84 protein-coding genes, 1 pseudogene and 1 riboswitch (1 of these 86 running past the window's edge) are annotated in these 102,382 nt (G+C 52.9%); of the genes and pseudogenes, 45 read left to right on the plus strand and 40 right to left on the minus strand.

The window, feature by feature from the left end:
* Nucleotides 1-412 carry the 5' end (the start) of a GGDEF domain-containing protein gene (locus AJE_RS10920; protein ID WP_008950890.1) on the minus strand. It extends 764 nt beyond the left edge of the window, so 412 of the gene's 1,176 nt are visible here — the first part of the coding sequence; its start codon is at nt 410-412; its stop codon lies off the left edge, out of view.
* Nucleotides 413-658: 246 nt separating this feature from the next.
* Between AJE_RS10920 and AJE_RS10925 the strand changes: the two genes are divergently transcribed.
* From AJE_RS10925 to AJE_RS10935, 3 genes are read left to right on the plus strand one after another with little or no spacing between them, the layout of a single operon-like run.
* Nucleotides 659-2,239 carry a methyl-accepting chemotaxis protein gene (locus tag AJE_RS10925; protein WP_008950891.1) on the plus strand — a complete coding sequence of 527 codons (1,581 nt, stop codon included), beginning with the start codon at nt 659-661 and terminating at the stop codon, nt 2,237-2,239.
* Between the two features lie 9 nt (nt 2,240-2,248).
* Nucleotides 2,249-4,357 carry a putative bifunctional diguanylate cyclase/phosphodiesterase gene (locus AJE_RS10930; RefSeq protein ID WP_008950892.1) on the plus strand — a complete coding sequence of 703 codons (2,109 nt, stop codon included), beginning with the start codon at nt 2,249-2,251 and terminating at the stop codon, nt 4,355-4,357.
* Entirely contained in the window at nt 4,323-6,218 is a 1,896-nt protein-coding gene (locus AJE_RS10935; protein ID WP_237709345.1) for an esterase/lipase family protein, read from the plus strand. Before AJE_RS10930 ends, AJE_RS10935 begins: the two co-directional genes overlap by 35 nt.
* Before the next feature lie 24 nt (nt 6,219-6,242).
* Here AJE_RS10935 and ytfE read toward each other — a convergent pair whose 3' ends face one another.
* Nucleotides 6,243-6,932 carry an iron-sulfur cluster repair protein YtfE gene (ytfE, locus tag AJE_RS10940; protein ID WP_008609428.1) on the minus strand — a complete coding sequence of 230 codons (690 nt, stop codon included), beginning with the start codon at nt 6,930-6,932 and terminating at the stop codon, nt 6,243-6,245.
* Between the two features lie 166 nt (nt 6,933-7,098).
* Here ytfE and norR point away from each other — a divergent pair, with 166 nt between their 5' ends.
* From norR to moeB, 3 genes are read left to right on the plus strand one after another with little or no spacing between them, the layout of a single operon-like run.
* The gene (norR, locus tag AJE_RS10945; RefSeq protein WP_008609427.1) at nt 7,099-8,613 is read left to right on the plus strand and encodes a nitric oxide reductase transcriptional regulator NorR; all 1,515 of its coding nucleotides are present in this window, start codon (nt 7,099-7,101) and stop codon (nt 8,611-8,613) included.
* On the plus strand, nt 8,610-8,993 hold the full coding sequence (locus AJE_RS10950; protein WP_008950894.1) for a YbaN family protein: 384 nt from the start codon (nt 8,610-8,612) through the stop codon (nt 8,991-8,993). The genes norR and AJE_RS10950 overlap by 4 nt, the downstream gene beginning before the upstream one ends.
* Nucleotides 8,986-9,744 carry a molybdopterin-synthase adenylyltransferase MoeB gene (moeB, locus tag AJE_RS10955; RefSeq protein WP_008950895.1) on the plus strand — a complete coding sequence of 253 codons (759 nt, stop codon included), beginning with the start codon at nt 8,986-8,988 and terminating at the stop codon, nt 9,742-9,744. The genes AJE_RS10950 and moeB overlap by 8 nt, the downstream gene beginning before the upstream one ends.
* A 39-nt stretch (nt 9,745-9,783) precedes the next feature.
* Here the strand turns inward: moeB and AJE_RS10960 are convergent, their stop codons facing one another.
* The 3 genes from AJE_RS10960 to AJE_RS10970 all read right to left on the minus strand — a co-directional run bounded on the left by AJE_RS10960 (nt 9,784) and on the right by AJE_RS10970 (nt 12,800).
* Nucleotides 9,784-10,221: a putative zinc-binding protein gene (locus AJE_RS10960; protein ID WP_008609422.1), complete on the minus strand. Its 438-nt coding sequence runs from the start codon at nt 10,219-10,221 to the stop codon at nt 9,784-9,786.
* Nucleotides 10,222-10,326: 105 nt separating this feature from the next.
* Nucleotides 10,327-11,532 carry an NnrS family protein gene (locus tag AJE_RS10965; protein WP_008950896.1) on the minus strand — a complete coding sequence of 402 codons (1,206 nt, stop codon included), beginning with the start codon at nt 11,530-11,532 and terminating at the stop codon, nt 10,327-10,329.
* A complete protein-coding gene (locus AJE_RS10970; protein WP_008950897.1) occupies nt 11,529-12,800 on the minus strand; it encodes an MFS transporter in 1,272 nt (423 codons plus the stop codon). The genes AJE_RS10965 and AJE_RS10970 overlap by 4 nt, the downstream gene beginning before the upstream one ends.
* Before the next feature lie 327 nt (nt 12,801-13,127).
* On the opposite strand from AJE_RS10970, the gene AJE_RS10975 reads away from it, so the two are divergent.
* From AJE_RS10975 to rnk, 3 genes are all read left to right on the plus strand, one after another.
* Nucleotides 13,128-14,624 carry a NarK family nitrate/nitrite MFS transporter gene (locus AJE_RS10975; protein WP_008950898.1) on the plus strand — a complete coding sequence of 499 codons (1,497 nt, stop codon included), beginning with the start codon at nt 13,128-13,130 and terminating at the stop codon, nt 14,622-14,624.
* Between the two features lie 16 nt (nt 14,625-14,640).
* Nucleotides 14,641-16,377 (plus strand): bifunctional protein-serine/threonine kinase/phosphatase, encoded by a 1,737-nt coding sequence (locus AJE_RS10980; protein ID WP_008609418.1) that lies wholly within the window; start codon nt 14,641-14,643, stop codon nt 16,375-16,377.
* 100 nt (nt 16,378-16,477) lie between these two features.
* A complete protein-coding gene (rnk, locus tag AJE_RS10985) occupies nt 16,478-16,882 on the plus strand; it encodes a nucleoside diphosphate kinase regulator (RefSeq protein WP_008609417.1) in 405 nt (134 codons plus the stop codon).
* An 80-nt stretch (nt 16,883-16,962) separates the two neighbouring features.
* Here the strand turns inward: rnk and mog are convergent, their stop codons facing one another.
* The 3 genes from mog to ubiU all read right to left on the minus strand — a co-directional run bounded on the left by mog (nt 16,963) and on the right by ubiU (nt 19,435).
* On the minus strand, nt 16,963-17,499 hold the full coding sequence (mog, locus tag AJE_RS10990; protein ID WP_008950899.1) for a molybdopterin adenylyltransferase: 537 nt from the start codon (nt 17,497-17,499) through the stop codon (nt 16,963-16,965).
* A gap of 67 nt (nt 17,500-17,566) precedes the next feature.
* Complete coding sequence (locus AJE_RS10995; protein ID WP_008950900.1) at nt 17,567-18,439, minus strand: U32 family peptidase; 873 nt, start codon at nt 18,437-18,439, stop codon at nt 17,567-17,569.
* 3 nt (nt 18,440-18,442) lie between these two features.
* Nucleotides 18,443-19,435, minus strand: a complete 993-nt coding sequence (ubiU, locus tag AJE_RS11000; protein WP_008950901.1) for a ubiquinone anaerobic biosynthesis protein UbiU — start codon at nt 19,433-19,435, stop codon at nt 18,443-18,445.
* A 108-nt stretch (nt 19,436-19,543) separates the two neighbouring features.
* On the opposite strand from ubiU, the gene ubiT reads away from it, so the two are divergent.
* The 7 genes from ubiT to AJE_RS11035 all read left to right on the plus strand — a co-directional run bounded on the left by ubiT (nt 19,544) and on the right by AJE_RS11035 (nt 28,990).
* Complete coding sequence (gene ubiT, locus AJE_RS11005; RefSeq protein ID WP_008950902.1) at nt 19,544-20,071, plus strand: ubiquinone anaerobic biosynthesis accessory factor UbiT; 528 nt, start codon at nt 19,544-19,546, stop codon at nt 20,069-20,071.
* A gap of 27 nt (nt 20,072-20,098) precedes the next feature.
* Nucleotides 20,099-21,460, plus strand: a complete 1,362-nt coding sequence (gene hemN / locus AJE_RS11010; RefSeq protein WP_008950903.1) for an oxygen-independent coproporphyrinogen III oxidase — start codon at nt 20,099-20,101, stop codon at nt 21,458-21,460.
* A 226-nt stretch (nt 21,461-21,686) separates the two neighbouring features.
* Nucleotides 21,687-22,661 carry a response regulator gene (locus AJE_RS11015; RefSeq protein WP_008950904.1) on the plus strand — a complete coding sequence of 325 codons (975 nt, stop codon included), beginning with the start codon at nt 21,687-21,689 and terminating at the stop codon, nt 22,659-22,661.
* On the plus strand, nt 22,642-23,022 hold the full coding sequence (locus AJE_RS11020; RefSeq protein WP_008950905.1) for an Hpt domain-containing protein: 381 nt from the start codon (nt 22,642-22,644) through the stop codon (nt 23,020-23,022). Before AJE_RS11015 ends, AJE_RS11020 begins: the two co-directional genes overlap by 20 nt.
* Entirely contained in the window at nt 23,015-23,371 is a 357-nt protein-coding gene (locus tag AJE_RS11025; protein ID WP_008950906.1) for a response regulator, read from the plus strand. Before AJE_RS11020 ends, AJE_RS11025 begins: the two co-directional genes overlap by 8 nt.
* Nucleotides 23,368-28,152: an EAL domain-containing protein gene (locus tag AJE_RS11030; protein ID WP_237709346.1), complete on the plus strand. Its 4,785-nt coding sequence runs from the start codon at nt 23,368-23,370 to the stop codon at nt 28,150-28,152. The genes AJE_RS11025 and AJE_RS11030 overlap by 4 nt, the downstream gene beginning before the upstream one ends.
* Before the next feature lie 13 nt (nt 28,153-28,165).
* Nucleotides 28,166-28,990 carry an ATP-binding protein gene (locus tag AJE_RS11035; protein ID WP_138984231.1) on the plus strand — a complete coding sequence of 275 codons (825 nt, stop codon included), beginning with the start codon at nt 28,166-28,168 and terminating at the stop codon, nt 28,988-28,990.
* Between the two features lie 64 nt (nt 28,991-29,054).
* On the opposite strand, the gene AJE_RS11040 is transcribed toward AJE_RS11035, so the two are convergent.
* The gene (locus tag AJE_RS11040; protein WP_008950909.1) at nt 29,055-29,459 is read right to left on the minus strand and encodes a ribonucleotide reductase subunit alpha; all 405 of its coding nucleotides are present in this window, start codon (nt 29,457-29,459) and stop codon (nt 29,055-29,057) included.
* A gap of 173 nt (nt 29,460-29,632) precedes the next feature.
* On the opposite strand from AJE_RS11040, the gene AJE_RS11045 reads away from it, so the two are divergent.
* On the plus strand, nt 29,633-31,594 hold the full coding sequence (locus AJE_RS11045) for a methyl-accepting chemotaxis protein (protein WP_008950910.1): 1,962 nt from the start codon (nt 29,633-29,635) through the stop codon (nt 31,592-31,594).
* A gap of 63 nt (nt 31,595-31,657) precedes the next feature.
* On the opposite strand, the gene AJE_RS11050 is transcribed toward AJE_RS11045, so the two are convergent.
* On the minus strand, nt 31,658-32,662 hold the full coding sequence (locus AJE_RS11050; protein ID WP_050858392.1) for a DUF4382 domain-containing protein: 1,005 nt from the start codon (nt 32,660-32,662) through the stop codon (nt 31,658-31,660).
* Between the two features lie 138 nt (nt 32,663-32,800).
* Here AJE_RS11050 and AJE_RS11055 point away from each other — a divergent pair, with 138 nt between their 5' ends.
* Nucleotides 32,801-33,709: a porin family protein gene (locus AJE_RS11055; protein WP_008950912.1), complete on the plus strand. Its 909-nt coding sequence runs from the start codon at nt 32,801-32,803 to the stop codon at nt 33,707-33,709.
* Here the strand turns inward: AJE_RS11055 and AJE_RS17990 are convergent.
* Nucleotides 33,698-35,056, minus strand: coding sequence for a S8 family serine peptidase (locus AJE_RS17990; RefSeq protein ID WP_008950913.1), 1,359 nt, complete (start codon nt 35,054-35,056; stop codon nt 33,698-33,700). The two genes, AJE_RS11055 and AJE_RS17990, sit on opposite strands and share 12 nt — an antisense overlap.
* Before the next feature lie 147 nt (nt 35,057-35,203).
* Here AJE_RS17990 and AJE_RS11065 point away from each other — a divergent pair, with 147 nt between their 5' ends.
* Together AJE_RS11065 and AJE_RS11070 are read left to right on the plus strand one after the other, a co-directional pair.
* Nucleotides 35,204-35,680 (plus strand): RNA polymerase sigma factor, encoded by a 477-nt coding sequence (locus AJE_RS11065; RefSeq protein ID WP_039928589.1) that lies wholly within the window; start codon nt 35,204-35,206, stop codon nt 35,678-35,680.
* Nucleotides 35,667-36,356 carry an anti-sigma factor gene (locus AJE_RS11070; protein WP_008950915.1) on the plus strand — a complete coding sequence of 230 codons (690 nt, stop codon included), beginning with the start codon at nt 35,667-35,669 and terminating at the stop codon, nt 36,354-36,356. The genes AJE_RS11065 and AJE_RS11070 overlap by 14 nt, the downstream gene beginning before the upstream one ends.
* Before the next feature lie 21 nt (nt 36,357-36,377).
* Here AJE_RS11070 and AJE_RS11075 read toward each other — a convergent pair whose 3' ends face one another.
* The 3 genes from AJE_RS11075 to nrdG all read right to left on the minus strand — a co-directional run bounded on the left by AJE_RS11075 (nt 36,378) and on the right by nrdG (nt 39,106).
* Nucleotides 36,378-36,674 carry a hypothetical protein gene (locus AJE_RS11075; RefSeq protein ID WP_008950916.1) on the minus strand — a complete coding sequence of 99 codons (297 nt, stop codon included), beginning with the start codon at nt 36,672-36,674 and terminating at the stop codon, nt 36,378-36,380.
* A gap of 145 nt (nt 36,675-36,819) precedes the next feature.
* Nucleotides 36,820-38,622, minus strand: coding sequence for an anaerobic ribonucleoside-triphosphate reductase (gene nrdD, locus AJE_RS11080; protein WP_008950917.1), 1,803 nt, complete (start codon nt 38,620-38,622; stop codon nt 36,820-36,822).
* Between the two features lie 22 nt (nt 38,623-38,644).
* Nucleotides 38,645-39,106, minus strand: a complete 462-nt coding sequence (nrdG, locus tag AJE_RS11085; RefSeq protein ID WP_008950918.1) for an anaerobic ribonucleoside-triphosphate reductase activating protein — start codon at nt 39,104-39,106, stop codon at nt 38,645-38,647.
* A gap of 245 nt (nt 39,107-39,351) precedes the next feature.
* On the opposite strand from nrdG, the gene AJE_RS11090 reads away from it, so the two are divergent.
* Entirely contained in the window at nt 39,352-39,873 is a 522-nt protein-coding gene (locus tag AJE_RS11090) for a hypothetical protein (protein ID WP_237709347.1), read from the plus strand.
* A 116-nt stretch (nt 39,874-39,989) separates the two neighbouring features.
* On the opposite strand, the gene AJE_RS11095 is transcribed toward AJE_RS11090, so the two are convergent.
* The 5 genes from AJE_RS11095 to AJE_RS11115 form a co-directional block, all read right to left on the minus strand.
* Entirely contained in the window at nt 39,990-40,757 is a 768-nt protein-coding gene (locus tag AJE_RS11095) for a peptidylprolyl isomerase (RefSeq protein ID WP_008950920.1), read from the minus strand.
* Between the two features lie 221 nt (nt 40,758-40,978).
* Nucleotides 40,979-41,668: a respiratory nitrate reductase subunit gamma gene (narI, locus tag AJE_RS11100; protein WP_008950921.1), complete on the minus strand. Its 690-nt coding sequence runs from the start codon at nt 41,666-41,668 to the stop codon at nt 40,979-40,981.
* Between the two features lie 11 nt (nt 41,669-41,679).
* Nucleotides 41,680-42,435 (minus strand): nitrate reductase molybdenum cofactor assembly chaperone, encoded by a 756-nt coding sequence (gene narJ / locus AJE_RS11105; RefSeq protein ID WP_008950922.1) that lies wholly within the window; start codon nt 42,433-42,435, stop codon nt 41,680-41,682.
* Between the two features lie 9 nt (nt 42,436-42,444).
* The gene (gene narH, locus AJE_RS11110) at nt 42,445-43,977 is read right to left on the minus strand and encodes a nitrate reductase subunit beta (RefSeq protein ID WP_008950923.1); all 1,533 of its coding nucleotides are present in this window, start codon (nt 43,975-43,977) and stop codon (nt 42,445-42,447) included.
* Between the two features lie 16 nt (nt 43,978-43,993).
* On the minus strand, nt 43,994-47,710 hold the full coding sequence (locus AJE_RS11115) for a nitrate reductase subunit alpha (protein ID WP_008950924.1): 3,717 nt from the start codon (nt 47,708-47,710) through the stop codon (nt 43,994-43,996).
* 342 nt (nt 47,711-48,052) lie between these two features.
* On the opposite strand from AJE_RS11115, the gene AJE_RS11120 reads away from it, so the two are divergent.
* Entirely contained in the window at nt 48,053-49,834 is a 1,782-nt protein-coding gene (locus AJE_RS11120) for an ATP-binding protein (RefSeq protein ID WP_008609385.1), read from the plus strand.
* A 51-nt stretch (nt 49,835-49,885) separates the two neighbouring features.
* Here the strand turns inward: AJE_RS11120 and AJE_RS11125 are convergent, their stop codons facing one another.
* Complete coding sequence (locus AJE_RS11125; RefSeq protein ID WP_008950925.1) at nt 49,886-51,502, minus strand: MFS transporter; 1,617 nt, start codon at nt 51,500-51,502, stop codon at nt 49,886-49,888.
* A gap of 323 nt (nt 51,503-51,825) precedes the next feature.
* Between AJE_RS11125 and narL the strand changes: the two genes are divergently transcribed.
* A complete protein-coding gene (gene narL, locus AJE_RS11130; RefSeq protein ID WP_008950926.1) occupies nt 51,826-52,479 on the plus strand; it encodes a two-component system response regulator NarL in 654 nt (217 codons plus the stop codon).
* The gene (moeA, locus tag AJE_RS11135) at nt 52,476-53,696 is read left to right on the plus strand and encodes a molybdopterin molybdotransferase MoeA (RefSeq protein WP_008950927.1); all 1,221 of its coding nucleotides are present in this window, start codon (nt 52,476-52,478) and stop codon (nt 53,694-53,696) included. Before narL ends, moeA begins: the two co-directional genes overlap by 4 nt.
* 91 nt (nt 53,697-53,787) lie before the next feature.
* On the opposite strand, the gene modC is transcribed toward moeA, so the two are convergent.
* The 10 genes from modC to AJE_RS11185 form a co-directional block, all read right to left on the minus strand.
* The gene (gene modC, locus AJE_RS11140) at nt 53,788-54,927 is read right to left on the minus strand and encodes a molybdenum ABC transporter ATP-binding protein (RefSeq protein WP_050858393.1); all 1,140 of its coding nucleotides are present in this window, start codon (nt 54,925-54,927) and stop codon (nt 53,788-53,790) included.
* Complete coding sequence (gene modB, locus AJE_RS11145) at nt 54,924-55,613, minus strand: molybdate ABC transporter permease subunit (RefSeq protein ID WP_008950929.1); 690 nt, start codon at nt 55,611-55,613, stop codon at nt 54,924-54,926. Before modB ends, modC begins: the two co-directional genes overlap by 4 nt.
* On the minus strand, nt 55,606-56,382 hold the full coding sequence (modA, locus tag AJE_RS11150; RefSeq protein ID WP_008950930.1) for a molybdate ABC transporter substrate-binding protein: 777 nt from the start codon (nt 56,380-56,382) through the stop codon (nt 55,606-55,608). The genes modB and modA overlap by 8 nt, the downstream gene beginning before the upstream one ends.
* A 3-nt stretch (nt 56,383-56,385) precedes the next feature.
* Nucleotides 56,386-56,835, minus strand: a complete 450-nt coding sequence (moaE, locus tag AJE_RS11155; RefSeq protein ID WP_008950931.1) for a molybdopterin synthase catalytic subunit MoaE — start codon at nt 56,833-56,835, stop codon at nt 56,386-56,388.
* A 1-nt stretch (nt 56,836) separates the two neighbouring features.
* Nucleotides 56,837-57,088 carry a MoaD/ThiS family protein gene (locus AJE_RS11160; RefSeq protein WP_008950932.1) on the minus strand — a complete coding sequence of 84 codons (252 nt, stop codon included), beginning with the start codon at nt 57,086-57,088 and terminating at the stop codon, nt 56,837-56,839.
* Nucleotides 57,081-57,602, minus strand: a complete 522-nt coding sequence (gene moaC / locus AJE_RS11165) for a cyclic pyranopterin monophosphate synthase MoaC (protein ID WP_008950933.1) — start codon at nt 57,600-57,602, stop codon at nt 57,081-57,083. Before moaC ends, AJE_RS11160 begins: the two co-directional genes overlap by 8 nt.
* The gene (locus tag AJE_RS11170) at nt 57,599-58,150 is read right to left on the minus strand and encodes a molybdenum cofactor synthesis domain-containing protein (RefSeq protein WP_008950934.1); all 552 of its coding nucleotides are present in this window, start codon (nt 58,148-58,150) and stop codon (nt 57,599-57,601) included. Before AJE_RS11170 ends, moaC begins: the two co-directional genes overlap by 4 nt.
* Nucleotides 58,143-58,712 carry a molybdenum cofactor guanylyltransferase gene (gene mobA, locus AJE_RS11175; protein ID WP_008950935.1) on the minus strand — a complete coding sequence of 190 codons (570 nt, stop codon included), beginning with the start codon at nt 58,710-58,712 and terminating at the stop codon, nt 58,143-58,145. The genes AJE_RS11170 and mobA overlap by 8 nt, the downstream gene beginning before the upstream one ends.
* 38 nt (nt 58,713-58,750) lie before the next feature.
* Nucleotides 58,751-59,722, minus strand: a complete 972-nt coding sequence (gene moaA / locus AJE_RS11180) for a GTP 3',8-cyclase MoaA (protein ID WP_008950936.1) — start codon at nt 59,720-59,722, stop codon at nt 58,751-58,753.
* A riboswitch (molybdenum cofactor riboswitch) is annotated at nt 59,715-59,851 on the minus strand. It overlaps the preceding gene by 8 nt.
* A gap of 70 nt (nt 59,852-59,921) precedes the next feature.
* On the minus strand, nt 59,922-62,450 hold the full coding sequence (locus AJE_RS11185; protein WP_008950937.1) for an EAL domain-containing protein: 2,529 nt from the start codon (nt 62,448-62,450) through the stop codon (nt 59,922-59,924).
* Nucleotides 62,451-62,672: 222 nt separating this feature from the next.
* Here AJE_RS11185 and trhP point away from each other — a divergent pair, with 222 nt between their 5' ends.
* From trhP to AJE_RS11200, 3 genes are read left to right on the plus strand one after another with little or no spacing between them, the layout of a single operon-like run.
* On the plus strand, nt 62,673-63,989 hold the full coding sequence (gene trhP / locus AJE_RS11190; protein ID WP_039928620.1) for a prephenate-dependent tRNA uridine(34) hydroxylase TrhP: 1,317 nt from the start codon (nt 62,673-62,675) through the stop codon (nt 63,987-63,989).
* Between the two features lies 1 nt (nt 63,990).
* Nucleotides 63,991-64,188: a YfhL family 4Fe-4S dicluster ferredoxin gene (locus AJE_RS11195; RefSeq protein ID WP_008950939.1), complete on the plus strand. Its 198-nt coding sequence runs from the start codon at nt 63,991-63,993 to the stop codon at nt 64,186-64,188.
* A 41-nt stretch (nt 64,189-64,229) separates the two neighbouring features.
* Nucleotides 64,230-66,050, plus strand: a complete 1,821-nt coding sequence (locus AJE_RS11200) for a sensor domain-containing phosphodiesterase (RefSeq protein ID WP_237709348.1) — start codon at nt 64,230-64,232, stop codon at nt 66,048-66,050.
* 24 nt (nt 66,051-66,074) lie between these two features.
* Here the strand turns inward: AJE_RS11200 and AJE_RS11205 are convergent, their stop codons facing one another.
* Nucleotides 66,075-66,914 carry a LysR family transcriptional regulator gene (locus tag AJE_RS11205; protein ID WP_008950941.1) on the minus strand — a complete coding sequence of 280 codons (840 nt, stop codon included), beginning with the start codon at nt 66,912-66,914 and terminating at the stop codon, nt 66,075-66,077.
* 149 nt (nt 66,915-67,063) lie between these two features.
* Between AJE_RS11205 and AJE_RS11210 the strand changes: the two genes are divergently transcribed.
* The 6 genes from AJE_RS11210 (at nt 67,064) to AJE_RS11235 (ending at nt 76,488) form a co-directional block, all read left to right on the plus strand.
* A complete protein-coding gene (locus tag AJE_RS11210) occupies nt 67,064-68,239 on the plus strand; it encodes an acyl-CoA dehydrogenase (protein WP_008950942.1) in 1,176 nt (391 codons plus the stop codon).
* A 13-nt stretch (nt 68,240-68,252) separates the two neighbouring features.
* A complete protein-coding gene (locus AJE_RS11215) occupies nt 68,253-70,454 on the plus strand; it encodes a thiamine pyrophosphate-dependent enzyme (protein WP_008950943.1) in 2,202 nt (733 codons plus the stop codon).
* Entirely contained in the window at nt 70,451-71,476 is a 1,026-nt protein-coding gene (locus AJE_RS11220; RefSeq protein WP_008950944.1) for a malonyl CoA-ACP transacylase, read from the plus strand. Before AJE_RS11215 ends, AJE_RS11220 begins: the two co-directional genes overlap by 4 nt.
* Nucleotides 71,477-71,578: 102 nt before the next feature.
* Nucleotides 71,579-72,055, plus strand: a complete 477-nt coding sequence (locus AJE_RS11225; protein ID WP_008950945.1) for a DUF2569 domain-containing protein — start codon at nt 71,579-71,581, stop codon at nt 72,053-72,055.
* Between the two features lie 203 nt (nt 72,056-72,258).
* Nucleotides 72,259-73,389 carry an efflux RND transporter periplasmic adaptor subunit gene (locus AJE_RS11230; protein WP_008950946.1) on the plus strand — a complete coding sequence of 377 codons (1,131 nt, stop codon included), beginning with the start codon at nt 72,259-72,261 and terminating at the stop codon, nt 73,387-73,389.
* Nucleotides 73,390-73,392: 3 nt separating this feature from the next.
* Complete coding sequence (locus AJE_RS11235; RefSeq protein WP_008950947.1) at nt 73,393-76,488, plus strand: efflux RND transporter permease subunit; 3,096 nt, start codon at nt 73,393-73,395, stop codon at nt 76,486-76,488.
* A gap of 64 nt (nt 76,489-76,552) precedes the next feature.
* On the opposite strand, the gene AJE_RS11240 is transcribed toward AJE_RS11235, so the two are convergent.
* Both AJE_RS11240 and AJE_RS11245 read right to left on the minus strand, forming a co-directional pair.
* Entirely contained in the window at nt 76,553-77,170 is a 618-nt protein-coding gene (locus AJE_RS11240) for a TetR family transcriptional regulator (RefSeq protein ID WP_008950948.1), read from the minus strand.
* An 86-nt stretch (nt 77,171-77,256) separates the two neighbouring features.
* Nucleotides 77,257-78,648, minus strand: a complete 1,392-nt coding sequence (locus AJE_RS11245) for a Na+/H+ antiporter NhaC family protein (RefSeq protein WP_008950949.1) — start codon at nt 78,646-78,648, stop codon at nt 77,257-77,259.
* 225 nt (nt 78,649-78,873) lie between these two features.
* Between AJE_RS11245 and AJE_RS11250 the strand changes: the two genes are divergently transcribed.
* Nucleotides 78,874-80,280: a M14 family zinc carboxypeptidase gene (locus tag AJE_RS11250; RefSeq protein WP_008950950.1), complete on the plus strand. Its 1,407-nt coding sequence runs from the start codon at nt 78,874-78,876 to the stop codon at nt 80,278-80,280.
* 18 nt (nt 80,281-80,298) lie between these two features.
* Nucleotides 80,299-81,135 carry a copper resistance protein NlpE N-terminal domain-containing protein gene (locus AJE_RS11255; RefSeq protein WP_008950951.1) on the plus strand — a complete coding sequence of 279 codons (837 nt, stop codon included), beginning with the start codon at nt 80,299-80,301 and terminating at the stop codon, nt 81,133-81,135.
* Here AJE_RS11255 and AJE_RS11260 read toward each other — a convergent pair whose 3' ends face one another.
* Genes AJE_RS11260 through AJE_RS11275 form a run of 4 tightly spaced genes read right to left on the minus strand, consistent with a single transcriptional unit; the run spans nt 81,136 to nt 85,695 of the window.
* On the minus strand, nt 81,136-82,302 hold the full coding sequence (locus AJE_RS11260; protein ID WP_008950952.1) for an exo-beta-N-acetylmuramidase NamZ family protein: 1,167 nt from the start codon (nt 82,300-82,302) through the stop codon (nt 81,136-81,138).
* On the minus strand, nt 82,299-83,219 hold the full coding sequence (gene murQ / locus AJE_RS11265) for an N-acetylmuramic acid 6-phosphate etherase (protein ID WP_008950953.1): 921 nt from the start codon (nt 83,217-83,219) through the stop codon (nt 82,299-82,301). The genes AJE_RS11260 and murQ overlap by 4 nt, the downstream gene beginning before the upstream one ends.
* Entirely contained in the window at nt 83,219-84,088 is an 870-nt protein-coding gene (locus tag AJE_RS11270) for a glucosamine kinase nucleotide-binding domain-containing protein (protein ID WP_008950954.1), read from the minus strand. Before AJE_RS11270 ends, murQ begins: the two co-directional genes overlap by 1 nt.
* 11 nt (nt 84,089-84,099) lie before the next feature.
* On the minus strand, nt 84,100-85,695 hold the full coding sequence (locus tag AJE_RS11275) for a sodium:solute symporter (RefSeq protein ID WP_008950955.1): 1,596 nt from the start codon (nt 85,693-85,695) through the stop codon (nt 84,100-84,102).
* A 171-nt stretch (nt 85,696-85,866) separates the two neighbouring features.
* Here AJE_RS11275 and AJE_RS11280 point away from each other — a divergent pair, with 171 nt between their 5' ends.
* Nucleotides 85,867-87,735 (plus strand): glycoside hydrolase family 3 protein, encoded by a 1,869-nt coding sequence (locus AJE_RS11280; RefSeq protein ID WP_008950956.1) that lies wholly within the window; start codon nt 85,867-85,869, stop codon nt 87,733-87,735.
* Nucleotide 87,736: 1 nt separating this feature from the next.
* Nucleotides 87,737-88,921, plus strand: a complete 1,185-nt coding sequence (locus AJE_RS11285; protein ID WP_008950957.1) for an acyltransferase family protein — start codon at nt 87,737-87,739, stop codon at nt 88,919-88,921.
* Between the two features lie 3 nt (nt 88,922-88,924).
* Here the strand turns inward: AJE_RS11285 and AJE_RS11290 are convergent, their stop codons facing one another.
* The 3 genes from AJE_RS11290 to AJE_RS11300 all read right to left on the minus strand — a co-directional run bounded on the left by AJE_RS11290 (nt 88,925) and on the right by AJE_RS11300 (nt 91,117).
* On the minus strand, nt 88,925-89,572 hold the full coding sequence (locus AJE_RS11290) for a DUF1294 domain-containing protein (protein ID WP_008950958.1): 648 nt from the start codon (nt 89,570-89,572) through the stop codon (nt 88,925-88,927).
* Nucleotides 89,573-89,627: 55 nt separating this feature from the next.
* Nucleotides 89,628-90,509, minus strand: a complete 882-nt coding sequence (gene nadC / locus AJE_RS11295) for a carboxylating nicotinate-nucleotide diphosphorylase (RefSeq protein ID WP_008950959.1) — start codon at nt 90,507-90,509, stop codon at nt 89,628-89,630.
* Between the two features lie 89 nt (nt 90,510-90,598).
* Complete coding sequence (locus AJE_RS11300; RefSeq protein ID WP_008950960.1) at nt 90,599-91,117, minus strand: retropepsin-like aspartic protease family protein; 519 nt, start codon at nt 91,115-91,117, stop codon at nt 90,599-90,601.
* 68 nt (nt 91,118-91,185) lie between these two features.
* Between AJE_RS11300 and ampD the strand changes: the two genes are divergently transcribed.
* The 8 genes and pseudogenes from ampD to AJE_RS18240 all read left to right on the plus strand — a co-directional run.
* Entirely contained in the window at nt 91,186-91,743 is a 558-nt protein-coding gene (ampD, locus tag AJE_RS11305; RefSeq protein ID WP_008950961.1) for a 1,6-anhydro-N-acetylmuramyl-L-alanine amidase AmpD, read from the plus strand.
* The gene (gene ampE / locus AJE_RS11310; RefSeq protein WP_008950962.1) at nt 91,740-92,798 is read left to right on the plus strand and encodes a regulatory signaling modulator protein AmpE; all 1,059 of its coding nucleotides are present in this window, start codon (nt 91,740-91,742) and stop codon (nt 92,796-92,798) included. The genes ampD and ampE overlap by 4 nt, the downstream gene beginning before the upstream one ends.
* Nucleotides 92,799-93,359: 561 nt before the next feature.
* A complete protein-coding gene (gene ltrA, locus AJE_RS11315; RefSeq protein WP_237709349.1) occupies nt 93,360-94,709 on the plus strand; it encodes a group II intron reverse transcriptase/maturase in 1,350 nt (449 codons plus the stop codon).
* A gap of 357 nt (nt 94,710-95,066) precedes the next feature.
* Entirely contained in the window at nt 95,067-95,825 is a 759-nt protein-coding gene (gene pdhR, locus AJE_RS11320; RefSeq protein ID WP_008609336.1) for a pyruvate dehydrogenase complex transcriptional repressor PdhR, read from the plus strand.
* Nucleotides 95,826-95,873: 48 nt separating this feature from the next.
* The gene (gene aceE, locus AJE_RS11325) at nt 95,874-98,540 is read left to right on the plus strand and encodes a pyruvate dehydrogenase (acetyl-transferring), homodimeric type (RefSeq protein ID WP_008950964.1); all 2,667 of its coding nucleotides are present in this window, start codon (nt 95,874-95,876) and stop codon (nt 98,538-98,540) included.
* A gap of 11 nt (nt 98,541-98,551) precedes the next feature.
* Nucleotides 98,552-100,486 (plus strand): pyruvate dehydrogenase complex dihydrolipoyllysine-residue acetyltransferase, encoded by a 1,935-nt coding sequence (aceF, locus tag AJE_RS11330; RefSeq protein ID WP_008950965.1) that lies wholly within the window; start codon nt 98,552-98,554, stop codon nt 100,484-100,486.
* Nucleotides 100,487-100,651: 165 nt separating this feature from the next.
* Nucleotides 100,652-102,061 carry a dihydrolipoyl dehydrogenase gene (lpdA, locus tag AJE_RS11335; protein ID WP_008950966.1) on the plus strand — a complete coding sequence of 470 codons (1,410 nt, stop codon included), beginning with the start codon at nt 100,652-100,654 and terminating at the stop codon, nt 102,059-102,061.
* Nucleotides 102,062-102,177: 116 nt separating this feature from the next.
* Nucleotides 102,178-102,342 (plus strand): annotated as a pseudogene (locus AJE_RS18240) (transposase); the annotation flags it as partial.
* Between the last annotated feature and the right edge of the window lie 40 nt (nt 102,343-102,382).

Raw genomic sequence — 102,382 nt, forward strand, 5'->3', positions numbered from 1 at the left:
CTTGCAGTACGACGGCGGGTAAGTCCGCCCGCTGCAGTGCTGCAGCTAATGGCAAATACTGACCAAGCATTAATAACAAAGGTCCGGCCAGCAGCAAGGCCAGCCCGGATGGTTTTAGCGGTGAAGGTTTGGGGATCAGGGCGAGAAGCAACATCAGTAGCGCACAGAGCAAGGGTAATAGTGGCAACTCGCTGGTAGCTGCTGTGTTTTGCGTGAGCCATAAATAAGTGGCTAACAGAGCCAGCCAGTAAAACCATTCAGTTTGCCGCATCAGCAGGCTAAGCAGGCCAATGCTGGCCAGAGCGATATAACCGGTTTGTGGAAAAGGCAGTAGGCTAAATAGCGCCAGGTCGGGAAAGGCAATTTGTGCCAACAGGAGCAAAAGCAGTGGAGACAGAATAATTAGCGGCAAGGCAACCTCTATTTGGGGAATGTCTGACCGGACAGGCATGGCGTTGATGCCAATTTATATCGTCTGATCTTCGTTAACTGCAATAAGTATTCTGCCAATTATCTTAACAGCCTGCATCCTGATTACCATAGCGCTTCTTAATAACCCTATATCTAAAGTGGGTATTGACGGCCTCCACTGAACACTATATAACCACATTATAAGCATGGTTATGTGTCAAAAATAAAAACAACAGCAGGACGCCGCATGAAAGAAAACCTACCCGTTACCGGACGTGAGCAACCGGTTCCCGCCGATGCGAATATTCTTTCTACCACTGATCTACACGGTAAAATTAAATATGTTAATCAATGCTTTATTGAGATAAGTGGCTTTGATAAAGCAGAGCTGATTGGCCAGAATCATCATATTGTCCGGCATCCTTCGATGCCTGCTGCCGTATTTCGCCAATTCTGGCAGCGGATAAAAAGCGGTCAGCCCTGGATGGGGATAGTAAAAAACCGCTGTAAGAATGGTGACCATTACTGGGTGGATGCCTATGTTACACCCATTTGTCAGGCGGGGCAGGTTAACGAATATCAATCAGTACGTCGCCAGGCAAAACCGGAACACATTCAGCGTGCTGAGCAGGTTTATCAGGCACTGATTCAGGGTAAAACTCTCAGACAGTTAAAGACGGCGATGCCGCTGCGGTGGCAACTGTTACTGCTGTGCAGTATGCCAGTGCTGGTGGGGATTGCCGTAGCTACCCTGCTAAGCGGGTCACAGGCCAGTCTGATTTACCCGTTATTGGGGCTGTTGCTCTCGACCATGCTTTGCTGGCAATGGCTAAAGCCGTTACAGGCGTTAAGCGAGCAAAGCCGTCGCATCACTGACGATGCGGTTGCCCGCTATATTTATACTGGCCGGAATGATGAGCTTGGGCAACTGCAATTGGCGCTGCGCTGCCTGGAAGCTGAAACCGCCGGCGTGGTGGGCCGGGTAGCCGATTCGGCGACTGCGCTGGCTGCAGGGATTGGGCAGTTAACCCGTTCGGTGAATGGCTCCAGGCAGGAAATTCAAGCCCAGTTTGCCGAAACAGAGCAAGTTGCCAGTGCCATTCATCAGTTGTCGGCCAGTGTGCAGGAAGTGGCTGACAGTGCCCGTTCGTCGTCCGATGCGGCCGATAACGCCTTGCGCCAGGCTCAGCACAGCAAAGCCGTGACCGCGCAGAGTATGGCGGCAGCAACAGGCTTACAACAGCAGCTTAGTCAGAGTGAACAGTTGGTACAGGCGGTTGCAGCCAGTAGTACTGATATCAGCCAGATCCTGGAATTGATCCGCAGTATTGCGGAACAAACCAATCTGCTGGCGTTAAATGCAGCGATTGAAGCCGCCCGGGCCGGTGCCGCCGGACGCGGTTTTGCGGTAGTGGCCGACGAAGTAAGATTGCTGGCCAGTCGTACTCAGGGAGCAACCAGCGACATTCAATCAAAAATTTCGCGTTTGCAACAGGTTACAGCAGAGGCGGTTATCGCTCTTGGGCAAAGCCAGCAAGGTGCGGTCAGTTGCGCTGAACTTAGCCATAGTACGGCCCAGCAGCTGGAACAAATACTGGGGTCCATTCATAACATTACCGCACAAAACCAGCAAATTGCTGCTGCAGTCGAACAACAATGTTATGTCGCAGATACCATCAGTAAGAATGTTACCAGTATCCGCGATCTGGCCAGTCGTAGCCTGAGCAATGCTGAACATACGGCTAATGCCAGCGACGAAATGCATGGGGTGACGCAGGGCTTTGACGCCTTAACCCGGCAATTCTGGTCCCGGCAGCGCAGTACTTAAGGAACTGTTATGCTGGTATATAACACCCAGGATCTGCAGCAGTTGTTGAACTTGTTCTCGGAAAATGTGCCGGGGTTTTTCTTTCAGCTGGAACGGCAACCAAACGGCTGTTTTTGTTTGAGGCTAGTATCAGATAGCGCAGCCCAATCGCTGGGCATGGCACTGACCGAGATCCGGCAGAATGCGGCTCTGGCGTTAGCCAGGGTACATCCGGACGATCTGGAGGATTTACGCGACACCATCCTCCACTCAGCACAGCATCTTAGCCCCTGGAGTTTGCAATTCCGCTATCAGCATCCCGCAGGTGACTACCGTTGGTTTGAGGGCCACGCGACGCCACGCCAGCTAAGCGACGGCAGTTTGGTCTGGCACGGCTACGTTAATGATATCAGTACCATCCGGCTGCATGAGCAGGCGTTGGCCGAATACGCGATGCAGCATCGGGAAATTGTCGATAATATCCTGGACGCGATCATTACTATTGATCAAGGTGGGCTGATTGAAACCTTTAACAACGCCGCTATCCGTATTTTTGGTTACCAGCCGGTAGAAGTGATCGGCAAGAACGTTTCGATGCTGATGCCGGAACCCTATCGCAGTGCTCATGACCAGTATATTGACGCTTATCAGCGTACCGGTGAAGCGAAGATCATTGGCCAAAGCCGGGAGACCAAAGGCCGGCGTAAAGATGGCCGCTTATTTAATATGGAGCTGCGGATCAGCCGGATTGAACGGGTTGATAGCTACAAATTTATTGGTATGGTCCGCGATCTGTCTGAGCGCAAAAGGACAGAGGTGTTAATTGAAAAGCTGGCCTTCTATGATCCGCTGACCCAGCTGCCAAATCGCCGGCTGTTAAAACAGCGGTTGGCGGATATCCTGAAGCAACGCCAACCAGGCGAGGAGCTGGGTGCCTTGCTGTATATTGACCTGGATAACTTTAAGCACCTGAATGACTCCCTGGGCCATAGTACCGGCGATCAGTTACTACGCCAGGTCGCTAGTCGTTTACTGCAGAGTGTACGTCAGCATGATACCGTCGCCCGATTAGGTGGCGATGAGTTTATTATCCTGCTGCAGAATTTATCACCGCTAAAGCAGGTGGCGCTGCAGCAAGCCGAGTTGGTAGCAGAAAAGGTACGCAGTACGCTGAATACCCCCTTCACCCTGGAACAGCTCAGTTATGTCAGTAGCCCCAGCATAGGGATTACGCTGTTTTCTGATGATAACCACAGTATTGATGAATTGTTGCAGCAAGCAGATCTGGCGATGTATCAGGCCAAGGCCGCCGGTAAAAACAGCATTAAGCAGTTTGATGTCTCGATGCAGGTAAAAGCCTCGGAGCGCACCCGACTGGAAAGTGAGCTGCGCGAAGCGATTAACCGCCAGCAGCTGCAGTTGTACTATCAGGGATTACACGACGCTGCGGGGCAGTTGTTGGGTGCTGAAGTCTTACTACGCTGGTTTCATCCGGAGCTTGGCAACGTCAGTCCGGCACGCTTTATTCCGATCGCAGAAGAAAGCGGCCTGATTTTTGAAATCGGCAGTTGGGTGATCGAGCAAGCCTGTCAGCAGCTGAGTCGTTGGCAGGCACAGCAGTTGGTGCCGGGACTGAAGCTGTCAATTAATATCAGTGCCCGGCAATTTCATCAGGATAATTTCTTACCCAAAGTGATGCATATTCTCGATCGTTACAGTGTCGCCCGTGACCGGCTGCAATTTGAGTTAACCGAGAGCATTTTGGTATCCCGGGTTGATGAGGTGATCAGCAAAATGCAGGCGCTCAAGCAGTACGGTATTGCCTTTGCGCTGGATGATTTTGGTACTGGCTATTCTTCGTTAAGCTATCTGAAGCGCCTACCATTGGAGCAACTGAAAATAGATCGCAGCTTTGTGGCAGATATTCTGCACGATCCCAATGACGCTGCCATTGCCAGCACCGTGATAGCGCTCTCTGCTGCCTTGGGACTGGGGGTGATTGCCGAAGGTGTCGAAACTGCGGCGCAGCGGGATGCGCTGGCGGCGTTGGGCTGTTATCATTACCAGGGATTCTATTTCAGCCGGCCAGTGCCGGGCGGAGACTTTGTTGCATTACACCGGCACACCGTTACGCATTAAGTTGTTCTGGCTCATGCTGAGCCTCGGGTTGTTACATGGCTGTGCGATGGTCTCGGTGTCGGATATGGATAGCCGTGATTACCTGAAACAGCGCCGTGGTGATGTGCTGACCACCGGCGATCTCAGCCTGTACGCGGGCACTGTGCTGCAAATACTGGGGCAGGATGAGCGCAGTTGCCGGCGCCAGGCCGCGCAATGCGCAGAGATGTTGACGACCGCCATTGGCCTGACGACTGAGCAGCGCCTGTCGACCATGGCCGAGCTGTGGTTGTATGAAGCTATTAATGGTGTACGACCACCGCGGCAGGATCCGCAGGCGGAAATCGATGCCTACCTGATGAGCGCCCGCTACGCTTATGCCTATCTGTTTTATTCCGGTGTTGCTCCCTACCGGCGCCTGTTTGCCGACCGTCAGACTCAGGTGCGGGACTACTACAATTTTGCTACGCAACAGGCTGCGACCCTGCTATTCGCCGGGCGCGAACGTGACTGGCTGCAAGACCCGCAACAACAATTTCGCACTACCAACTGGCAGGTACAGGCGCAGCTGCAACATCAGCGCTTCCGGCGTCAGGCTTTACCAGAGCGGTTGGTGGCAACCAGTAGTCTGTCATTTAAAGGCTTACGCAATCAGTATCGCCGCGATGGTTTAGGCGCCGAAATGGTAGCCGATACCAAGGTGGGGCGGGATTGGCGTACTGAGCAGGGGTTTGCCGAATTACCGGTACCGGTGGTAACGGCGTTATTGAGTTTTGGTGGCGGTACCCTGCAGGAGGTGCTAGTGACTAAGGAAGCCACCTTGCATTTGCTGGATCCGCTGCAACAAAAAGAGCTCTATGTGGCCGGGAATCTGGTGCCGCTGGCGGCGAATTTTACCGCCGGTTATGGCTTATGGCTGGCACGCTCCGATTTTGCCCGCCAGGCATTCTGGAACCTGATGGGTGCCAGCGATGCCCTGGCCGAGCCGCAATTATTTTTGCTGCAGCCCTTTGACCCCAACCGGAAAATTATTCTGTTGCTGCATGGTATTGCCAGTAGCCCGGAGGCCTGGGTTAACACCGCGAACGAAGTGCTGGGGGATGAAGCGCTGCGCGAGCGCTATCAGTTATGGCAACTCTATTATCCAACTAACCTGCCGTTGTTGTTAAATGTAAAGAGTCTGCATGCCCGCATTGTTAGCACCTTGCAACACTTTGATCCGGAGGGAAAGACTGCCGCCGCTTCGGAGATGGTGATTATCGGCCACAGTATGGGCGGTGTGCTGGCGCGATTGCTGGTGTCGGACTCCGGCGATCATATCCTGCAATCAATAAGTCAGCAGCGGCATCTGGACTCGCGGCGACAGCAGCTGTTCTTTCAGCGCTTCCAGGAAGATCTGACCTTTAGCGCTTTACCTGGGGTGAGCCGGGCGATCTTTATTGCTGCACCACACCGGGGCACTACTGTGGCCGACTACCGGCTCGCCCGTTGGTTAGCTGGCTTGATAACCTTGCCGGTCACCGTGTTGGAACGTTTTGCTCAGGCCGCTGAGCTGCTGGCTGATCCGGATAATCAGGAACAGCAGCGCGCGGTGCGCTTTACCAGTATCGAAAACCTCAGTGAAAAAGACCTTTTTATCCGGGCGGCGGCTAAGCTGCCAATTAATCCGGCAGTACGTTATCACTCCATTATCGGTGTCGAGCAGCCAAATTTACCGCTGGAGCAACAAAGTGATGGTGTGGTGCCTTATCTTAGTGCCAGTCTGGCTGGTGCCGAGTCAGAAATGGTGATCCGTTCCGGCCACAGTGTGCAGGAAACCTCGGCGGCGATTCTGGAGATCCGCCGTATTCTGTACCAGCATTTAACAGAGCTGCCTGACTAAACTCAGGCAGCCAGTGTCTGGGGCTTACTGACAGCTACCACAGCAGTGCTGATCACCATGGCCGGGGCGCTTGGGCTCAACAAACAAAATTTCGTTCTCCAGTAAAATATGCTGCATTAAATCCTCTTTCAGTTCGCGCAGCCCCAGATAGAGTGCGGTCCAGGTGTTGCAGGCACCGGGATGCAGTTGCTGGCCAAAACTCAGTTCGTCCAGTTTTCGCAGTGCCTCACCATGCTCCTGATGCTCTTCCAGCATCACACTGATGGGCCCATAGGGATAAACACCGCGCACCAGCATCGGAAACAGGATTTGCTCCTCTTTCAGCATATGGCTTTCCAGCTCCTGCTGCATCTCGGCCAGATGATTGGCCAGGCCATGCGGGCAATGCGGGCTGTCGCTGTGTACCGTTTCTACCCGCCGGGCCAGGCGAATCAGCTCCGGCAATTGTTCGCGATGGCGTTGATGGAAGCGGTTTAGTACATACTCGGCCAGCTTGGCAGTGGGTTCGCTATGCCAATCTACAGCAGGCTGCGGTTGTCGTTGTAATTTTTCCAGAGCGGCCAGTACCTCCTGTTGGTTTAAACCACGTTTGGCGATAGCGGCGCCCAGGCTTTGCTGACCGCCACAGCAAAAATCCAGTTTAAACTGATGAAAGACGGCAGTGGCACCGGCGATACGGGTGGCTAATTGGCCTAAGGGTTGTTCAAGTAGCATGATGTTCTCCTGAGTAAACAAAGGTTTGCCCTAAGCGGGCGTTAGCCCTGTACAGCAAGGCAAATGCCAGAACTACCACCTTTGATTTATATCTGTTTTTTTTGACCGATGGTAAATTAAACCCAGAAAAATTCGGGTGCTTTTCACCCTGTGGGTAAAATTAACCATGCTTGATGCCGTGTTATTTGCTGATCTGGTCACCGAGTTGCCCTCTGCTGTGCGCTTACAGCGGCTGGTCAATACACTGCGCAGCCATTTTGGCTGTGGTGCTGTGGCATTGTTGCAGTTACAGCAGGCGCAGTTAAAGCCAGTAGCGGTGCAGGGACTGCTACGGGAAACCCTGGGCCGGCGTTTTCAGGTGGCGCAGCATCCACGTTTGGCGGCGATCTTAGCCAGCCGCCAACCCGTACGTTTTCCGCCGGGCAGTGAATTACCCGATCCCTATGATGGCTTGCTGGCTGAGCAACCAGGAGCCGTGGTGCCGGTGCATGATTGTATGGGAGTATCGTTATATGTGGAGGGGCGCTGCTGGGGCGTATTAACACTGGATGCCCTGTCGCCGGCTAACTTTGATGCCCTAGCGGTGTTGCAGTTACAACAATTAAGCTTGCTGGTAGAAGCCGCTATTCGTATTACCGAACTGGAGCAGGCGAACCGGGCGCTGCGGCAGGGTGGCTTGCCTACTGTCGGCACCAGTACAACTGCAGCGCAACAGTATGAAATTATTGGTCAAAGCCCGGCGCTGCAGCAGATTTTACAGGAGCTGGATGTGGTAGCCGGCTCGGAGCTACCGGTGCTGCTGCTGGGAGAAACCGGGGTCGGCAAGGAGCTGTTCGCCCGGCAACTACATCGTCGCTCCGGCCGCGCCGAGCGCCCCATGATCTATGTTAACTGTGCAGCCTTACCGGAAAGTCTGGCAGAAAGTGAGCTATTCGGGCATAGCAAGGGCGCGTTTTCCGGCGCGTTAAGCGAGCGTGCCGGCCGCTTTGAGGCAGCAGATGGTGGTACCCTGTTTTTGGATGAAGTCGGGGAGCTAGCATTATCCGTGCAGGCAAAGCTGCTCAGAGTGCTGCAGAACGGTGAAATTCAGCGTTTAGGCTCGGATAAGCTGCGGCGGGTGAATGTACGGCTGGTTGCCGCGACCAATCGCGATTTACAGCAGCAGGTGAAACAGGGTGAATTTCGTGCTGATCTCTACCACCGTTTATCAGTGTATCCGATCCCGATACCGCCGCTGCGGGAGCGCAGCGAAGATCTACCCTTATTAGCCGGGCATTTTCTGGAGCAGAACCGCAGCCGTCTTGGGCTACGTAGCTTAAGGCTGGCACCAGCGGCAGAGCTGGCTTTACTGGGTTATCACTGGCCGGGGAATATCCGCGAGCTGGAGCATGTGATTAGCCGCGCGGCAATCAAGGCGCTAAGTCAGGGCGCCCAGCGCTCTGACATCGTGATCCTGCAGCCAGAATTGCTCGATTTGCCCGGTAGTCAGCCGCAAGCACCGGCGCTTGAACACATTGAGCTGCCGGTACAGGGGTTAAAGCAGGCAGTAAATCAGTTTCAGCAACAGCTGATCCGGCAGGCATTGCAGCAGCACCAACAATGTTGGTCGAAAGCAGCCCGCGCCCTGCAACTGGATGCCAGTAATTTGCATAAGCTGGCGCAGCGTTTAGGGCTGAAATGACGATGTTAAAAGCTACTGCATATCGTTTGTTAGCCTTATTTAGCCTGTCGCTGGGGATCCTGGGTATTCCTTTACCGGGTTTACCCACTGTACCCTTTGTTTTACTGTCAGCCTGGGCTGCCGGCAAAGGCTGGCCAGAGTTTGAACGGTGGTTATTACTGCATCCGCGCTTTGGCCCGCCAATCCGGCAATGGCGGCAGCATGGTGCCGTATCGCGGCGGGCGAAATGGTTGGCATCCTTTATGATGCTGGCCAGTGTAGCGCTGTTATGGTTTTCTGCTGCCCCAGTGTTACTAAAAATCAGCTTACCCGTTGCGCTGCTGTTGGTCGCTATTTGGCTTTGGCGCCGTCCACAGCCACAGGAGATTACTTATGAGTGAGATACTGAGCCCGCTGCAGGCGCTGCGTTATAGCAGGCAACTGATGTTACCGGCGCTGGATTTTCGTGGTCAGGAAGCCTTACTGGCCAGTAAGGTGTTATTGGTTGGTATGGGCGGGCTTGGTTGTGCTGCGGCGCCTTATCTGGTGGCTAGCGGTGTCGGGGCGCTGACGCTGGTTGATAATGATGTGATTGACCGCAGCAATCTGCAGCGCCAGATCCTGTATCGCGAGCAGGATATTGGCCAGCCTAAAGTCCTTACGGCAGTACAGCAACTGACACAGCTAAATAGCGAGATCCAGCTCAGTGCGATCCAGCAGCAGCTGGATCACACTGCGCTGGCGCAACTGGTACCGCAATTTACACTGGTACTGGACTGCACCGATAATCTGCTGACCCGTAATGCCATTAACAGCGCCTGTGTGCAAGCCGGCATACCGTTGGTGTCAGCCGCCGCTATCCGCTTTGAGGGGCAGTTACTGAGTTTACGGAATCAACCGGGCGATCCCTGCTACCAATGTTTAAGCCGCTTCTTTGGTGAACAGCAGCTAAGCTGCATGGAAGCGGGCATTCTGTCGCCGGTTGTCGGCGTGCTGGGCGTGATGCAAGCACTTGCCGCGGTGAAGATCCTGGCCGCAGTGGGTGAACCCGAGTATCACCAGTTAAAGTTGTTTGATGCGCTAAGTGGTCAGTGGCAGCAGTTCCAATTGCCTGCCGATCCAAAGTGCCCGGTATGTTGCAGTAGGAAATAGTACTGAGCTTGTGGGTTGTGTTGCTCCGTTGCGGTATTGTCAGTGTTTGGTATCTGGTACCCGGAACCGAACCTTAGCGCCAGCAGCTTCATTACCGGGAGTTTTGCCAAGTTGTGGCAGGATATCGCAGTGCACCTTTTGCAATAACTTATAGGCATCGGCCAGATCGCAATTTTCGTGATCGCGCTTTTTATAACCCAGGCTGGTCAGCTCGAGATGCCAGGTTGGCACTACCTCAACCGTGGCCAGGGTTTGTTTAACACAATTAAGCGGGCAACCATCCACTGCCAGGATCGGCCGACCAGACTGTGCAACCTTTAGCAACTGTTTGACTCTACCGCCAACGCCGGCGATACAGGACATCTCGGCCAGACCTTCCCGATCGAGGACTACAGCTAAATCATTGGCCAGCTGCGCCACATTAGAGCAGCCGGAGCAGGCATAAACCAGCGGTTTCGTTTCGTAATCGTGACTCATAACGGCTTCCTGAAACTGACGATATGTTCAGTTTAGAAGCCTGCTAGCCACCCAGCTTGATGTAAATCAAAACGCCGGCAGCTTTACCCCATCAGGGGTAAGGGGTTAACCCGGCCGCCCATCTGCCCTAGGCGTGGTTAACACCGGAAAATACACCAGCACATAGCAGCCATAAGCCAGCACCCAGCTGCCAATCCCCAGCCATAACAAACTAAAGGTATGCTCCGGTAACCACCAGATCAGCAGGGTCCGGCTAATGCCGGCAATAGCAACCAGTAAAAAGGCCCAGCCCATAATGTGTTTCGGCTGCAGCAAGCGACCACTGTGGCCAAGCGAAACCCGCGCCATCATCGATAGGATCATCGAGCCCATGGCGCCGGCAGTCAGTGCATGTAGCGCAATGCTCTGGCTGACCGCAAAGCCGGCATAGCGTAGCGCAAACAAGGCCAGGCCCAGAGGAATAAACCAATAGGCCAGATGCAGTGACCACAGCAGCGGCACCCGTAGCGTGAGCCAGATTTTCCAGCGGGCGCAGCGGATGGCGGTTAGCAAAGCACTCAGGGCAAAGAGAGCACTTAGCGAACTGGCGGGTAGCAGAGGCACTAAACTAAAAAAGTGCAGCATAAAAATCAGCCATAGACTGGCCAGTGCCGCCCGATCCAGCCAGGGCCAGGCCTCGACCTTAGTGGTTTTAGTGCCATTGGCAGTAAACATCGGGAGCACCCGGCCGCCGACAATTGCCATCAGCAGGGTAACAAGCCAGATTGCATTCAGGCTACCCAGCTGCTGTAAATCGTAGCGCTTAAGATAAAGCCCGAGATACATCATCAGGTTACAGGCGGTTAGCAGCAGTAACACCGGCACAAAAAACAAATTGCGGTATTGTTGTACCGCCAGTAGCGGCTTCGCCAGTAACCAGGCGGCTAGTGGTAAAAAGCTCAGATCCACCAGGGCGACCAGCCACAGGGGCAGCGCCTCGCCAAAGAGCAGCAGCAGACGGGCGGCCAACCAGAGCAGTGTTAGCAATAACAGCGTCGGGCCATGCGGTGCGCGTAGTGAGGTCCAATTTTGCACCGCGGTTAATAAAAAGCCGATGACAATGGCACAGGCAAAGCCAAAGATCATTTCATGGCTATGCCAGAATAATACCTGACCGACAGGTTGCAGCTGCAGCTGGCCGCCCAAGATCAGCCCCCACAACAGCATAGCGATAGCGCTAAAGGTGGCACCGAATAAAAACAGCGGTCGGAATGCCTGGCGCAATAGCGGCAACAGCTTTTGCTCGGTCGCCAGATCGGTAATTTGCATCATTCGTCGTCATCCAATAAAAAATTATTACTACGGGCATCCTGCAGACGCTGTTGATATTGCGCTGCCTGATTGGCGAAAAACATGGTGATCATGCACAGCGCCAGCACGCCATACAGAATCATAAAGCAGCCGGTGACAATACCCAGTGCATCCTGCGCCAGGCCAAAGAGCACCGGCAGGGTACAACCGCCCAGACCGCCAATGGCGGCAACAAAGCCACCGACTGCGCCCATATGCTTAGGGTAGTAATCGTGAATCACTTTATACACGCTGGCGCGGCCAAAACCCTGAGCGACGCCAATGACAAAGATCAGGGCCGTAAACCACCAGACATTAACGGAGATCTCCAGTTGGACATCTTTTTCCAGGCCATGAATAATCAGGGTAGTGGGGGGGTAACTCAGAAAGAACAAGCACACCAGGCAGACCCAGAACACACTCCAGTTTACGGCCCGGCCACCATAGCGATCGGCAAACCAGCCACCTAATGCCCTGACCATACTGGAGGTCGCGACAAAAAACAGCGTAAAGGCCATTGCCTGCTGGGCGTTCATCGCATAGGCCTGCATATAGTATTGTGGTAACCACAGCAACAGGGCTAAAAAGCCACCAAATACAAAGTAGTAATACAGTGAAAAGCGCCAGACCCGGGCATCTCTGACTAACTGACGCAGAGTCAGTGGTCTGGCGGTGGGGCCTGCAGTTTTTGGCGAGGGCGGTGACAACAACCAGAATAATACCAGCAATAAAGCCAGCCCAACGGCATACACAGGCCCAACCCACTGCCAGCCCCACCAGGCGACAATAATGGGTACCAAAATAAAGGTGATGGCGACGCCGGCATTGCCTACGCCAAACAGACCCATCGCCAGGCCTTGCTGGCGCGAGGCAAACCAGTCGGTCACATAGCGGATGCCGAAGGTAAAGGAAACGCCACTTAAACCAAACCAGAGGCCGGTGGTCAGATAACCATAAAAGCTGCTTACCAGTGGCAGCAATGCCAGCGCCGGAATGCAGCTGAACATTAACCCCAGCCACAGCAGTCGGGCATTATAGCGATCGGCCAGCAATCCCAATGGAATACGTAGTAGCGCCCCGCTAAAAATGGGGGCTGCCAGTAAAATACCGTATTCAGTGGCGCTCAGGGCCAGTTGTTGTTGGATATCCAACCCCATCACCGCGTATAGCGTCCACACCGAAAAGCAGCCGGCAAAAGCCAAGGTAGCCAGTAGCAGCGCCCGGCCCGCCAGAGGATGGGTTGCCTGCATGCGTTACTCCCCAAATAAGCGCCTGTACCAGGCGCAAGACTCACTGGGCCTAGCATAGCGAAAAGCTTAGCGGCCTGCCCGGCCAAAAAGCAGTACCCCCTAAGTTCTGCGGCTAAGGCTGCGGCAAGGCGGGCTACCTCGTAGGGGGTAGTGGTGGCGTTGGGCTTGGCTTTTGGCGCTAAATTGCTGGCTACTCCAAAGGAGGTAGCGGCCCTTATTGCAGGCCCGGCGCGGGCTGGCGGCTGTTGTGCCAGATCAATTTTTCCGGCCTAAAAACCCCTAGACTTGTACTGGAATATCATTCTATGACTCTTTCAGGAGGTCTGTATGGCTGGCGCAGCGTCTGCGGCAGGGCAAAGCAGTAAACTCAATCTGCTTAATTTTGCTGAACAAAAAATAAAAATGTTACACCTGACCTGGTTTGCGTTCTTTCTTACCTTTGTGATTTGGTTTGCTCATGCGCCCTTACTGATGCATATCAAAGAAGCGCTGGCGTTAACCGATGCCCAGATCCGGGCTTTGCTGATATTAAACGTGGCATTGACCATTCCGGCGCGCATCGTAGTGGGAATGATGGTGGATAAATATGGCCCGCGTATTATGTATTCGGTGTTGTTATTTATCTCGGCCTTGCTCTGTATCGGCTTTGCTTTTGCCAATACCTATGATGCCCTGGCCTTATTCCGCTTTTTACTGGGCTTTGTCGGCGCAGGCTTTGTGGTAGGGATCCGGCTGGTTGGTGAGTGGTTTCCGCATAACCAGGTGGGTACCGCTGAAGGTATCTACGGTGGCTGGGGTAATTTTGGCTCGGCGGCAGCTGCGATGACGCTGCCAACAGTGGCGCTGATGTTCGGTGGTGAAAATGGCTGGCGCTATGCGATTGCCTCAGTTGGGGTGATCAGTGCGGTCTATTCACTGATTTTCTATAAATTTGCCCGTAATACACCCAAAGGCTCGACTTATTTTAAACCGAAAAAAACCGGTGCCATGGTAGTTACCAGCTGGGGCGCATTGTGGGCCCTGATTCTGATGAATATCCCAATGCACCTGGCACTGGGGATCCTGGCCTGGCGTTTATCACCGGCAGGGGTGAATTTGTTCTCGGAAACTGCCATGTACGGCATCTGGGGCGCGCTGGTGGTGTTGTTTATCTTCCAGACGCAACAAACCTGGAAAATCAACGCCGAACATTTACGCGAAGGTGTGCCGGAGCATGACAAATATAGCTTTAAGCAGGTCGGGATCTTAAATATTGCTTACTTTGCGACCTTTGGCTCTGAGCTGGCGGTGGTATCGATGCTGCCACTGTATTTCCTGGAAACCTTCGAGGGGATGACGGCGGTAAAAGCGGGTTTGCTAGCGTCTGCGTTCGCCTTTATGAATCTGGTGTCGCGGCCAATGGGAGGCTGGTTCTCTGATAAATTTGGCCGGCGTAAGAGTATGGTGATCCTGATTGGTGGTCTGGCTGCCGGCTATTTCCTGATGGGCTTGATGGACAGCCACTGGTGGATCCCGTTGGCCGTATTAGCGGTAATGGCCTGCTCCTTCTTTGTGCAAGCCGGCGAAGGCGCGGTGTTTGCGATAGTGCCACTGATCAAGCGCAGTATGACCGGCCAGATCGCCGGGATGGCAGGTGCTTACGGTAATGTGGGGGCTGTGGTGTACCTGACCGTACTAAGTTATGTCGATTTTAGTACCTTCTTCTATGTGATTGCCGCCTCAGCATTGATTGGCCTGGTAGCGGTGATGTTCCTCGACGATCCTAAGGGACATATTGTCGAGGTGGCGGAAGATGGTACAGTACATAGAATTAATGTCGGTTAGATAAGGGCGTGCCGCTGTGGCAGAGTTAGCACTGCAATTACAATATGGCGCTCAGACTGCGGCCGGCGTAAAAGCGGCCAATGAGGATGCGGTTGCCTGTCAGTTGCCTGACTCTGCCTACTTATTGCAACATAAGGGTGCCTGTTTTGTGCTGGCCGATGGCGTCAGTACCGCTGAAGCTGGCGCTCAGGCCAGTAAACTGGCTACCGAGCGTTTTTGTCAGGAATATCCGCAAACTCCGGATAGTTGGTCGGTGGCCTACAGTGCCGAGCAGTTACTGGCCACCATCAACAATCAGCTGTATCAATTCAGTCATAAGTTTGCTCATGAACAAAAAGGCTATTTATGTACCTTTAGTGCTTTGGTGCTGAAGTCGCGCACTGCGCATTTCTTCCATATCGGTGACAGCCGTATCTATCTGTTGCGTAACGCCAGTTTGCAGCAGCTGACGCAGGATCATATTACGGTATTGTCGGAGCAGCGGCAGTTTTTAGGCCGGGCACTGGGCATGGATGCCAAGGTCGCAGCGCAGCAAGGTGCATTGGCGTTGCAAGCAGGTGATCGTTTTTTACTAACCTCGGATGGCATTCACGACTTTTTAAGCGAGGCCGAATTAACTCAGCTGCTGACGACAGTAACGGATCCGGAGCAATGCAGCCGGCAGTTACTGGAGCAGGCATTAGCGCATGGCAGCGATGATAATGTCAGCGCGATAGTGGTGGATGTGGCGCAGTTACCTGAGCAGAGCCTGGATGATTTAAGCTCCGAGCTGACCCGGTTACCCTTCCCGCCGGCGTTAAGCCCGGGTATGAAGCTGGATGGTTATCGGGTAGTGCGAGAGCTCTATGCCAGTAGCCGCAGCCACCTGTATCTGGTGGAAGATGAAGCCACCGCAGAGCAGCTGGTGCTTAAGAGCCCATCGCAGAATTATGCCGATGATGTACTTTATATCGATCGTTTTATCCGCGAAGAGTGGATTGGCCTGCGGATCCAGTCGCCGCGCGTAGTCAAGGTGATCCGACAAAGCCGGCCACGGACCTTTCTGTACTATTTGATGGAGCATTTGCAGGGCCAGAGTTTAGAGCACTGGCTGGCAGAGCAGCCACAGCCGCTTAAACCCGCGTTGGCAATTAAACTGGTGAAACAGATAGCCGAAGGCCTGCAGGCGTTTCACCGCATGGGCGCCATTCATCAGGACCTGAAACCCGGCAATATTATGCGTCTGGCCGATGGCAGCCTGAAATTGGTGGATTTTGGTTCAGTGTTTGTTGCCGGTCTGGCGGAAATCTACAGCCCACTGCACCACGAAGGCGCTTTGGGCACCGCGACCTATTCCGATCCACACTATCTGCTGGGACATAATTCTGGCGTGCAGGGGGATGTGTATGCTTTGGCGACGATTGCCTATGAACTGTTTAGTGGCGGTCATTTACCCTATGGCCCGGCGGTAGAAGAATGCCGGGTGGCGAGCGACTATGACCGGCTGCGCTATCGCAGTGCCAGTCAGTTTAACCCGCTGATCCCGACCTGGTTTGACCGGGCCCTGCAAAAGGGAGTGAGTTTGGATCTGAGTTACCGCTATCAGAGTATCAGCCAGTTACTGACCGATTTGCAGCAACCCAACCCGGCGTTTTTGCATGAAGAGGTCAAACAGCAGAATAAATCCAATCCACTGCTATTCTGGCAACTGTTGTCCGGTTTCTGGTTTATTACCCTGTTATTGGTGATCTGGTTGTTTCTGCTACGCCGTTAGCTTGCTTTTTCGCGGTTGCAGGGGTATAACTGGCTAAATTCTGAAAAGTCCGACGGCGTTAGCCGGCGGGCTTTTTTCTTTTTTTACTTGGGAGTGTCATATGTCAGCTACACCTATCGTCGTTTCCAGTTTAGATATGGATCGGATTGAAGCCTTACTTGAGAAGATGCCCCGGCTGACGCCGGAGCTGGAAAAGCTGGAGTCAGAGTTGGATCGGGCTAGTGTGGTTGAACCTACCGCATTACCTGCGAATGTGGTCAGTATGAACTCGACGGTGCGCTTTAAGTTTGCCGGCGATAACAAGGTGTTTGAGAAAACCCTGGTTTATCCGCATGACCTGAAAAACGATGAGCAAATTTCGATTTTTGCCCCGGTTGGCAGTGCTCTGCTCGGGTTAGCGGTGGGTCAAGCACTGGAATGGCCGATGCCACATGGCCAAAGCCGCACCGTTGAAATTCTTGACGTGCTATATCAACCAGAACGCGCCGGCGAATACCAGCGTTAACCGCTAGGCCTGCAGCGACTCTGCGCTTCGGCTCCGGTAGTCTTGCCTAACGGAGTCGAAGCCTGGGGTAGAGGCTGGCACTAACTTTTGGGTCTAAAGGCCTGCATCACTGCTTCGTTACACTGCAGATAAGGGCCGTCCATCAGATCGATGCAGTAAGGCACCGCCGGGAACACCGCATCCAGACACTGGCGGATTGCCTTGGGTTTGCCCGGTAAGTTAATAATCAGGCAACTGCCACGTAAGCCAGCGGTTTGCCGTGACAAAATAGCGGTTGGCACATACTTTAACGACTCCTGACGCATCAGCTCACCAAAGCCCGGCATCAACCTGTCACAGACGGCCTCAGTGGCTTCTGGCGTGACATCGCGCTTAGCTGGCCCGGTACCGCCGGTGGTGACAATTAAACAGCAACCTTGTTGCTCGGCCAGTTCTATCAGGGTTTGTTCAATCAGAGGTTGCTCATCCGGGATCAAACGGTACTCGGCGTGCCAGTCGCTGCTTAGATACTCTGTTAAGGTATCGATTATCGCCTTGCCGGATAAATCTTCATATATACCGGCACTGGCGCGGTCGCTTACCGTAACAATGCCAATTTTTGCCTGTTGCTGCGTCATCTGCGCTCCGGATTAAAATTCAACATTCAACATTCAACATTCAACATTCAACATTCAACACTTAACCTCACCCCGTCGCCATCCCTGCCAGCTTTAGCCAATAACCATTACTGTCGGTATCACTCAGTTGTTGTGGCGCGGCGCCATGCTGGTTCGCCTTAAATCTATTCAACCAGGCAAAGGTCCCCTCGGGCTCAGGGCTTAACCGTACTACATCAACCAACCCCTGCATAGCCGGTAGCTGATTAATCAGGTTATACCGATAGCCAGATTGGGTTTGAATACCGTTTAGCACAAAAACCTGGGTACCGTCCTGGCTATGCACAGTGCGCCCCTGCGGATATTTAATGCAACAGAGCTCGCACTGATCTTTAGCGCGATTCTCAGAGCGGGCGGTAAAGCAGCGACCGCTCCAGGCCAGTGGTAAATGGCCAAAGGCAAACACCTCGGTTTGAAAGCAATCGCGGATATCCTGAATAATGCCCTCGTTTAACACCTGTTGTAGCCAGTCGCCGGATAGTTCAACCGGCATTACCCAGCGTAATAAACCCATACCTACTAAGCGGCGCAGGCTATGCTGGTTATAGCAGTTAATGGCTGCGCCGGCGACAAAGGGCAGACCCTGTTCGTACAGCATAGCAATAGCGCCAACATCATTAGCTTCCAGCATAAAGTCGCCGTTATCGACGTACTTGCGCAGCTCGCGCAGTTCAGACGGTGACTCCAACAGCGTCATGCCAGATAAACACACCTGTTTGCCGGCTTCGCGCAGCATATGCGCCAGCTTAAGATAGTCTTCCAGTTTTAGCTCGCGTCTTTTGCTGCAAACGGTTTCGCCCAGATAAACAATATCCACGGCTGAGTCGGCGGCCTGGCGGTAAAACTCCAGCATCTGTGCTTTGGGCCAGAAATACAGTACCGGGCCAAGTGAGAATTGCATAGGTTATTTCCATTTCCGATGATAGGCACCGAGGGTGGTTTGGTTGCCCTCGGCCAGATTATTCAGCACCTGCTGCCAGTGTTGTTGCACCAGAAAATGCGCTGGATCCTGCATTACCGCATCAATAGCCGCCCGCCAAACCTGGGTGATCTGGGTAACATAAGCCGGGCTGCGCTGCCGGCCTTCAATTTTCAGTGAGCTAATGCCCTCGGCATAGAGCTGTGGCAGTAAATCCAGGGTGTTCAGGCTGGTTGGCTCTTCCAGCACATGGTAGGTATCGGCATCGACTCTGAAACGTCCTTTACAGAGGGTCGGGTAGCCGGCGGTTTCATCCGCGGCGAAGCGGTCAATCAATACTTCATTTAAGCGCGACTCCAGTACGCCGTCTTGCTCTTGCCAGCGAACAAAGGCCGCCGGTGAGCAGGCGCCGGCGGTATTCGGTGACTGCCCGGTTAAGTAAGAACTCAGATAGCAACGCCCCTCAGCCATAATGCATAAGCTGCCAAAGGCAAAGACTTCCAAATCGATATCACAGCTGCGGGCCAGCGCGCGCACCTGTTGCATCGAAAGCACCCGTGGTAACACCACCCGGCGGATATTAAATTGCCGGTAAAACTCAATGGCGGCGGCGTTGGTGGCCGAAGCCTGCACCGACAGATGTAATTCAACCTGCGGATAGCGTTCAGCGGCATAGGCCAGCACTGCCATATCGGCAAGAATCAGTACATCGGTGCCAGCCCGTACTGCACTGTCGACCGCCTGCTGCCAGCGCGACCAACCCGCGGGGTGAGCAAAGGTATTAATGGCCACATGCAATTTACGCCCCGCCTGATGCACATAGCGGGCAACCTCAGTCAGTTGCGACTCAGTAAAGTTTAAGCCGGCAAAGTGCCGGGCATTGGTGTCATCTTTTAAGCCGACATAGATCGCATCGGCCCCCTGACTAATTGCTGCTTTGACTGCCGGCATACTGCCAGCCGGACAGAGTAACTCCATATCAGCCTCATTACTGTGGCCCTGCCTGCTGTACCCCGGAAAGGCTATAGGCAGCGCCGTAGAACTATGCTTTTATTATAGGGAATTTAGCTGCTGGGTTGCTTCTATATGTTTGATATTAAAAGGGTTAGTCATAAATTGGTAGCGTTGCTACCTACTTTGGCGCAGCGGGTGCAACAGCTGACGCCCAAGCGTGTGCAGCAGCAGGGCTTAACGCTGCTGCTAAATAAGTTTTTTCAGCCAGAGCTAACTGCCGGCAGTCTGGATTTTCTGGCACAGCGATACTTAGTGTTACAGGTAAGCGACTGGCAACTGAACTTTGCCATAACGTTAAAAAACAACAAATTACAGGTTGAACTGGCATCTGTGCAGCAGGATCTGCTGATTAAAGCCAGCAGTCAGGATTTTCTGGATCTGATCTGCGGCAAAGTCGATCCGGATACCTTATTTTTCCGGCGTCGCCTCAGTATGTTAGGGGATACCGAGCTGGGACTGTACTGCAAGAATCTGCTCGATACTATTGAGTTAAGCCGCTTGCCGCCGCCCCTGCCGGCCTTACTACTGGGCTGGCAAAGTCTGCTGGCAACGGCAGAGGTTGCGGCAGATCAAACTGCCGCTGTGCGTGGCAGCCTATAATTGCCCTGAGTTTTCCGGAGACAGCAGATGCAAAGCATACAGTGGGACGCGGCGTTAATCGCCAAATACAATATTAACGGGCCGCGTTATACCTCTTATCCAACCGCGCTGGCGCTTAATACCGCCTTTCCGCAGGCGGCGTTATTTCAGGCGCTGGCCAGCAGTGGCTCAGAGTTAAGCCTGTATCTGCATATCCCGTTCTGCCATAAGCTGTGTTACTACTGCGGCTGCAATAAAGTGATTACCCGTCATCAACATAAAGCCGATGCCTATCTCGATGCCCTGGCGGCAGAAATGGCACTCTATAGCCCGCATCTGCAGCAGAAAGTGATTAATCAGCTGCATCTGGGCGGTGGTACCCCGACCTTTTTAACCGAAGCGCAGCTCAGTCGCTTAATGGCTTTGTTGCGTCAGCACTTTACGATTTTGCCGGCTGCCGAAATCAGTATTGAAATTGACCCACGCAGTTGCAGCGACGACAAGCTGCGGCATTTAAAACAACTGGGCTTTAATCGGGTTAGCTTTGGGGTGCAGGATCTGGATGAAAAGGTCCAGATCGCGATTAACCGGGTGCAGGACACTGAGCTGATCCGACATCAGGTGGCATTATGTCGCGAGCTGGGGTTTAGTTCTGTCAATCTGGATCTGATCTATGGTTTACCCTATCAGCAACCGGCCAGCTTTGCCGAGACGGTCGCTGAAATTATCCGGCTTAACCCGGATCGAATTTCATTATTTAGCTATGCCCATTTACCGGAGCGCTTCGCCGCGCAGCGCAAAATTCCGGTTAGCAGTTTGCCGGATGCGCCAGCCAAGCTGGCATTGATGCAGCTGGCGATTACGCAACTGGTGGCAGCCGGTTATCAGTTTATCGGTATGGATCACTTCGCTAAGCCGGATGATGCGCTGGCCAAAGCCCAGCAAGCCGGCAAATTACAGCGTAACTTTCAGGGCTATACCACGGCAGGGCAGGATGCGTTGCTCGGTCTGGGCGTATCCAGTATCAGCCAGGTAAACGGCGTGCTGTGGCAAAATAGCAAAGACTTGCCGGCCTATTATGCCGCGATAAACCAGCTGCAGCTGGCGGTTGAGCGCGGCTTTGTATTATCGGCAGATGATCGGCTACGCGCGGCGCTAATTAGCCAGTTAATCTGCCATTTTGAGCTGGATATTGCCGCCTTTAGCCAGCAGTGGCAGTTGCAGAGCTTCTGGCAGTACTTTGACAGTGCGCTGAGCTTACTGCAGCCCTTTATGGAAGATGGCCTGGTGGAGATCTACGCCGAACGGATCCGGGTTACGGACGCCGGCCGGCTCTGGGTGCGCAGTATCTGTGCCTGTTTTGATGCCTATCTGCAGCAAGGGCAGCAAAGGTACTCGAAAGTTGTATAATACTTTTTTACTACATGCCTGTTGCTAAGATATTGTTTAATAAAGCATAATTCTTTCGCATTCAAAGCTTTCCCATTCCGGAATCTTCGCCTGCAACATAATGCAGTCTGTGCCGGCATAAACCCTGTTTCGGGTATATACTTGTTATCAAGGATAGCTGCCTGGCGCAGCATTATGATCTGACATCATTGGTCGAATCATCCCGAACAAGGATAGACACTTTAATATGCTACTAAAAAACTTTAACGTCCTGGTACTCGATGACGTTATTCTGATGTGCGACTTTTTATATGGCGTGGCCAACAAAGTGCCGGGCTGCAAAGCTTTTAAAGCGTTGGATGCCAAAACCGCCAGCGAGATCCTTGAACACGAAACCATCGATTTATTAATCACTGATATCGAGTTGAGAGGCCCCAGTGGCCTGGACTTGTTGTCCAGAGTGCGCGCTGGGGTTTTTAGTGCCACAGCGCATGATATTCCGATTATTGTGTTCTCTGGCAATGCCTACCGGGAACTGATTCAGCAATGTATTCTGTTTGACGTCAACGATTTTCTGGCTAAGCCGGTTTCGGCGGTGCAGCTAAGTAAAAAAATTCAGCATCATTTACAGCATGAAAAGCTAATCCAGCCAGCCACCCATTATGCTGAAATGAAACAACGACTGGAGGCGCCGAAAGAGCCTAATGATGAAGAAGGCCAGCATCGATTCCGGGTGGCAATAGTGCGGGAGCTGGAGCAAAAAGCCGAGCAAGAAGAGCAAGAGCTGGATGAGCAGGGTAATAAAGTCGAGAAACGCGATTTTTTACATTGGCCCGATGATGCGACTACCGGCTATTTCCAATTGGATCGGCGTTTAAAGAACTTAGCCTATAACCTGAGTTGTTTTCATAATGTGTTTATCAATAACTGCAAAACGGTTGCCATTGATGCTGAACGTAAGCGCGCCTGCGCCGCTGCAGACTATTTAATCCATATTGCTAAAACAATGCAGCAGCGCGAACAACGTCCGGAGTTCTGGAGTATGTTACAGCAGCGGCTACAGAAGCTGCAGGCGTTGATGGCGGAGCTGGCAGAAGTGAATGTAAAGCATCATAAGCAGGTGCTGGCATTACTAAAGAAGCTGGCCTATTGGTGGATGCAAACCTGTAACCGACCGTTAATCAACAGAACGGAAACGGAAGATGAGTCCAGTTTGCACTGAACATCCCATTCTGGATTTGACGGTGCTGATCGAGATGTACGGTGATGACAGCAGGGAGACTATTCACAATGCCCTTAGCGGTTTTATGCAGTCTGCACCGAAGTATATCAATACTATTCTTGATGCCAGTGCTAACCAGCAGTTGGCGGCACTGGCCAGCGCCGCACACAGCGTAAAAAGTATCGCAGCATTAATTGGCGCCAATCAGCTAGCTGAAATGTGCCGACAATTAGAAGAGTCGGCCAGGATGGCTGAGTGGCAAAGATTAGCTTCAATACTGCAAACCTTGCCTGAAAGTTGGTTACGGCTACAACAGCAGCTTGGAGAACAGTTACAGCAGTTGGAGAGAAGCGATGGCTAAGGTGCTACTTGTTGATGATGAACCACTGCTGCTTGACGCCTATCAACGGATGTTGCGGCAGACAGCTTTTGACTGTCAGACTCTCAGTGATAGCACCCAGGTGCTAGATTACCTAAACCAACATCAGGTGCAGATTGTCGTTGTTGATCAACTGATGCCGGGTTTGCAAGGCAGTGATTTATTGCGCCTGTTGGCGAAAGAACACCCAGCGATTAAGCGCGTATTAATCAGTGGCAACCTTAACTTGGTGGAACCGGTTGCCAAGGCGGCAGCCCACAGCTTGCTGGAAAAACCCTGTAGTAAGGCAGTATTACTCTCAACATTGCAGGCGTTAATGGAGCAAGCATGAGAGGATTAATGCAACACCGATCTGCCCGCTTTTTTGGCCCCATGCTGGGTTACAGCTTATTTTATGCTAGTACTGCTGTCTTATTGTTAAGCGTTTTGACGGCTATTCTAGATCAGTTAATTTATGCTGATGCTGACAACTACACAGTGATTTTACCTTTTTCGTCACTGCTGCTGTTTTCTTATTTGGTATTATTGTTAGTGGCGGTTATTACCAAAAAACGGCAACTCGTTGCGGTGTTTTGGCTACTGTTATTGGGGTATCTGCTGAGTCAGGCTCTGGTTGAGGATGCAGTACAGCGGCTGGAAATTCCCCCTTTGCAATGCTTGGCCTGGGGTTTGTTACTTCTGGGCTGGTTGGATTGGCTGGGTAAACAACAACGCTGGAGCCGATACCTGGCGCTGCTGTGCCACACGTTAGTGCTAATACTGACAGTTGCTGTGCTCTGGGAAGACACGGGTACCTTGTTTGGTTATGCCTTTGGTGTTTCTCCCTCCGTTGCGATGAACTCGGCTATTTTATTACTCTTTGCTGCTATTGCAGGTTTATGTGTGCGCTTTAGTGGCCGTTTCCGCTGGCGAGAGCTGCGCACAAATCCAGGCAGTTGGTTGGCGCTACTATTAGCCAGTTTCGCGGTCTTGCTCTGGTTGAACTTTATGCATCAGCTTAGCCAGGTAAAAAAACAGGTTATTGAGAGCACTCTGTCGGCGTTTCATCAACAACTGAATCAAGTTTTCAACGAGCAGCAAGGTTTGATATATCGGTTAGCTGACCGCCTGACTAGTTCTGAAACGCCCTATAGTGCCAAACAACTCGATCTAGAGTTAAATAGTTATTTAAGAGACTTTGCCTATCTTGATTATCTGGCGATCATTAACAACAACAACGAATTACAATTGTCAGTTAGTGATAGCACAGAGGACCGGCACTGGTTTGATCAATATCTACAGGTCGCCAAGCCGTCAGTAGCCGCCACCATGCCAGGCAGCCGTCGGCCAGAAATTAGCTTTTATTACGACGGTCAGGTTGACCATACTTTTGTGCGAGCACTGCTGCCACAGCCCAATGCCTCAGAGCTACGTGAAGTGGTTGCCAGCCTGAATTTTCGTGACGTAATTAACAAATTATTACCGGTTATGGTTGCCCCGGGCTATGCGGTGCAAGTGGCTTATCAGGATTTGCCCGAACCCTTAGTCGATCAACGTCAGGTAGGGCGGTCATATTTTTTACTGGGCGAATATCCGGTGATCTTGTTTGGTGACTTAGAGTGGCAATTGCGACTTCATCGCGACTTGGATAGTGAGCTGGACTTTGTGCGGCAGATTGCTGAGGTCGTACTGTTGGCCGGTTGGCTCGTGGTGGTATTAGCTTTGCTTAGCCAACAATATCAGCGCTTGTTACAACGCCAGCAAAGCCGCTTATTAATGTCAAACCGCCGCACTCAGCATAGCCTTGGCATCCAACGCCGTTTGCAGTTGCAGCATCAACAAATTATGGATAACTCCGGCGATATTCTCTGTATGGTTGATCAACAAGGCCACTTTCTGGAGTTAAGCCGATCCTGTGAGTGGGTCCTAGGTTATACAGCCACTGAGCTAATCGGCCGTGCTTTTATGGATTTTGTGCATCCGGATGACCATGTGATTACTGAGCAGGAAGCCAGCAATATTATGAGGGGGCAGCATACCCAATATTTTCGTAATCGTTATCTGCGTAAAGATGGCAAAATTGTCTATCTGATGTGGTCGGCTCGTTATGTACCAAGCTTCGGTATTATGTATGCGGTAGCGCGTGATGTCACCGTGTTGGTGAAAGCAGAGCAGTTGCAGCAAGCACAGCAGCAGGTGTTGCGGTTAATTTCAAGCGAACAACCGCTAGCGGAGATTGTTAGGCAGATTTGCTTGTTGGCGGAACGACAAAATTCGGCTTTCCGAACCAGCCTAATGCTAAAGCTAGGCGACCACCTGGAGTTACTGGCTGCGCCCTCATTTAGCGAGGCCTTCCGTCAGGCTTTTGCCAGGCTGCCGGTAGCCGATAATCTTGGTTCCTGCGGTACCGCGGCTTTTCAAAAGAGTCTGGTGATCGTTGAAAATATCGCTACAGATCCCAAGTGGCAATCGGTCGCATCCGTGGCACTGGCGGAGCAAGTGCAAGCCTGCTGGGCGCTGCCGATGGTTTCGCTACAGGACGAGGTACTTGGCACCTTTGCCGTCTATTGTACGGAAGCCAGAGCACCGTCTAGTGAGGAGTTAGAATTGATTCTTAGCTGCAGCCGTTTTGCGGCGATGGCGATTGAGCGCGCCCAGCAGAAGCGGCTACTGACTGAGAGCGAGCAGCGTTTTCGCTCGTTATATCAATATAACCCTGATCCGGTCTATGTACTGAACGAGAGCGGTTATTTTAGCCAAATCAATGCTGCAGGCTGCCGGTTGCTGGAGTGGACTGAATCTGAGCTGTTGCAAATGCATTTTAGTCGGGTGATTTTACCGGAACAGTTGCCGCAAGTGGCTGGCTATTTTGCGCAGGCGTTGGCTGGTGAAGCGGTAAGCTTTGAAGCCGGTATTCTGAATCATAGTGGCCAGCAGCTGGAGTTACAGATCACCATAGTACCAACGCTGATTGACGGCCGGATTACCGGGGTAATTGGCATGGCCAAGGACGTAACGCAACGACTGCAAACCGAAAAGCAATTACGGTTATATAAACGTGCGGTTGATGCCAGCTCCAGCGGGGTAGTGATTGCTGATATCACCTGGCCGGATATGCCGGTAACCTATGTGAATTATGCCTTTGAGCGCCTAACCGGCTATAGTAGTGATGAAGTAATAGGTCATAATTGTAAATTCTTACAAGGTACTGAACGTGATGAATTAGCCATCCAGCAAATCCGCAATGCGATAGCTGAGCGGCAGGAATGCAGTGTAGTATTAAAAAATTACCGCAAGGACGGCAGTATTTTTTGGAATAACCTGTTCCTGGCGCCAGTACCGGATGAGCAAGGCGTTATTACCCACTATATTGGTATTCAGACCGATATTACTGCACAAAAAAATTATGAGCAGGAACTCGCCTATAACGCCTCTTACGATTTACTGACTGGTCTGCCCAACCGCAGTCTGCTGAAGGATCGTCTAACCCAAAGCTGTAAAATCAGCACCCGGTATCAGGAAAAAGTGGCGGTACTCTTTATTGATTTGGATGGTTTTAAACTGATTAACGACAGCAAGGGCCATGCCGTCGGCGATGAGGTGTTACGGCAAATCAGTCGCCGGATCAAGGCAGAACTGCGTGCCGGTGATACCTTGGCGCGTTTGGGCGGCGATGAGTTTGTGTTGATGGTGCCAGATCTAAAAGATAACACTGCTCTGGATAAAATCGCGCAGCATTTTTTAGGTGTAATAGCGCGGCCAATTCTGATCGACAACTATGAACTGCAAGTTACCGCCAGTATTGGTATCAGCCTGACCGATAATGCCTTTGACGAACCTATGCAGCTGGTGCAACAGGCCGACTTAGCGATGTATCAGGCTAAATTACAAGGCCGCAATAACTATCAATGGTATCAGGCGGAAATGGAAACCAGCCTGAATAAACGCCTGAATTTACGTGCCATGCTGAAAAAGGCGGTCGCGAATCAGGAGTTTGTACTGTATTACCAGCCACAGGTGGAGGCGGGCAGCGGCCGTTTAATTGGTTTAGAAGCCCTGCTGCGCTGGCCACACCCAGAGCATGGCATGATAGGCCCGGATGAGTTTATTCCGGTAGCCGAAGAAACCGGGTTAATTGTCGATATCGGGCAGTGGGTAATTGAACAGGCCGCAGCCTTTAACGCCTCATTACAACAGCGTGGTATTGCGCATCTGGTGATGGCAGTGAATCTGTCGTCACTGCAATTCCAGCGCCCTGGCTTTGTTGAACAGCTGCAGCAGACTCTGCAACAGCAGCAGTTGGCACCGCGCTGGTTTGAGCTGGAGTTAACCGAGTCTTTGTTGCTACAAAATATCGAACAGGTCGTAACCAAGCTACAGCAACTAAAGAAACTGGCGGTAAGTATTGCCATTGACGACTTTGGTACCGGCTATTCCAGCCTCAGTTATCTAAAACGTCTGCCGATTAATAAGGTCAAAATTGACCGCAGCTTTATTCGCGAGCTAGTAACAGATCAGCGCGATGCCGCCATCAGCCGCGCCATCATTGCAATGGCGCATCAGCTCGGGGTCAGAGTAGTAGCAGAAGGCGTTGAAACCGAAGCCCAGGCCAGCTTCCTGGCCAAAAGTTTATGTGACGAGTTACAAGGTTACTACTTTGCCCGGCCAATGCCGGGAGCGCAGCTGGAACAGTTTTTAACGCGCTATGCACCGGTGAGCCAAAATACTGCTTTGGGACAACAAACCTTACTGCTGGTCGATGACGAAGAAAATATTTTGCACTCGCTAAAACGGCTGTTACGCAAAGAGCCCTATCTGGTACTCAGTTGCAGCAGTGCCGCAGAAGCGCTCGAATTGCTGGCGCTGCATCAGGTACAGGTAATTATTTCGGATCAGCGGATGCCCGAGATGGATGGTACCGAGTTTTTAAGCCGGGTAAAGGAGATGTATCCAGATACGATACGGATAGTGCTGTCTGGCTACACCGATTTACGTTCGGTTACCGAAGCAATTAACCGCGGGGCGATCTATAAGTTTATGACCAAACCCTGGCAGGATGACGAGTTAAAAACGGAGATTGCTGCGGCGTTTCGTCGTTATCGCGAGCAGCATCTGCAGAGTGCAGGCGAGTAACGGAGCAAGCAAAGTGGCAGAGCAGGATATCACTGTATTAAAACAGCAGCTGGCTGAGCTTACCGAGCAATTGGTGCGCTCAGAAAAGCTGGCTTCAATTGGCCAACTGGCGGCAGGGGTAGCGCATGAAATTAATAATCCAATCGGCTATGTGGCCTCCAACCTGTCGGTACTAAAGGAGTATACCAACGGTCTGACTCTTCTGGTGCAGCGCTTAAGTGCTCTGTTGCCGCCGGCGCAAAGTCAGTTGCTAAAAAGTCAGTTTGATTTCGACTATATCTGTGAAGATTTGCCAAAGCTATTGCAGCAATCTGAACAGGGGTTGCAGCGGGTAATTGAAATTATCCGCGATTTAAAAGACTTTTCGCATATCGATCAGGCCGAATTTGTAATGGCCGATCTGCACCAGGGGATCCAGAGTACCCTGAATATCGTTGCCAATGAAATCAAATATAAGGCTGAAGTGGTGAGGCAGTTTGCCGAATTGCCACTGGTGTCTTGTATTCCATCACAGCTAAATCAGGTATTGCTTAATCTACTGGTAAATGCCGCTCAGGCAATTGTTGAGCGTGGCATTATTACCATCAGTACCGGCTGCGACGCGCAGTGGGTGTGGTTTAGTGTTGCCGATACCGGACCCGGGATAGCGACTGAGCAATTGGAGCAAATTTTTCAGCCTTTCTATACGACTAAGCCTAAAGATCAGGGGACTGGCCTCGGCTTAGCGTTATCGCGCAGTATTGTGGAAAAACACAAAGGACTATTAGAGGTGCAGAGTACGCCCGGCGTTGGTAGTTGCTTTACGGTTAAGATTCCGCGCAGCATAGCGAGTGCATGAACGGCTATTTACTCTGTAGCGTGCGCCAGCCGGCCAAAGGCCGACCGCAGCGTTGAGCTATTCCCTAATACAGTGCCACCAGGTCGCCATTTCTATCAAATGTCAGAAAATCGGCAATCATACCGCCCTGAATTTTCTGCATCATCATTTGTAATGGCTGTACGGCCTCGTCGCTATTCGGCGGAAAGCCGCCACGGCCACCCAAGGCCGAGACAAAGGCAATATCCCAGTCGATGCCGGTGTGAGTCGATTCTGCTACCAATTGCTGAAAGGCGCTAACCTCTTCTGGTAATTTATCGACACAGAGTACCGGCGCCAGAGCGCCGCCCTGACCCTGCTCAAAGTTTTGTTTTTGGCTATCGGTATAGCCATTAGGCAGTTCAGCCTTAGCAAACACAAATAACAGCCGTTGTGGCTCGGGTTGCATTGCCGCGGCCTGCAGTAAGTCCTGATATGACTGAATATTCATGCTGTTGGCTCCAAGCGGATGATCTGGTCGCTATGCTAACAACAGTGGGGCGGTAGCGCTATCCGGCAAAGGAGGGGGCGCTTTACCCCTAATGGGGTAGCCTACTTTGCCTTGGTCGGCCTTGGGTAGATTCCACCTATAATGCCGTGGTGCTTTTAACCTCCGAGGCAGTTATGCAACATTTTATCCGCAATCTAACCCTAAGCCGTAAGCTAATTTTGCTGCTGAGTTTACCGGTTATCCTATTATTGTGGCTGGTAGCGATGCAACTGAATGACAGTTTGCAAGAGGTCCGTGTTGCGACTCGGGTTGGCATAGCTATTGAGGCTAGCGTGGTAATGGGCGAGCTAATTGGCGCGCTGCAGGCTGAGCGTGGCGCCAGTGGTGTGGTGATTAATAGCCAGGGGCAGCGTTTTACTGATCGGCTACGGCAATTACGGCAAAGTAGTGACCAGCAGCTGGCGCGCTTCCAGCAGTATCGGCAACCAGAGGTTCAGCAGCTGCAGCAGCGTTTTGGTGAACTTAGCGCCTTGCGACAGCAGGTAGACAGTTTTGCTCTGACCGCAAACCAGTCAGCCGAGCGCTATACCGCTTTAATTCGCGCTTTGATGGATTTTAACCAGCAATTGGAAGCCAACCTGAGCCATTTGGCGATGGCGCGGCAGCTAAATGTGTTGAATCAGTTTATCGAAATGAAAGAGCGAGCCGGGCGTGAGCGCGCCATTTTGGGGCTGGCCTTTAGCCGCGATAGCTTTACCCCGGAATTATTGACCCGTTTTACCAATAATCTGGGTGCCTTTCATGCCTTTGAAGAAAATTTTCTGAAAGCTTTGTCTGACAGCCAATTACAGCGTTTGCAGAGTTTACAAAATGATGCAAGCTTTGCCGAGGTAAGCCGCTTACAGCAACTGGCCTTTACGGTACCGCTGGGTGACAGCTTAGGTATGGATGACGGCGCCTGGTTTGATTTATCGACGCGGCGCATTAACCAGATGGCCACTTTTGAACGTGAACTCAGTGCGGATATTGCCAACCAGGCCGCTGTATTAGCGCAGCAGGCCCGCCGCAGCTTATTTGGTTTGGCTACCATTATCGGCTTGGCGCTGACAGCGGTGTGTTGGTTGGCGTTAATGCTTAGCCGCAATATCCGCGCGGCGGTGACCGAGATTGCGCGGGTGATGACGGCATTAGCAGCGCGTGACCTGACACAGCGCTGCCATTATAGTGGCAGCGATGAGTTCGGTGAGATCAGTCACCATACCAATCAACTGGCAGATGAACTGCACGGGGTGGTGCAGGAAATCGGCTCGGCTACGGCACAGGTCGCCACTGCGGCCGAACAATGCTCGGCTGTGACCTTACAAACCAGTCAAGGCGTGCAGCTGCAACAGCGGGATACTGAGTTGGTTGCCACTGCCATGCATGAAATGAGCGCGACGGTGAGAGATGTGGCCAGTAGTACCGCTGAGGCGGCTACCTTATCAGAGCAAGTACGGCACAGCGCCGCTGCCGGGCAGCAGAAACTGCAGCAAACCATCAAACTGATCGAACAATTGGCGGCGCAGGTAACTGCGACCTCGGTTGTGATCGGGCAGGTTGCTCAGGACAGCTGCGCTATCACTTCAGTGTTGGACGTGATCCGCGGTATTGCCGAGCAAACCAACTTGTTAGCTTTGAATGCTGCGATCGAAGCGGCGCGCGCCGGTGAGCAGGGCCGGGGCTTTGCGGTGGTTGCCGATGAGGTGCGCACCTTGGCACAGCGTACGGCAAAATCTACTGGCGATATTCAGCGCATGATCGAGGGGTTGCAACAGGGCTCGAATAAAGCTTCAGCTGCGATGCAGCAGAGCCTGCAGCAGGCAGAAGCCGGCACTGCTAACGTCAATGAAACCGGCCGAATATTGCGGGAAGTTTTAGCTGGGATTAGTGGCATTAACGATAAGAATACGCAAATTGCCTCGGCGGCAGAGCAGCAAACCACAGTAGCGGAGCAGATTAACCAAAAGGTATTGAATATCAGCGATGTTGCGGTACAAACCAGTGCCGGTGCAGAGCAAACTGCACTTACCAGCCGTGAGTTAGCCAGATTGGCCGAACAACTGGAAAAAATGATTGGTCGCTTTAAGACGGCTTAGTGCACCTTAAAAGCAGGGTTTGGCGTCGTGCCGACAAACCCTGAACTATGCTAAGGCATAGGCTTAATCGCCCTGGGCGAAGTCCAGCTGATATGGCTGCTGGCGCGCTTCGATGGTAATGTTTTTGCTGGTAATAAAGACAATATCATCGGCGGCTTCAGGTTGATCGTCCAGATCGCAGGTGATGGCAACGGTGTAGCTACCAGCTTCAACAAAGCCGATACTGTAGTGGTAGCGGGTCTCGTCATTTTTAAAGAACACCGCTGTGCTGGCGTAAGGTTGGTACAGCTTGTTGCCACCGTTATCAGACAGATCGGCTAACGGCCGGCTGGCACCGTCATACAGATAGACGGCGGCAACCGCGGCTCTGTCATCTGCCGGATTTACCGGACACTGATTGTCCAGCAGGAAGCTTTCTGCCACATCACCTTGTAAATGACCAACCTGGCTGTTATCGACTAAGCGCAGGCCGGTGGGTTTTAATAAGTAATTCTGATTGATTGGTGTGCTAACGCCGGCAGGATTGGCGTCAACCAGCGCTTTACGCAAATCAAACTCCAGCGTGTAATTAAAATTGCCACCGGCTGAGAGCACCGGACCATTTAACCGCAACTGGTTCGATGGCACACTTAGTGAGCGACGGCTGCCATCTAATCGCTCGACATAGCTGCCTTCAGCAATATCCAGCCGCAACTGGCCGTACTGACCAGCTGGCACAACCGCAGAGCGGATCAAGGCTTCAGAATTGGCACCTTGCAGGGTAAGTAAATCGATACCTCGGGTATTAGGGATCACGGCGCCGGAGGCGGTGCGGCATAAATCATTAGCTTCTGAGGTAAACTGACTTGAACCTAGGGTAAAACGTTGTGGTTGTAAACCATTACCAACCAATTCAATCCCCGAGAAACAGACCACGACCTTGGCAGCTTCGGTAACAGGGGCATCACTAACACCAAAACTAAAGACGGCAGTTTGGGCGCTAACCTGAACATCCTCACTGCCACCGCACGCGGTAAGACCTGCCAGGCTAAGCAGAGCAATAGGTAATAGAGGTTTCACTGACATCATTTATACTCCATGGAAATTAGACTTCTCACAGCGTTAAACGCTGTAAACTCATTTTTATTCCCACTCTTTTAGCGTTTTTTTGCTTTTTTTCTGTGAGCTTTTCGATAAGCTAGCAACAAATGGCTTAAAGGAGCCTGAATGCTAAGATTTTTTCCTTTGTTCTGGCTGCTAGCAGGGTTGCCTGTTGTTGCTGATGATAAGCTGGCATTGGGCGGTTCGGCCGAAGTGGGTATCAGCTATACCGATGGTCTGCTGGTTCCAGAGCTGGATACCTGGCTCAAAGCGGCAGACCAGGCCAGTTTTTGGTCATTGGATGCTTACGCAACACTTAAGGCGACAGATAAGATCACGTTTGATGGTGGAGTAAGTCACTATCGGGAGTCTTACCAAGACTATCAGCAGTATGATATTTCTCTGCAACGTTATTATGCGGATATGCAATACCAATTGTCAGCTGGTGCTCTGGGCTGGCAGGTACAGCGCGCTGAGTTTACCCTTGGTGATGTCTCCTTTTTACAGCAAAATAGTTTCGGCTTTTCCTACAGTCATTTGTTTTCTCGTCAATATTTCTTATATCTGAATCTGCTACAATCAAGTAAATCGTTTACGACCTTATCCGAACGTGACAGCAAGGTGCGTCAGGCAGGTGCCGAGCTTTTTTATTTACCGGCTTCGCGTTGGGGGATGGTTTCTTTATCTTTACTGGCAGGCCAGGAAGACACAGCAGATAATTTTTACCGTAACCATACAGCAGCTATTGGTGTTAATTATCGTCGTTATTACTCATTATTAGGGCTTGCCGGACAACTGGATAGCGGCGTTAAGTTACAGCACAAAAACTTTCCGCACTATCTGTTGCAGAATATTCAGTTGCAGGATATCAAACGTCGTGATCGTTTTACTGAACTGTTTAGCCATCTTTCAGTAAAGCTAAATCCTTACCTGTCATCAAAATTGTCGGTCAGTTATCTGGATCAGACTTCAACTTTGGATGATTTTGACTATCAGGAGTTTAGCGTTAAACTGTCTGCGAAACTAACCTTCTGAAGCGGGTATCAACAGCGGATACTCAGAGCGCTGAGCCTTGTGGTTCAGAGCTTGCATTCGTAATGCTGCTTTAATTGCCGGCATACTTAATCCTGCGGTATTGTTTAGACAAGCTACAAAGCCCGCAACGATAGGTGATGCAAAAGAGGTGCCTGTGACTGCCTGCCAGCCGCCGTTGGCGGAAGCCGCAAATAAGTTCACACCGGGAGCGGCAAAATCGATATGCTCCCCCCTTACAGCCCAGCGGTACAGTTGATACGTTTTGTCTATGGCCGTTACTGCAATGACTTCTGGATAAGCCGCAGGATATCTGATTGGTGCGCCAGGGCCATCATTACCTACTGCGGCTACCATCACAATATTGGCGCGGTCTAGTGCTCGCACGGCTTGTTGCAGGATGGGATTATCCGGACCACTCAGGCTCATATTAATGACGCTGACCCGTTCTTCAGCTAACCAATTTAACCCCTGAACCAAAGATAATAATGTCGATTGTGCTTGCAAATTAGCCGAATTGAAAAACACATTTGCCGAGTAAAGCTGTGCATTGGGCACGAGAGGCTCATGCTGGGGGCTGCGACCAATCAGTATCGAGGCGATGGCAGTAGCATGTTGCATATCGGCACTAAAACGGCCATCGTGAAAAGGACGTTGGGTGATAGCCGCTTTACCATCAAAAGCCGGGTGAGAGTTTTGGATTGCAGAGTCTACTAAACCGATTTTCATCGCATCCTGGCAAAGTGGTTGCTTGAAGCGCCAGGTTTCTGCCGCAAGTTCTGGCTGTTTTGTTGTTTGCGCCTGAAACAAGAAGTTACGACTTGCTTTGGTGATTAAATCTGCTGGCAGCAATGATGCCAGAGCATTGAGGTTATCAAGGTGCGATGGTAAGCGCAGTGTCAGGATCTGGGTATCTAACAAGGATAACGCTTGTTGGTCGGTAATGTACTGCTGCCATTGCGCTGAGTGAGCCTGTGCCTGTGCCAGTTCATTATTGGTGAGCAGCAATAGCCATTCGCTTTTAATCGCTGGCAAGTTCTGGTACAGCGCTAATTCGATTTCGGAAAGATAGGCTTCGTTGATTAAGTGAGCTGGGCGTTCGGACGCTATTTGCACCCGTTCTGCCGCTGCCTTGAGCTGTTGCTCTGCTATTGCCAGGCCGCGGCTTGCTGCCGTGTGATTGCGCTCAGTGGCTCGCTCGACCTGACTTAGGGCTCTGTCAAGTTGCCGCTCGACTTGGCGTTCTGTCGCTGGATTGGTGGGCCTCTCGGGGCGTTCCGGACGGGCCGGAGGGCTGACCTGCGCACTGAGTTCAGCACAAAATAGCAACAAAATAATCAGGATTGGCATTGCGGTTTGTCGTCAGTCATGGGTTATTTGCTATAAACGTGATTATAGAAAAAATATTCCATGGACGGTGGAATAAAAACGTGTCCCGGACGTTTCATCTACTAAAAGAGGCCAAATGTATTGCAAGCCACAGAACTTAAGCAGTTGATGCAAATGTTGCGACGTTATTGTTATAGCCTGACCGGGGGCGTGGCGGCAGACATTGATGATTTGGTGCAACAGACACTGGAAGTGGTGTTCAGTAAAGCCGTGCCGTCAGAGGTGAAGTTGAGTACCTGGGCTTATAAGGTCTGTACCAATTTATGGATAGATCAATATCGCAGACAAAAGCGTGAACAGCTTTCCGAGGTGATGCCCGATAGTTTGGTTGATCCAGCAAACGAAGAGCAGGCGATGCAAGATAAATTGTTGCTAAATCAAGTGAAAATTGCCATGCAGCAACTCACTGCCGAGCATCGGCAAGTTTTGGCGCTGGTTACGTTAAATGGGATGTCTTATCAGGAAGTGGCTGAGATACTGGATATTCCGGTTGGCACAGTGATGAGCCGTTTGGCCAGAGCCCGTAACCAATTAACACAACTTCTTTTGTTAGCCCAGCAGGGAAACCGCCATGAATATCAGTGATGAAACCTTATCGGCATTTCTGGATCAGCAGCTGCCACCCTTAGAGCAAGCCAGAATTATTCAACAGCTGGTCGTTGATGTTGCTTTGCAGCAAAGGGTAGGACAGTTGCACGCGCAGCAGATGGCTTTAGTGTTGCTAAGTACGGAAATAGATCGTGAAACATCGGTTGATACCCAGATAAGTGAACCGCTGTTGCCCAAATCCAGAACAACAACCCAGCGCGTGCCAGGTCCGGGTTATGGCTGGTTGTCATTGGCCGCCAGTGTCGCGATGCTTGCAGGCATTGCCATCGGGACCTTGGGAACGCCACAAAAAACTGAGGGGGCCGAAACCATATGGCCTGCAGTAAACCATTATCTGGCCGAACAACCTGGTGGACACTATAGCCTCACAGATGCGGAGTTGTTTCTACATTTTAGTTTTAAAGATAGTCAGCAACGCTATTGTCGCGTGTACGATGTAGTGCAAAAGCATTGGTCCAGAAATCAAATTGCCTGTCATACAGGTGACCAGTGGCAACTCGTGTTCTCTGCTGGTCAGAAAGTGGATCCGACAGTTGCCTATCAGGCGGCATCCGGCAGAGAGATACTGGATAAGATAATCAATCAGCTAATGTTGGGCGAACCCCTTTCTGCAGTCGAGGAACTGCAGCGTATTAATGACGGTTGGCGATAGTTATGCTATCTATCTGATGCATTAACTCCGGGGAAGCGGCTCCAGGATCTTGTTACGCACCAAATTACGATGCACGCTTTGGCATAGCTTGCCAAAGCGGCGCAATTCATCAAACTTAGGGATGCGGCCTTGTTTTAGCGCGCTTTCCCAAAAGCAGAGTTCAGAATCGACCAGTTCCAGCATTTTCTTTGGACAGCCCTGACAATCACTATTGGTAATGCCGCAAACATAGGTTGCCGGTTCGTAGAGCGGCAGGGTGGCTTTGACTTCGCTAATCAGCTGCTGCATGGCGGTTTGCAGCTTGGGTTTGTTACTCATTTCGCCTCCGCTGGGACTGATAACGCAGTTTACGGCGGGTATGGCCTGCGCGCTATGCCTCCACAGTGGTAGCTAAACTAAGAAAAAGGGGGCCAGCACGCCCCCAAACCACCTTCGCTTAATTGCGCAAGGGGCCAGGAACGCCTTAACCGGTTTTCTGTAAGCGGGTACTGGCCTGGCGGTGATAATGCCGCAGGCTATGTTCTTGCCGGCGGCCGGCGCTAAAGGCGGAGATACGTTTTAGATAGCCAATGACCCGGGTGCCGTAATCGATATCCTGACTACCACATTGGGCACAGCGGCACAGCGTGCGCTTATCAATGGCGTCACACTGATTACAGATAGTGATTTTGACGTTAACACAAAAATAATTACAGCCGGTATGAGCAGCAATATTCAGCAGTTGCAGATAGCCCTGCAGATCCAGCTTTTCTTCCAGGTTCAGGTGCAGCGCTGAGCCACCATCCAGATAATCTAATAGCTGACGGCCATGTAGTTGAAACTTGTCCAGCGTATTGCTTTGCTCGTCTTCTACCACGTAAAAATAGGAGTTATAGCAATCACGCGGCACAACATAGCCATCTTCACGATCCCACTTGGCGTTCTTTACCCCCAGATTTTCCGCTGGCACAAACTCGGTATTAAACAGATAACCGTATTCGGCTTTTGCCGCCTTATTAGCCTCAAAAATCACTTTTAGCTGTTGCTGCACAAAGTTGATATAGGCGGCATTATTGCTAGCGCTTAGGCCCTGGGATTCGGCGGCTTCAACCATGCCGTTAATGCCAATGGTCAGAAATTGTTTATCCAGGCTGATAAAGCCGGCATCGTATACGGTGAGTAAGCCGGCCGTTTTATACTCTTCCAGGAGTTTGCGGTAGGCTACCTGATATTTATGGATTTTGCTGACCTCTGTTGCTAAATCACGGCCATCCTGGAGCAGCCGGTTCATATTGAGAGTAATCACATTAATGGAGCCGGTCGCTACTCCGCCAGCGCCTAACGAATAAGAAAAGGTATTATCGCTGATTTCACTACGCAGCCGGCAGCAGCTTGCCAGTGAGTCGGCGTTATCAGACTGATAAATAAAGAACGAGTTACCGGCTGCCATTTCGCGGGCGATGTCGATCGCGAACAGCTGATCTTTGCAGCGGCCGTTCTCTGTCAGCATGGCAACGGTGACCACCGGGAAGGTGAGGATAGTTTTCTCGCGCTCCTGATTAAACCAGCTTAGGAAAAATTGCTGTAACGCTGACACCGAAGACCATTCTGGTTTTACAAAGTCCGGAAACGCAAAGTTGCCAAACATGCTGGCAAAATAGTGCTGGTCATACACTGAGATATTCCAGAATACACTCTGATAACCGCGTGCTGCTGCCGGCTGGTTTAGTGCATACACCACATGCTGCAGATGGTTTTCGATTTGTTTGCGATGGGTCTGCAGATAGTTGTCGCCATAATCTTTGCGTGCGAAGTAGTCGAAGTAGGTCAGAAACTCGACTGTGGCCACGGCCCCGGCAAACTGGCTGGAAACTGCGAATACAAAGTTAACAAAGCAGCCGCAAAAGGACTCCAGATGTTTCGGAGCCTGCGACTCGCCCCCCAGTTTCGTCAGACCATCGCGTAAGAACGGATACATGGTAACCGACACACAATAGGGCTTCAGGCTGGTTTCGTCATGCACATAAATTTCATGTTGCTCAATTTGGCGCAGATACTCCTTCGCCAGCTTAGCATCAAATAATTCGCGGATCTTATTGCTGACCAGAGCGCGATTAACCTGAATAAACTGATCTTTCATCAGCTCAGCCTCCAGGGTCGCAATATTTTTCTGGGTGACATTGGCATTGGCATCCAGTTTCGAACCATCGGCAGCATTAGGTGCCAGTAAATATTGCTCAATAAAACTCAGTTTCTTTTGTAGTTGTTCGGTGTTAAGCGCCGCCATAGCCATTCCCTCTTGCATTGTGTTAGTTGCGTTGTTGAAAGTGCGAATTCAGACACTGGCCTGTTCGCAAATCGATAAATCTTTGATTGGTGGTTGGGCTTTGCAAACCGCCGCGCGCGGCAAACCAGCGCCCGGTTTTCACAAAAGTCAGCTCACTGCGGATGGATGGGCTTAGCTCAGCCAGTTCCAGCCCGGTATAGAGGCAGCGTTTTAAGCCTGCGGTTTTACTCAGCGTCAGCAGTTTTAGTAATGCTGGCGCTGCCCATTCGCCGCCTAAAAACAGCACACAGCTAATCAACCCCTGATAATCCTGCAAACGTTGCTGAAAATGCTCCGGGCTAAGGGGGTGTCCTTGTTTGGGATCCCAGCTATCGGCGCTATGGCAACCTTTACAGCCCAGCTGGCAGCCACTGAAGGTGTATGCCAGCGACACTTCGCCGGGTACTTCTTGCCAGACAACTTGTTCAGCGGTGTAATACAGCATAAAACCCTCTATCTTGTGTTGGTATTGTTAATTATCACTAGATATTGTGGTTTAGCTTAGATGCTTAGCGCGGTGAAAGGTTGATCCAGATCAAATTTTGCTAACTGTAACCGCCAGGCTGGCTTGCCAGGTCGCGTCATTACAGCAGTTGTTACCCCATCGGTGGTACAGGGGAAATTGCTTCAGCGTCGGTTAAGGCCGGTGGGCCACAATCAACAGGTGTTTAGCCAGAAATGGAGCCTGCTATGAAAACAGGTATCAATAAAAGCTTGGTAATTGCCACCCTATTAACCTTAACGGCCTGGCCGCTGAGTGCGCATCAGCAGCGCTATGATCCGGTCGAGCAGGTGGCACAGGATGTGGTCGCCTTTACGCTGCAACGGGCGGCAGACGAGTTGTTAAGGGTGGCGCGGATTGATCCGGTGTACCAGGGTTATAGCCGGCATTATGAAATCCGGCATGCCCCACCACGTCTTGACGATCGTACCCGTCAGCAACTACGTCGTTTAGCGGCTGAGCATCAGCGTAAACTGGCCAGTTATGAGCGTGAGCTGGATCGGGAGCTGGACAAACTGGCCCGTGAATACCGGCACGATACCCGCAAAGGGAAAGGCCGGCCACATCATAAAGAGCGGGAGAAATTTCAGCGCAAGGTGGATCGGGCTTACGACAAATTTGCGGTAAAAGTGGAACGCGAGCATGACCGCTTTGATCGCCAGCGCGATCGCATTCTGCGCGATGCCTATGCATATCTACCCAGACGCTAATTAACGGTTTGCACTTAAACCAGGCCGTATTCCGGTAAGAAAAAACCGCCAGCTGAACACCAGTGGCGGCGCGGAGAGACCAGCACGGATGCTGGTTGTGGAGCCAGGAATGCCTGTTACTGCATCAGTGGTGAGTCAGATAACTGGAAGTCATAGCCATCAATGTTGGCCTGAACGATCAGTTGATGAATGTACTGGGCAATGGCTTTACGCCTTACCTTTTCATTTAAGTAATCGGCAATTTTTTGCTTAACGGCGCTATAAGGCAGGGGTTGACCTGGTACCTTACGCATCACTTCGACCACATGCACCCCATACCGACTTTCGACGCCCTGCGGCATTAAACCGGGTTCAGCACTAAAAATCTGCCGCTCAAACTCCGGCACGGTCTGACCACGACTGATTTGTCCAAGACTGCCGCCAGTTTCTTGCGACGGGCAGGCCGAGTAGGTGCGGGCGGCCTCGACAAAGGGTGTGCCTTGGTGCAACTGTTGGATCAGTATCTCCGATAGGGTTTTAGCTTCAACCCGGGCAGCATCATCTTCCGGCGCCGCGGCCAACAGGATATGCCGTACCTCTAACAGCGGTGAGCTGGTAAAGCGTTGCGGATTCAGTTTGTAATACTGCTCACATTCGGCATCTGTGGCCGTGGGGATCACCACCTCGTGCGCCAGTAACGCATCCAGATAGTTATTTTCGGTAACCACATTATTTTCGGTGCTGATTTCCAGCCCCAGCGCGGTCGCACGCTGGCGCAGCAGTTCGCCAATCACCAGCGACTCGGCGGCTTTTAACATCGCCGTACGTTTGCTGTCTGCCGGATGGTACTGCATTTCCGCCATAATGGCGGCTTCGCTAATTGGGATGTTATTTACTTGAATCATATTAACCTCGGAAGCCAAATACTGTTGGCGAACTTAACCTCAGTCTGAAACGAGGTGGTCAGCGCGCAGTACACTTTGGCCGGGGACGTCTTTCGCATGGATGCGAAAGGGGAGCCTACAGGGATGTATTTACGGCGTGCCCCGGCAAAGTTGTACGGAGTGCTTACCACCGGATGAATGGTCGCAAGCACTGCCGCAAACACGATTAAACCATCCCACCTTTACCGCACAAACCGCTGCCGCACTATCTGGTGCTGCCGGCGCATATACTGTACCGGCACACTTAACATATGCACTAAGCGGCTGAACGGGAATACTACAAACAAGCTTAAGCCAAGGAACACATGCAGCTTAAAGATCCAATGCACGCTGCTAATTGACTCTGCCGCGGCAACGGAATTAAAGGTGACAGTGTTTTGTGCCCAAGCCATTAATTTCAGCATTTCAGTACCGTCCAAATGCCCCATCGAGACAAAGATAGACAGTAAGCCCAGAATCAATTGTGCGTACAGTAACAGCAGGATAGCGATATCCATTGGATTGCTGGTGGCACGAATACGCGGGTTAAACAGCCGGCGTTTGATCAGAATGGTCAGGCCGTAGAAGCAGATTAAACCAAAGATGCCGCCGGCAACGATCGCAATCATCTGCTTCATGGAGCTGGTAATACCGAACAAATACCAGAGTTCTTTTGGTAGCAGCAGGCCGGCAAAGTGGCCTAAAAAGATCCCCAGAATACCGATATGAAACGCAATACTACCTTTGCGCAGTTGCTTGCTTTCCAACAGCTGAGATGAACTGGTTTTCCAGGTATATTGTTCGCGGTCATAACGGATCCAGCTACCCAGAACCATAATCGCGATCGCGATGTAGGGATAAATCCCAAAGGCAAACAAATTTAAGTGTGCCATTTTAATGCTCCTTAAGCGCGCTTCACGGCGGCTTCATGAAATAGTTCTTGTGCCAGGGCGTCGGTTTGCAATAAATCGGTGCTCAGTGGTACAAATTGATCGCGCCGTTGGGATTCACTCGGTTTATTGCCGGTGCCGCAGGCGCTGTTGGATTGCTCTGCACTCATAAAGGTCACCATTTCCTCTTCCCAGACTTTATCCAGTGCCTTGGGCGTGTCATCGCGTTTCTCAGTGGCGATTTGCGCTTTAATATCGGCTAAATCGACCTCAGCAGCGGACAACCGCAGCAGACTTTGGAATAAGGCGGCATAGTTGGATTCACGCTGCTCCAGCCGGCAGGTCAGTACGGCCAGAATCGGTGCAATTTCTTCCAGACCAAGTTGCGCATTGTCAGCCCCCTGAGTGGATAAAAATTCCAGATACAGCGGCAGATAGTCTGGTAGCTCTTTTACGCCAATATCCAGACCCGCCTCTTTGTACTGCGCCTGTAAGTCGACCATTGCCTGCCCACGGGCACGGGATTCACCATGCACATGCTCGAAGATCAGCAAGGACAGCGAGCGACCACGTTCAAACAAACCGTCGTATTCAGATTGCCAATCCATTAAATCAGCGCTGCAGCGCTGCTTGATAAAGGAACTCAGGCTGAGTTTATTGCTTTGCGGTAAGTCACTGGCCGCTACCACGGCCAGTAATTCGTCCTGCGCTGCCAACAGCTCAGGTTTGGGGTAATCCAGCAGCAATGAAATTAACTGTAAAATTTGCATAAAACCCTCTTAATCCTTCAGCTCAACCGGAATCACCTGGCGTACACCCTTGGCCTTAGTGCCAAACAGGTTGACGTCGTTATTACCATCGCCACAGCCGTTACCAAAGGTAAAGCCACAGCTGGATTTCAGGTCATAGGCGTTTTCGGCATAGGCACGGTGACTGGTTGGAATGACGAAGCGATCTTCATAATTGGCCAGTGCCATGTAGCGGTACATTTCTTCAACCTGCACGGCATTCAGGCCCACTTGCTTTAGCACGTCCAAATCTTCAACACCATCAACCTGTTGCGAACGTTTAAAGGCGCGCATCGCAATCATCCGCTCTAAGGCTCGAACGACGGGCGCTTCGTCACCAGCGGTCAGCATATTGGCCAGGTAACGCAACGGAATACGCAGCGACTTCAGATCCGGAATTTCGCCATTCATGCCGACATGACCGGCCTGTACCGCACTTTGAATGGGTGACAGTGGCGGCACATACCAAACCATTGGCAGGGTGCGGTATTCCGGGTGCAGTGGCAGCGCCACTTTCCAGTCCATCGCCATCATATACACCGGTGAGCGCTGGGCTGCTTTAATCCAGTTATCGTTGATACCTTCGGCCCGGGCCGCGGCAATCACTGCCGGATCGTGCGGGTCGAGGAAGATATCCAGCTGTGCCTGATATAAATCTTTTTCATTCGCCACACTGGCGGCTGATTCAATGCGGTCGGCATCGTACAGCAGTACGCCTAAGTAACGGATGCGGCCGACACAGGTTTCTGAACAGGTGGTCGGCTGACCGGCTTCAATCCGCGGGAAGCAGAACGTACATTTTTCTGACTTGCCGGACTTCCAGTTGTAGTAGATTTTTTTGTACGGACAGGCCGAGACACACATCCGCCAGCCGCGGCATTTGTCCTGATCGATCAGCACGATACCGTCTTCTTCGCGTTTGTAGATGGCACCAGACGGGCAGGCCGCGACGCACGCCGGATTTAAACAATGCTCACACAACCGGGGTAAGTACATCATAAAGGTCTTTTCAAACTGACCGTAGATGTCTTTTTGTACCACTTCATTGAAGTTACTGTCTTTTTTCCGCTTTTCGAACTCAGTACCGAGAATTTCTTCCCAGTTTGGACCCCATTCGATTTTCTCCATGCGCTGGCCGCTAATCAGTGAACGCGGGCGGGCCACCGGCTGGTGCTTGGTATCGCCAACATTGTGTAAATGCTGGTAATCAAAGTCGAACGGCTCGTAGTAATCGTCAATTTCCGGTAAGTCCGGGTTGGCGAAAATATTTGCCAGAATACGGCGCTTGCCACCGATTTTCAGTTGCAGCTTGCCGTTTTCCCGCACCCAGCCGCCATTCCATTTTTGCTGGTTTTCCCACTCTTTCGGAAAGCCGATACCAGGCTTGGTCTCGACGTTGTTAAACCAGGCATATTCGACCCCTTCACGCGAGGTCCAGACGTTTTTGCAGGTGATGGAGCAAGTGTGGCAACCTATGCACTTGTCTAAATTCAGCACCATGCCAATTTGGGCTCTGACTTTCATCTTACTTACTCCAACCTTATTTAGTGTCTAACCAATCAACGTTCTGCATCTTGCGCACAATGACAAACTCGTCCCGGTTACAGCCAACGGTACCGTAGTAGTTAAAACCGTAAGCTTGCTGGGCATAACCGCCAATCATATGGGTCGGCTTCATTACGGCCCGGGTGACTGAGTTATGGATACCACCACGGGTACCGGTTAACTCGCTGCCGGGCACGTTCACAATCCGTTCCTGGGCGTGGTACATCATGCTCATACCTTCCGGTACCCGCTGTGACACCACGGCACGGGCCGCAATAGCGCCGTTGACGTTAAAGATTTCGATCCAGTCGTTATCTTCAATACCGGCGGCTTTGGCATCAATTTCACTGAGCCAGACAATGGGCCCGCCACGCGATAAGGTCAGCATTAACAGGTTGTCAGAGTAAGTACTGTGAATCCCCCACTTCTGATGTGGCGTGATCCAGTTCAGCACAATTTCTTTGTTACCATTCGACTTCTTGTTCAGCACCGGCTGCACTGTTTTCAGGTTAATCGGCGGCTTGTAGCTACACAGCTGCTCACCGAAGTCGCGCATCCACTCATGGTCCTGATAGAACTGCTGACGGCCGGTAATGGTGCGCCAAGGGATCAGTTCATGCACGTTGGTATAGCCAGCGTTGTAAGACACATGCTCATCTTCCAGCCCTGACCAGGTGGGTGAGCTGATGATCTTGCGTGGCTGGGCCACGATGTCATGGAAGCGGATTTTCTCTTCTTCCTTTTTGGTCGCCAGATGGGTATGGTCGCGGCCGGTGATTTTACTCAGTGCGCCCCAGGCTTTTACCGCCACGTGGCCGTTGGTTTCCGGTGCCAGCGTCAGGATCATTTCTGCGGCATCGATAGCGCTATCGATTTTCGCCATACCTTTATTCACGCCGTCAGCGGTATGTACCCGGTTCAGCTTACGCAGAAACTCCACTTCATCCTTGGTATCCCAGCTAATGCCTTTACCGCCGTTACCGATTTTCTCCAGCAGTGGACCCACTGAAGTAAAGCGGGCATAGGTATTAGGGTAGTCGCGTTCTACAATATTAATGTGTGGCATAGTGATGCCCGGAATGGCCTCACATTCCCCTTTCCACCAGGCTTTTACGCCATAAGGCTGTGCCAGCTCGGCAGGCGTATCGTGGTGCATCGGTGTGGTTACAACATCGGTTTCCACGCCTAAGTGACCAACGGCAGCTTTAGAGAACGCCTGAGCGATGCCTTTAAAGATTTCCCAGTCACTGCGGGCTTCCCACACCGGATCAATGGCCGCGGTTAACGGGTGAATAAAAGGATGCATATCCGAGGTATTCATATCGTCTTTTTCATACCAGGTGGCGGTAGGCAGTACGATGTCGGAATACAGACAGGTGGTAGACATGCGGAAATCCAGCGTCACCCACAGATCGACCTTACCTTCAGCCGGCTGATCGGTCCATTCCACATCTTCCGGCTTTTTACCGCCAAAACCGCCTAAATCTTTGCCAAGCAGGCCGTGTTTGGTGCCCAGTAAGTGCCGCAGCATATATTCATGGCCTTTACCGCTGGAACCCAGCAGGTTAGAGCGCCAGATAAACATATTGCGTGGGAAGTTTTGTGGGTTTTCCGGTTGCTCACAGGCAAATTTAATATTGCGCGAGGTTAATTGCTCCACCACATAGTCTTTCAGCTCTTTGCCGGCAGCTTTGGCTGCGGCCGCCAGTTTTAGCGGATTCGTGCCCAGCTGTGGTGCTGACGGTAACCAGCCCATGCGTTCGGCGCGGCTGTTATAGTCGACAATACTGCCAGACCATTTGTCTTTATTGGCCAGTGGCGAAATGACTTCCGTCATATCCAGCTTTTCGTAACGCCATTGGCTGGAATGATTGTAGAAGAACGAGGTACCGTTCATATGGCGTGGTGGCCGTTGCCAATCCAGCGCAAAGGCCAGTGGGGTCCAGCCGGTTTGTGGCCGTAGTTTTTCCTGACCGACATAGTGCGCCCAGCCGCCGCCACTTTGACCGATACAGCCACACATCATCAGCATATTGATCAGGCCACGGTAGTTCATATCCATGTGGTACCAGTGGTTCAGCGCGGCGCCGACGATGACCATGGAGCGGCCTCGGGTTTTATCGGCATTACGGGCAAACTCACGCGCGACCCGAATCACATCATCCGGCTTCACGCCGGTAATAGCTTCTTGCCAGCCCGGGGTGTAAGGCACGTTATCGGTATAGGATTTCGCCCGGCTTTCATCACCAATACCATTATCCACACCATATTGCGCCAGCATCAGGTCAAATACGGTAGCGACCAGCGCGGTACCGCCACTGGCCAGTTCGACGCGTTTAGCAGGAATTTTGCGCATTTGTACATCAGCATGATCGGTATGCTGGAAGTATTGGTACTCGTGTGGTGCACCACCAAAATACGGGAAGCCAACATCCACCAGCTCGTCGCGGTTGTCTTTTAAACTCAGCTGCAGCTCCAGCTCACCGTCTTTGTCTTTTTGCTCCAGGTTCCATTTGCCGGCCTGGCCCCAACGATAACCAATGGCACCATTCGGGCTGGTCAGGCGACCATCTTTGTTAACAGCAATGGTTTTCCAATCCGGGTTATTGTCTTCACCCAGGTTATTCACCAGATCGGCCGCGCGCAGGAAGCGGCCGGTGGTTAGCACCCCGTTTTGCTCCTCTAACATTACCAACATCGGCATATCGGTAGTACGACGCACGTAGTCAGTAAAGTAAGCACTCGGATTATCAACGTGGAATTCTTTTAAAATCACATGGCCAAAGGCCATGGCCAGGGCAGCATCGGTACCCTGACGCGGTGCTAACCAGGTATCACCAAACTTAGAGGCTTCTGAGTAGTCCGAGGTAATGACACAGGTCTTAGTACCTTTGTAACGGACTTCGGTCAGGAAGTGTGCGTCCGGGGTGCGGGTTTGCGGCACGTTTGAGCCCCAAACAATAATGTAATTCGAGTTATACCAGTCGGCGGATTCTGGTACGTCGGTTTGCTCGCCCCAAATTTGCGGTGAGGCTGGGGGTAAGTCGCAGTACCAGTCGTAAAAGCTTAAACAGTTACCGCCAATCAGTGACAGGTAACGGGCACCAGCGGCGTAGGACACCATCGACATTGCTGGGATCGGCGAGAAACCGGTTACCCGATCCGGGCCATAGGTTTTAGTGGTGTAAACGTTAGACGCGGCAATCAGCTCGTTGACTTCATCCCAGCTGGCACGGACAAAGCCGCCCAAACCGCGGCGTTCTTTGTAGCTTTTGGCTTTTAGCGGATCGCTGACGATTGATTCCCAGGCTTTCACCGGATCTTTATGCTGCACCCGGGCTTCACGCCACAGCTTCATCAGTTGCTGCCGCACTTTCGGATATTTCAGCCGGTTGGCACTGTAGATATACCAGGAATAGCTGGCGCCACGCGGACAGCCACGGGGTTCATGGTTTGGCAGATCCGGACGGGTACGCGGATAGTCGGTTTGCTGGGTTTCCCAGGTGACCAGGCCGTCTTTGACATAGATTTTCCAACTACAAGAGCCGGTACAGTTTACACCGTGCGTGGAACGTACCACCTTATCGTGCTGCCAGCGTTGCCGGTAGCCTTGCTCCCAGGTCCGGTCCTCATTGGTGGTCACCCCGTGGCCATTGGCGAAGGGGGTTTTGCGGGTTTTAAAAAACCGCAGTTTATCTAACAGATGACTCATACTTGACTCCTGGTCCTGTCCTGCATGAACAGAGGTTTTTGCTTTTTCAGTAAGCACACTATAGAAACTACCACTCAATTCTGCTTGATTCAGATCAAGGTTGCCATGCTGCTAAATTGCTGAAAATTAAGAAAAATACCCCAAAGGTGGTAGTGCGCTAATTGGCTAAATGCTTGAAAATGCAGGCCTTGGCTGCAGGCGTCTACTCACTTTGTCTGAAGGTGTACTCTGGCTGGGGAAAAGGGGGTAGCCCAAGTATCCCCGTAGATTTGGCAAGCGGATTTTTCTGCAGGAAAGGCGCTGGCGGGTTAAGCTTAGAACAGACAGTAGTGGGAGTTTCAGATGCGCACCTTTTCAATTGTTACCCGGATCAATATCGCTCTGGCCTGTATCGTGACGTTGGCGTTATCAACGATGATGGTGTCGTATTGGTTGTCGGATAAGGCTGACAGCGATGCGCATGCAGTTAATGTTGCCGGCTCGCTGCGGATGCAAAGCTATCGCCTGGCCTGGTTAACGCTGCAACAGGACGTCACTAAACTGCAAAGAGCCAATGAGCAATTTGCCAGCAGTTGGCAGCATCCGGTTTTTCAGCGTTTTTTGCATCAGCCAGACATTCTGCAAAAATACCAGAGTGCTTTTCAGCATTGGCAACAGTTGGCGCCTGCGCTGGAGTCTGGCGCCGTCCCTCCAGCCGAATTGGAAGCCGGCCTGGCCGAGCAGGTCAGATTGTTGGATGAGCTGGTGCTGGTGATCCAGCAGGATGCAGAGCAAAAGGTTAAGGCGTTTCGCTCGGTGCAGGTTATTGCGGTGATGGCCACCATCTTGCTGTCGATCATCGTCATGTATTGGCTGAAGGTGATGGTGGAGGAGCCGTTAAAAGAGTTGATCCGCGGTGCCCGGCGTATTGCGCAGGGCGACTTTACTCACCGTATCACGCCGCAGCATCAGGATGAGCTCGGGATGTTGGCTACCAGCTTTAATAAGATGAATACGGCCATTGGTTATATGTACGGCAATCTGGAAAAGCGGGTGGAAGAGCAAACGGCAGAGCTGACCCAAACCAATACGACCCTGAAATTTCTATATAACACCGCGCAGCGGATCAGCGAACATACCTCAGAGTATCAGGACTTTTCCGAGATCATCAGCCAACTGCGCAGTATTACCGGCCTGGCAGATATCGAGCTCTGTCTGTTTACTGAGCAAGGAAATCAACCTTACCTGCAAATTCATGCCGACAGCCTGGCGGATCCCTGTGCGGCTGAAAACTGTGGCGACTGTTTAACTGAGACATTGAGCCGGCAGCAGTGTCAGGTGCACAACTTTGTGTTGCAGCGGGAGAGACATAAATATGGCGTTCTGGTCGTGCGGCTGAACGCCTCAGAGAAGATGTTGTTATGGCAACAACAGCTGGTGATGGCCATTGCCGATCAACTGGCTTTGGCGCTGAGTTTAAAATCAGAAGAAGAGCAGGTGCGGCGGTTAGCGCTGATGCAGGAGCGTACGGTCATAGCGCGCGAGTTACATGATTCACTGGCGCAGGCCTTGTCCTATCTGAAAATTCAGGTGACCCGGCTCAATAAAGCCATTAACAAGGATGACCGTCTGGTGATGCAGGATGTGTCAGCAGAGCTGAAAAGTGGCCTCGACGCCGCTTACCGGCAGTTACGGGAGCTGTTAACCACTTTCCGTCTGAAAGTCGATGGTGCTGGTTTGCTCAGTGCACTGCAGACCACCGTCAGCCAGTTAAGCGAACAGTCGGGCTTACAGATCCGGTTGGATTATCAGCTGGCGAATGTGCCGCTGGCGCCGCATGAAGAAATTCATTTACTGCAGATTATCCGCGAAGCCAGCCAGAATGCGGTGCACCACAGTCAGGGGCAGAACCTGACCATTAGCCTGCAGCAGGATGGGCAAAAGTATATTTTACTGGCGGTGGAGGATGACGGTGTCGGGATCCCGGATAAAGCCGAAAAACTTAATCATTATGGTTTAGCCATTATTCAGGAACGAAGCAAACATCTGGCCGGGGAGATCAGTATCCGACGCCGGCCAGAGGGCGGCACTGGGGTATACTTCCGCTTCTTACCGGAATACCTGCAGCAACCGAAAACAGCCTGAAAAAAAGCGCAGCCCTGTTGAGGGCTGCGCCTTGCATGCTCGCAGACAAGCTTAAGGGTTATAAAACTCGCCACTTTTCCGCAGGTAGAAGAACCAGTTTAGTACCAGACACAGCGCATAGAAGATGGCAAAGCCAAGCATCGCGTATTCCGGGGTTGCAGCTTTGATCTGCTCACCAAATACCTGTGGAATATAGAAGGCACCGTAGGCGGCGACGGCAGAGGTCCAGCCCAGCACCGGCCCGGCTTGTTCTTTTGGAAACACCACAGCAATGGTTTTAAAGGTTGACGCATTACCAATGCCGCTGGCGGCAAACAATAGCAGGAAAATCAGGAAGAACGGCATAAAGTACTGCTCTGGTGTTGCCGATTGATAAGCCTGCTGCATAAAGAAGGCGGCACCTAAGGCTGCCAGTACCATCACCACGGCACAGATCTGGGTAACCAGAGCACCACCTAAACGATCTGAGATCCAACCACCCACTGGCCGGATTAAGGCGCCGATAAAGGGGGCGATCCAGGCATAGGTCAGGGCGCTGGGACCATTCGGATTTGGAGTGTTGTGGGTCATCACGCCATCTACCATCAGGTGGCTGTAGCCAAAGATCACCTGGATCGACAACGGCAGCGCGGCGGCAAAACCGATAAAGGAACCAAAGGTCATGACATACAGAATGCTCATGACCCAGGTGTGCTTATTATTGAAAATCTTATACTGCCGGTCCAGACTGGCACGGATGGCGCCCGGCAATACTTTCAGCGCCAGTACTGTGGCCATTGGCACCAGCACTAATACCAGTTCTTTCGGAATACTAAAGCCGGAGCCATTGGCACTGGCCGGTAGAATCAGCCATAAACCAATTACCGAGGCGATCAAGCCAATGCCATACATCGCCAGCTGAATGGAGAAGGAACCGACGGCGCTCGGTAGCTTAGGTGTTACCTCTTCAGTATTGATGTTATTCATGCCAAACCAGATGGCAAAGGCCAGCGGGATTAACAGCAATAGCCATAAGAAACCGCCATTCTGGATCCAGGTTTCACTTCCAGCCGGGATACTCCCAATCAGGGTACCACTGGCCTTTTGCAGGATCATCGGCTCACCGCCACCGACCAGGGTAAAGGCACCAAAGGTCATAAATAGCGGGATCAGGATCTGCATGGTGGTGACACCAAAGTTACCCAGGCCGGCATTCATGCCCAGCGCTAAACCTTGCTGTTTTTTCGGGAAGAAGAAGCTGATATTCGACATTGAAGCGGCAAAGTTACCACCACCGATGCCGGATAATAAGGCCATCAACTGAAACACCCAGAACGGTGTATTGGGATCCTGTAATGCGATGCCGGTGCCAAACGCTGGGATCATCAATAAGCTGGTGGTAAGGAAAATGGTATAGCGCCCACCACAGAGCCGGACAAAGAAGCTGGCCGGAATGCGCAAGGTCGCGCCACTTAAGCCAGCGATTGCTGCCAGGGTAAAGAGCTCCGAGGCGGAATACGGAAACCCAAGATTTAGCATCTGAACACTAATGATGCTCCACATCATCCAGACCGCGAACCCACAGAGCAGGCTGGGTATAGAGATCCATAGATTGCGGGTAGCGATGCCACGCCCGCTTTGTTGCCAGAAGTTTTCATCTTCCGGTTGCCACCTTTTTAAATCTGACATCAGTTAACTCCTGTTTTTCGGCAGAGTGCTTACTGTTGCAAGTGTGATTGGCGACGGCGACTGACACAATGTGCCTAAGGAGTTAGCCAGGCAGCTGTGCCAGCTTAATGGGGGTACCTCAAAAGTGGTAGTGCGGTGGAAATCAATACAGTTATCTGATTAAAAACAATAATATAGACAGAGTTTTGCCAGGGGCTACTCCACTAGTACCAACCTTGGCTACAGGTGGTAGCCGCCATTAGTATGATGTACATCAAAGTATCAAGCCGTTGGATCTAGGCTAATATGGGTAGAGCCGCAGGGCCGGCAGTCAGGAGCTAGTTATGTCAGAGCAAATTTCCAGCGTAATGCTGGTTGATGATCACCCTTTATTACGCAAAGGCTTAAAGCAGTTGCTGGCGTTAGAAGACGAATTAGAGGTGATAGCGGAAGCCAGTAATGGTCAGGATGCAATTAAACTGGCGGCAGAACTGGATCCGGACCTGATTATTCTTGATCTGAATATGCAGGGTATGGATGGGCTGGAAACCTTAAAACGGATGCGTGATGAAGGCGTGACGTCCCGCATCGTGATGCTGACGGTATCGGATGCCGATGAAGATATTGTCAAAGCCATCAGTAATGGCGCCGATGGCTATTTGTTAAAAGATACCGATCCGGAAGTGTTACTGGATCAAATTAAAAAAGCGCTGGACGGCAAAATGGTGTTAAGTGAAGCCATTACCCAGGTGCTGGCCACTGCCTTGCGCCGGCCGCAGGCAAAAACGCCGGCTGAGCTAAACAGTTTAACCAACCGCGAATATGAAATTTTGCATCTGATTGCCAAAGGAATGAGCAATAAAGTGATTGCCCGCGAACTGAATATCTCTGATGGTACCGTAAAGGTACATGTTAAACATCTGCTGAAAAAGCTGGGCTTACGCTCACGGGTTGAGGCCGCCGTCTGGATGGTTAACCAGCAGGGCGGCAAGCTATGACAGCGAGCCTTTTGCTGCCGGTGGCGGATGCCCTGGCGCAGATGTTGGCACAGGTCAGCCCCGTCAGTGAGATTGAGCAGGTGCCACTGGCGCAGGCGCTGGACCGGGTACTGGCAGAGCCGGTGCTGGCCAGTTTTGATGTGCCGGGCTACGACAACTCAGCGATGGATGGCTATGCGGTGCGGGCGGCTGAGGTCAAAGCCGGGCAAGCGTTAACACTGCAAGGTTCGGCGCTGGCTGGCCATGCCTTTGCTGCTGCGTTAGCGCCACAAAGCTGCGTGCGGATTATGACCGGTGCCGTACTGCCGGCGGGTGCCGATACGGTCATTATGCAGGAGCAGGTACGGCTGCAAGATGGCAAAGTTATCGCAGATTTTGTGCCGAAAGTGGGTGAAAATGTACGGAAAGCTGGCGAAGATCTAAAAAATGGGCAGCAGGTGCTCAGTGCTGGTTGCCGGTTAACCGCGCCACAATTAGGCCTATTGGCGTCGCTGGGTATTGCTAATGTGGCGGTCAGGCGTAAGCTTAAGATTGCCATCTTCTCCACAGGTGATGAACTGGTATTACCGGGACAGCCGTTACCGGAAGGTCATATCTATGACAGCAACCGGGTAGTATTGCGCGCCATGCTGCAACGCCTTGGGGTCGAGGTGTTGGATCTGGGCTTATTGCCGGATCAGCCAGCAGCAATTCGTTCTGCGTTTCAAAGCGCGATGCGCGATGCCGATGTGCTGATTACCAGTGCCGGCGTCTCGGTTGGCGATGCCGACTATACGCGGCAAATGCTGTCTGAACTGGGCCAGGTGAATTTCTGGAAAGTGGCGATTAAACCCGGCAAACCTTTTGCCTTTGGTAAATTGGAAAACTGTTGGTTTTTTGGTTTGCCCGGTAATCCGGTGGCGGCTGTGGTGACGCTGGATCAACTGGTTCAGCCGGTGCTGCTAAAGCTGGCCGGTGCTGCCGTCTCGCCAGCCAACCAACTCACAGCAGTGACGACTGTTACCTTAAAAAAACAGCCAGGTCGCGCGGATTATCAGCGTGGTTACTATTGGGCCACTGCCGAGGGGCTGTTCGTAAAAACCTTGGGTAGCCAAAGCTCAGGTATGCTGAGCTCCATCGCCAATGCCAATTGCTATATCGTGCTGCCGCAAGACAGCGGCAGTGTTGCCAGCGGTGAAGCCGTAACCATTCAGCCCTTTGGTCAGTTGTTACAGTAGATCCAATCTGGCATTAGTGCACAGCTGCGCTAAGCTTTAAAGCGTTTTAGTCAGTAAGCCGTTTTAGTGGCGTCGCCGCTGTTTAATCCAGTTAATCCAGTGCGACGGCTTTAATCTGCGCAAAGAGTGCTTGGCCAGGCGTTAAGGCCAGCCGCTGTGCCGATTGCCGGGTTAGCAGCGCTTGTAGCGGCTGATCCGCCACCTCAAGCTGCACTAGAACTTCTGCCGGGTGCGCAGCAGCCTGAATAGCGATGATCCTGACGGCCAGCTGATTAGTGACCGAGCTGTCTGCCAGTGGCTTAAGGCTTAAGGCGACATCGCGTGCCAGGATCCGCAGCCGGTAACTGCCGTTCGCAGTCGGCGAGCTAACAGGCGCAGGCACTTGCAGTAATTGGCCACCCACAATGAGCTGTAGCATAAAGTGCTGACAGCTCTGATAGACTGCCGTTAATACCGACATGGCACCACAGGCGGCGAACTCCGGCTGCAGCAGTTGCTGTGCCAGCGGGCCACGGCTGATTACCCGCCCATCCTGCAGTAACAGCAAGTGATCGGCCAGTTTTACCACATCTTCTAATTGATGACTTACCAGTAGCATCGGCATCTTCAGCTCACGGGCCACTTTTTGTAAAAAAGGTAAAATTTCCTGCCGGCTTTGCTGGTCCAGCGACGCCAGCGGTTCATCCAACAGCAGCAGCTGCGGCTGGCTGAGTAAGGCCCGCCCCAATGCTACCCGCTGCCGCTGGCCGCCGGAGAGTTGGCCTGGCGCTTGCGTCAGCAATGGGTCTAATTCCAGTAAGTCGATAACATCAGCCGGCTGCAGCTGAACCAGCAGGCGGTTGGCTCGCCGCTGATAGCCAAACAGCAGGTTTTGCTGCACATTTAAATGCGGCAGCAAACTGCTTTCCTGAAACACCATGCCAATGCGCCTTTGATGCACTGGCATAAAGGTGTCTGCGGTTTGCCAGGGCTGCTCAGCAAAATGGATCCGGGCTGTCGGGTGGCGATCCAGGCCGGCGATAGCGCGCAGCAGCGTGGTTTTACCGCAGCCGGAGCGGCCAAATAGCGCAGTGACGCCTTGCAGCGGGATTTGCTCGTTAAGTTGCAGCCTAAAGTTCTGCTGCTGCACCAGCAAATCGACAGTCAGCACACCCGCATCTTGCCTGCTTGCCGCCTTGGCAGGCGCGGCGGAGGCAGGGGAACACCAGCGGCTTGGCCAGAACGACATCATAGGCTGACCTCGCGTTCCAGACGGCGGTTCAGGCCATAGACAATAAACAGCACCATAAAGGCGGTGACTAACAGACCGAGTGATAACTGATGAGCCTGGCTGTAGTTCATCGCTTCGGTATGATCGTAAATTAACACCGATAACACCTGGGTTTCACCGGGAATACTGCCACCGAGCATCAGGATCACGCCAAATTCGCCCAGCGTATGAGCAAAGGTCAGGGTCGCAGCAACGACAAAGCCGCCGCGGCAAAGTGGCAGTACCACATTAAAAAACTGATCCCATTGATTGGCACCCAGAGTCGCGGCAACCTCCAGTGGTCGTTGTCCCATGCGGCGAAACGCTTCCAACAGCGGCTGCACTGTAAAAGGTAGGGAGTAAATCACTGAGCCGATTAGGATACCGCTAAAACTAAAGGCCAGATGGCGCAGCCCCAGAGCTTCCAGCGTGCTGCCGATAGCGCCGTGCGGCCCCAGTAATAGCAATAGATAAAAACCCAGTACCGTTGGTGGCAGCACCAACGGCAAGGCAACCAGAGCCTGAATAGCCGTGCGCCAGCGGCTTTGTGCCTGCGCCAGCCAGAACGCCAGCGGTGTGCCGATAAGCAGTAAGATCAGCGTGGTATAAAAACACAGTTTCAGGGTGACCTGAATGGCTAGCCAGTCCTCTGGCGCCAGGTTAAGCATCGCCGGGCTCCACTGCAGTACTAAGCCCGGGTTGTTCAAAACCATATTGCTGCAGAATAGCCAGGACCGCGGCACTTTGCATAAAGGCGACAAAGTGCCAGGCACTGGCTTTGGCCTCGCCTTTACGGGTGATGGTGTAAGCCTGGGTCAGGGGTTGATGCAACTCTGCCGGGATCAGCTGATAGCCGTGCCGGGCCAGCTCGGGAAATTTCGCCAGCGATAAGGCAATAATGGCGATCTCTGCGCCGCCGCTCTGTGCCAGCTGCGCGGTTTGCGCAATATTTTCGCCATAAACTAATTTGGGTTGCAGCGTCTGCCAGACGCCGGCGGCGATTAATGCCTCCTGGGCACGCTGACCGTAAGGGGCATGACTGGGCTGGGCAATCGCCAATCGGCGTAGCGCTAGTTGTGGCAGCTCGGTTAAGCTAATGCCGCTCATATTCTGGCGTGGACTCCACAGCACAATCCGCCCCTGGGCATAAAGTTGCGGCGCCAGTACGGCCAGCCCTTCCTGATACAATTGCTGCGGAAACTGGATATCGGCAGAGAAGAACACATCATAGGGTGCGCCATGGCGGATCTGGGTGGTCATCTTGCCACTGGAGCCATAAATCACCCGGATCTCTGTCTGTGGCTGTTGTTGGCGATACAGGCTTAAGATCTCGTCCAGTGCATAACGCAGATCGGAGGCGGCGGCTATGGTCAGCCGTTCGCTGGCATAAAGTGGCAAGGCGAAACCCAAACAAAGCAAGCACAGGACTCTTAGCATCGGCTACTCCCAACGCTGTAATGCGACGTGATCGCTGACTTTCGCCGCAACCCAGTATTCGCCGTTGGACGTGTGTTCTTTTTTCCAGAACGGTGCGCGGTTTTTCAGGTAATCCATAATAAATTCGGCTGCCGCAAAGCCGGCAGCCCGATGCGCACTGGCGACGCCGACAAACACGATTTGCTCGTTGGGCAACAGGGTGCCTACCCGATGGATAATGGTGACTGTGCCCAGTTGCCAGCGCTGCTGCGCCTCTGTTGCGATCTGGATTAACGCCTGCTCGGTCATGCCCGGATAATGTTCCAGCGTCATGCGTAGTAGCTGTGTCTCAGTCAGCTCCCGCACCAGGCCACTAAAGGTGACGACGGCGCCGCAGCGGGCTTCCTGCCGCAGCAGCTCGTATTCGCTGGCAACCGAAAAGTCCTGTTGTTGTACCTGTATTCGCAGCGTCATGCTAGCCTCCGGTCACCGGCGGAAAGAATGCCAGTTCATCGCCGGCAGCAACCGGATGCGATAACGTTACCAGTTGTTGATTCACTGCACAGAGCAGCTCAGCGTCTGCCAGGTGTTGCTGCCAAAGTGCGGATTGACCGGCCAGCCTGTCCAGCACCTGGCGCGCTGTGAGTACCTGCCCCTGCAGATCCAGGCTGGTATTGGCGCAAGCCAAACGTTCACGCAGGGCGGCAAAAAATAAAATTTTAAGCATCGGTGCTCTCCCATGCAGATTGGTACTGCTGTAACTCAGGTTGATATTGGTAGTGACCGGATTTACCCCCGGTTTTTTCCAGCAAGCGCAAATCACCAATGGTCATTGTTTTATCTACCGCTTTACACATATCGTAAATCGTCAGGGCGGCGACACTGGCGGCGGTCAGGGCTTCCATCTCGACCCCAGTACTGCCGCTAAGCTGACAGCTGGCTTCGATACGGATCTGACCGGCGGCCGCATCCAGCTGAAAATCGACACTGACTTTGCTTAACAGCAGCGGATGACAGAGCGGGATCAGGTCGCTGGTTTTTTTTGCCGCCATAATGCCAGCAATGCGGGCAGTGGCCAGCACATCGCCTTTTTTTAGCAGTGCCTGTTCAATCAGTCGGATTACCTCGGGGCGGGTTTGCACCAGGGCGCCGGCTCGGGCCAGGCGTTGGCTGTCGGCTTTAGTGCTAATATCAACCATGGCCGCCGCACCTTGTGGATCGAGATGGGTTAGGGTATTCATGCGCCGGTCTCCGCAGTAGTACAGCCGCAGGCCGGACTATTTTTCAGGTGAGGAATAAAATTACAGGGGCCGGTATGGCCATCCAGCTGTGGCAAAATCAGTTGTTGCATCGCCAGGGTGCAGGCGGAACCTGAACCCGGCATCGCGAACACTAAGGTGCCATTGGCCAGCCCAGCCAAAGCACCGGATTGCATCGCCGCTGAGCCGAGTTGCTGCCAGGATAATTGCCGAAACAGCTCGCCAAAGCCCGGTACCGTTTGATCCAATAACGGTGTGACAGCAGCAACGGTGCAATTATCGGCGGCATAGCCGGTACCACCATTGATCAGGACAACCTGCACCTCGGTACTGGCGATCCAGCGGCTTAGCAGCGCCCTGAGCTGATAACGGTTATTCGGTAGCAGCGCGCGCTCAGCCAGTTGATGACCGGCCTGGGTTAGCAACTGGCATAGCAGCTCACCACTGCTGTCATTTGCTGCGGTACGGCTGTCGGAGACGGTCAATACCGCCAGTTGTAGCGGATAAAATTGTCGCGCAATTTTAGTCATGGCATGGTTCCTCCAAAATGGCAGCCTGCTGTAGTGTGCTCAGGCACTGCTGCCATTCTGCCGGGGTATTGGTATTGAATAGTTCAGCGTCGGGCGCCGGGCGCACTGTGCAGCGCAGTTTTGCCAGCAGGGCCTTAACTGAGCGTTCACCGGCATCCAATTGTTGTTCGATCAGGTGCGCCAGCTTGGGGTCTGGTCGCAGTGCCAGTGGCAGTGGCCAATCGCGAAAACAGACCGCTTGTTCGTTGTCACCGGGCACTAATAGTTGCAGGCTGCCGGCGCTCAGCAGCGGTAAATCAATCGGCAGTACCAGCAACACCGGCTCAGTACAATAGCGCAGTGCAGCCGCGATACCGGCCAGTGGCCCCTGACCAGGCCTGAGATCCTGAATATAAGTAGTGCCGGGCTGATTGCGACTAAGCAGAATCTGGCTGGCGCCGGCTTGCTTCGCCAGTTGCTGCATATGTTGCAGCAAGCTTAGCTTACCCAGGCGCAGTTCGGCTTTATCCTGTCCCATCCGACGGGATTGGCCACCAGCTAAAATCAGGGCGCTAAATGACATTGGTTACTCCAGCATGCTGTTGTAGACAAGACTGCGTCTTAGCCGCCAATTTGCGCTAAATGCCGGGTGCTGCCACTGTGCTGCTGTTGCAGTTGATGGCTCTCAGCTTTACCGGTTAGCGCTTGCTGCAGAAAGCGCTCCAAGGGTGCACTGTGCTCACTTTGTAGCAAGCTGCGTAGATCCTGATAGCTGTCGGTAAACAGACAGAGATACAGCTGCCCTTTGCTGGAAACCCGCAGGCGATTGCAATCGGCACAGAAATCTTTGCTGTAGGGCATAATCAGGCCGATGCGGCCCTGATAGTGCGGATGGGCGTATTCCAATGCCGGGCCATCACTGATGCCTTTTGGCAATAACTGCCAGCCTTGGGTTTCCAACTGCTGCTGAATACTGGCGCCACTTAAATGCTGACGCTGATAGAAGCTGAGGTTGTCGTTGGTGCGCATCAGCTCAATAAAGCGCAGCGACAAGTCCTGCTGTTTTACAAAGCTAAGAAAATCCGGCAACGCCAGCGCATTATGCTGCTTTAACAGCACCGTATTGATTTTGACTTGCTTAATGCCAACGGCTTTGGCTGTGGCGACACCGGCCAGGATGTCGGCCAGTTTGTCCTGCCCTGTGACCAGATGAAAGGTCGCCGCGTCCAGGCTATCGACACTGACATTAACCGCATCCAGCCCTGCGGCTTGCCAGGCAGCGGCATCACGCTGTAAGCGATAGCCATTAGTCGTCAGGGCGACTTTTTCGATGCCGGGTACTGCCTTACAGGTGGCGATAATTTCCGTTAAATCTTTACGCAGCGAAGGTTCACCACCGGTGATCCGGACTTTGCGGGTGCCGAGGCGGGCAAAGGAAGTGACCAAGCGGCGGATTTCCGGCAGCGTCAGCTCGCCGGCCCGGGAGTCACAGTCAGTGCCATCGGGCAGGCAGTAAGTGCAGCGAAAGTTACAGCTTTCGGTTACGGAGAGCCGTAAATAGGTAAAACGGCGCTGATACGCATCAATAAGCATACTAATGACACCTTTCCAGGTTGGGAGGTGAGGCCGTTTCCCGCCACACCCGGTGGTATTATTACCACGGCACACCGTTCATACCTGCAGGCAGGGTTAGAGCCGGTAGCTTCGGCGTTGTGTAGTAAGCTTAAAGTAATGAAGCAGCTTTTGTTATTGCCATGAAGGAGCGTTTGGCTACCCCTTAAGGGGTAGGCGGTCAGTATTCAGCCGTAGTGTTACGCTTTGCCAAGAATAGCGTTAGCTCCGCAGCCGGCACCGCCGGCGATACCAGAAAACCCTGACCCGTGTCGCAGCCGGCCGCCATCAGAAAGTCGCGCTGTGCCTGCTGCTCGATACCCTCGGCAATAACTTCTAAGCCCAGTGCCTTGGCCATGGCGATAATGGCCAGGGTGATCTGACTATCACTCTCACTTTGCGGTAAATCGCGGATAAAGCTGCGGTCAATTTTTAGCGCATCCAATGGCAGGCGACGCAGATAAGATAGTGAAGAGTAACCGGTACCAAAGTCGTCAATTGATAAGCGTAAACCCAGCGCCTTAAGTTCCGTCAGTACACTTAAGGTATAGTCAGCGTGCTCCGGGATTAAACAGCTTTCGGTTAGCTCCAGCTCCAGCAAGGAAGCATCGATATCAGTTTGCTGCAAAATCGCCCGTAGCCGGGGCAGAAAATCGGCTTCCGCCAGCTGTAATGCCGAAATATTGACTGCCACCGGCAGCGCCCGCTCACCCCAGCGCCTCAGTTGATGGCAAACCTGACGTAACACCTGTTCGCCCAACTGGTGAATGAGCCCAAGCTTTTCCGCCAGCGGAATAAACAGTGCCGGTGAAATCATCCCCAGCTCCGCATCTTGCCAGCGCACCAGCGCTTCCAGACCGATAATATCGCCGCTCTGTAACGCAAATTTGGGCTGATAATAGACCTGCAGCAGTTGCTGACGCAGTGCCAGGCGTAGCGCTTGCTCCAGCTTTAGTTCCTCTTCATTTTGTAAGCCGCTACTGGCCTGATAAAAACTAAACTGATTGCGGCCGGCACTTTTCGCCTGATACATGGCGACATCGGCATGTTTGACTAACAACTCGGCATTGTGGCCATCTTTCGGATAGACACTGATGCCGATACTGGTGGTTAAAAAGAACTCCTGCTCCAATAGCTTTGCCGGCCGTTCGAATTGCGAAATCAGCCGCTGCGCCAGGTTTTCCAGTGATTTCACACAACTGACTTCCGGGATCAGAATGGTAAATTCATCGCCGCCAATACGGGCCACAGATTCGCCCTCACGCACTGTCGCCTGTAAGCGCTTTGCGACTTCTTTTAATGCCTGATCGCCGGCCAGATGCCCCAGCGTATCGTTAATCCGTTTAAACAAGTCTAAATCAAGAAACATCACCGCCAGCGTGTGCTTATGGCGATGGGCATTGGCCAGTGCCAGTTGCAGCCGATCGAAAAACATCCGCCGGTTTGCCAGCCCGGTTAGCTCATCCATATAGGCCAGTTGATGGATTTTCTCTTCCTGCTGTTTACGCTCGGTAATATCACTAAAAATAGACGCATACTGGGTAATCCGGCCATCTTCAGCGCGGATGGCAGTAATGCTTAGCCATTGCGGGTAGAGTTCACCGTTTTTGCGTTTATTCCAGATTTCACCCTGCCAGTGGCCTTGTTCGAGTAGGGTTTGCCACATCCGGCGGTAAAAATCCGCGGTATGTAAACCGGAGCTGAGCAGACGCGGGGTTTGGCCAACGGCCTCTTCCTGACTATAGCCGGTCAGTTTAGTAAAGCTGGGATTCACCGACTGAATAAAGCCGTGTTGATCGGTAATCATAATGCCGTCCATCGACGCATCAATCACTTTATGTGCCAGCCGTAAATAGTCGGCCGAAGTACGTAGTGCATTATCGCGGTCACGTAATGCCGTTTTCAGCTGCTCAATATAGGCATATTCAACGTTGCGCAGAATGGCACTAAAAGACAGTAAACCACAAATATTGTCATCTTTGGTGACGCCAAGATGACGAATGCCATGCTCGGTCAACTGCTCTACCGCTTGTAGCAGCGTCAATTCCGGCGCTACCGTTAGTAGTGGTCGGCTGGCCAGCTCGCCTATTGATGACACGTCACAGTTCTCTGCCAGTAAACGCACCAGATCGCGTTCAGTGACCAGCCCGTAATCATCAGCTCCAAAGCAGATAATGGCGGCGTCAGCGCGGTGATGGCGCATTTCCGCCACCGCTTCAGCCAAAGGCAAGGCGGCAGCCAAATGCAGCGGTGCCTTGTCAACACAGCTGCCAACGTCCCGAAAGCGCAGATAAAATTCAATTTTTTGCTGGCGGATAATATCGCTTTGCGTCAGTAACCCTATCGGCCGTTGTTGTGGATCCACTACCAGCAAGCGGCGGATATTATGATTCAGCATTAAACTGGCTGCACCGCTAACCCGGGTCAAACCACTGGCACTGATCACCGGTGATGACATCACTGAGCCAACCTTGATCTCTGACGGTTTACTGTCGGCAAAGTCCAGTTTACGGGTGTCAGCTTCTGACCAGATGCCAGTGATCTGACCTTGCTCTTCTACCAAAATACAGCTGACACCATGACTGCGCATTAGCTTTGCGGCTTGTTGCAGGCTGGTTTGTGGCGGGCAGGTTAGCAAGGGCTTTTTAATCAGCTCAGCGATGATCGGCTCGGCGTCGGTATTTTCAGTACCTAATAACAGCTCAGACATAGAATGCTCAATGTAGCGGTAAGATGGTAGCTAGTATAAAAGTATCAGCTGGAGGGGTATTGATCTGGAACAAGGCTGCTTAAGAAGTGAGCGCATAGGTTGGACCGACCAGTATATGAAGAAAGTGTGATTTAGTCAGCTGGTGAAGCTTGCGCTGGATCAATGCAAGGCACAAATAGCCGGTTAAAATCGGCGCCCCAGATCTTGATTGAGACCCAACCTATGTTTAAACCCGAACTGTTATCCCCTGCCGGTAGCTTAAAAGCGATGCGACTGGCCTTTGCTTATGGTGCCGATGCCGTCTATGCCGGCCAGCCGCGCTATAGTTTGCGGGTGCGCAATAATGAGTTTGACTTAGCGGCGCTGGAAACCGGGATCAACGAAGCCCATGCCTTGGGTAAGCGCTTTTATGTGGTCGTCAATATCGCACCGCATAACAGTAAGTTGACCACCTTTATCCGCGACATGCAGCCGGTGGTGGCGTTAAAGCCGGATGCACTGATTGTGTCTGATCCTGGTGTGATTTATTTGTTGCGGCAGCATTTCCCGGAGCAGCCATTACATCTATCGGTGCAGGCCAATACTGTTAACTGGGCGGCGGTTAAATTCTGGCAAACGCAGGGGGTGGAGCGGGTGATTCTGTCACGCGAATTATCTGTCGAGGAAATTGCTGAAATCCGCCGTGAAGTGCCGGAAATGGAGCTGGAGGTTTTTGTGCACGGCGCGCTCTGTATGGCCTATTCCGGGCGGTGTTTATTATCGGGTTATATCAATAAGCGCGATCCGAATCAGGGCACCTGCACTAATTCCTGCCGCTGGCCCTATCAGGTGCATGCTGCTGTGGAAGATGAAGTAGGGCAATTTAAGCCGATCAGTACCCCGGCACTGCTGGAAGAGCAGGGACGGCCGGGAGAGCTGATGACCATCGACGAAGATCTGCATGGCACCTATATTCTGAATTCAAAAGACTTACGGGCGGTTGAGCATGTGCCGGCGTTAACCGCCATGGGCGTGCATTCCCTGAAAATTGAGGGCCGCACTAAGTCACCTTACTATGTTGCCCGTACTGCTCAGGTGTATCGCAAGGCGATTGATGATGCCGTTGCTGGCAAAGCTTTTGATAGCAAGCTGTTAAGTGAATTGGAAGGCATGGCTAATCGTGGTTTTACGGAGGGCTTTTTACGTCGCCATAAGCCGCAGGAGACGCAAAATTATGATACCAGTCACAGTGTGGGTGAGCAGTTACTGGTTGGCGAGTTTATCGCTGAGCAGGATAGCGAAGGCTTTGCGTTACTGGAGGTAAAAAACCAGTTTGCGGTTGGCGATCAGCTGATTTTAATGACGCCACGGGGTAATCAGCCGTTCCGACTTGAAGCATTGCGTAATCAGCAGGATCAGGATCTGCTGCTGGCGCCCGGTGCCTGTTATCAGCTAAAGGTAAAGCTGCCGGCACAGGTTCTATTGCAGCATGCGATGTTGCTAAAACAGCTACCCGTTGCCAGTGCGGCAGCAGCCGGTTTAGCAACAGAGATTGTGTAAGATGACAGCCGTTATTGAGGTAAGTTGTATCAATTGTGATATGTGTGTGCCAGAGTGCCCAAATGAAGCCATTAGCATGGGACCGCTGCATTACCAGGTGGATCCGGCACGCTGCACTGAGTGTATTGGCTTTTATGAAAAGCCGACCTGCATTGAGGTCTGTCCGATTGATTGTATTGAATTAATTGACCCCAGCTGACGCTTGCTTTACGGCATCTGGCCATCTAAGATGGAGTCACCTTGTGCTCGCCGTTAGATAAGATGATGCCATCCCCACTCAGTACGGAGGAAACGTTCCGGCAACTCGCTGATGTGCTGACGCAGAGCGGTTACCCGGATTTTTTACCCACCTTGGTACAACGTATCGCCCACCTGCTTGATGTTGAATTTTGTCTGATTGCTGATACGACACTCAATGCCGCCGAAGCGACGACCGTTGCCTTATGGGGCAACGGACAATTACTGGACAATATCAGTTACCCGCTTAAAGGGACGCCCTGCGAAACCGTGCCAGAGCGGGAGCCCTGTTTGTATCAGCAGGGCGTATGTCAGGCGTTTCCGGATGATAGGTTGCTGGTGGACCTGGGGGTTGAGAGTTACCTTGGCATGCCTATTCTGAATACCAGTGGTCAGAAGCTGGGTATCTTAAGCATTATGGCGGCCAAGGCTTTGCCGCGGCCGGATATCAGCCGTGAGGTATTGCGTATCGCTGCAGCTCAGGTCGGTGCCGAGCTGGAGCGCAGCCAGAGTGAGCGCTTTATCCGCAAACTTACCTATCGCGATGCGGTCACCCAGTTGCCAAATCGTGCGCATTTGCTGGAAAAGTTGCAAAACTGGCCGAGAGTCGATGGCAACAGAGCCGGTTTGGGCGTAGCGCTGATTGATATCAGCCGCTTTAAAGAATTAAACGATCTCTTTAGTTTTAAAGTGGGCGATGAAATCCTGGCTGCTGCCGCCAAGCGGATGCGCGATGATTTACCAGAGAGCTGCTACCTGGCGCGCTATTCTGCCGACCAGTTTGCGCTATTAAGCCCGGTGTATTCGGTCCGTGAGCTGGAGCAATTATGCCGGCAGGTACAAAAGCTGTTTATGTGGCCCTTTCATTGTGCCGGCAGAGATTTTGCGCTGAATGTGAATCTGGGCTGTGCCCTGGTCACTGCCGAAGAGCTGAATGGTCCGGAATTACTGCGTTTTGCCAGTATTGCGCTGGCCGAGGCAAAAAGTAGTGGTAGTGGCCTAAAGGTGTTCGAGCCGTCAATGAGCCAGGCGCTTAGCGAACGGCAAAAGGTATTAGAAAAGTTTATGCTGGCGCTACGCAGTGGCAAGCTCAGTTTAAACTATCAACCACAACTGGATCTGGCGAGCGGCCAGTTATCGGGTGCGGAAGCACTCTGTCGCTGGCATGATGACGAATGGGGTTGGGTCAGTCCAGATACCTTTATCCCGCTGGCCGAAGAGCGTGGCCTGATGCCGGAGTTGGGAAATTGGGTAATGCAAACTGCCTGTCGGCAACTGAATCTGTGGCAGCAAAAAGGTTATCGTTTGCCGGGCCGGTTATCGGTCAATGTCTCGGCCCGCCAGCTCGATAATGAGCAATTAGTAAGTGACTTTGCAGTCTGTAGCAGCGGTATTGCGCCCACCCAGATTGAACTGGAAGTGACAGAATCGTTGATTATGCGTAATCCGGAGCAGTCACTGCGGCAAATGGCCGAGCTGGAAGCGATGGGTTTTAGCTGGGCCATTGATGATTTTGGTACTGGCTACTCTTCGCTGGCTTATCTGACCCGTTTTCGCGCCTCTACGCTAAAGATTGATCGCGCCTTTATCAATAATATCCCCGGTGATCACCATCATAATATGGTGGTAAAAACCATTCTGGCGATGGCGAAAAGTCTGGATATGCTAACCATTGCCGAAGGGGTGGAAACGGCAGAGCAGGCGGCTTATCTGTTGCAACTCGGCTGTGCCCGCGCGCAGGGCTACCATTTTGGTAAACCGGTACCGGCCGATGAGTTTGCTGAGCGATGGTTAAAGCCTCTTGCTGCAAAGACCACTGCTTAACGCCTTACCGAAGCTAAGTTATTTTCAAAGCGCACTACTCTGGCTACAAAGCTGCTGCAGTACCGGCAAGGCCGGATGGGCGTTGTCACTGCGATAGGCCAGGGCAATGGTGCGCTCCAGCTGCAGGCCGGCAATGGGTTTTAACGCCACATCACTACGCTGCAGTAAGCTGTCAAAATCCGGTACCAGCGCACAGCCCACCCCGGCCGATACCAGGCCCAGCGCATACTCTATGGTTTGAATATCAGCGCGCAGAGCCGGCTGAATATTGCGCCGGCTTAGCTGCGGATACAGTAAATCCCAGGCATCACAGGGCGTGCGTTTAATCAGTGGCAGGTCCTGAAAATCGTCCAGCGTCAGCTGCGATTGCAGGCTGAGCGGCCAGGCCGGTGGCAATGCCAATAAATAGCGGTCGCGCCAGATCGGTTGTAATACCTCCCCCCCTTGTTGCTGCGCCGGGGTAATAATCCGCGCGTCGCAAGGCGCATCCGGCTCGACCAGGTGCAGCTCCAGCCCCGGTACCTGCTGGCTAAATTCACGCAGCAGCGCACTCATCCGCTCGACGCCTAAGGCGCGAATTAAACCAAGGCGAAAGCGTACCTTCGCGGCCGGGGCCTGAAACGAGGCTTTTAGCGAGGCCAGCTGCGCCAGTAATTTACCGGCATGGCCATACAGCTTATCGCCTTCCTCTGTTGGCGTAACCCCTTTGGGCAGGCGCAGAAATAAACTCACTCCCAGCTCCTGCTCTAACTGCAACAGGGCCGCCGATAACGAGGGTTGGGCGACACAGCATTGGCGCGCTGCAGCGCTGATACTGCGCTGCTCATAGACCGCAACAAAGTATTTGAGTTGGCGAATATCCATAGTTAAAAGCTATAGCATCTACAGAATTAATATATTTTAACTTTATATCAGGCCGCAGTAGAGTGAGCAACAGAGTAAGACGTTTTGGCGTTAACTGTCGGTTATTACAGCGAATGTCAGGCGTTTCCCATGACATAATGAGGTGTAAGATGGCGCGTCCACAATTTGACTGGCAAGATCCGTTTCAATTTTCCCAACTGTTAACCGAAGAGGAGCGGCTGATCCGTGATACCGCCCATCAGTATTGTCAGGAGCGTTTACAAACCCGGGTGTTAATGGCCAACCGCGAAGAGCATTTTCACCGTGAAATTATGAATGAGCTCGGCGAACTGGGTTTGCTTGGCGCGACCTTACCGGAAAAATATGGCTGCTCAGCTGTTAACTACGTCAGCTATGGCCTGGTCGCGCGCGAAGTGGAGCGGGTTGATAGCGGTTATCGCAGCGCCATGAGTGTGCAATCCTCGCTGGTGATGCATCCGATCCATGAATACGGTACCGAAGCGCAGCGCATGAAATATCTGCCCAGGCTGGCGACAGGTGAGTGGGTAGGCTGCTTTGGTTTAACCGAACCGGATGCCGGCTCCGATCCGGCCAGTATGCGCACTACCGCCAAACGGATTGACGGCGGTTATCTGCTTAACGGCAGCAAGATGTGGATCACCAATAGCCCGATCGCCGATGTGTTTGTGGTTTGGGCTAAGCTGGACGGTGAAATTCGCGGCTTTGTGCTGGAAAAAGGCATGGCCGGTTTGTCGGCACCAAAAATTGAAGGCAAGTTCTCACTGCGCGCCTCCATTACCGGTGAAATTGTGATGGATAATGTCGCCGTGCCGGAAGACGCCTTACTACCTAATGTCAGTGGCCTGAAGGGCCCCTTTGGCTGTTTGAACAAAGCCCGTTACGGCATTGCCTGGGGGGCACTGGGTGCGGCGGAGTTCTGCTGGCATGCGGCGCGGCAATATACGCTGGATCGGATCCAGTTTGGTCGGCCACTGGCGCAAACCCAACTGGTACAAAAGAAACTGGCCGATATGCAAACCGAGATTAGTATTGGCTTACTGGCCTGCTTACAGGCCGGCCGCTTAATGGATGCCGGTTTGCTGCCACCCGAGACCATTTCGCTGATTAAACGTAATTCCTGTGGTAAGGCATTGGAGATTGCCCGCATCGCCCGCGATATGCACGGCGGTAATGGTATTGCCGATGAATACCATGTTATTCGCCATGTGATGAACCTCGAGGCGGTGAATACCTACGAAGGTACCCATGATGTGCATGCGCTGATCCTGGGCCGCGCCCAGACCGGCTTGCAAGCCTTTAGCTAAGCCGGAGGCCAGCATGACCGAAGCCTTGCACCCCTGGTTGCAGGGGTTTTTGGCGCGCATCGAACAAGGCGCCTTACCCACACCACACTGGCCGGACAGCCTGAGCGATAGCGATCTGTACCGGCTGTGGCACAGCCAGCTTTGTAGCCGGCTGCTGGATTTACAGTCGCGCTTACTGCAAGCCAAAGGCCAGAGTTTTTATACCATTGGCAGTGCTGGCCATGAGGCTAATGCTGCGGTGGCCGCTGCGCTGCGCCTGAGCGATCCGGCATTTTTACATTACCGTAGCGGCGCCTTTTTTATTGAGCGTAGCAAGCAGCTACCCGGCAGTACACCGCTGTATGATATGTTGTTGTCGTTTTGTGCTTCCAGTGAAGACCCGATCTCCGGCGGCCGGCATAAGGTGCTGGGTAGCCTGGCACTGAATATTCCGCCGCAAACCAGTACCATTGCTTCGCAATTACCGAAAGCGGTCGGCACGGCTTTTGCCATTGATCTTAGTAAGCGGCTTGGCCAGCCCGGAAACTGGCCGGAAGATGCGATAGTGGTCTGTAGCTTTGGTGATGCTTCGGCCAACCACTCGACGGCACAGGGCGCCATTAACTCAGCCTGTTGGGCGGCCTATCAGCATGTGCCGCTGCCGATTTTGCTGGTCTGTGAAGACAATGGCCTGGGGATTTCCACCCCGACACCGCAAGGCTGGATCGAACAAAGCCTGGCTGAGCGGCCAGAGCTGCGCTACTTTGCTGCTGATGGCAGTGATTTAGCCGAGACACTGCGCGTTGCCAAGGCGGCCGCGCACTATGTCCGCAGCAAACGCGCACCGGCACTGCTGCATTTATCGACGGTGCGCTTATTTGGTCATGCCGGCGCCGATGCGGAAGTGGCCTATCGCAGCAAACAGCAAATTGACAGCGAGCTGGAGCAGGACCCGTTATTAGCCAGCAGCGGCATGCTACTCAGTCGTGGTATCTTATCGCAGGCCGCGCTGTTACAAAGTGTGCAGCAGCTGGCGGCGCAAATTGCCCGCGTGGCTGCTGTGGCCAGTAGCAGACCCAAACTGACCAGCGCTGCCGCCGTAATGGCCTCGATTGCGCCGAGTTATCCCGCTTTACCGACACCGCCATTGCCGCTGCCAGCTGTGCGACAGGCGTTGTTTGCCTATGATCAGCATAACCTGGGTAAAGGCCAGCATCTAGCCAAGCTGTTAAACTGGGCGCTGCACGATCTCTTTGCGCAATATCCACAAACCCTGCTATTTGGCGAAGATGTCGGCAAAAAAGGCGGCGTTTATGGCGTATCGCAGCATTTGGTCCATGCTTTTGGCGCCAACAGAGTGATTAATACCTTGCTCGATGAGCAAAGTATTCTCGGGCTGGCGATTGGACTGGCGCAGCAGGGCTTTTTGCCTATTCCGGAAATTCAGTTTCTGGCCTATGTGCATAATGCCGAGGATCAGATCCGTGGTGAAGCGGCAACGCTGCCGTTTTTCTCCAATGGCCAGTACCATAATGCGATGGTGATCCGTATAGCGGGTCTGGCCTATCAGCGCGGCTTTGGTGGCCACTTTCACAATGATAATTCCTTTGCGGTGTTTCGCGATATTCCGGGCATTATTCTGCTCTGTCCGTCTAACGGTGCTGATGCAGTGCTGCTGTTACGTCAGGCAGTTGAGCTGGCCTACCAGCAAAAGCGGTTGGTGATCCTGCTCGAGCCGATCGCGCTCTATATGACGCGGGATCTGTTACACCCTGGCGATGGCTTATGGCTTTGCCAATACCCAGAGCCAGATCAGCCGTTGCCTGCGCTCGGCGAGCCGGCAGTCTATGGTGAGGGGGAGCAGCTGGCGGTAATTAGCTATGCCAATGGTTATTACTTAAGTCGCCAGGCGTTAGCGGAATTACCGCAGCAGGCAGCGGACATCCGTTTACTTGACCTGCGCTGTCTGGTGCCGCTGCATATCGATGCCATTATTCAGGCGCTGGGCCCTTGTCGCAAAATTCTACTGGTGGATGAATGCCGGCGTCGCGGTTCACTCAGCGAAGAGCTGTTTACACTACTACATGAAGCGCGGCCCAGGCTGTATCAGATCCAGCGTATTACCGCTGAAGACAGTTTTATTCCACTGGGGGCAGCCGCCTATCAGGTACTGCCATCGAAAGCGCAAATCAGCAGTGCCATGCAGCAGTTACTGACTGCGGAGGTGTTAGTATGAGTGGTAAAAAAACCGCTGTCGTCGTTTGCCCCGGTCGTGGCAGCTATAACCGCACTGAGCTGGGCTATCTCAAGCGGGTCGCAACCGACAGTAGCTGGCTTAAGCAATTTGATGCGGTGCGAGAGCAGCTCGGGTTAAGCACGGTAACGGCACTGGATCAGGCGCCGGCCTTTAGTAGTCGCGAGCATTTAAAAGCCGAGAATGCGGCAGCGTTGATTTATAGCTGTGGTATCGCTGATTTTGCGGCCATTGATCGCGAACAGCTGGAGATCGTGGCGGTAACCGGCAATTCGATGGGTTGGTATACTGCGCTCGGCTGTGCCGGTGTCTGGCAGGGTGACAGTCAGATGCAGCTGGTCACCGGTATGGCGCAGCTGACGGCCGAGGCGGCCGGGGCGCAGTTTATCTATCCGCTGGTTAATAGCGACTGGCAGCCCGATGCCGCAAAGCAACGCGCTGTAGCAGAGCAGCTATGGCAACATCAGGGTGCGCTCTTTATGTCGATTGTGTATGGCGGTTACGCAGTGCTGGCCGGCACACAGCAGGCGGTGCAGGCCGCGATGCAGGCACTGCCGCCCTGTGATGAGCGTTTTCCGCTATTGTTACCCGGTCATGCCGCCTTTCATAGCCCCCTGATGCAACCGGCCTCAGATCAGGCGATGAGTCGCTTTGCCGAGCAACTGTTTCACCCACCGCAACTCCCGCTAATTGATGGCCGCGGCCAGATTTGGCCGGCTGGTTTAGCCCAGGCCGCGGCACTAAAAGCCTATACTCTTGGCGATCAGGTCTGTCAGACCTATCACTTTAGTAAGGCTATCGAAGTAGCAGTAAAAGAGTTTGCGCCGGATCACCTGATCTTACTCGGCCCTGGCAGCAGCCTTGGTGGCGCCGTCGCACAAAGTCTGATTGCTGTTAACTGGCACAACTGGCAAAGCAAAGCCGACTTTAGTCAGGCGCAGCAAGCAGAATCTCCCTTTGTGCTCAGTATGGGGCTACCGGAGCAGCGCAAGCTGCTTTGCTAATCTCAAAGAAATCTGCGACTATCTGTTCGGTTAAATATGGCCAGTGTCTGAGGAGCTCACTCCTGACACTGGCGACAATTAGTATTGCTCACGGAGGGCAGAATGAGTGACAAAATGGAAGCACGACAGCTTGGCGGTTGGCTAATTTTGGTTGGAATTGGCATTGTTGTCAGCCCATTTAAAATTAGTCTGTTAATCTATAATACCTATCCTGAACTCTTTAATGTCGATATTTGGCGGACACTGACTAGCCCAGAGAGTGCTCATTACAACCCGTTTTGGGCGCCGTTTATTTTTACCGAACTGGCCATTAACTGTAGTTTAGTGTTGGGGTGGCTGGTGATTGGCTATAAATTCTTTCTGCGACGCCAGGGGTTTCCGAAATGGTATATCGGTATTGCTTTGTTTACGTTGGTTTTTATTTTTCTTGATGCCTTAGCGCTAAAACTAATTTTGCCAGATGAGCCGCTGTTTAATAAAAATACCGGCACGGAGTTTATTCGTTCGTTAATCATGGTTCTGATTTGGGTGCCTTATATGCTGTTCTCGACCCGGGTTAAAGCCACCTTCGTTCGCTAATATCGTAAGCCGCACTGCGTTGTCTTCACTTGCCGGTCAAAAATGTCCGGCAGGACGGCTGCCGTTTGTCCTGAATCTCGGAGTGTTAAACGCAGCTCAAATTTTCTGCGCTTGAAAACATACAAACTTGTATGTATATTGTTGAGCAAACCAGGGCAGGTAAAACCTACCATTGATTAATTCTTCCATCTGCAAGGGCAAGCATGCGGCAATTTCAAGTTATTCTGCGCAACAGCAGCGTTTTCGCGATCCTAATTGGCCTGTTAACTGGTTGCAGTGAACCGGCTCCGCAAGCGCTAACCGCTCCCGGGTTACCGGAGGTTGGGGTCTATCAGGTTCAATCGCAGTCATTAACGCAAGTCACGGAATTACCCGGCCGTACCACCGACTTCCGCCAGGCAGAAATCCGGCCGCAGGTCAGCGGTATTTTGCAAAAACGGCATTTTACTGAAGGCCAGCAGGTGGCTGCCGGTGAATTGTTATATCAGATTGATCCGGCGCCTTATCAGGCGGCACTTGCCACCGCAGAGGCCAATTTAAGCCGGGCGCAGGCAGCCGCAACCAATGCTGAGCAGCGTCTGAAACGGTTACAGGGGCTGCTCGCTTCGCAAGTGGTCAGTCAGCAGGATGTCGATGATGCGCGCGCCACCTTATTGCAAGCTGCGGCCGAAGTGCAAGCCGCAACAGCGCAGCGGCAGGTGGCACAGATTAACCTGAACTACACCCGCATTACTGCGCCTATTGCTGGTCAAATTGGCCGCTCGCTGGTCACCGAGGGCGCGCTGTTAACTGCAAATCAGAGCGAAGTATTAGCTACTATCCGACAACTTGAGCCTATCTACGTTGATTTAACGCAATCAAGCAGTGAATTGCTGCAATTGCGGCGACAAATTCAGCATGACGGGCAGCAGATGGTCAGCGTAAGCCTGGAGCTGGAAGATGGTAGTCAATATCCGGCACAGGGCGAGTTGCAGTTCTCCGAAGCCAGTGTCGACCCCAGCAGCGGTATGGTGACCTTAAGGGCGGTATTCCCCAATCCGGATGGGCTGCTATTACCCGGCATGTTTGTCCGCGCCAGTCTGGCACAGGCCGGGCAGACGAATGCGGTACTGGTACCGCAAGCGGCAGTAAAGCGTTTGCCTAAGGGCGCGACTCAGGTATTAGTGGTGAATACTCAGCAACAGGTTGAAGCCCGACAAGTTACCCTTGGTCGCAGCTATCGGCAGTACTGGGTCGTGCAGGAAGGGCTGGCCGCCGGTGAGCAGGTGATTGTCGCCGGCTTACAAAAAGTACAGCCGGGTGCTCAGGTGAAAGCGGTAGTGGTGCAGGAGTAACCGATGGCAAATTTCTTTATCAGCCGGCCGATCTTTGCCTGGGTTATCGCCATTGTAATTATGCTGGGTGGTGCCTTATCAATAATGCAGCTGCCAGTGGAGCAGTATCCACGGATCGCGCCACCGGCGGTAACCATTTCCGCCAGCTATCCGGGCGCGTCAGCGCAAACCGCGGAAGATGCGGTAACTCAGGTGATCGAGCAGGCGATGACCGGCCTGGATAACCTGATGTATATGTCGGCGCAAAGTGATTCGTCCGGCAATATCAGTTTAACCCTGACTTTTGAAACTGGCACTAACGCCGATATTGCGCAGGTCCAGGTACAGAACAAGCTACAGCAGGCGATTCCGTTATTGCCGCAGGAAGTGCAGCAACAAGGGGTGCGGGTAGCCAAGTCCAACGGCGCTTTTCTGATGGTGGTGGCCTTTATCTCGGCCGATGGTAGTCTGAACCGCGATGATATAGCTGACTATGTGGTCGCTAACGTACGCGATCCGCTCAGCCGAACCCCCGGCGTCGGTAATGTCACAGTATTTGGTAGTCAGTATGCGATGCGGATCTGGCTGGATGCCGCTAAGTTAAACCAGTTCAATCTGACGCCGGCTGATGTTACGGCGGCGGTTAGGGTGCAAAATAATCAGGTCACCGCCGGCCAGTTAGGCGGCGCACCGGCTTTAGCTGGCCAGCAGTTTAATGCGCCTATTCTGGCACAAACCCGCTTAACCTCGGCCGAGGAATTTGCCAATATTCTGCTGCGGGTTAATGCCGACGGTTCCACCGTAAAATTGGGTGATGTAGCCCGGGTTGAGCTCGGCGGGGAAAACTACTCCATTATGAGCCGCTTTAACGGTCAGGAAGCGACCGGTATTGCGATTGAGTTAGCGACTGGTGCTAATGCTCTGGATACCGCAGCGGCAGTGCGGCAGCGGTTGGAAGAGTTAAAACCTTACTTTCCGGCCGGTTTGGTCACAGAAATTCCATATGATACGACGCCCTTTGTCGAGATTTCGATTAAATCAGTGGTACAAACCCTGATCGAAGCCGTGATCCTGGTATTCCTGGTGATGTATCTGTTCTTGCAGAATTTCCGCGCGACCCTGATCCCAACCCTGGCAGTGCCGGTGGTGTTACTCGGCACCTTTGGCGTGATGGCCGCCTTTGGCTTTTCGATTAATACCCTGACCATGTTTGGTATGGTGTTGGCCATCGGCTTGCTGGTTGATGATGCAATCGTGGTGGTGGAAAACGTTGAGCGGGTAATGACTGAAGAAGGTTTGCCACCGGAAGAAGCAACCCGTAAATCGATGGGGCAGATCACCGGCGCATTGATTGGCATTGGTCTGGTATTGTCGGCAGTTTTCGTGCCGATGGCGTTCTTTGGTGGCGCCACCGGCGCTATCTATAAGCAGTTCTCCATTACCATAGTGACGGCAATGGCGCTGTCGGTACTAGTAGCGTTGATCTTTACCCCGGCGCTGTGCGCGACCATGCTCAAAGCCGGCCATTTACCACCCAGTAAGGGGTTCTTCGGTTGGTTTAACCGCAACTTTGAACGCAGTAACAAAGGCTATCAGCGCGGCGTGGCTGGCATGTTACAGCGGCCCGGTCGCTCGATGCTGGTATATGGCGCCATTGTGGCCATTATGGCGGTAATGTTTATACGCTTACCTACCTCCTTCTTGCCGGAGGAAGATCAGGGCATTTTTCTTAGCATAGTGCAGTTACCTACAGGTGCCAGCCTGGAGCGCACCGAGGCGGTAATGGACAAAATCAGCCAACACTATCAGCAGGATCCGGCCGTTATTTCTGCCTTTACCGTCAGCGGCTTTAGTTTCGCCGGCCGGGGGCAGAACGTTGGTTTAGCCTTCGTACGGTTAAAAGACTGGTCAGAACGTGGGCCGGAAGATAGTGTGCAGGCAGTAATAGGGCGAGCCTACGGTTTTTTCAGCACCATTAAAGAGGCGCAGGTGTTTGCCTTTAACTTACCACCGATCTCAGAGTTAGGGCGGGCGACCGGTTTTAACCTGTACCTGCAGGACCGTGGTGGCCTTGGCCATGAAGCGCTGCTTAATGCCCGTAATCAGTTATTGGGCATGGCGGCAAAAGAGCCGACGTTAATGCAGGTGCGGCCAAATGGTATGGAAGATGCGGCCCAGTTACAAATTGACGTGGATCAGCTAAAAGCTCAGGCGTTGGGTGTATCGCTAAGTGAAATCAACCAAACGCTGGCTATTGGCTGGGGCTCGGCCTATATCAATGATTTCGTCGACCGCGGCCGGGTGAAAAAGGTCTATGTACAGGCCGATCCGGAATTCCGGATGACGCCGGAAGATCTGAACAAATGGTATGTCCGCAATAAGCAGGGCCAGATGGTGAACTTCAGCTCCTTTGCCAGCAGCCGTTGGGAGTATGGTCCGCAGCGTCTGGAACGCTATAACGGGGTCAGCGCCATGGAAATTCAGGGTGAGCCGGCGCCTGGCGTCAGCTCAGGCGATGCGATGGCGACCATGGCGCAACTGGTGCGGCAACTGCCGGCCGGTATCGACTTTGAATGGACTGCAACCTCGTATCAGGAAAAGCTGTCTGGTTCGCAGGCACCGGCCTTATATGCGCTGTCGATCCTGGTGGTCTTCCTCTGTCTGGCGGCGCTGTATGAGAGTTGGTCGGTGCCTTTCGCCGTTGTTCTGGTGGTACCGCTGGGGATTTTCGGTGCGCTCTGTGCCGCCTATTTGCGTGGTCTGGGCAATGATGTCTATTTTCAGGTCGGGTTATTAACCACTATGGGGCTGGCCTCGAAAAACGCCATTCTGATTGTCGAGTTTGCCCGCGAGCTGCAGCAACAGGGCCGTGAACTAAAAGCCGCCATTATCGAAGCTGTCCGCTTACGCTTAAGGCCCATTATTATGACGTCAATGGCGTTCTCATTAGGGGTACTGCCGTTGGTGATCAGTAGTGGCGCCGGCTCTGCCAGTCGCAATGCGATTGGTACCGGTGTACTCGGCGGTATGATCTCTGCGACTGTGTTGGCGGTGTTTCTGGTGCCGATATTTTACTACGTGGTGATGCGCTTCTTTGCGGCTAAGCCGCGTCTCGCGTAAAGCGTGTCACGACTTAAAGGTTTGTACCTTTGCCAGTCTGTTTAGCGGGAAGGATTCCCAGCTTTCAGACTGGCTTTTTTATGCCGTTTAGCATCAGATCGATAAAGGCCGCAGCCTGCTTCAGATCGCAGAAATCGGGTTTCAGCAGATATTTACGGATCAGACCACCCAGATAGGCATGAATGGCACAGGCCGCCAGATCAGGATCGACATCGGCTTGCAACATGCCAGCACTCCGGGCACGTTGTAAGGCGCGGCTGATAATGGCATTGGCTGTTTTGTCCAGCTCCTCCTGGCGCGACACCGCGGGATTTAGCTCATCAATATATTCACAGCGTAAGAATACGATCGATAAGACCCGGAAGTGTCGTTCACTGCTGCTGATCAACGTTAACGATTGGATCAGAAAATCGCGCAGTTGTGCCAGCGGATCGCCCTGCTGCAGCATATCGAGCTGGCCGAGCATTTGCTGAAAGGGCAGCCGGATCCGCTCCAGCATAGCGCTGAACAGTGCTGATTTATTCTCAAAATGCCAGTAAATAGCACCGCGGGTAACGCCGGCAGCGGCGGCAATTTTTTCCAGCGTGGTACGGGATACGCCATGCTGAAAAAACAACTGTTCAGCCGCATCCAGAATCAGTTCGCGGGTGGCTTCGGCTTCAGCTTTGGTTTTACGGGCCATAGACAGGACTTCTTGACTTTTTAACAACGGCCCCGGCAGTGTAGCACGTTGTCGTGGCGGACACTAATACCGGGGCGCGGCACAGCTTAGATCATCATCCAGCCGGTCAGGGTAAAGGCGAGCAGGGCCAGCAGACCACAAAACAGCGCATAAGGCAGCTGGGTTTTTACATGCTCCAGCAGATCACAGCCGGCAGCAACCGAGCTGACTGCGGTACTGTCGGAGATTGGCGAGCAGTGGTCGCCGAAAATGCCGCCGCTTAAAATGGCCGCTAATACCAACTGGGGTGGTAACTCCAGCAGAGTTACCATTGGCATACCAATGGGTACCAGGATCGCAAAGGTCCCCCAGCTGGTGCCGGTAGTGACGGAGATCAGTGAACCGGCCAGGAACAGCAATGCCGGGATCAGAAAATGCGGCACACTCTGATCAACCATGCCAGCAATCACGGCGCCGGTGCCCAGCATCTTTAAACTGGTACCCAGCGCCATCGACAGCAGTACTATGGTAACCACAGGTAATAGCTCTGAGATGCCTTTAAAACCGATATTCACCAACTGCTGGTGCTGAAAGCGCCGGCTAAACAGCATCATGCTATATGCCACCAGACACGCCAGCACAGTTGCATACAGCACCGATTTGGAACCTGAACCCTGCACCAGATTACCGTTACCGGTTAGCAGCATAAAGGCGACCATCGAAAACACCAGTGTTAATAACGGCACCAACATATAGGACGGGTGACTGGCGGGGGTGTCAATTTCGGTATGATCGGCCAGCCGGTTTTGCTGCTGCTCAGCGCGGCGCAGTGGGCCATACACCTTACCGCTAATAATGGTGTACAGCACCACTGCCAGCGTAAACAGCGCATAGAAGTTCAGTGGAATAGTGCCCAGCAGTACAGACACAGCCGGCACCGATAATTCATAGGTGCTAAGCAGTCCCAGCACATAGGCGCCCCAGCCATTGAGCAAAATAATGATACAAATTGGCGAGCTGGTACTGTCGATAATATAAGCCAGCCGGGCCCGGCTCATGCCAAATTTATCAAACAGGCCACGGGTACTGATCCCCTTGGTCAGCGAGCTTAAATTCGATTCAATAAAGGTAAAGAAGCTGATGCCAAAGGTCAGCAAACCGGCCTGGCGTCCGGTGCGGGCTACCCCTTTGCGGATCAACAGCTCCACCGTCGCCGTTACCCCACCGGAATAGCGTAAATAGGCCAGTAAGCCGCCGACCAGTAACGAGAACATCAGAATACGGGCATTACCGGCATCCGCCGTAACCTCGACAATCCGCTCCAGAGTCTGGATACTGCCGTTTAACAGTAAACTGGCGCCCAGTCCCTGGCCCTGCTGGATAAAGATCAGCAATTCGGCAGTACAAAGCGACAACAACAGCGCCAGGATCACTTCCTTGCGCCACAACACCACGGCAATAGCGACGATTGCCGGTAACAGGGTAAGCCAGTCTGACACGAAATCCTCCGTTGGCGGGGTCGGTCTGCCTTATTTGCCGGGGTACTGAGCCGATAGTGGGGTAGGGTACCCTGGCGCTGACAGTTTCTTTTGTTAAGATTTTATACAGGGGAAACGACGGCGCTGCAAGGCTTGTCTGTCAGACATTTGGTGCTGCCAGGTTATTGTCTTTACAACCTTTTGTATTTGTGCCTGAATAAGTATTGCAGCGGCAAGGGGTTTATTATGAATAAATGGTTACTGATCTTACTCTGGGTGGCTGGCATGACGATGGCACAGGCAACGACACTTGAACATTATCAACCTTACCTGCAACCGGGCTTCGATAAGCCCAGATTGCAACTGGCTGATATTGAACCTTTAATTAAGCAGTATGCCAGTGATCCGGCAGTAACGGTGACCGAGCTGGGCCGCTCGGTAGAAAACCGGCCAATCTATTTACTTAAGCTCGGGCAAGGCAAAAAACGCGTGCTGGCCTGGTCGCAGATGCATGGCGATGAACATACCGCAACCGCTGCCTTATTTGATTTATTGCGCTATACGCTAGCACCAGAGCAACAGGCCTGGCGCGAGCAGTGGTTTTCCGAAATCACCCTGTATCTGGTGCCCATGCTGAACCCTGATGGTGCTGCCCGGAACAGCCGGGTCAATGCCCAGGGCATAGATATTAACCGTGATGCGCTGGCGCTACAGAGTCCGGAAGGCCGCCTGCTGATGCAGCTGGCGCGGCAAATCCAGCCAGATTATGGCTTTAACTTGCATGATCAGAACCGCTTTCATGCCGCCGGTGAGGCTCCGAACCCGGCAACCATTTCACTGCTGGCACCTGCCTATAACGCAGCACGCGACATTAACGACAGCCGCCGGCGTGCGATGCAGCTGATTGCGCATATCAAACCCTGGTTGGATACTCAGATCCCGGATCATCTGGGCCGCTATAACGATACCTGGTCGCCGCGCTCCTTTGGCGATACCTTTGCCGGTATGGGCATCAGTACGGTGTTAGTCGAGGCCGGAGGCCATCGTGCCGACGATAATCGCCAGGTGGCACGGCGGCTGAATTTCCAGTTGTATGTGGCCTGGTTAAATGCGATTGCCAGCGGCAGTTATCGTGCGGCCCCACTCAGTGATTATGAAGCGATCCCCTTTAACCGCAGTGGTGGCTTAAAAGATTTGATCCTGAAAAATCTGCAGGTCCGGGTTGCGGACACTGACGCGGTGCTGGATATCGGCGTGAATTTTCATACCGAAGGCGATAGCTATGCCCGGATCCATGAGCTGGGCGATCTGAGTGGCTATGGCGCCTACCATCTGTTCGACGTGACGGGGCTGCGTTATCAGCAAGGCCGTGCCTATCCGCTGAGCGAGCCGTTACTGTTGGACGATCAGCGTTATCAGCAGCTACTACGGCAAGGTTATACCCACTTTAGTGGCGACGCCAAATTGCTGCAGCGACAAACCCGGTTACCGGTACTGGTTAATCCGCTGCGGCCAACGCAAAGTGCGCCACAGTTGCGGCAAGGTGCGACCTTTTTACTACTGAATAGCCAGGGTGAGGTGGTTCAGGTACTGTTAAACGGCCAGCTGCTACACTTAGCCAACCTGGAATTAAAGAATCCTCTGGGGACCTAGCCAAAAAAGGAACTTACTATGCGCAAACCATACCTGTATTTACCACTGTTACTTGCCAGCAGCCTGGTACTTCTGACGGCCTGTTCACCTGAGCCGGCCAACACCGCTCCGCAACCGGGAGCCGGCAGCATGCAACTGAGCAGTAATAGCCGTGACTCGCTGGACTGGGCCGGCAGCTATCAGGGGATCTTACCCTGCGCCAGTTGTGAAGGGATTAAAACCACGCTGACGCTAAGCGCCGATGGTCAATTCCAGCTGCAAAGTATTTATCTTGGTGAAGAGCCGGATAATGAATTTAACGAAACGGGGCGTTTTAGCTGGGATACCAGTGGCGGCAAAATCCGGCTGGAGAGCGAAAGTCAGGAAAATCGCTGGTTTCGGGTGGAAGAAAATGCGGTGCGGCAGCTGGATCAGCAGGGTGAGCTGATTACTGGCGACCTGGCCGAGCATTATCGTTTGGCTAAGGTCGCGACAGAGGTGGCAGCGGTGACGGCCGGTGAAGCCGTGCAGCCAGATTTGCTTGACCGCGATTGGCAACTGACGGAGCTGCAGGGTCAGGCAGTGGCTGCTGATAGTGGTGCCTTTATCCATTTTGCGGCCGATGGCAAAGTCTGGGGCCGTTCTGGCTGTAACCGCTTTAGTGGCAGCTGGCAGGGTTCAGCCTATCGGATCCAGCTGGGGCAGCTTGCCGGCACCATGATGGCCTGTGCCGAAGATAAAATGGCACTGGAGCAGGCGTTTTTAGCGCAGCTGGCGCTGGCAGATAATTATACGCTGGCAAATGGCGAGCTGAGCCTGAACAAGGCCCGGATGGCACCGCTGGCGCGCTTTAGCGTAACAGCGGCGGCGGATTAATCATTCTGGATAGAGTAAATACGGTTGGCGTTGCAGCCTGAACTGCTGCAACGCACTTTGCCAGCTATCGCGGATCTGTGGCTCACTGTCACCACGTTCAATTTGTAACCGCAACTGATCGGTGCCGGCCAACTTATCCATAAAGTCCGGTGCCGTGAACATCACTTTGGCGTGACTGGCAAACAGCTGCTGCCAGCGCATCAGATAGCTCAGCGTTAAGCCGTCTGTGCTGACCTGACGCAGATCTTCACCATAGACTTTTTTATCTTTTAACGGCGGATTTAATGCTGCACCCGGCGTGCTGACCGGGACAAAGCTAAATTCGTCGCTGGCAAACTGATCATAACCCAGCACCTGAAACGGGAAGGGGGTACCGCGCCCGACCGACAGGGCTGTGGCTTCAAAAAAGCCCAGTGAAGGGTAGAGCCGGACCGCCTGGGCATTGGGTAGATTCGGGCTGGGTGGGATTGGTAATTCGTATGGCAGATCGCGCTGATAATTGGCATTTGGGATCACCGTTAACTGCAGCTTTTCCGCATTGGCGATCCACTGCTCGCCTTTGATCATCAGTGCCAGCTCGCCAACCGTCATGCCATGTAACAGCGGGATCGGGTGCATGCCAACAAAGGACTGAAATTTTAAATCCAGCACCGGGCCGTCCAGATAAGCACCATTCGGGTTTGGCCGGTCCAGGATCAGCATCGCAACCCCGGCAGCGGCGGCAGCCTCCATCATATAGTGCATTGAGCTGATGTAGGTGTAATAGCGCACCCCGACATCCTGAATATCAAAGATCACCAGGTCCAGTTGCTGCAGTAAACTCAGATCCGGTTTTTTACTGGCGCCATACATCGACCAGATCGGCAGGCCGGTGCGGGGATCGCGGCTATCACCGACACGGGCGCCGGCGTCGTAATCGCCGCGAAAACCATGTTCAGGTGCAAAGATGCCGACCACCTGCACTTGTTGCTGTAACAGGAAATCGACCAGATGCTGTTCGCCGACTCTGGAGGTTTGATTAACCAGTAAGCCCACTTTTTTACCGGCCAGCAGCGGCAAATAGCGCTCCGGTTGCTCGGCACCGGTGCGAATGGCTGCACTGTCAGCCAGCGCCGGCTGGCCACTACATAGCACTAACCATAACAGGACCAATAGCAGCTGTTTCATTGCAGCGCCTCCAGAGCTTTACGCACAAAACCTCCCTCTGCCAGCAGTTGTGCCCGACAGGCCTCGACCGGCTGGCCGCTGAGTAAATGCAATATCGCCAGCTTAGCACTCTGTTCACAACGCGCCAGTGCCTGCTCGGCAGTTGGCTGATCGCAGTCGGTGGCCTGCATCACAATGCGCACGGCGCGCGCCACCAGTTTTTGATTACTGGCGTGCAGATCAACCATCAAATTCTGATAGACCTTGCCGCTTAACACCATAGCAGCGGTGCTGAGCATATTTAAAATCATTTTCTGGGCGCTGCCGGCTTTCATCCGGGTAGAGCCGGTCACCACTTCCGGGCCGACTTCGGCACAGATCGCGATATCAGCGGCAGCCAGAATAGGCGCACCGGCATTGCAGCTGATGGCAACGGTTACCGCACCACAGCGGCGGGCGTAGGCCAGGCCGCCCATCACATAAGGTGTGCGGCCACTGGCTGCGATACCAACCAGAATATCCTGCGGCTGAAAGCTGATCTGCTGCAGATCCTGCTCCGCCAGTTGCGGATTATCTTCGGCACCTTCGACCGCTTTATAAATGGCATTGGCGCCACCGGCGATCAGGCCAATGACCTGGGAGTCTGGCACGCTGTAGGTCGGCGGACATTCAACGGCATCCAGAATGCCGAGCCGGCCGCTGGTGCCGGCCCCCAGATAAATCAACCGGCCACCTTTGGCAAAGGCCTGCACTATCTGTTCTACCGCCTGAGCGATCTGCGGTAGTGCCGGTGTAATGCTGTTGGCTACTTGTTGATCCGCCTGATTAATCAGTTGAACCAGCTGCAGGCTACTGAGCTGATCCAGGTTCCGACTTGCGGCATTGCGGGCTTCTGTGCTCATTGTGGCTAATTGGGCAAGCAAGGTACTGGTACTCATCAGGCCTCCGAAGGTGCAGTTGCTAAGGCTTGTGCCAGCACCAGGCCGCCGGTCAGGGCATCGCCGCTGGCGGCGTGTAACCGCTGTTGTAATAAGGGTGACAGCTGCGCCGTGCAGGCGGTTGCCAGCCCGCCCAGCAACACCAGGGGCAAGTCCTGGCCAGCCAGGCAACATAATGCCAGCTGATTAATGGCATCGGCCTGACGGGCCTGCAGGCGTTGGGCTGCCGGCTCACTGGCATATTGGTATACCAGCGGCGCCAGGGCAGCAAAGTCACTGGCCGTCGCTTGTTTCAGCCAGGGCAGCAGGCTGGCAGCATCTTTGCCGCAGCGCGCGGCTACTGCCGAGAACAGCGGAGTGAACGGCTTTTGCCAATCCAGTTGCCATAACAGTTCCCGCACCAATTCCCGGCCCAGCCAGGCGCCGCCGCCTTCGTCACCGATATTAAAACCCCAGCCACCTACCTGCAGTTCAGTGCCATCGGCTTCTAAGCGCATCGCCACTGAACCGGTACCGATAGCGACCACCGCTACAGGCTTGCCCTGATTAGCGCCATACAATGAGGTACGGGCATCGGTGGTGAGCTGCCATCTGGCAAAGGGTAAGGCCAGTTGTTGACTAAAGGCTTTATGCAGTGCCGGATTGCCGGCACCGGCCAGACCAATTACCGCCGTGATCGCGGCCGGGCTGATGCCGGCCTGACGACACAGATCCTGCACCAGTGAGCGCACATTTATCAGCGCTTGTTGTAAATCATTGGTCAACTGAGCCGGGCCACTGACGGCTTGCCAGCGTTGACCACTAACTACAGCTTGCAGCACACCGGCTGTTTTGGTACCACCGCCATCGATGGCCAGAAGATACGACATACAGATTCCTCTTAACGGGAGGTTGTCAGCGCATCCGCCGCCACTTTGGCGGGCGAACCACTGACACAAACTAAAAAGGCGACCAGACTACCGAGGCAGAGTTGCCAGGTAAAGCCGAGATCCAGCGCAGCCAGCGTTGGGCTGATTTGCTGCAACACATAAGGTTGTAGCAACAAGGTCACGCCAAAGCCGGTTAGCAGCGCCGCAGTTACCGAACGGCTATTGCCGCGACGGGTAAAGAGCGCAGTAAAGAACACGCCAAGTAAACCGCTGTAGGAAAACACCATCACGCTTAACGCAAAGGCCAGCAGCGGCATATCGGAATATTGCTGCCAGTAGTAACACAGCACCGCCATCAGCGACAGCGCCAGGGCGGTGAGCAACATTGCCAGCTGCCCGGCCCGCACCAGATGCCGCTCACTGCCAGCGCTTTGCTGTGCAACGCCCGTACTTTGCCGTTTGCGCCACCAGGGGGCATAAAGATCCGCCACCAGTACCGAGGCCATGGAGTTTAAGCCCGAGGTAATGGTCGACAGTGCTGCCGCTATCACGCCCACTACGACCAGACCGCGCAGGCCGGAGGGCAGTTCGTTCAGCACATAGTACATAAAGACCGTAACCTTCTCGCCCTGAAAGCTGTCGGCTAACAGGGCGCTGCCCTGATGCAGATCGGCGCGCTGATAAAAGATATACAGCAAAAAGCCAATTAAGATAAAGACCAGCATCACCGGGATCACCAGCAAGGCGGAAGAGAGCAGCGCCTTAGCACCTTGCTGCGGGGTTTTGCAGGTTAGCACCCGCTGCGTCATATCCTGATCCAGACCAAAGGCGGCAATATTCAGCAGCACAAAGCCGGTCAGTGCCGACCAGATATTAAAGACGCCACTACTGCTAAAATCGACCGAAAAATCCAACAGCAATAATTTCGAACCGTCCTGCTCCAGCGGATGACGCAGGGCCTCCAGTAATACCGGCCAGGGCAGGCTTAAACTGCTGTACAGATATACCAGCACCACCAGCGCAGCAGTAACATAGACCAAACATTGCAGCGCATCGGTATAGATCACCGAGCGGATACCACCCGCCATGGTACACAGCAGGCCAATGCCAGCCAGCAGCGCCACCGAGATCATTACACCACTGGCGTCGATATGGTTAAATAGCAGCATAGAGACCGCCAGCGCCGCCATAAATAAGCGGGCACCGCTGGCAAAGACCCGGCCGAATAAGTACATCTGACCGGCATGACTTTTGGCACTGGCACTAAAGCGCTGTTCCAGCAATTCATAGACGGTAGTGACTTTCAGGGCGTAATAGCGCGGGATCAGAAAGCGCATCACAAAGAACGCTGCCAGCACGGCGCCGATATTCGAGGCCAGATAACTCAGGTTGCCGCGAAAGCCCAGATCCGGGCCGCCCAGAAAGGTCGCGGCAGATTGTGAGGTCGCCAGCACTGAAATGGCCACCAGGGCGGCAGGCATGGTGTTGGCACCCAGAAAGTAATCGCTGCTATTTTGCGCCCGCTTTTGATTAACCCACCAGGCAAGCAGGGCGAGCACAAAAAAATAGCTGCAAAAGACCAGCCAATCTACTAAGGTGAGCTGCATAAGCGGCAAGTCCGTGGTTTTACCGGGCCCCGTCGGCTGAGGGGCAGTTTTTTAAGCAGCAGTAAAGCATAACTGCTAAGCGATGAACAGTGTAAACTATTCGTGTTTGCGAAAAATTCATGAATAAATTATGTTGGACGGCGTTCAACTTTCTACACAGGGAGCATAACTGTGGCGGTAGTAAGCAAAGCTGGCTTAGGTAAATGGCTGGGGAGTGTAATGATGATCTGTAGTCTTGGCGCCAGTAGTCTGACAGAGGCCGCTGCCAAACAAAAAACGCCGCCAGTGCGGCAGATGCTGGGCCAGAAATTAATGCTGGATCTGCGTTATTATTGCGAGCAGCCGGTGGCGCCCGGAGCCTGTCGCACCCCGCTAACCCAGTTACCGCCAGCGCTGGCAGAGTTGATTACGCAACATCATATCGGCGGGGTGATCCTGTTTGCTGAGAATCTGCAGGATCCGGAGCAAATCGTTAAACTGAATCTGGAATTACAGCAGGCTGCCGCCAAAGCCGGCGTTTTGCCGTTATTTATTGGGATTGATCAGGAAGGGGGCCGGGTAGCCCGCTTACCACGGCAACAATCCACCTCCTTTAGCGGCAATATGGCAATAGGCGCAACCTTTGCCCAGCACGGCAACCGCTTTGCCACTGAGGTGGGGCAAATCCTAGCCACAGAATTGCTGAGCCTGGGCATTAACGTTAACTTTGCGCCCACTGTTGATGTCAACGTGAATCCACAGAACCCGGTAATTAATGTGCGCTCCTTTGGTGAAGAGCCGCATAAGGTCGCGGTACTGGGCAGCGCCATGACCAAAGCCATGCAGCAAAAAGGCTTGCTGGTATCACTGAAACATTTCCCCGGCCACGGCGATACCCATGTTGATAGTCATCTCGGTTTGCCGCGGGTCGATCACAGTAAAGAGCAGATCGCCCGCGTCGACTTACTGCCTTTTGCCCAGATTATCAAAGAAGCTGCGCCGGCGATGATTATGACCGCGCATATTCAGTTCCCGGCGCTGGATAGCAGTACCTTTAGCAGCAAAAACGGCGAACAGATGGTCAAGCCGGCAACCTTGTCGCGCAGCATCCTGACCGGCGTACTGCGCGAACAGCTGAATTATCAGGGCCTGATTGTGACCGATGCACTGGATATGGCCGGGATCAGCCATTTCTTTACTGTGCCACAGGCGGTGATTGAAACCTTCGCTGCCGGGGCGGATATTGCCCTGATGCCGGTAAAGCTGCAAAGCCCGGCGGAGCTGGCCAATCTGGCGGCGTTACTGGACGAGCTGGAGGCGGCGGTACAAAGCGGCAAGTTGTCGCAGCGCGAACTGTACGCCTCCTATCAGCGGATAGTGGCCGCCAAGCAGCCGCTGCAAAGCCAGGCCAGGCCGGATGCCCGTTTGGCCCGCACTGTGTTGGCTAATCCGTTACACCGGGCCAGTGAACTGGCATTGGCGCGGGCCGCCGTGACCGTGGTGAAAGGCGAATCCAGCCTGCCGCTGAATTTAACCAACAAAACCACAGTGCTGCTGATGCCGGATCTGAGCAAGGGCACCTTGCTGAAAAATTACCTTAAGCAGCTCGCTCCCAATGCCGGTAACATTGAGCTGATTAGTCTGCAACGACTAAATTTGGATCAGGCGAAGCAGCAAATTGCCGCCGCCGATCAGGTGATTGCCGGTTTTATCTCGCCAATGCAATCTTTAGCAGAAATTGGTGGTATGGATGATTTATCCGGCATTCGCAATCTGGGCGAGGCTTATCAACAACAGCAGCAGTATTTTTTACAACTGCTGCAGTACGGTGCGGCGCTGAAGAAACCGCAAACCTTTGTCAGTCTGCGCTCGCCTTATGAGATCAGCCTGTATGCTCCCTATGCAGAGCGGACACTGGCAACCTACGCCTATCACGGCTGGCAGGATGAAAAAGGTAACTGGGTTAGCCCGGTGTATCAGGCATTAGCCGAGGTGTTATTAGGTCAGAGTAAAGCAACCGGCCGCTTACCGGTGACGCTGGTGACGCAACCGGAAAACTGAGATGCTATTGCAACACTGTCAGCAGATCTTAGCCAAACAACCGGCCAACCGCATGCTGGCGCTGGATGCGCTGCGCGGGCTGGCGATCCTGGCGATGATACTGGTGAATAATCCGGGCAGCTGGCAGTATGTCTACCCGCCGTTATTACATGCCGAGTGGCATGGTTGGACGCCCACCGATCTGATTTTCCCGGCTTTTCTGGTGATGGTGGGGATGGCAATCCCTTACAGCCTGGCAGGCCGGCAGCTGCTACCCAAAGCGGAGCAGATCCGCCAGGGCGCCATCCGGGCACTAAAGCTGTATCTGTTGGGGCTGTTTCTGGTGCTGTTTTACTATAATTTCCGTGACCCCAATTACAGCTATCTGCAACAGAAACTGCTGACAGTGCGCTGGTCCGGTGTATTACAACGCATTGGTATTGTCTATTTTTGTACATTATTGATTGTGCTGTACAGCGGGACCCGCGGCCGCATTCTGTGGTTAAGCGGGTTATGCCTGTTATATTTTTTGCTGATGCAGTTTGTGCCCTACCGCGATAACTACGGCCATACCTTTGTTGGTTTGTGGGAACATGGTAATAATCTGGCGGCCTGGCTTGATCATCAGCTGCTGGGGCCAAATCATGTGTATTTTCGTAGCGCCACGCCCTTTGCCTTCGATCCTGAGGGCATTCTGAGCACCCTGCCGGCGATTGCCAGCTGTTTAAGCGGGGTATTAATGGCGCAGCTGCTGCAGAGTAAGGCGGAGCTGGCATTTAAGCTGCGGGTGCTGTTGCTATCCGGTCTGGCGGCGGTTTGGATCGCCGAGCTGGCGCATCCGGCCTTGCCGATTAACAAGATGCTGTGGACACCGACCTTTGTGCTGCTAAGTAGCGGTTTCACTGCGGTAATCCTGGCGCTGTTTCTGTGGTTAACGGAAATGAAGCGCTACCGGCTCTGGACGGCGCCGCTGTTGGTATTTGGCGTAAATGCCATTTTATTCTTTATGTTGGCCGGGGTGGCGGCGCGGGTGTTATCGATGGTGCCGGTTGCTGGCACCACGCTGGGAAACTGGCTGTACCGCAGTGCTTTCCAGCCACTGTTTGGTGACTATAACGGCTCGTTAGCCTACGCCATCTGCTTTTTGCTGTTGTCTTATATCGGTATGCTTTACTGCTATCGTCGCGGCTGGATTTTTAAGGTGTAGCAGCTAACTGAATAAGGCCAGCCGGCTTAAAAACTGCTGGCCGTGTTGCGACATCAGCCATAACAGTAACAGGCAGTTACCCAGTACCACTAACCAGAATTCCCGCTGAAATAACGCTTTACTGCGCTTATGCGCCAGTTTTTTCTGCGCCACCAGAGCGCCGGGCCAGCCGCCAATCAGACTAAACATTTGCAGACTTTCTTCCGGCAGGCGTTGGGTTTGCCGGGCCACAGCGGCATTTTTATCGGCCTGATACAACCAGTAGGTAAAGAGGCTGGCTTCCAGATATAAGATAGGTAACAGGTAGGGCAGGGTACCGAATAGCAGCGCAATAATCACCAGCATCAAAAAGGCGGCGCGAAAATACAGTGCCACATCCTGGGTATAATCCAAATCAACGCTGCTAAGCCGTGGTAAAGGGTGTTGCCGGGCCGCCGGGTTGGCGCTTAGGATCTTCAGCTGAGTGGCAATAGGCCGGCCCTGTTTATCGGTGCCAATACTAAACTGCAGCTCATCACCTTCAGCCGGGCGGCTTTTACTGTCGGTAAAATCCCGGATATGAAAAAACAGCTTCTGCTCAGTTTGCTGACACAGCAAAAAGCCGAAGCCCTTTTTATCCTGCCAGAATACGACCTTACCCGTCAGCTGCATCTGCTACACTCCCGGTGCACCCAAGGTTTAAGTGTAGCAGAGCGTTGGTACATATTTAGCCTCTTTGCTGTAAGCGCATCGATAAATCGATGGCCTGGACATGCTTGGTCAGGGCGCCACTGGAGATAAAATCGACGCCGGTCGCCGCCAGTTCACTAAGCCGCTCACTGGTAATATTGCCCGATACTTCCAGCTTAGCCCGGCCCTGATTTAGCAGCACCGCCTGACGGATCTCCGGCGTAGCGAAATTATCCAGCATAATAATATCGGCGCCGGCAGTCAGCGCCTGTTTCAGCTCGTCCAGGTTTTCCACTTCCACCTCGACCGGCTTGCCGGGAAAGTTATGCCGCGCCTGCTGCACTGCCTGAATGATTGAGCCGGCCGCTGCGATATGATTTTCTTTAATTAAAAAGGCGTCAAACAGGCCAAAGCGATGATTCAGGCCACCGCCACAGCTAACGGCATATTTCTGGGCAAAGCGTAAGCCGGGTAGGGTTTTACGGGTATCCAGCAGCCGGGTGTTGCTGCCTTCCAGGTAGCGCACATAATGGGCAGTGGTGGTGGCCGTACCGCTTAGCAGTTGCAGAAAATTCAGCGCGGTACGCTCACCGGTGAGCAGCGCTCTTGCCGGTCCTTGCAGGGTACAGATCACACTATTTGCACTTAAGCGGTCACCGTCAGTGGCGTGCCACTGAATGCTGACCTGATTACCCAGCTGCAGAAAGACTTCATTAACAAAGCCGCTGCCGCACAGCACACAGTCTTCGCGGGTAATAATGGTTGCCACCGCCTGCTGGCTGGCCGGGATCAGAGAAGCGGTAATATCGCCAAGTTCAGCGTTTTGCTGGCCAAGATCTTCAGCCAGGGCAGCCGCAACAGCGCGGCGCAGCTCATCGGCTAACAAAGGATGCTGAAAAGGGGTAACAGGGTTACTCATGGTTTAGGTCACTATCCGGTTTAGAAAAGGGTATACAACGCCGAAGCTGAATGCGACTTGAACAATCTGACTTGAGCAATGCGACGCGGCTACAAACGTTGGATCAGCGTTAACTGATTTCCTTGCTGGCGAAATTCTAACTGTTTTAGGGCACTCATACCTAACAAAATCTCAGTGCCGCCTAAATTTGGCACTATGCTGGCCGGTACCTGATACAGCACAATATCGCCCAGCTGCAGCTCGGCGATTTCACTGCGCCAGGCGTTACTGATGCCATTGGCAGTGGCGACCCGAATTTGCTGGCCCTTTTGCATACCGAGTAAGGCCGCACTGCGCTCTGAGACCGCGACTGTGGTGGCGCCGGTATCCAGTAAAAACTCGGCGCGCTGACCGTTAATCAGCGCTACGCCGAGATAATGGCCGGCCCGATTGCGGGTTAGCTGGGTAATAATTTCGCCATTACCGCGGCTGCTTTGCAGTTGCTGATTCGGGTTTTGCTGCTTGCCCAGATAATCCTGAAAGAACCAGAACAGCACGACAACCAGCACTATCCAGGCCAGGATATGAAAGATCCGACCAAAGGAAGAACTGACTTCAGGTGCTTGCATAAAAGATCCCCAGCATCGACAATAGGCCTACAGTGTACTAAGACCAGAGCGCTACGGCAAAATTCCCGATGATTGCAGCCAAGCCACCGCTGATCCTTCGCCCCAGCGCGCATTTTGATGAGCGCCCTGACCCCACCGATATCAGTTTACTGGTGATCCACAATATCAGTTTACCCGCCGGTGAATTTGCTGCCCGCCCGGAGCAGAGTTATGTCGACGCGCTATTTTGCGGCCAGCTGGATTGCAGCGCGCATCCGAGTTTTAGTGACTTAGCCAACCTTAGAGTCGCAGCGCATTGTGTGATCTGGCGCGATGGTCAGATCTTCCAATATGTGCCGTTTGAAAAACGCGCCTGGCATGCCGGTGTCAGCCAGTTTGCCGGTCGCGAACGCTGTAATGACTTTTCGATCGGTATTGAGTTAGAGGGCACCGACAATATACCCTATACTGAACAACAATATAGCAGCTTGCTTCAGCTAAGCCGTTATTTGTTGGCGCAGTACCCTGCCATCACCGCGGAGCGGATTGTTGGCCATTGCGATATCGCGCCCGGTCGCAAAACTGACCCCGGCCCGGCTTTTGATTGGGCCCGCTATAAAACGGCGCTAAAGGAGAACAAGGCATGACCCTGATAAGTATGTTACTGGCATTAATTATTGAGCGACTGGCGGTGCGTAGTGACGCCTGGCAAGCCCGCCCTTATTGTCAGGCCTATCTGAAACTGACCGCTGGTTCCGGCCTGAAACAACTGGCTGAGCATCAATATGGCCGTTACCTGTGGATCCTGCTGCCCGGCCTGCTGGTGGCCGTATTACTGCATCTGCTGGATAACCGCTTGCTGACATTAGTAGTGAACACACTGGTACTGCTGGTGGGGATTGGTTGCTGGCATTACCGGCAGTTGTATAAACAGTATTTAAATGCGCAGGAACGCGGCGATGCCGAGGCGGCGCACCTGGCCATGCAGCAGATCAGCCAGGATAGCCGCAGCACGGTAGACAGCAGTCAGGGGCTAACCCTGGTTTGGTTAAACTTCCGCTATTATGCCGCTGTGGTGTTCTGGTTCTTAATTCTGGGCGCCTTTGGGGTCATTACCTATGCCTTGCTCCGGCATCTGAATGAACAAACCGCAACCGAACAAGCGGCAGCGGCTAAGGTGGTAGACGAGCATAGCGATCCGCTGGCAGAAAGTGAAACTGCTGCGGGCTACAGTGCGGATTACAGCCAAGCTGACTACAGCACTGCCGATGACATTAGCGATGACATTAGTGCTGAGAACAGTGGCGCCGATAACAGTGCTGAGCCGGTCACTATGGAAGCTGCCATCGACAGCGATACCGAGAGCCTGAGTGCTGAGCCAGTGTCAGCACCCGCCGCCCGGGATGCACTTAACTGCATGCTGCATTGGGCGGACTGGTTCCCGGCACGGTTATTTGGTTTGGGTTTTGCGCTGGTGGGGCATTTCTCCCGCGCCTCGAATGCCTTGCTCGGTTACTTTTTGGATTTTACCGCCAGCAACGAACAGGTGGTAAAGGATGTGGCGCGTGCCGCTGAACCCTTACCGGAAGAAGTTGTTAACGGTATTGAAGATACCAGCAGCATGGTACAACTGGCCAAACGCAATATGCTGTTCTTCCTGGCCTTTACCGCGATCTTAACGCTGAGCGGCTGGCTCGGTTAATTTGGCGGGTTTACTGTAGCTCCTCAGTGTTATCTCTTGCTTAAGGCGCCGTTTGGCGCCTTTTTTATGGTGCGCCGGGCATGGCGCGCAGCGCCTTGACCGGCGCTATCTGCTGACTGTGGTGGTTAGCAGGTGACTTGGAGGTGAAAGTCCTCTACACACCCGGCAAGGGGAAGTGTTAGCTGAACGGCAAGGGTGCCTATCGTGAGGTAGGATCTGAAGGAAGCTGAAAGCAAAATGCTGGCCTGACGAACAGGAAGCGGTTTAGGCGTTGTAGCAGGGTAAGGTGGCCATTATCACTAAAGCCCAATACTTGCATGGAATGCTGCAACGTAAAGCCGACAGGCATAAGCAGGAAGGTCGCGCGAATTACCCCGGGAGGTCTGATGGTCTGCCAAAGTGCTACTAACATCGGAAGGTGTTGGGATGGGCCATCAGAAGTCAGCCGAGGCCGTAGTAGTGCTGAAACCAACAGCATGAAGGGCTGAACATGTTTAACCGCGATTAGGACATTGGACCTCGATGCTGATTGATGATGCACAAGCGCAGGAAACTGCGGCCATGAATAGCAGATGCGAACAGAATTCGCCGACGCGGCATTATGGTGCTGAAATTAACACGGCGGCCAATGGGCGAACGAAAGCGGAAGTACCGCTGACGATGGAAGCGGTGATAACCCGAGATAACCTGATGCTGGCGTATCAGCGAGTGGTGGAAAACAAGGGTGCAGCAGGGGTTGATAACCTGAGTGTATCGGCATTAAAGCCATGGCTGAAAGCACACTGGCCAAGTGTCAGAGAAGCACTGATAACGGGTAGCTATCTGCCACGGAGGATACGCAAAGTCGATATTCCCAAGCCAAATGGCGGGATAAGGACACTGGGTATACCGACCGTAGTGGACAGACTCATCCAGCAAGCGATAGCGCAAGTGCTCACGCCTCACGTTGAGCCCGGCTTCTCACACTCCAGTTATGGCTTCAGAGCAAACCGCAATGCATGGCAAGCTGTGCGCCAAGCGCAGCAGTACATCCATAGCGGCAAACGCTGGGTTGTGGATATGGATTTAGAGAAGTTCTTTGACCGGGTAGACCACGACATCCTGATGTCGAGGTTAGCCCGAATCATCAAAGATGACCGGTTACTCAAACTCATCCGCCGATATCTGGAAGCAGAAATGGTAGATGAGCAGGGTGTGTTAAAACGTGATAAGGGTATGCCACAAGGCGGACCGCTGTCACCACTGTTATCAAATATCCTGCTGGACGAACTGGACAAGGAGCTTGAACGGCGCGGACATAGCTTCTGCCGCTATGCGGATGACTGCAACATCTATGTCAGTAGTCAAAAGGCAGGCGAGCAGGTGCTTTGCAGCATCGGTGAATTCTTAGAGAAAACATTGAAGCTGCAGGTGAATGAGCAGAAAAGTGCAGTCGCCAGGCCCTGGGAGCGCAAGTTCCTGGGATATAGCTTCACCAAGCACCAGGTCGTGCGACTGAAAATTGCGCCAAGCAGTGTAGACAGGCTGAAAGATAAAATCCGAAGTCTGACGACAGGAAACGGCTCAAAGTCAGTGGCAAAGGTTATCAGTGAATTAACACCGGTGCTGCGAGGATGGATAAGCTACTTCCGCCTGACCGAAGTCAAAGGCGTGCTTGAGGAGCTGGATGGTTGGATACGGCGCAAACTACGTTGCTTGTTATGGCGACAATGGAAGCGACCTTACACCCGAGCCAGAAAGCTAATGAAAGCGGGTCTTGATGAAGTCAGGGCGTGGGCGTCAGCTTGTAATCAACGCGGAGCGTGGTGGAACTCGGGGGCCAGCCACATGAATCAGGCATATAAGAAAAGTCTGTTCCAGAAAGCTGGACTAGTATCACTGCTGGATTGCCACCGGCAGTTCCAGTGTTAACATGAACCGCCGTATGCGGAACCGCACGTACGGTGGTGTGAGAGGACGGCGGGAGTGATCCCGCCTCCTACTCGATGCCGCTGGCGTAAAGAACTGCATTGGTTAGCAGCAGTCAGTAGATAAGTATTCATTATAATTGGTCAGACCAATTTATTTCAGTATTGAAACATTCGCCATTTCCTGAGTAATTACTCTAACAAAATCGCGCTTGCCAGCCCCGAAAAATTCTGCTTTATTTACAAGCTGTGCAGAAAATGCTAGCCTGCTGCCCAACTTTTTAAAATTGGTAAGACCAATTTACCGGGCACGAAATTGCAGCTAGCCTGGCGAGCAAATAAAGGATCTCTGCCACCCATTATGGCTGATTTAAAAATTAAGCCTGCCAAATTATCCGACCAGATAGTGGCGCAGCTGGAACATTTACTACTGGAGGGCAGCTTTAAGCCTGGCCAGAAGCTACCTTCAGAGCGCGAGCTGGCTGAGCGCTTTGCGGTATCGCGTCCATCGCTGCGTGAAGCTATCCAAAAGCTGGAAGCCAAGGGCTTAGTCAACCGGCGCCAGGGTGGTGGTACTTACGTTTGCGACAATATGGTCAAGCAGCTGACTGATCCGCTGTTTATGCTGCTGGCGCAATATCCGGACTCGCAGTTCGACTTTCTGGAATTTCGCCACGCCTTGGAAGGTATTTGCGCCTATTACGCGGCGCTTCGCGGCACTGAAGCCGATCATAAAAAGATTAAAGCCTCGTATGAGGATATCTGCCTGCAGCAGCAGTTGCAGGACAGTGATGCCGAAGCCAAAGCCGTGACCCAGTTTTATCTGGCGGTGGCGGAGGCGTCACACAATATCGTGTTGTTACATCTGGTCAGAAGCCTGACGCCGCTGACCGAACAGAATATCCGCTTAAACTTAGCCGCCTTGCAACAGCGTGACGGCTACGCCGACAAATTAAATGAGCATCGGCGCCGGTTAATGCAGGCGGTAATTAGCAGGGAGCCCGAATTGGCCCGTCAGGCCAGTAACGGGCATTTAGCTTATATAGAAGAAGCTTTGCTGGAAGTGAGCAAAGAGCGCTCCCGTATTGAGCGCTCGTTGCGACGGTCGCAGCAGGCATAATTATTTTTGCAGCACGCCTCGGCGTGATTAACCAAAGGAAACCTCGATATGTCTGAAGTCAGTAAGGTTGACATCGACGCTCTGGAAACCAAAGAGTGGCTGGAAGCGTTGGAGTCGGTGGCGCGTACCGAAGGGGTAGAGCGGGCGCAGTTTTTGCTGGAGCAGGTACTGGAGCAGGCCCGGCTGGAAGGCGTCGATATGCCGACCGGTGTCACCACCAACTACATCAATACCATTCCACCGCAACAAGAGCCGGCCTATCCGGGCGATGTGAACCTGGAGCGGCGTATTCGCTCGGTGATCCGCTGGAACGCCATAATGATCGTGCTGCGTGGCTCGAAAAAAGATCTGGAACTGGGTGGCCATATGGCGTCGTTCCAGTCTTCTGCTGCCTTCTATGAAACTTGCTTTAACCACTTCTTCCGCGCGCCGAACGAAAAAGACGGCGGCGATCTGGTGTACTATCAGGGTCATATTTCACCGGGTATCTATGCCCGTGCCTTTGTTGAAGGCCGTTTAACTGCAGAGCAACTGGATAACTTCCGTCAGGAAGTGGATGGCAAGGGCCTGTCGAGCTACCCGCACCCGAAACTGATGCCGGAATTCTGGCAATTCCCGACCGTATCGATGGGTTTAGGCCCAATTACCGCCATTTATCAGGCGCGTTTCTTAAAGTACTTAAATGGTCGTGGTTTAAAAGACACCAGCGCGCAGCGCGTTTATGCCTTCCTCGGTGACGGTGAGATGGACGAGCCGGAATCACGCGGCGCCATTTCGTTTGCTGCCCGTGAAAAACTGGGCAACCTGTGCTTCCTGGTCAACTGTAACCTGCAGCGCCTGGATGGCCCGGTAATGGGTAACGGTAAGATTATCCAGGAGCTGGAAGGGTTATTCCGCGGCGCCGGCTGGAACGTGATCAAAGTGGTGTGGGGCCGTGGTTGGGACAAGCTGCTGGCCAAGGATACTACCGGTAAGTTACTGCAGCTGATGAATGAAACAGTAGACGGTGACTACCAGACGTATAAAGCCAAAGATGGCGCCTATGTACGCGAGCATTTCTTTGGCCGTTACCCGGAAACGGCGGCACTGGTTGCCGACATGACTGACGAAGAGATCTTCGCCTTAAAACGCGGCGGTCATGAACCATCTAAGCTGTATGCGGCCTTTAAAGCAGCCCAGGCCTGTACCGATAAGCCAACGGTTATTCTGGCGAAAACCGTTAAAGGTTACGGTATGGGTGATGCCGCCGAAGGTAAAAACATTGCGCACCAGGTCAAGAAAATGGACCTGACGCATGTTAAACAGCTGCGTACCCGCCTGGGTTTAGAAGACTATATCAGCGAAGAGCAGGTTGCCGATTTACCTTATATCAAGCTGCCGGAAGGCTCGCCGGAACTACAATACCTGCACGATCGCCGTAAAGCCTTACATGGCTATACGCCGGTGCGGTTACCGAAGTTCAGCGAAACCCTGACGCTGCCAGAGCTGTCGGCCTTTGATTCGCTGCTGGAAGAGCAAAAGCGCGAAATTTCCACTACACTGGCTTATGTGCGGGCACTGAATATCCTGCTAAAAGATCAGCATATTGGTCAGCGCATCGTGCCGATTATTGCCGACGAAGCCCGTACCTTTGGTATGGAAGGCTTATTCCGTCAGATCGGTATCTATAACCCGCATGGTCAGAACTATACGCCGGAAGACCGCTCGGTGGTGTCTTACTACAAAGAAGATACCGCGGGTCAGGTACTGCAAGAGGGTATTAACGAACTGGGTGCCATGTCGTCCTGGGTAGCGGCGGCAACGTCTTACAGCACCAATGATCTGCCGATGATCCCGTTCTATATCTACTATTCGATGTTCGGCTTCCAGCGGGTTGGCGATATGGCCTGGCTGGCCGGTGATCAGCAGGCGCGTGGTTTCCTGTTAGGTGCCACTGCCGGTCGTACTACGCTAAACGGTGAAGGCTTACAGCACGAAGATGGTCATAGCCATATTCTGGCCGGCACAGTTCCGAACTGTATTTCTTATGATCCGACCTATGCTTACGAGCTGGCGGTAATTCTGCAAGACGGTATCCGTCGTATGTATGGTCCGGAGCAGGAAAATATCTATTACTACATTACCGTAATGAACGAAAGCTACCATCATCCGGCGATGCCAAAAGGCGCCGAAGAGGGTATCCGCAAGGGTATCTACAAGCTGGAGTCGTACAACGGTGGTCGCGGTAAGGTGCAGTTACTGGGCTCAGGTACCATCCTGAACGAAGTGCGTAAAGCGGCCGACATTCTGAGTAAAGACTACGATGTCGCTTCAGATGTGTACTCTGTGACTTCCTTTAACGAGCTGGCGCGGGATGGTCAGGATTGCGAGCGTTTCAATATGCTGCATCCGGAAGCGGCCGAGAAGGTGCCATTTGTGGCGCAGGTGCTGAACAAAGCGCCGGCGATTGCCGCCACCGACTATATGAAAAACTACGCCGAACAGATCCGTGCCTTTATCCCGGCCAATAGCTACAAGGTACTGGGTACCGACGGTTATGGTCGCTCGGATAGCCGCGAAAACCTGCGTCGCCATTTTGAAGTTAACGCCGGCTATATCGTGGTAGCAGCGCTAAACGAACTGGCGAAGCAAGGTGAGCTGAAAAAAGCGGTCGTGGCCGAAGCGATTAAGAAATTTGGCATTGACGCCGACAAAACCAACCCGCTGTACGCATAAGAGGATTTGTCATGACGATTGAAATTAAAGTACCAGATATTGGTACCGATGAAGTAGAAGTGACCGAGATCCTGGTAAAGGTGGGTGACGTTGTTGCTGCCGACCAGTCGCTGTTAAGCGTAGAAGGTGACAAGGCTTCAATGGAAGTACCCGCTGCCGTGGCCGGCACAGTGCAGGAAATTAAGGTTAAGGTAGGCGATAAAGTTAAAACCGGTAGCCTGATTATGGTCTTTGCTGGTGCCGAAGCTAAAACCGAAGCCAAGGCTGCGCCAGCGCCAGCGCCAGCCGCCCCGGCACCCGCAGCAGCGGCCAGCGCCGAGGCAAAAAGTGCAGAAGTAAAAGAAGTGCAGGTTCCGGATATCGGTGGCGATGAAGTGGAAGTCACCGAGATTATGGTTAAGGTTGGCGATAGCGTCACGGCCGATCAGTCATTGCTCAGCGTCGAAGGTGACAAGGCCTCGATGGAAGTGCCAGCGCCGTTCGCCGGTGTGGTCAAAGAAATCAAAGTACAGGCTGGCAGTAAGGTGAAAACCGGCAGCCTGATTATGCTGTTTGAAGTTGCCGGCAGCGGCAAAGCGCCGGCCGCTGCGGCTCCAGCCAGTGCTCCGGCTGCGGCTGCGCCGGCTGCGGCCAGCACAGAGCAAAAAGACGTTAAGGTACCGGATATCGGTGGTGACGAAGTCGAAGTCACCGAAATTATGGTCAAGGTTGGCGATACCGTTGCGGCCGATCAGTCACTGCTTAGCGTTGAGGGCGACAAGGCCTCGATGGAAGTGCCAGCACCGTTCGCCGGTGTGGTAAAAGAAATTAAGGTACAAACCGGTAGCAAGGTGAAAACCGGCAGCCTGATTATGGTGTTCGAAGTAGCCGGTGCCGCCAAAGCGGCCGCGCCTGCTGCTGCCAGTGCAGCTGCTACCACTGCTAGCGCGCCAACGGCTAGCGCCAGCCCAGCTGCTGCGCCGGCAACAACGGCAGCGGCTGATGGCTTTGTGGCTAACAGTGCCTATGCTCATGCTTCGCCGGTGATCCGCCGCTTAGCGCGCGAGTTTGGCATTAACCTGGCCAAGGTAACAGGTACTGGCCGTAAAGGCCGCGTCGTGAAAGAAGACGTGCAGAACTACGTGAAGCAGTTAGTGAAGCAGGTAGAAAGCGGTGCTGCACCGGCTGCTGCCGCAACCTCTGCCGGCGGTAACAATATGGGCTTTGACTTACTGGCCTGGCCAAAAGTCGATTTTGCCAAGTTTGGTGCCGTAGAAGAGAAACCGCTGTCGCGGATCCAGAAAATCTCTGGTGCTAACCTGCATCGCAACTGGGTACGCATTCCGCATGTCACCCAGTTTGACGAAGCCGATATCACTGGCCTGGAAGACTTCCGCAAAGAGCAGAATGCGCTGGCGGATAAGAAAAAGATGGGCGTTAAATACACCCCGCTGGTCTTTATTATGAAAGCGGTGGCCAAGGCGCTGGAAGAGTTCCCAACCTTTAACAGCTCTTTATCAGAAGATGGCGCCAGCCTGATCCTGAAAAAGTATGTGCATTTAGGCATTGCCGTTGATACGCCAAATGGCCTGGTGGTGCCGGTGGTACGGGATGTTAACAAAAAAGGCATTATCGAATTATCCCGCGAGCTGCAGGACATTTCGGTGAAGGCGCGCGAAGGTAAACTGACGGCCAGCGATATGCAGGGCGGCTGTTTTACTATCTCCAGCCTGGGTGGCATTGGCGGTACCGCCTTTACCCCTATCGTTAACGCGCCGGAAGTGGCCATTTTGGGTGTCTCTAAATCCGACATCAAACCAAAATGGAATGGCAAAGAGTTTGAGCCTAAGCTGATGCTGCCGTTATCGGTATCCTACGACCATAGGGTAATTGACGGTGCTCTGGCGGCGCGCTTTACTGCCACCTTAGCCAGTTATCTGGCCGATATCCGGCAAATTATTATGTAAAAAAGCCATTACGCCACGAAAAGTGGCGTAATTTTCACTCAGCCATGCAATCTATGGTTACAGAGCGGCGGCTCTGATGTTAAAATTCCGCCAATTTTTTCGCCTGACAGCCCTTGCCCTACACTTGGCTGTTGGAAAAATTTACTGATGATAAAAGGTAAAATGATGAGCAACGAAATCAAAACCCAAGTGGTAGTGCTGGGCGCAGGCCCTGGCGGTTACTCTGCAGCCTTCCGTGCCGCAGACTTAGGCTTAGAAGTAACACTGGTTGAAGCACGCAGCACCTTAGGTGGCGTGTGCTTAAACGTGGGTTGTATCCCATCTAAAGCACTGCTGCACGTTGCAAAAGTGATTGACGATGCCAAAGAAATGGCCTCACACGGCGTGACGTTTGGCGCACCGGAAATTGATTTAGATAAAATCCGTGCCTGGAAAGACAAGGTAATTGGTCAGCTGACCAACGGCCTGAGTGGCATGGCGAAAATGCGTAAAGTGAAGGTGGTTAACGGCTACGGTAAATTTACCGGCGCGAACACCTTACAGGTTGGCGATACCACTATTACTTTTGAACATGCAATTATTGCTGCCGGTTCAGAGCCAGTGGCGCTGCCATTTATTCCAAAAGATGACCGCGTAATCGACTCTACCGGCGCGCTGGAATTAAAAGATATCCCAGGCGAAATGCTGGTATTAGGTGGCGGTATTATCGGTCTGGAAATGGGTACGGTATACCGTGCGCTGGGCTCTAAAGTCTCAGTAGTAGAATTTGCGGATCAGTTAGTCCCCGCCGCTGATGCCGATATCGTTAAAGCCTACACCAAGTACAACAGCAAAAACTTCAACATTATGCTGTCGACCAAGGTAACAGCAGTAGAAGCCAAGAAAGATGGTTTATATGTGACCTTTGAAGGCAAAAACGCCCCGGCTAACCCGGTACGTTACGACAAGATCTTAGTTGCGGTTGGCCGTAAGCCAAACGGTAACCTGTTAGACGCGGCTAAAGCCGGTGTTAATGTCGATGAGCGTGGCTTTATCAATGTTGATAAGCAACTGCGCACCAACGTACCGCATATCTATGCTATCGGTGACGTGATCGGTCAGCCAATGTTAGCGCACAAAGCGGTACACGAAGGCCATGTAGCGGCTGAAGTGATCTCTGGCTTAAAGCACTTCTTCGATCCACGCTGCATTCCATCAGTCGCCTATACCGATCCGGAAATGGCTTGGGTAGGTGTCACCGAGAAAGAAGCAAAAGAGAAAGGCATCGCAGTAGAAACTGCCACCTTCCCATGGGCCGCCTCTGGCCGCGCCATTGCTTCAGCCCGCACTGAAGGCTTCACTAAGTTAATCTTCGACAAAGAAACCCACCGTATCCTGGGTGGCGCCATTGTCGGTATCAACGCCGGTGAAATGCTGGGCGAGATCTGCTTAGCTGTAGAAATGGGTGCCGACGCCGAAGATATCGCGTTAACCATCCACGCTCACCCAACGCTAAACGAGTCTATCGGCTTAGCGGCAGAGATCTACGAAGGTTCTATCACCGACCTGCCAAATCCAAAAGCGAAGAAGAAGTAATTTTTCTAAGTTTTAGCTAAAACAAAGGCCGCGAATGCGGCCTTTGTTGTATCTGATCCGTACCAATAATTTTGGACACCTTGCTAAGTGAGTACAATAGTTTAACGAGGTGAATAATGTTAACAAAGAAACTCCGCAAAAACATACCGCTGAATTTAAAGCTGAAGCCCTCAAACTGGCAGACAAGATTGGTGTTGCCGCGACAGCTAGAGAACTAAACAGCACAAATCTCAGTTATACAACTGGCGCACTGCCGCAGAGAAAAGCCTACCACCAGTGAATGAGAGTTGGAGCTTTCTGCTGAAGTTATGCGTCTGAAGC

The organism is Alishewanella jeotgali KCTC 22429 (assembly GCF_000245735.1).
Taxonomy (GTDB): Bacteria; Pseudomonadota; Gammaproteobacteria; order Enterobacterales; family Alteromonadaceae; genus Alishewanella; species Alishewanella jeotgali.

Coding starts and splice junctions, on each gene's coding strand:
- AJE_RS10925 (WP_008950891.1), top strand. CDS start 659: ATGAAAGAAAACCTACCCGTTACCGGACGTGAGCAACCGGTTCCCGCC.
- AJE_RS10930 (WP_008950892.1), top strand. CDS start 2,249: ATGCTGGTATATAACACCCAGGATCTGCAGCAGTTGTTGAACTTGTTC.
- ytfE (WP_008609428.1), bottom strand. CDS start 6,932: ATGCTACTTGAACAACCCTTAGGCCAATTAGCCACCCGTATCGCCGGT.
- norR (WP_008609427.1), top strand. CDS start 7,099: ATGCTTGATGCCGTGTTATTTGCTGATCTGGTCACCGAGTTGCCCTCT.
- AJE_RS10950 (WP_008950894.1), top strand. CDS start 8,610: ATGACGATGTTAAAAGCTACTGCATATCGTTTGTTAGCCTTATTTAGC.
- moeB (WP_008950895.1), top strand. CDS start 8,986: ATGAGTGAGATACTGAGCCCGCTGCAGGCGCTGCGTTATAGCAGGCAA.
- AJE_RS10960 (WP_008609422.1), bottom strand. CDS start 10,221: ATGAGTCACGATTACGAAACGAAACCGCTGGTTTATGCCTGCTCCGGC.
- AJE_RS10965 (WP_008950896.1), bottom strand. CDS start 11,532: ATGATGCAAATTACCGATCTGGCGACCGAGCAAAAGCTGTTGCCGCTA.
- AJE_RS10970 (WP_008950897.1), bottom strand. CDS start 12,800: ATGCAGGCAACCCATCCTCTGGCGGGCCGGGCGCTGCTACTGGCTACC.
- AJE_RS10975 (WP_008950898.1), top strand. CDS start 13,128: ATGGCTGGCGCAGCGTCTGCGGCAGGGCAAAGCAGTAAACTCAATCTG.
- rnk (WP_008609417.1), top strand. CDS start 16,478: ATGTCAGCTACACCTATCGTCGTTTCCAGTTTAGATATGGATCGGATT.
- mog (WP_008950899.1), bottom strand. CDS start 17,499: ATGACGCAGCAACAGGCAAAAATTGGCATTGTTACGGTAAGCGACCGC.
- AJE_RS10995 (WP_008950900.1), bottom strand. CDS start 18,439: ATGCAATTCTCACTTGGCCCGGTACTGTATTTCTGGCCCAAAGCACAG.
- ubiU (WP_008950901.1), bottom strand. CDS start 19,435: ATGGAGTTACTCTGTCCGGCTGGCAGTATGCCGGCAGTCAAAGCAGCA.
- ubiT (WP_008950902.1), top strand. CDS start 19,544: ATGTTTGATATTAAAAGGGTTAGTCATAAATTGGTAGCGTTGCTACCT.
- hemN (WP_008950903.1), top strand. CDS start 20,099: ATGCAAAGCATACAGTGGGACGCGGCGTTAATCGCCAAATACAATATT.
- AJE_RS11015 (WP_008950904.1), top strand. CDS start 21,687: ATGCTACTAAAAAACTTTAACGTCCTGGTACTCGATGACGTTATTCTG.
- AJE_RS11020 (WP_008950905.1), top strand. CDS start 22,642: ATGAGTCCAGTTTGCACTGAACATCCCATTCTGGATTTGACGGTGCTG.
- AJE_RS11025 (WP_008950906.1), top strand. CDS start 23,015: ATGGCTAAGGTGCTACTTGTTGATGATGAACCACTGCTGCTTGACGCC.
- AJE_RS11030 (WP_237709346.1), top strand. CDS start 23,368: ATGAGAGGATTAATGCAACACCGATCTGCCCGCTTTTTTGGCCCCATG.
- AJE_RS11040 (WP_008950909.1), bottom strand. CDS start 29,459: ATGAATATTCAGTCATATCAGGACTTACTGCAGGCCGCGGCAATGCAA.
- AJE_RS11045 (WP_008950910.1), top strand. CDS start 29,633: ATGCAACATTTTATCCGCAATCTAACCCTAAGCCGTAAGCTAATTTTG.
- AJE_RS11050 (WP_050858392.1), bottom strand. CDS start 32,662: ATGATGTCAGTGAAACCTCTATTACCTATTGCTCTGCTTAGCCTGGCA.
- AJE_RS11055 (WP_008950912.1), top strand. CDS start 32,801: ATGCTAAGATTTTTTCCTTTGTTCTGGCTGCTAGCAGGGTTGCCTGTT.
- AJE_RS17990 (WP_008950913.1), bottom strand. CDS start 35,056: ATGCCAATCCTGATTATTTTGTTGCTATTTTGTGCTGAACTCAGTGCG.
- AJE_RS11065 (WP_039928589.1), top strand. CDS start 35,204: ATGCAAATGTTGCGACGTTATTGTTATAGCCTGACCGGGGGCGTGGCG.
- AJE_RS11070 (WP_008950915.1), top strand. CDS start 35,667: ATGAATATCAGTGATGAAACCTTATCGGCATTTCTGGATCAGCAGCTG.
- AJE_RS11075 (WP_008950916.1), bottom strand. CDS start 36,674: ATGAGTAACAAACCCAAGCTGCAAACCGCCATGCAGCAGCTGATTAGC.
- nrdD (WP_008950917.1), bottom strand. CDS start 38,622: ATGGCGGCGCTTAACACCGAACAACTACAAAAGAAACTGAGTTTTATT.
- nrdG (WP_008950918.1), bottom strand. CDS start 39,106: ATGCTGTATTACACCGCTGAACAAGTTGTCTGGCAAGAAGTACCCGGC.
- AJE_RS11090 (WP_237709347.1), top strand. CDS start 39,352: ATGAAAACAGGTATCAATAAAAGCTTGGTAATTGCCACCCTATTAACC.
- AJE_RS11095 (WP_008950920.1), bottom strand. CDS start 40,757: ATGATTCAAGTAAATAACATCCCAATTAGCGAAGCCGCCATTATGGCG.
- narI (WP_008950921.1), bottom strand. CDS start 41,668: ATGGCACACTTAAATTTGTTTGCCTTTGGGATTTATCCCTACATCGCG.
- narJ (WP_008950922.1), bottom strand. CDS start 42,435: ATGCAAATTTTACAGTTAATTTCATTGCTGCTGGATTACCCCAAACCT.
- narH (WP_008950923.1), bottom strand. CDS start 43,977: ATGAAAGTCAGAGCCCAAATTGGCATGGTGCTGAATTTAGACAAGTGC.
- AJE_RS11115 (WP_008950924.1), bottom strand. CDS start 47,710: ATGAGTCATCTGTTAGATAAACTGCGGTTTTTTAAAACCCGCAAAACC.
- AJE_RS11120 (WP_008609385.1), top strand. CDS start 48,053: ATGCGCACCTTTTCAATTGTTACCCGGATCAATATCGCTCTGGCCTGT.
- AJE_RS11125 (WP_008950925.1), bottom strand. CDS start 51,502: ATGTCAGATTTAAAAAGGTGGCAACCGGAAGATGAAAACTTCTGGCAA.
- narL (WP_008950926.1), top strand. CDS start 51,826: ATGTCAGAGCAAATTTCCAGCGTAATGCTGGTTGATGATCACCCTTTA.
- moeA (WP_008950927.1), top strand. CDS start 52,476: ATGACAGCGAGCCTTTTGCTGCCGGTGGCGGATGCCCTGGCGCAGATG.
- modC (WP_050858393.1), bottom strand. CDS start 54,927: ATGATGTCGTTCTGGCCAAGCCGCTGGTGTTCCCCTGCCTCCGCCGCG.
- modB (WP_008950929.1), bottom strand. CDS start 55,613: ATGCTTAACCTGGCGCCAGAGGACTGGCTAGCCATTCAGGTCACCCTG.
- modA (WP_008950930.1), bottom strand. CDS start 56,382: ATGCTAAGAGTCCTGTGCTTGCTTTGTTTGGGTTTCGCCTTGCCACTT.
- moaE (WP_008950931.1), bottom strand. CDS start 56,835: ATGACGCTGCGAATACAGGTACAACAACAGGACTTTTCGGTTGCCAGC.
- AJE_RS11160 (WP_008950932.1), bottom strand. CDS start 57,088: ATGCTTAAAATTTTATTTTTTGCCGCCCTGCGTGAACGTTTGGCTTGC.
- moaC (WP_008950933.1), bottom strand. CDS start 57,602: ATGAATACCCTAACCCATCTCGATCCACAAGGTGCGGCGGCCATGGTT.
- AJE_RS11170 (WP_008950934.1), bottom strand. CDS start 58,150: ATGACTAAAATTGCGCGACAATTTTATCCGCTACAACTGGCGGTATTG.
- mobA (WP_008950935.1), bottom strand. CDS start 58,712: ATGTCATTTAGCGCCCTGATTTTAGCTGGTGGCCAATCCCGTCGGATG.
- moaA (WP_008950936.1), bottom strand. CDS start 59,722: ATGCTTATTGATGCGTATCAGCGCCGTTTTACCTATTTACGGCTCTCC.
- AJE_RS11185 (WP_008950937.1), bottom strand. CDS start 62,450: ATGTCTGAGCTGTTATTAGGTACTGAAAATACCGACGCCGAGCCGATC.
- trhP (WP_039928620.1), top strand. CDS start 62,673: ATGTTTAAACCCGAACTGTTATCCCCTGCCGGTAGCTTAAAAGCGATG.
- AJE_RS11195 (WP_008950939.1), top strand. CDS start 63,991: ATGACAGCCGTTATTGAGGTAAGTTGTATCAATTGTGATATGTGTGTG.
- AJE_RS11205 (WP_008950941.1), bottom strand. CDS start 66,914: ATGGATATTCGCCAACTCAAATACTTTGTTGCGGTCTATGAGCAGCGC.
- AJE_RS11210 (WP_008950942.1), top strand. CDS start 67,064: ATGGCGCGTCCACAATTTGACTGGCAAGATCCGTTTCAATTTTCCCAA.
- AJE_RS11215 (WP_008950943.1), top strand. CDS start 68,253: ATGACCGAAGCCTTGCACCCCTGGTTGCAGGGGTTTTTGGCGCGCATC.
- AJE_RS11220 (WP_008950944.1), top strand. CDS start 70,451: ATGAGTGGTAAAAAAACCGCTGTCGTCGTTTGCCCCGGTCGTGGCAGC.
- AJE_RS11225 (WP_008950945.1), top strand. CDS start 71,579: ATGAGTGACAAAATGGAAGCACGACAGCTTGGCGGTTGGCTAATTTTG.
- AJE_RS11230 (WP_008950946.1), top strand. CDS start 72,259: ATGCGGCAATTTCAAGTTATTCTGCGCAACAGCAGCGTTTTCGCGATC.
- AJE_RS11235 (WP_008950947.1), top strand. CDS start 73,393: ATGGCAAATTTCTTTATCAGCCGGCCGATCTTTGCCTGGGTTATCGCC.
- AJE_RS11240 (WP_008950948.1), bottom strand. CDS start 77,170: ATGGCCCGTAAAACCAAAGCTGAAGCCGAAGCCACCCGCGAACTGATT.
- AJE_RS11250 (WP_008950950.1), top strand. CDS start 78,874: ATGAATAAATGGTTACTGATCTTACTCTGGGTGGCTGGCATGACGATG.
- AJE_RS11255 (WP_008950951.1), top strand. CDS start 80,299: ATGCGCAAACCATACCTGTATTTACCACTGTTACTTGCCAGCAGCCTG.
- AJE_RS11260 (WP_008950952.1), bottom strand. CDS start 82,302: ATGAAACAGCTGCTATTGGTCCTGTTATGGTTAGTGCTATGTAGTGGC.
- murQ (WP_008950953.1), bottom strand. CDS start 83,219: ATGAGTACCAGTACCTTGCTTGCCCAATTAGCCACAATGAGCACAGAA.
- AJE_RS11270 (WP_008950954.1), bottom strand. CDS start 84,088: ATGTCGTATCTTCTGGCCATCGATGGCGGTGGTACCAAAACAGCCGGT.
- AJE_RS11275 (WP_008950955.1), bottom strand. CDS start 85,695: ATGCAGCTCACCTTAGTAGATTGGCTGGTCTTTTGCAGCTATTTTTTT.
- AJE_RS11285 (WP_008950957.1), top strand. CDS start 87,737: ATGCTATTGCAACACTGTCAGCAGATCTTAGCCAAACAACCGGCCAAC.
- AJE_RS11290 (WP_008950958.1), bottom strand. CDS start 89,572: ATGCAGCTGACGGGTAAGGTCGTATTCTGGCAGGATAAAAAGGGCTTC.
- nadC (WP_008950959.1), bottom strand. CDS start 90,509: ATGAGTAACCCTGTTACCCCTTTTCAGCATCCTTTGTTAGCCGATGAG.
- AJE_RS11300 (WP_008950960.1), bottom strand. CDS start 91,117: ATGCAAGCACCTGAAGTCAGTTCTTCCTTTGGTCGGATCTTTCATATC.
- ampD (WP_008950961.1), top strand. CDS start 91,186: ATGATTGCAGCCAAGCCACCGCTGATCCTTCGCCCCAGCGCGCATTTT.
- ampE (WP_008950962.1), top strand. CDS start 91,740: ATGACCCTGATAAGTATGTTACTGGCATTAATTATTGAGCGACTGGCG.
- ltrA (WP_237709349.1), top strand. CDS start 93,360: ATGAATAGCAGATGCGAACAGAATTCGCCGACGCGGCATTATGGTGCT.
- pdhR (WP_008609336.1), top strand. CDS start 95,067: ATGGCTGATTTAAAAATTAAGCCTGCCAAATTATCCGACCAGATAGTG.
- aceE (WP_008950964.1), top strand. CDS start 95,874: ATGTCTGAAGTCAGTAAGGTTGACATCGACGCTCTGGAAACCAAAGAG.
- aceF (WP_008950965.1), top strand. CDS start 98,552: ATGACGATTGAAATTAAAGTACCAGATATTGGTACCGATGAAGTAGAA.
- lpdA (WP_008950966.1), top strand. CDS start 100,652: ATGAGCAACGAAATCAAAACCCAAGTGGTAGTGCTGGGCGCAGGCCCT.